Origin of the sequence: Micromonospora sp. DT43, from assembly GCF_049841645.1 — a bacterium.
Classification (GTDB): domain Bacteria; phylum Actinomycetota; class Actinomycetes; order Mycobacteriales; family Micromonosporaceae; genus Micromonospora.
This window is the reverse complement of record NZ_JBNCKR010000002.1, coordinates 565,138-680,480: the sequence shown is the minus strand read 5'-3', so window position 1 is coordinate 680,480 and position 115,343 is coordinate 565,138. Positions and strand designations below refer to the sequence as shown.

Sequence of the window (115,343 nt, the reverse complement as noted above, 5' to 3'; positions counted from 1 at the left end):
CGATCTTCAGGGTCACCTCGGCGAGGACGAGGGCGTGTCTGCCGACCAGGCCGTGCGCTCGCTCCTGCACATGGTGGGCGTGCCCGCCGCCGACGTCCCGGAGACGTTCGACGCGCGAGTCGGGATGTACCGCAGCCTGACGGCCGGTAAGCGCATCCTGTTCCTGCTGGACAACGCCCGCGACGCCGCCCAGGTGCGCCCGCTGCTGCCGAACTCGGCGCAGAGTCTCGTGCTCATCACCGGTCGGCGCGCGCTCGTCGGCCTCGTCGCGTTCGACGGCGCCCACCTGCTCCGGGTCGACGTGCCCGACCTGCCGACGGCCCGTCGGCTTGTCGAACGCCGGTTCACCTGCCTGCCGAGCCGGTCGACCGGAGGCGTGGCGTGTGAGACCGCCGACGAGATCATCGAACTGTGCGGCCGGCTCCCGCTGGCACTTGCCATCCTGGCGGCCCGGATCGCCGCCAGGCCGCGGTTGTCACTCGCCACGATCGCCGCCGAACTGCGCGACGGCGCACGTCGGCTCGAGGCGTTCCCGGGTGGCCGCGGCCTGAACGATCCGCGTACCGCCTTCTCGTGGTCCTACCGGCAGCTCAGCCCCGGTGCCGCCCGGCTGTTCCGGCTCCTGTCGGTGGCCCCGCTGCCGGGTGTCACGGCTGAGGTCTGCGTGAGCCTCGACGACCGCGACCCCGACCGCACGCGCGCGGAGCTCGCCGAGCTCATCGAGGCGGCCCTGGTAACCGAGCACGACGACGGCCGACTCACGTCGCACGTGCTCGTCAAGGCGTACGCCCAGGAGCTTTTCCAGGCCGAGGAGTCGGCGGCCGATCGACAGGCGGCCCTCAGCCGCCTGTTGCAGCACTACCTGCACAGCAGTTTCCAGGCGCAGGTGGTTCTGGACCCGAACCGGCCGCCGATCGCGCCACCAGCGCCGCTGCCCGGTGTGGTCGCGGAGCGGCCGGCCACGTACGACGAGGCCATCGCGTGGTTCGGGCGCCACCGGGAGGTGCTCAAGGAGGCGGTGCGTCTGGCCGCCGACGTCGGGTACGGCATCGTGCCGTGGCAGCTCGCCCTCACGTTGCAGCAGTATCTCCAGTGGGCCGGCCGCTTCCAGGACTGGGAAGACGTGATGCGGGTGGCTCTGCGCGCGGCACGGGAGCGCCACGATGCCGTGGGGGAGGCGCATGTCCTGCGCAGCCTGGCCGGCGCGCGGCACTACTTCGGCGCCCACGACGAGGCGCTCGGCCTGCTCGGCGAGGCCGCGCGGATCTACCGGGACCGGGACCTACGACTGGAACAGGCGTTGGTGCACAACAACTGCCATGAGGCGTTCAGCGCGCTGAACCAGCACGACCGTGCCCTCGACCACAGCATGCGGGCGCTGTCCCTGTTCCGCCTCCTCGACAATCGTCGGGGCGAGATGTCCAGCCTGTTGTTCAGCGGAAGATCGTTCACCGCCCTGGGCCAGGTCGAGAAGTCGGCCCAGGCGCTGCGGGAGGCCCTCGATCTCAACCAGCGGATCGGCCGCGCACACGAGGAGAGCGACATCCGGACCGCCATCGCGGACAACCTGGTCGTGACCGGACGCGTCGACGAGGCGGTTGAGCAACTGGAGTTGGCGGCGAACGCGGCCCGACGCGTCGGGAACCGTCCCTCGCAGTTCGACGCGCTACGGCAGATGGTCGACGTTCTCATCACCGCCGGTGATGAGCCCGGGGCGCAGCGGGCGTTCGAGCGGGCTCGTGCGGTTCTGCGCGAGTTGCAGGACGGCGGCACCGACGGCATGCGCGCCTCGGTCACCCGCCTCGCCGCGAAACTCGGGTGACCGGACCGGCCAGAGAGGCGATTGACGGACGCGGTGTCACGCGCCGCAGTGGGCCCGCACGGCGATCCGCTCGGTCTTCGGGGCGGGTTTGCCGTGCCGGGGTCGGGGAAGCCCGATTTCTCTTACGAGGCCCACAGCGCCCCGGGATCGGTCCGGATGGGAGTGCACATGAAGGCTGTCGTCTATCACGGCATCGGTGACATTCGAGTCGACGACGTGCCGGAACCCCGCATCGAACAGCCCACGGACGCGATCGTCCGGATCACCACGGCGGCGATCTGCGGCACCGACCTGCACTTCGTGCGGGGCACGATGTCCGGGATGAAGCCGGGAAAGGTCCTCGGCCATGAGGGCGTCGGGGTCGTCGAGGAAGTGGGCGCGCAGATCCACAGCTTCAAGCCGGGCGACCGGGTGGTGGTCTCGGCGGTGCTGGGCTGCGGATCCTGCGGTTACTGCCGCCGGGGCCTCTTCGCGCAGTGCGACAACGCCAACCCGTACGGGCCACGCTCCGGCACCGCCTCGTTCGGCTCGCCCGAGGCGCAGGGCCCGTTCAACGGGTTGCAGGCCGAGTACGCGCGGGTCCCCTTCGCGCACACCAACCTGATCCCGCTTCCGGAGAACGTCACCGAGGCGCAGGCCATCACGCTGTCCGACATCTACCCGACCGGCTACTTCGGGGCGGTTCTCGCGGACGCCAGCGACGGCAAGATCGCCACCGTCTGGGGTTGCGGCCCGGTGGGTCAGTTCGCCGTTCTCTCCGCGTACCAGCGCGGCGCGTCCCGGGTGATCGCGATCGACGGGCACGCGGACCGGCTGGAACACGCCCGTCGTCGGGGAGCCGAGGTGATCAACTTTAACGAGGTCGATCCGGTCGAGGCCATCATGGAGTTGACCAACGGGATCGGAGCCGACTGCGCCATCGACGCCGTCGGAGTGGATAGCGAGAGCCCGAAGTCGGGGCCCGCCGCCGGTCGGGACGACGAGCGCAACGCCGAGGACCAGCGCAAGATCTCCCCGAATCTCGACAGCCAGGGCCAGGATGGGCACTGGAAGCCTGGTGACGCGCCGAGCCAGGCGCAGACCTGGGCGGTCGAGAGCCTCGCGAAGGTGGGCACCCTCGGGATCGTGGGGGTCTATCCGCCCACCGACAGGTACTTCCCGATCGGCACCACGATGGCGCGCAACCTGACCGTCCGCGCCGGCAACGGCAACCACCCCAGGTACATCCCCAAGCTGGTGGCCATGGTCGCGTCCGGTCAGGTCCGTCCGGAGGACGTCGTGACCGAGCACGAGCCGCTCACGGACGCGATCCAGGCGTACCGCGAATTCGACGTGCGTAGCCCCGGCTGGCTGAAGGTCGCCCTGCAGGCCACCTGAGCCCACGTGCGACGACGGCGGCGACACCGGGCCTGAACCGATCGCGGACCTGCTCCGTGTGAGTGGCGAACGGCTTCCGGACCTCCTGGAAGCCGGGTGATCGCTGGAGAAACCCGATGATGCGCAACCACGTGACTCCCCTCATCGCCGTGCTGGCCGTCGGCGCGGCGACCCTCACGGCGTGCGGTTCGAGCCAGGTGCCGCCAGGCCCGGCCCGGGCCGCCGACCTGAGCGGCAGCCCGGCGGCGTCCCCGACGGGCGGGGCCGGCGTCGCCCTCCTGCCCGGCACCGCGAAGTCCAACAACGCGGCGGCCGGCACCGGTGACTGGGCGACGCCCAACGGTGGGGTCGCCGCCGGAGACGCCCGCGAATCCGCGGAGCGGTGGGTCCAGGTGACGGCGGGCAAGGCGGGCAAGCTCGACCCGGTAGTGGTCAACGGCGCCGGGCTGACCCTGTACCGCTTCGACAAGGACAGCAACAAGCCGCCGGTCTCGAACTGTGCCGACGACTGCGCCGCCACCTGGCCGCCGGTCACCGTCGCGCCCGCCGGCAAGGTCTTCGTCGCGGGTGTCAAGGCGGCCGACGTCGGTACGATCCCGCGCCCGGACGGCAGTCGGCAGGTCACCATCGGCGGTTGGCCGGTCTACCGGTTCGCCAAGGACACCAAGCCGGGTGACACCATCGGCCAGGGTGTCGGAAACACCTGGTTCGGCGTGACCGCTACCGGCGGGAAGGCAGGCGTCTCCGGTGGGGAGCAGTCCGCGCCGGACGCCTCGCCCGCACCACCGGCCACCAGCGCGGTCCTCTTCGACGACCCCGACTTCGGCGACGGCGCCGGCTCGCAGGGCGTCGCCGGCACCGGCTGCCGGAACCTGAGCCGGCCTGGCGTCTCCTCGTCCGTGGCGGCCCCCGGCTCGCTCAAGCTCTGGGCAGGCCCCGACTGCACCGGCCGCTCGAAGGTGATCAACGGGGACGTCGCTGACCTGGGAGCTGTCGACTTCGACAACGCGGTCGTCTCGGTCCGCCTGGGCTGACCCGGAACGGCACTCCGTGCGCCGGCTCAGCCACTGGCTGGGCCGGCGCACTGCTGTCCGCTGGCCGCCGGCCCAACGAGAACGCGGCCCGGGGGCCGCGTTCGTCGGCGTTCGCTGGCCACGCCGCGGCCGGACGGGGTGGTGGGCGGCCGTCGCTAGAACGTCGCGCTGACGTACGCCATGCCGTCGGTGGTCTCCACCCGGACACTGTCGATCTCGGCCACGTCGATCAGGGCGCTGCCGTCGAGGGTGACGCCCTCGGCGGCCCCGCGCTCCGACACCAGCCAGCTGCCCGCCAGCACCGTGCCGCCGTCCCTGCCGACGATCAGCAGGCGACAGCGTTGACCCTGCGGAATGCCGGAAACCGTGGCGCGGACGCGTACCCAGCCGGTGGCCGGCTGCACGGCCACGGCCAGACGAGCCCCGGTGCCCGGGTCGGAGGCGCTTGTGGAACGGGCCGGACGGTCGGCCGCGCTGCTCGGGGACGCCGGCTCCGGCTGTGCGGTCGCGTCCTTCGCCGGGTCGTGCGCAGGGCCGAGGACGACACCGCCGAGGACCGCGGAGGCGACGACCGCCGCCGCGACACCTGTCAGCGCGTGCCGGCGGCGCCGCTGGTCGCCGGCCTCGCCGCGAATCTGTCGCAGGGTGCGCTGCCACAGGAGATCGCCGTCCTCCGGCGGGCCGTCGAGCAGCATCACATCGGGTACGTTCTCGAGCGCGTCCGCCCACGTCCGCAGCGAATCGACCTCGGCCCGGCACTGGGCGCAACCCGCCAGGTGCTCCTCGGCTCGGCGGGTCGCCTCCGGGTCGAGTGCCCCCAGCAGATAGCCGCCGATGTCGAGCTGGTCGGCGTGCGGCGATGAGCTGTCGGATGTCATGAGGCAGGCCGTTCCACCCCGGCGGGACGCTCGGCGAGATCGCGGAGTGCCCGGAGTGCGTAGTAGGAGCGTGACTTCACGGTGCCCGGCGGGATCCCGAGCGCCTGGGCGGCTTCCGCGACTGTACTCCCGCGCAGATATACCTGCTCAAGCACCTGACGGTGTTCGGGGGAGAGGCGACTGAGCGCGTCCGTCACCACGATCGAGGTCACCACCTGGTCGGCGTGGTCGCGTTCGACAGCCGACTCCGTCGGGCCCTCCGGCACCTCGGGCGGCCGCGCGTTGCGGGCTCGTACGGTGTCGGTCACGATGTTGCGGACGACAGTCAACAGCCAGCCGCGCACCGAGCCCTTGCCGTTGACGAGGCTGTCGGGGTGACGCCACGCACGCACCAGCGCCTCCTGGACGACGTCCTCCGCGGCCGCGCGGTCCCGGGTCAGCTGTGTCGCGTAGGCGAGCATCGCGCGTCCGTGCTCCTCGAATATGGACCGGACCAGTGCCTCGCCTGCCACCTCGCGCCGACGAACAGGTCCCGATCCCGCCATAACTACCACCCTTTGCTGACCCTTGCGTCGCCGGCGTTGTCGCCGAATGCCCACGGGTCCTCAGGATGCACGCGCCGTTCTCCGCACTTGTTGATCTACAGAGGATTTGTCTGTTGACCCACGTCGTGGCCGAATCGAGATGTTGACGATCGCCATCGCGTGTTCGACGGCCCGTCCCCGCTGGGCTCGGACGACACGTCCGAGCCCAGCGCGATGCGGCACTACCGGGTCGACGGCGACGCTTCGCCTCCCGGCGGGACGCCGTCGACGGCGATGTCCCGCAGCGCGTCGGCGAACAGCCGCATGGCACGGTGCCCGCCCGGATTCAGCAGCACGTCGACGCCGTCCGGGAGCAGCGTCAGCAACTCGTCCAGGTCGACCTGCCGCCAGCCGGCCGCATCCACCCGGGCCTGGTCCGTCGCGCCTGTCGCGACGAGCACGCAGGGAATGTCGTCCGGCGCCGGCGCCACGATGACATCACCCGCGCTGTCCAGCGCGACGTCGACGAAGCTGTCCCGCAGCGCCAGGAGCACCGCGTCGACTCCGGCGCGACCGGTTGCGACAAGCCTCGCCGCGGCGTCCACCGGACTGGTGGGCGCCTCCGGATCCTCCGGCTCGTACAGGGGGTTGGGCGTGAACCGGCCGACGGCGCCGTCCGGCTCCACCGGCCAACCACCGACGATTGCCTCCACCGGTGGCACCTGCGCCGCGTCCTCGTCGGCGGGCTCGGTCCACCCCGCGTCCGTCAACAGCATCCAGTTCCGCTGGCGTACGCCCTCGTCCTGCTCGTTCATGAACTCGCCCCCTTGGTGCTCGGCTCGATGCGTGTGAACTTGCCGCCGTTCTCCACCGCCAACGTCGCGATGTCTCGGCCCGCGTCGGTCAACAACCCGTCCACGTCCACGCCCTCGGTGGTCACCACCGTCTCGTTCGCCGCGAAGATCCGCCGCTGGCTGCCGAGATCGCGCATGGCGTTGGCGAAGTCCTGCCCTCCGGTACCGGCGGTGTTGCCGAAGTTGCAGGAGATCAGGGCGATCGACTTCCCGGGGTCCGAGGCGGAGTTGGAGGCCCGGAAGATCTCGTTGTGATGCACGACCTTCGCGAACTGCCCGCCGGGAACGTGCAGCACCGTGCCGTCCTTCAGGCGCACCGCGGCGCCGTCCGGGTTCCCGTGCGCGATGACCAGGGTGGGCTCGCTCTTGAGTCGGGCCCACGGTGCGACCTGGAACGTGTTGCCCGCGAAGCTGGTCTCCGTCCCGGGCAGGCGCCGGATCGCCTTGGTCCCGGGGGCGGCGATCGACCCGCCGATGTTCCTGCCGAAGGCGAGGTTGGCATCGGTCCTGGCCCAGCTCGTGAAACTGTCGTTGTCGGTTGCCCTGCTCGGGAAGAGCACGCCGATCTGCCTACCGTTGTTGTCCACGAGCGGCGTGGATTCGACGTCCGAGGCGCGGAACGTCTTCAGGTTTCCCTTGCTGTTCTGGCCGAGGATGAGGGTCGGATCGTTCGCCTGCTTCTTCCGGGCTTTCTTGAGATCCCGGGCGAACCGCATGTCGAACAGCTTGAGGTCGATCCGGTTGAAGACGCCCTTGATGGCCTTGCCGATGCCGACCTCGGTGACCTTCGCGTCGATCCCGCGTCCAGCCGGGGCGTTGCCGCCGACGTCCGCCACTCCGCGGCCTGCGGCGCCTCCGGCGACCTCCCTGGTGCTGTTCTTGATGCCTGTCGCCACACTTCCCGGCAGGACCTTGCCCAGCTTGCTGGCGATCTTGATGACCCGGCTGACGAGTCGACCGCCGGGCACCAGGCCGAGCGCCAGCCCGCCGGCGGCGAGCGCGATCTCGGCCGGGTCACCGCCGAGCGCGGCCGAGGCGAGGTCGATGGCGCCGGACAGGAAACCGATCGCCGAACCCAGGGGCGGGAAGATGAACGACGCGACAACCGAGAGCACATCCAGGACCGTGGTGATCCACTCGATCACGGTGCTCTGGAGGAAGTCGATGAACGCGTTGAACGCCTCGGCGATCTTGTCCCAGAGGGACCGTTGCGGAGCGTCCTTCGCCAACTGGCGCAGCGTCTCGGCGGCGGTCCGTGCGGCCTGGTCGCGCAGGGCGGTCGCCTGGCCGAGTAACGCCTTCGCCCCGTCCAGTGCCTGCTGGGCGTCGGAGGCCCGGCTCCGGGCGGCGTCGGCTTCGTCGGTGACCTGGTCCTTCGCGTCCGGGGTCGTCGCGGTCTCGGCGCTCAACGCGATGAGCGCGGATACGGCGGAGGCGACCGCCGCCTGGGCGGCGTTCTGGTCTCCGGCCGCCTGCCGGGCCTGGTCGAGGGCGCGCAGCGACATCGTCTGCGCCTCCTCCAAGGACGGCAGATAGCGCAGGTACGCGTCAGCCGCCGCGGCGTAGGAGTTCGCCATTCCGTCCAGACGCCCCGGCAGCTTCCCGATCAGATCCCGGAAGGCGTCCATCGCCCTGCCCTGGCCGACATCCATCTGACTTCCGGACGCGAGCAGCTCGTGCGCCTCCTGGGTGGTTCTGGCCAGCTCCTGGTACGCCCTCGTGATCTCCTCGAAGGACTCGGGATCACCCGGTACGGGATCTGAGTCGAGCTGCAACACGGACCACTCGGCGTCGCCCGGACGCGTCATGACGAACCTCCCCATCGCATCGTCAGGCCGGCGCCCGAGCCATCCGCCGGGAGCCGAGTCGCACACGTAGCGGGCCGGAGATCGGTTCACCGGCTGAACCGCACCGGCCACCGATCCGTGTACGGCGCAGTTGCCGTGACGGTCTGGAGGGTGCGGAGATGAGCGAACGGAATGGCAGGCCGGCGGGGGAGTGGGCGCGATGAGCGTGATCCACGTTCCCGGCGCGGAGCTGGAGCGCGTCCACGAGCTGTTGCGCCGTACGAAGGAGCTGATGGACGGCACGGCGGTCCGGTCGATGGGCTCGGTGGTCGACACGCTCGGGCAGCGCAACCTGGAGGATGCCGCCCACCAGTTCGAGAAGCGGTGGGGCGACGGCCGGCACGTCGTGGCCAAGGACCTCGAAGGCGTACGCGACGCCGCCAAGGCCATCGCCGACGCCTTCCGGGAGACCGACACGCAGACGGTCAACGCGTTGACGGCACCGGCTGAGGGGGCGGCACAGTGAGCGCGACGGACACCCACGCTCCCGCACCGACCCCGACCGGGTTCGAGCTGCGTACTCCCGAGGCGTGGGTGGATTTCTCGACGGCCGACGAGGCGAGCGAGAACCGACTGGGCGACGAGGCCCGGGGGCACGCCCTGGCCGGCGGCTTCACTGCGGACCAGGCGGGCCGGTACGCCGAGCAGGTGCGCCGGTCGGTACGCGAGGCCCGACGCTCCGGCGCGGTCCACGCGGCAGGCGTCTTCCAGCTGTACGAGGACGGTCCGCTGACCGCGACGGTGCTTGTCGCGGTGGCCACTCCGCCCGCCAACGGCGACATCCTCGGCGCGCTGACGGCGGTGGGGCAGCCCGCCCGCGTCGACGGGACCTGGCGGCGGGTTACCACCGCGGTGATTCCCGGGATCGGCACGGTCGGCCGGGTGTACGGCATCCAGAACGTCGCCCAGGACGACGCGACGATGCGGTGCGCGGTGATGCACACGGTCGTGCCGATGCCGGGTTCGGCGGACGTCGTGGTGGTCACCGGTTCGAGCCCGAACCTCGCGGAGGCCGAGGAGATCTTCGAGCTCTTCGGCGCGATCACCGAGACGCTGACGTTCACCTGGGACGACGACCGTCCCGAGCTGACCGCCCGCGCGGAGTCCACGGGAGAGACCTCAACGGACGCGTGACCCGGTAGAACAGGTCAGGGGGACACCGCGATCCGGTGTCCCCCTGACCGTTTCCGCTGCGGCCCGCCTACCTCACTCCTTCGCCGCCGCGGCCTGGGGCTCCGCCCCGCCGGGTGTCACCAACGCCCGCAGCGCCGCCGGATCGGTCCGGGGCACCTGCACCAGGCGGACGGTGCCGTCGCCTAGGTGCAGCAACGCCCGACCCAGACGTCCCACGCCGAGCTGGCCGCGGCTCAACTTGGCGCCGATGAGCTCTCCGTCGCCGAGGCCCTGGGGGCTGAGCAGCGCACCCTGCCGGTTGCGTCGAGCGTCGACGTGCCAGCCGCCGAACCCGCCGGACAGGCCGTCGATGGTGCCGGCCATGATCAGTCCGAGGCCCCGTTCCGTGCCGGCCCGCGCGATCTCCCCGAGGTCGCTTCCCGCATCGCACTTGAGCAGCAACTCGGCGTCGTCCAGCACGACCACTGCCGGCCCGTTCCGATCCTTGAGCGCCGCCGCCAGCCCTGCGGAGGTGAGGTTCTCGCTCGTCACCAGGTCGAGCACCCCGGGCAGACCGGCCAGTTCGCGCAGTGGCGACCTGCGGGGCGCCGCCACGACCACAGACGTCCCCCTGCGCAGCAGGTCCGCGACCATCGTCAGCAGCGCGGTGCTGCGACCCGAGCGCGGCGGCCCGGCCAGCACCAGGCTCGGAATGACCGACAGATCCGGCCCGAGCGCGGCGAGTTCGTCACCACCGACACCCAGCATCGTCCACAGTGGCTCGACGGGTCGGGCGAGCGCCTCGGTGTCCGCCAGGGTCAGCTCGTCCGGCAGCACGTCGATCCGGAACGGGCGGCCGGCGGCCGCGAGGTCCGCGTCCCGCTGCCGGGCCGCCTCGGCGATCTCGACGAGTACGCGCGCCTGACCCTGACCGGACACGTCGTCGCCGAGCAGCGCGATCTGCGCCTCGGCACCGTCGGACGCTCGGATCGCGCGGCCCGCCTCGATCTCGTCCGGCAGTTGCCGGTGGTTGATGCCGACCATGCTGTAGTCGCCGCGCTCGGTCAGCCGCAGCACCAGCTTGTCGTCAGTGGTCGACGAGATACGGCTGGAGAACATCGCACGATCACCCGCGAGCACCACGTGGATGCCCGCCCCGGCGCCCTCCCGCAGCAGCGTCAGCAGACCGGCCATGATCGTGCCGTTGTCGTAGTCGGCGAACGTCTTGTCGAAAACCTCGAACCGGTCCACGAGCAGCAGGATGTGTGGCGGTCGCTCGCCCTCGGCCACGCCGGCCCGGTACTCCACCGTGCTCGCCGAGCCGCTGGCCGCGAGCAGTTGCTGCCGCCGGCCCAGCTCCGCGACGAGGCGGGCGAACAGCCGACCGAGCCGTTCCGCCTCGGTTCGCTGCACCACCGCCCCGCAGTGCGGCAGGCCACTGAGGGCGAGCAACGCCCCGTTGCCGCAGTCCACCCCGTAGAGGTGGACGTCCGCCGCCGAGTGGACGCGGGCGAGTGCCCCGCTGATGGTCCGCAGCGTCTGCGACCGCCCGCTGCGCGAGGAGCCGATGATGTGCAGGTGCCCGAGCGTCCCGAGGTCCAGCGCCAACGGCACCTGGTCCTGCTGTGCGGGAAGGTCCACCAGCCCGTACGCGACCGCCGGGAGGTGGTAGTCGCCGGCGCGGGCCGGCGGCAGCGCGTCCACGGACAGCTTCGCCGGCAGCGCGGGCAGCCAGGGGCTGTGCTGCGCCGGGATGGCGAGCCGTTCACTGGCATCCCGGATCGCCGCCACGAGCACCGCGAGGTCGGTCAGTTCGGCGGACGGTTCCGCCTCGCCGCTGCGACGGCGAGGCGCCGGGCGGCCGAGATCCGGCCAGGAGAGCGGCACCAGCCATGGCGCCGGACGGTCGGTGGTGCGCGCGCCGGGGCGGAACCCGCCGACCCGTCCCGCCTGGAACGGCACAAGCGACGACTGGGCGAGACGGACGAAGGCGCGACCGGGCGTCGACTTCGAGATCGAGGCCGCGTCCGGGGCGTTCAACACGTCCTGGCTCTCGCTGCTGTCGGTGACGCGCAGGGCGATGCGCAGGTTGGTGTTGGCCCGGATCTCCGGCGAGACCACACCGCCCGGCCGCTGGGTGGCGAGCACCAGGTGGATGCCGAGCGACCGGCCCCGCTGCGCGATGTTGACCAGACCGGTCACGAAGTCGGGCAGATCACGAACCATCGACGCGAACTCGTCGATAACGATGAGCAGCCGCGGCATCGGGATGCGCGACGGCTCGCGCCGCAGGAGTTCGACGTAGTCGTCGATGTCCTTCGCCCCTGCCTCGGCGAGGATGTGCTCGCGTCGCCGCAGCTCCGCCGAGAGAGACGTCAGCGCCCGGCCCACCAGGTGGGTGTCCAGGTCGGTCACCATGCCGACCGTGTGCGGCAGCAGGACACAGTCCTTGAAGGCGCTACCACCCTTGTAGTCGACAAGGACGAACGTCATCGCGTCCGGCCGGTTGGCCACGGCGAGCGAGGCGACGAGAGTCTGCAGCAGCTCCGACTTGCCGGAGCCGGTGGTGCCGGCGACCAGGCCGTGCGGCCCGTCCCGCTTCAGGTCGAGGGCGAACGGCCCGTCCAGCGACACCCCGAGCACAGCCTCGGTGGTCCGCCCGCCGGAGGTCCACCGGGCCGTCACGGCGTCCGGCTCCGGCGGTTCCATCCCGAGTACGTCGAGCAGCCGGCTCGCGCCGGGCAGGGCACTCTCCTCGTCGGCGCCACCGATGTCCCGTACCGGAGCCAGCGCCCGCGCCACCCGGTGCAGCCATTCGGCCGAGACGACGTCCGGGTGGATGTCGTCGATCGGGGCGGCGAGGGTCTGCGTCACCAGCAGCGATCCGTCGGGCTGCTGGGCGATGACCGCCTGGCACTCCTCGGGCAGCAGCCGCTCCTCGGCGTCCACGCAGATGGCGTACACACCCACCGACGGACCCTCCCGCAGGATCTGTGTGACACCGGGCAGGGACCGCAGCTTCCGTGCCCCGTCGAGCACCACGAGGATGTCGCGAAACGCCCCGTCGGCCCGCTCGCCGGACCGGGCCGAGATGATCGTCACCAGTTCGCCGACCCGGCGGGCCAGTGTCGGGGTGTCGGTGCCGACGGTGGCGAGGGTGTCCTGACCGTCGCGGGGCCGCAGGTGGGGCAGCCAGCCGGCCCACGCCCAGCCCTGCTCGTCGTCGGCGCCGCAGAGCAGGTAGATCTGCAGGTCCTCCGGGCTGTGCAGGGCACCGGCCTGGGTCAGCATCCACCGGGCCGTCGTGCGCGCGATGGCGCCCCCGGCCACTCCCACGACGCCGTGCTTGCGTACCGGCACGGTCGCCGGCACGTCGAGGGCGAGCCACCGGACCTCGCGCCGGTTCTCGTCCTGGCCCAGGTCCCGCAGCACCACCTCGGACGGCAGGTCCGCGCTGCCGACCCGCAGCTCGAGGAAGTCGGGGTCGGTGCGGCGTCGCTCCCACAGTCGACGCTGCGGCCCGACGGCGATCAGCGCCGTCGCCGCCGGGTCGGGGAAGTTGTTCCGACGGGCCAGCCGTTCGGTGGTAAGCGCCTCCTGCGCCTCGCCGCTGATGCGCGCCTTCTTCTTCTCGTATTCGGCGAGCCGTGAGCGGTACGTGGCCCGGCCCTGACGACGTGCGCCGATCTGGCCCGCGACCAGCACCAGCGGCGACAGGATGGCGAAGAGCAACGTGAGCGGGTTGCGGGTGACGACGAACGCGGCGCCGGAGAGCAGGACCGGCGCCAGCACGGTGATCAGCGTGAGCGGCCGCCGCTCGGGTGGCGCCGGAGGCCCGGGGAGGGTGAACTGGGTGGTCCGCGCGGCGGGCAGCAGTCGTGGTGGACGGTTGTAGTCGAGGCCGGTGCGGTCCTCCGAGATCTGGAGCGCCGCCTCCTCCCGGACCGGGCGACGAAGCTCCAGCAGGGACGAGCCCACGGCGAGTTGCGCGCCGGGCGCCCAAGCCCGCTCGTCCTCGATCTCCACCCGGTCGAGCAGCAACCCGGGTCCGGTCGGGTGCAGCCGGCACTCGCCGTCCGCGCTCACGCGGACCCGCGCGAGCGCGGGAGCGAGCGGGTCGTCGTTGAGGCGTACGTGGTCGTCGTCGGCGACGCCGAGGGCGTGCTCACCGACGTCGAGCGGGAACAGGCTGCCGGCGCCCAGGCCGCTGACGACCCGGATCTCCAGCGGGCTCGGCGGTCGCGGCGGAGACACGGCTGCCGGGCGGTCCAGTTCGAGCACGCTGCCCTGCCACAGCGGCGCGTCGGCGAGGGTGAGCCCGGGATCCAGCGGAGCGCCGGCGACGAAGAGCGTCGGCGGTCGGCCGCCGGGTTCCGGACGGCGCTGGGCCAGCACCTCGGCGAGCTCCGCGACTGTGGAGTCGAGGGCGGCCTCGACCTGGTAGTCGGTGGCGGGGGTGGACTGGTCCGTCACGGTGAGCAACAGGCGCACGCGTATCTCCTGGTCGGATGATCCGTCGGGAACACGGCTGGGGCCGCGTGGTGAGTGCGCACCACGCGGCCCCGACCGTTCGTTCGTCAGCGGCTGAGGCTGGCGGCGGTCTGCGTGTCGGTCTCGGAGAAGGCGTCGCTGACCTGCGTGAGGTACTGGCTGATGCCCTCCATGCCGTGCAGGGTCTGGTCGACGCTGCCCTTGTACTCCTCGAAGTACGGCCCGAACTGCTGCTGCGCGCCCGGGGTGTTGTAACCACCCTGGATCAGAGTGTCGATCTTGCTCTTGGCCTGGGTCATCCCGTCCAGCAGCGTCTGCATGTTCTGCTGCAGCCAGCTCGCGGACTCCTGGATGTCCTCACTGACGATGTGGTACGTGGCCATGTCGCCCTTCCTTGTCCTGGTCGGTGGCCCGGCGAGCCGTTCCCCTGGTGGACCGTCTTGCGCCGATGCCGCCACCCACACGGATGCGCGCGCCATCCGGTTCAGGGCGCGGTGGATTCCGTCGCGGACCCGGTCCGGTGGCGGCGCTGAACCGTTTCGTGGGGTCGTCCGTGTGGGTGCCGGACCGGTGCAGCAGCCCGGTCCACATCGAGCACGAGGAGAGCGAACATGGTGGAGAGAGCACGGGTCGCGATCGCGGCGATCGGTCTGGCGGCGTTGGCCGCGTGCGGGGACACCACGGGCGCGGGCGCCACCGCGACAGCACCGCCACCGGGGCCCGCGCCGACGGCATCGGCCACCGCGAGCACCGACCCGACCCCGCAGGTGATCGAGGTCAGCCCGGTTCCGAAACCGACGGTGGCGAAGACCCAACGGCGGGTCCAGATCTTCAGCGGACCCTCCGACGTTCCCGTTCCGAGTGCTCCGGACCGCGGCCGGGGTGTCTCCGTGGTGCAGTTGCGGGCCACGAACCAGGCCGACATCGGCACCTACGTCGCGGACGGCCGGGGCATGACGCTCTACCGTTTCGACAAGGACTCGGCGAAGCCGCCGAAGGCGACCTGCGCGGGCGACTGCGCCAAGACCTGGCCCCCGTTGCTCGTCTCGTCGCCCGGCCAGATCTACCCGGAGGGCGTCGACCCGCAACTCGTCGGGTACGTCGAGCGGCCCGACGGCACCTGCCAGGTGACCATCGCCGGCTGGCCGGTCTACCGGTTCGCCAAGGACACCGCGCCCGGCGACATCCGGGGCCAGGGAGTCGGTGGCACCTGGTTCGCCGTCGCCCCGACCGGCGACCGGACGAAACCGCTGCCGGAGGTGGTCACCGTGCCGACCCCCACCAGCCGCTGAGCCCGAGGAGTCGACGATGAACCCAGACGGCGCGTCCGACAGTCCCACGGCCATCGGCACCAGCGGTACGGCCCTGCTGGTGCCTCGCTGGAAGCCGGCGCCCCCGCCGCAGTGGGGGCCGACCACGGCCGCGTCGGCGGCGAGCCGGTGGCGGCGTCCCTCCCGGAAACTCGCGGTGGCCATCGCGGTCCCGGTCGTTCTTCTGATCATCGCGGGGGCCGTCCTGGCGGTGACCCGGCCGGACCTCCCGCAGCACAGGGTCCTCGACACCGCGGTCCTGCAACGGCAGGTGCTCACCGTGCTTCGTACGGACTACCGGCTCAACGCGGACACCGTCGCCTGTCCGGTCGACCAGCCGGTCATCGAGGGGCACCGGTTCACCTGCACGGCCCAGGTCGACGGGGCGACTGTCACGACCTGGGTGACGGTCCGGGCGAGCGGGCAACTCGACGTGGCACGCCCCCGGTAGTCCGCCGGGGACTCGGCGTACGCCTGCTCGCGTGCCGGTAAGAGTTCGTCACGAGGCTGGTAACTGGCGGACCGTAGCGTCAGGGCTCGGGCCGATCGCCACCGCCGATCTCGGACGGTGTCAGTGGCGGGGCTGCTCGCACACCCCTCTCGCGGAGGACCAGGCACCAGCAATGACAACCGCTGACCACACCTGTGCGGGCACCGGTCGACCTCCCGCACTGGACCAGTTGATGTCCGAGCACACCGGACCGCTGCTCACCTTCGTCCAGACGCTCGTGGCAGATCACCACCTTGCCGAGGACATCGTGCAGGAGACCTTCCTCCAGGCGTGGCAGCACGGCAGGCGCCTCCCCCTCGGCCCGGTCCCGATTCGTGACTGGCTGATGGGGGTGGCGCGTGACCTGGCCGTCACGTCGCTGAAGGAGGTCGCCGTCGCGCGGGAGACGACCGAGCCGGAGATCGACGTCGCCCAACCCGATCACGCGGACGCGGCCGTCGCCACGGCCGAGGCGATCACGCTGTTGCGGCGACTGTCCGACGAGCATCGCGCGGTGCTCCTGCACACCTACCTCGCGGGACGGACGACGTACCAGACGGCTCGTGTGCTCGGGGTGCCGGTCCGCACGGTCCGGTCCCGGCACCACGACGCGCTGTCCACCCTGCGAACGGGCAGCCCGCAGCCCTGACCGACGGCGGTGCCGCAGCTCAGGCGGGGGAGCGCAGGCGCGATCCGGACGCGTCGACTGTCCGCCGCTCGCCGTGCACGGTGACGCCTGTCAACCGGACGTTCCCCAACGACTCGGGGAGGTGCGGATCGGTGCGGAGATCACCGCCGCGGACGTCGAGCCCGAGCATCGCCCGCAGCAACAGCAGCGGGGCACCGCTGGCCCAGGCCTGGGGGTTGCAGGCGGTGGGGTAGGGCACGGGCCGCCGTCCGAGCGATCGGTCGTACCCGGAGAACGCCTCGGGCAGGCGGTAGTCGAAGTGGGCCGCCGCCTCGAGCATGGCCATGGCGATGCGGTTGGCCGCATCCCGGTGGCCGTACCGGGCGAGCCCGGCCGCGATGATCGAATTGTCGTGCGGCCACACCGTGCCGAGGTGGTAGCCGATGGGGTTGTACCCGGTGTCCTCGGTGGACATGGTCCGGACACCCCAGCCGGAGAACATCGCGTCGGACATCAGCTGCCGAGCCACCACGCTGGCCCGCTCGGGCGGGACGATCCCGCTCCACAACAGGTGGCCCATGTTCGAGGTCATCGAGTCGATGGGCCGCTTGTGCGCGTCAAGGCCGATCGCGTAGTAGCCGCCACGCCCCGGCAGCCAGTAGTCACGGTTGAACCGCTCACGCAGATCGGCTGCTTCGCCGCGTAGTCGTCGCGCCAACGGGGCGTCGGCCCACGGCCCGTCGGCGAGCTCCGCGGCGCGGAGTTTGGCGTCGTAGGTGTAGCCCTGGATCTCGCAGGTGGCGATTGGCAGGTCGGGCAGCCTGCTGTCGGCGAACTGCACCCCGTCCGGTGAGTCGCGCCAACACTGGTTGCGCATGCCGCCCGGCGAGCGCGTGGCGTACTCGACGTAACCGTCGCCGTCGCGGTCCCCGAATTCGTCGATCCACCGGAGAGCCGCGTCGGCGTTGGGCCGCAACTGCCGCACCAACGCGTCGTCGCCAGTCCACCGCCAGTACTCGGAGAGCAGGATGAGCCACAGCTGGGTGGTGTCGGCCGAGCCGAAGCAGGGGCCGTACGGCATGACGCCGAGCTGCGTCAGCTCACCCGAGCGGAACTCGTGCATGATCTTCCCGGGTTCCTCGTCGCTGAAGTTGTCGACGGCGGTGCCCTGGTGCGCGGCGAGCGTCACCAGCGCACCCCGCGCGACGTCCGGTCCGCAGCTGATGCTCTGGTAGGCGGTGATCAGCGTGTCCCGCCCGAACACGGTCAGGAACCAGGGCATGCCGGCGGCCAGCAGGACGACCTCCGCGCCGTTGATCTTCTTGAGGATTCGCATCGACACCAGGTCGGCGGCGGACTTGTGGTACACGTTGCGCAACAGTTCCGAATCCGCGCTGAGGTCCGGCTTGTTCGCCACCCACTGCGACGCCGCGTCGTCTTTGCCGTGGTCGTGCGCCTCACCGAAGCCGCGGCTGGCCGGCCGATAGTCGGCACCCTGACAGTTCAGCAGCACCCGCAGCTCGCATCCCCAGGTGTCGCCTCGCCCCAGGTGCACGTCCCAGACCAGTGCGTCGCCGTCGACCTGGTCGGCGGGTGGACTGGCCTCGACAGTCGTGCCGGCCGACCAGTGCGAGTTCTGGTAGGAGAAGCGCAGTGCCGAACCGTCCGGTCCGTGGGTTCGCCTGATGTCCGCCCGCCTGCTGCGCCCCGCCCGCTTGATCTCGAAGAGGTCGGCGAAGTCCACGCCGACGTCCAACCGCAGGCGTACGCGGACGGGTTCGGTGCCGAAGTACTGCACCGCGATCCGCTCGTACATGCCGTCTCCGACGAACCGTTCCCGCCGCACGCCGATGCTGTTCGCCCGCATTCCCTGCAGCTCCGGATTGGCGAGGAAGAACGCCGCCGAATAGGCGTCGACCGCGCCGGCGCTGAGCACGAGCGGGGAAAGTCCGTCGAGGGTCATCTGCCAACGGCTGAGATAGCGGGTGTCGTCGTGCACCAGGCCGGCAATGGAGTCGCCCGGCACGTCACCTGTCGAATTCGACAACATGAACGTCCGGCCCTCGAATATGCCGACCGAGTCCGAACCCAGTTCCGGGGGCATGTCGCGGTTGGCGCCGCCGTGAACCTGATCCTGCTGCTGCGTCGGCCGAGAATTCATGGCACCCGCGCCTCCCCCCGTTAGGGTCTGTGTCAAAGTCCTCGGTCGAACTGGGCCCGCTATAGGCCGGCCAGAGGCTTGACACAGACCCTGGGCAGGGGGCGGCCCCGCCGTGCACGCTCGCAGTCTAGGACTCGAAAAGAGGCCTTCGCTGCGATATCGAAGGGCTGCGCCGGCGGCGACGCGGGCAACCGATCATGCCGGTGAGCGTGTGGGAGTTAATGCTGTCCTTTTCCGGCCGACGGTGGTGAGGTAGAGGATCAGACCCGCGGTGGTGAGGACGAATCCCGCCCACACCGTGGAGAGGGTTCCCCATCGGGCGCCGAGGGTGACGGCGCCGCCGATCGCGCCGAGCGAATTCGCGAGGTTGAGAGCGGCCAGGTTGAGCGCGCCCATGAGGGTGGGTGCTTCGGGTGCGAATTCGGTCAACCGCACCTGGATGGTGGGAATGGCGAACATCATTGTCGCTCCGACGCCGAACAGCGCCGGCAGGAGGATCAGAATCTCGGTGCCGAAGAGTCCGATGGCCACGAGGAGTACCAGGACGTAGCCGAAGCCGTAGATCAGCGGGCGGCTGCCGTGCCGGTCGGCGGCCTGACCACCGAAGTAGTTCCCGAACGCCATGCCGAGGCCGAAGACGGCGAGGGCGACGGGGATGAGCGACGGGCTCTGCCGCGCGGCGTCGGTGATGAACGGCCCGATGAAGGTGTAGACGGCGAAGATGCTGGAGATGCCGAGCGCCGCGACCGCGACCATGAGCCAGACGTGGAGTCGTCGGAGCGCGCCGAGCTCGTGTGCGACGGAGCCGCCGCGCAGGTCGTCGGTGCGGGGCAGCCACGCCAACAGCGCCGCGCCGGCCAGCAGACCCAGACCGATCACCGTCCAGTAGGTGGCGCGCCATCCCGCGTGCTGGCCGACGAGGGTGCCGAGCGGCGAGCCGAGGACTGTGGCAACGGTCAGGCCACCCATCACGGTTGCGAAGGCCCGTCCACCCTTGCCGGGGCCGTACACGTAGGCGGCGACGACCGCTCCGGCGCCGAAGTAGGCGCCCTGCACGCTCCCGGTGATGAAGCGGAAGACGACGAGGGTCGCGATGTTCGGGGCCACTGCCGAGAGGACGTTGCCGACCAGGAAGAGCGCGATCAGGCCCAGCAGGAGGGTACGGCGGTTGGCCCGGGCCGCGAGAAGCGTGATCGCCGGCGAACCGATCATGACACCGAAGGCGTACGCGCTGATGGCGTAGGTGGCGACCGGTATGGATGCGTCCAGGTCGGCGGCGAAGAGTTGGATGATCCCGTTGCTGCCGAACTCGCCGGTGCCGATGGCGAAGGTGCCCAGGGCCAGTGCGAACAGGGTCGGCCCTTTCCGGAGACCCGGCGCTGCGGCGGCCGGACGGGGTTCGTACGCCGTGGTGCGGGAAACCGGGCCGGGCCGGGTGGTGCGTTCTGACGCGGTCATGGTGCCTGTCCTCGATGGGTGAGTCCTGCCAGACACATCCTGACAACAGGCAGTTGACAAACTCTGAAATAGTGGTGAGGCACGCCCGAATCGGACAATGGCCCGGTTCTTGGGACGTAGTGCGGACGATTTATGCCGCTGCTCGGGCGCCGTTTCGCCGGTGTCCGTTTCGCTGTGACCATCGGCTCGTTCGGCGTGGACCGGTCGTAGACTTGTCAGCTCGTCCGGGATGTTCACGATCTGTCCAGAGAAGCAGGAGATCGCATTGTCGAAATCGGCCGGTGCCCGTCGCGCCGACGACGGAGCACGGTCGGTAGGCGGCAGTCTGCGCTTCCAGATCCTGGGCCCCCTGCGCTTCTGGCGCGACGGCGTGGAGGTGAACGCCGGGCCTCGGCAGCAGTGCCGCCTGCTGGCTCTGCTCCTGGCGCGAGCGGGGCGACCGATCAGCGTGAACACTCTGATCGAGCTCCTCTGGGGTGAGGAGGCGCCCGCCAGCGCCATCAACGTCATCCACAAGTACGTCGGCACCCTGCGCCGGCTGATGGAACCCTCGCTTCCGCCGCGGGCAATCGGCTCGTACCTGCGGCGCCACGGTGGCGGTTACCTGTTCGCGCCGGGCCCGGGCACGCTGGACCTGGTCAACTTCCGTGAGCTCACCGGTGCCGCCCGGGCGAGTCTCGCCGTGCGGGATCGGGACGAGGCGCTCGACCGTTATGTCGAGGCGCTGGAGCTGTGGCGCGGACCAGCGGGTGATTCGTACGGCTCCGGAACGGCCGCAACGTCGATCTTCGCCGCTCTCGACCGTGAGTTCCTCGGAGCGTGCGTGTCCGCGGCGGAACTCGCGGTGGGGCTGCACCGTCCGGCGTTGGTCCTCCACCACCTGCGACTGGCTGCCTCGATGGCGCCGTTGAACGAACCCGTGCAGGCGAGTCTCATCTCGGCCCTGGGCGCGGCCGGGCATCAGGCCGAGGCGCTGGAGACGTTCCGGACGGTGCGTTCCCGCCTCGCCGACGATCTGGGTATCGATCCCGGCGGCGCACTGGAAGCGGCGCACCTGCGGGTGCTGACCCAGGCGGCGCCGTCGGTGACCGGGAACGGCGTGGGCGATGGTGATCCCCGGCCGAGCGTGCGTCAAATATCGACGCCGCTGGTACGACCCGCGCAGCTACCACCCGACCTGCCCGCGTTCGTCGGGCGCACCGCGGAACTCGCGACTCTCGCCGGTCTGCACGACGGTCGGGCCGATGCGGGACGGACCGGCCCGCTGATCGTCGCCCTGGACGGCATGGGCGGGGTGGGGAAGTCCACGCTGGCCGGGCATTTCGCCCACCTGGTCGCGCCGGACTTCACCGATGGTCAGCTCTACCTCGACCTGCGGGGAGACCAGGCCGACACCGACAGCCTGTCCGCATCCGACGCGCTGGGATCCCTGCTGTCGTCGCAGGGCTTCCACATGTCCAGCGTTCCGGAGACGCGCGCCGCGCGCGTCGGCATCTACCGGAGCCTCACCGCCGGCAAGAGCCTCCTGCTGCTCCTGGACAACGCGCGGGATGCCGCGCAGGTGCGCGCGTTGCTGCCGAACTCCCCGGCGTGTCTGGTCCTCGTGACGAGCCGCAAGCCGCTCGTCGAGCTGGCCGCGCTCGACGGCGCCCGTCTCTTGCATCTCGACCCTCCGGACATGCCGACCGCCCGCGAGCTGATCCAACGCCGGCTCGAGCACGCGCCGAACCGCTCCCTGGGAGCCAGCGCGTCTGCGGCCGGCGTTCTCGACGACATCATCGAGTTGTGCGGCCGCCTCCCGCTGGCGTTGGCGATCCTCGCGGGGCGGCTGAGCGCGCGCCCGCGACTCGCCCTGGCGGACGTGGCTGCCGAACTCCGTGACGGAACACGGCGGCTCGCCGCCTTCGCCAGCAGCCACGGCGGATGCGACCCGCGTGCCGCGTTCGCCTGGTCGTACCGTCAGCTCAGCCCGGAGGCCGCCCGCGTCTTTCGGCTGTCCTCCGCCGCCATGGCTCCCGGTATCTCGGCCGAGGCCCTCGCCAGCATGGCCGAGACTCCGCCCCGGGCCGCGCGCGCGATGCTGCGGGAACTCGCCGACGCGGCGATGCTCGACGAGGACGATGAGGGCCGGTTCACGTCGCACGTCCTGATCAGGGCGTACGCGCAGGAGCTTCTCCTGGCCGAGGAGCCGGACCGGGATGCGGCGGTCAGCCGGTTGTTGCAGCACTATCTGCACAGCAGCTACCACGCCGCGACCAGGTTGGCCCCGATGAGCCCGACGATCGTGCCGACCCCGGCGGCCGACGGGGTGGTGGTGGGGCATCCCGGGTCGTACGACGAGGCGATGCGCTGGTTCGAGGAGCACCGTGACGTCCTGCCGGAGGCGGTGCGGCGCGCGGCCGAGGGCGCCTTCGGCGTCTCGCCGTGGCAACTGGCCCTCGCCGTCACGCCGTGGTTGCAGCTCACCGGTCGGTTTCACGACTGGCAGGACATGATGCGTGTGGCGTTGAGGTCCGCCCGGGACAGCGGGGACGAAGTCGGTGCGGCCCACGCCATGCGGGGCCTGGCGGACTCCTGCTACTACTTCGCCAACCACGACGAGGCGCTCGATCTGCTCTCGCGCGCGCGCAAGACCTTCGCGGAGCACGGCATGATCCCCGAGCTGGGCGACGTCCACGCCGCCGCGCAACGGATCCACGGCCAGTTGGGCCGGCACGAGCGTGCGCTCGCGGAGAACGAGAGAGCGCTGTTCCTGTACCGCGCCGCCGGCGTCGAGCACGGTGAGATCCGGGCGGCTGCGGCCCGGGGACGGTCACTTGTCCGGCTCGGCGCTCTCGGCGAGGCCATGTCGTGCCTCACGGAGGCGCTCGCCCGCAGCGAGAAGTCCGATCGGAGGACGGACGAGCCCGCGATCCGCATCGTGATCGCCGAGTGTCTTGGCCTGCTGGGCTGCCAGCGCCAGGCCCGGGACCAGCTTGAGCAGGCGGTCGAGGCGGCCGTCCAGTCGCAGAGCCGGATCGGCGTCTTCGAGGCGTCGGCCCTGCTCTGCGCGGCGCTCCTGGACCTCGATGACGTGCCCGGCGCCTGCCGGGCGTGGCGACGCGCCTGCGACGCCATGCACGCCATGCAGAACGGCGGAACCCGGACCATGCGCGACGAGGTCTGCGACCTGGGGGTCAGACTGAACCAGGTCACCGACCTGGTGCCGCGATCGCGGGACACGCAGAGGTGAGCTGCGTTCCGCTGCCGGTTACCCGGTGGCGGACGATGCGGTTCGTGCCGCGAGGCCACCGGCCTCCGGAAGGCGCGCCGGCGGCCTGACCGGCACGCTTCGGGGCGGGTCGGTCCGTCCGCTGTGGTCCGTTGCGCGGCACTCGGCCGGTTGAGCATGTTATCGATAACATGCTATCTTTCGGCGCGGGAGTGAAGGGCACGCTCCCCGTCACCTCAGTCAATCGGCGCAGGCACGCCGAGGGCTCGCCCCTCCCGCCGCCTCGCCGGTCGGTGATCAGTCCGGGCCGCTCCGCCACTGCCAGGCGACCGCAGGCGGTCGCCGGACGCCCCCGGTCCGGCTGCATGCCCCGCTTCCTTGCCCCGTCACGGACAACCCGGCAGCGACGGTACGGCCCGTACGCGACCCGTGTACGCCGCAGCGGCTTTGGAGCCTGCCGGTACGCGTACCGGCGCGAACCGACTCGTTGACGGCGAGGTGCCTGTCGGACGGACGATCAACGGCAAGGAGTCGAGCAATGGTTGGACGGAGACAACTCCTCTCGTACGTCGCGGCCGCCGCGGTTCTCGTCGCGGCGACCGGCGGTGCGCTGCGGGGCGGGTTCGGCACCGAGGCGGCGGCTGCCACGAACGGCACCCTCGCGGCGACCGCAGGCTGTGGCAAGGCGCCCACACTCACCAGCGGGACGCGCACGATTTCCAGCAGCGGCCAGAATCGCACCTACATCCTCCAGATCCCGGGCGGTTACGACCGGAACCGTCCGTACCGACTGGTCTTCGGTTTCCACTGGCTGAACGGCTCGGCCAACAACGTCGCCTCGGCCGGCTACTACGGGCTGGCGCCGTTGTCGAACAACAGCACGATCTTCGTCGCGCCCCAGGGCATCAACGCGGGTTGGGCCAACACGAACGGCCGGGACCTGACCCTGTTCGACGACATCTCCCGGCAGGTCGAGAACGACCTCTGCGTCGACACGACCCAGCGTTTCGCCCTGGGCTGGAGCTACGGCGGGGCCATGAGCTACGCGGTGGCCTGCGCCCGACCCACAGTCATCCGCGCGGTCACCGTGCTCTCCGGTGCCAACCTCAGCGGCTGTAACGGCGGCACCCAGCCCGTCGCGTACTTCGGCATCCACGGCATCTACGACAGCGTGCTGAACATCTCCCAGGGCAGGGCGCTGCGCGACACGTTCGTCCGGAACAACGGCTGCACCGCACAGAGCCCGCGCGAGCCCAGCAGGGGCAGCCTCACCCACATCACCACCACCTACGCCGGTTGCCGCTCGGGTTATCCCGTGCAGTGGGCCGCGTTCGACGGCGACCACACCCCGAGCCCGGTCGACGGGTCGTCCAGCCCCAACGACTCCCGGACGTGGACCTCGGCGGAGATCTGGCGATTCTTCACCCAGTTCCAGTCCACCACGCCGCCGACGACCGCCCCGCCGACGACTGCCCCGCCGACGACGGCCCCTCCCACGACTGCCCCGCCGACGACGGCCCCTCCCACGACCGCCCCGCCCACGACGCCGCCTCCGACCGGTGAACCGGGTGGCTGCGTCGCCACCTACCGGGCGGTCAACGCCTGGCCGGGCGGTTTCCAGGGTGAGGTCACCGTCGCCAACAACACCGCCACCGCGCTCAGCGGTTGGACCGTACGCCTGACGCTGGGCAGCGGCCAGGCCATCAGCAGCCTCTGGAGCGGCACCAACACGGGCACCACCGGCGACGTCACCGTCCGCAACGCCGCCTACAACGGCACGCTGGGGCCGAACGCCTCGACCACCTTCGGGTTCACCGCCACCGGCAACGGCGACACCCCGCCCGGCAACCTCACCTGCACGAGCCCCTGAACATCCGAGCCCGGGGTCCGGAGCCACCAGCTCCGGATCCCGGCTCTCGGGGATTTCGCACCACGGTGACCGCCACGGCGGCGGGCAGACTGCGCACCGACAGGGCCGTGTGCCCGATGGCGTGGTTCGGTGCCGCGTCTGCCCGACGTCTGGCGCCGGTGCGCGAGGGCCGCCACCAGGTCATGTGCGGGCGTCGATGTTAGCGTCGACCATTCTCGAGCGCCGGGTGGGCCTTCCCGGGGCGCTGACCGTGCACGGCGTGGCGGCTGCGGGTGACCGGCGTCGATCAGTCAAGTCGTGCGTGGTGTGAGCCGACGGGCCCCATGTACCGCCAATGTTACGACTTGACGAACAGCATGTTATCGCTCACAGTCGATGGTCAAGGACGACGACGGCTGCGGCTTACGGGGCGGGCGTGCTTCGTCAACCTTGGTTCAGACGTGCGTCCACAGCATGCCCGGGGATCTTGTTAGCGCGAACATTTCCGACGCATGCACCCGGTCGCGTGTCGCGGTGCGCCCAGCTTCGGGTGGCCGTTCGGCTTTTGGTGATTGAGGAGGATCATGTCTGCCTTTGGTAGGTCTCCGTCGACAGCACCGCCCGCGCGGCGGCGCGGGTGGTTGGTGCGAGCGGTCGCCGCCGGCGCGGCAGCGGTGGTGGTCGCCGGTGCCGCCGCGATGGCGGTGTCGTCACCCGCGGCCGCGGCGACCGTGGACACGAGCGCCTGGTACGTGTTGGTGAACCGCAACAGTGGCAAGGCCGTGGACGTGTACAACCTGGCCACGAACGACGGTGCGCGGATCACCCAGTGGACGCGTAACAACGGTAACCAGCAGCAGTGGCAGTTCGTGGACTCCGGAGGCGGCTACTACCGGATCAAGTCGAGGTTGTCGGGCAAGGTGCTGGACGTGTCCGGCCGCTCGACGGCCAACGGCGGTGCGATCGTGCAGTGGTCGGACAACAACGGCACCAACCAGCAGTTCCGGTTGACCGATTCGGACAGCGGGTACGTGCGGTTGGTCAACCGCAACAGCAACAAGGCGATGGAGGTGCAGGGCGCCTCGACCGCTGACGGTGGCAACATCGTGCAGTACGACGACTGGAACGGCACCAACCAGCAGTGGCAGCTCGTGCGCGTCGACGGCGGGGGCAACCCCACGACGCCGCCGCCCACCACGCCACCCCCGGGCGGCACGTGTGATCTGCCGTCGTCGTACCGGTGGTCGTCGACAGGTGCGCTGGCGCAGCCGAAGTCGGGTTGGGTGTCGTTGAAGGACTTCACCGTCGCCCCGTACAACGGCCAGCAGTTGGTCTACGCCACCACGCACGACTTCGGCGACAGCTGGGGTTCGATGAACTTCAGCCTCTTCTCGAACTGGTCGCAGATGGCCTCGGCCACCCAGACCGGGATGAACTCGGGGACCGTCGCGCCGTCGTTGTTCTACTTCGCGCCGAAGAACATCTGGGTGCTCACCTACCAGTGGGGGGCCGGGGCGGCGTTCCACTACCGGACCTCGACCAACCCGACCAACCCGAACGGCTGGTCCGCGGCGCAGCCGATGTTCACCGGGAGCATCACCGGTTCGGGCACGGGGCCGATCGACCAGACGGTCATCGCCGACGACACGACCATGTACCTGTTCTTCGCCGGCGACAACGGCAAGATCTACCGGACCAGCATGCCGATCGGGAACTTCCCCGGTAACTTCGGCAGCAGCTACACGACCATCATGAGCGACACGCAGAACAACCTGTTCGAGGCCCCGCAGGTCTACAAGCTGCAGGGTCTGAACAAGTACCTCATGATCGTCGAGGCAATCGGTTCGACCGGCCGCTACTTCCGCTCGTTCACGGCCACCAGCCTGAACGGTACGTGGACGCCGCAGGCCGCGACGCAGAGCAACCCGTTCGCTGGCAAGGTCAACAGTGGTGCCACCTGGACCAACGACATCAGCCACGGTGAGCTGCTGCGCACCAGCGCCGACCAGACGATGACCGTCGACGCCTGCAACCTGCAACTGCTCTACCAGGGTCGTTCCCCCAGCTCCGACGGTGTCCCCTACGGCCTCCTGCCGTACCGCCCCGGTCTGCTCACCCTGCAACGCTGACACCACCACCCCCCGACGCGGGGCGGGCTCGGCACCACGCCGAACCCGCCCCGCGTCACGTGTGGGGGCCCGCCGTCCGTGCCAGGGTGGGTCATGCCATTGAACGCACACCACCTGAGGACATCTGTCGCCGTGTCGGACATCGCGAGGGCGGTCGCCTTCTACGAGGGCCGGCTCGGCCTGGTGTCGCTGCGGTCCGCGCCCAGCGCCACCATCCCCGACGGCAGCCGCATCTACGCGTCCGGTGGCGGGCCGGCGCTCAACGTGTACCAGTCGGTCACCGCGGGGAAGACCCCGGCGACGCTGGCGACGTGGTACGTCGACGACATCGACGAGATCGTCGACGAGCTGTCCTCGGCCGGCGTCGAGTTCGTCCGCTACGAGCAGCTCGACCACGACTCGAAGGGGATCACCGAGCGGGCCGGCGGTGGTCGTATCGCCTGGTTCCAGGACCCGGACGGCAACACCTTCGCCATCGAGGCCGATGCCTGAGCTGCCCTCTTCCACAGTGCGGCGTTGGTCCGCCGCGCGTCCGCTCGCACCATGTTCCTCGATTGATGTCGACAGTCGTGTCGATCTCGACCGCTCGACGTTCGTCGGAGAGGTGACAGCACCGGCGGTCGAGTAGAGAGATCGATGATGATGCGCAGCAGGCTGTGGGGACTGATAACCGCGCGTGCGCGCATCCTCCGCCTGATGCCGCGAGGGGGTTTCGGGCTTCTCGGCGCGCTCCTGCTGCTCAACCTGCTCCTCGCCGCGTTGCCCATCGCGTTCGTCATCACGTCCAGCCTGGTGCTGGGTGAGCTGCTGGCGCGGCGGGTCGACGGCACCGTGGTCGACGGATGCGCGCCGGCGGCCCCTACGCGGAGATGTTCGCCATCCAGACCGAGGCGTACCGCTGACCGACCACACGAGGGAGTAAGACATGGGCCGCCGGATCCGGGTATCCGTCATCATCGCCACCTACAACCAGGCCGACCTGCTCGCCGAGACACTGCGCTACCTCGTCCGGCAGACGATTCCCACCGACGAGTTCGAGGTGATCATCGGCGATGACGGGTCGACCGATCGCACCGCCGAGGTGGCGCGGTCCTTCGCCGACACCCTCCAGGTCAAGTACGTCTTCCAGGAGGACCGGGGATTCCGCGCCGCCGCCGCGCGCAACGCGGCGATCCGGCTCGCTGCCGGCGCGCTGCTGGTCACCCTGGACACCGGTTCGATGGTGGGTCCGGAGTTCCTCGCCGCGCACCTGGCCGCCCACGAGGGCGGCGAGTCGCGCCGGGCCGTCATCGGGCTCAGCTACGGCTACAACCCCGAGGTGCCGACGGCGCGGGTGGACGAGCTTCTCGCGCAGATGCTCCCGGAGACGGCTGTGGAGCGGTTCCGCGACCTGCCCGAATTCCAGGATGTCCGCCAGTCCTACTTCGCCGACTGCGACATGGACCTGAGCAGGCGGCTGGTGGCCTGGCAGGCATTCTGGACCTTGAACGCGTCGGTGCGGACCGACGACTTTCGCCGGGTCGGCGGCTTCGAGGAGAAGTTCGAGGGCTGGGGCGGCGAGGACATGGAGCTGGCGCTCCGACTGCAGCGTGGCGGCCTGACGATCGAGGTCGCGCCGGACGCCTGGGTCGTGGTGGCGCCGCACGAGCGCGACCACAAGGCCAACGTCGACGCGCTCTTCGTGAACATGCGGATGTTCCTGAGCAAGTTCCCGGAGCCGATGGTCGAGCTGGGCCTGGCCGTGATGCTCGACAAGGGGGAGTTCTGGGCCTGGGAGCAGTCGTACCGGGAGCTTCTCGACTGGCGGAAGCAGGCCGGCGGCCTGAGCGTCGCCGACGAGATCGCCAAGACCCTGGCGGACGTGCCGGCCGACGAGTCGGTAGCCATCATCGGGTGCGGCGCCGAGCTGCCCGAGGTGGTGAGCGGCGCGGTCCTCGTCGACTTCGACGACCAACTCCTCGGCCGTGCGGTGCGCTCGGGCAACCACAGCGGCTACCACGCCGTCGGGGTGCACACGCTGCTGGCCGACGACAGCGTCGACACGGTCGTCATCACCTCCCGGATGGCCGGCATGTGGGGCACCTGGAGTGCGGAGATCCTGGCCGAGGCCGACCGGATCGGCCGGCGGACCATCTCGTACGCCGGCCCGGTCTCCTCGTGAACCCGTAGGCCAGTTCGAAGGACGGAACCGACCATGCGAAGGAGAACCATGCGCCACCGGCGGCGGGCATCCGTCATCATCGCGACCTACAACCAGGCCGACCTGCTGTCGGAGACCCTTCGGCAGCTCATGCGTGAACCGCCGCGGCCAGCACGGCGTCGACGGTTTCTACGAGACCGTCCGTGCGGTGCTGGCGCTCACAGATTCCGCTCCACTTCGGTCAAGCGCTCGCTGAGGAAGGCGCGCTCGATGTCGTTGTCGGTGAGGGTCAGCGCCTCCTCGTAGGCCGTCCGGGCCTGCGACCACTGCCCCAACTGGCGCAGGAAGTCGGCCCGGGCGGCACTGAGGTATCCGTACGTGGCCAGTGCCGGATCGGCGAGCAGGGGATTCAGCGCGTCGAGGCCTGCCCGGGGGCCGTCGCGGAGCCCGATCGCGACGGCCCGGTTGAGATCGACCACGGGCGAGGGCCAGAGCCGGAACAGGGCGTCGTAGAGCGCGACGATCTGGGCCCAGTCGGTGTCCCGCCAGCTCGGCGCCTCGGCGTGCAGCGCTGCTATCGCGGCCTCCAGCGCGTACCGCGTCGGTGGCCGCCGGCGCAGCGCGTCGGTCACCAACGACCGGCCCTCGGCGATGAGCTGCCGGTTCCAGCGCGAGCGATCCTGCTCGGACAACAGCACCAGGCGCCCGTCGGCGGACATGCGGGTGTCCTGGCGCGAGGCGTTGAGCAGCAGCAGCGCGAGAAGCGCGCTGATCTCGGCGTTGGTGGGCATGAGCAGATGCAGCATGCGGGCCAGGCTGATCGCGCTGTCCACCAGATCCTGGCGAACCAGTTGCGCGCCGAGCGGCGCCGTGTGGCCGGTGGTGAAGATCAGATGGACGACCTCCAGGACGGCGCTCACCCGCTCCTCGAGCTGGTCCGGGCCCGGCACGCGGTACGGAATGCGGGCCGCGGCGATCTTCTTCTTGGCCCGGGTGATCCGGGCTGCCATGGTGCTCGGCTGCACCAGGAACGCGCGGGCCACCTCGGGCGTGGACAACCCGCAGACCAGTCGCAGCGTCAGGGCGACCTGCGCCTCCCGGGCCAGTGCCGGGTGCGAGCAGGTGAAGATGAGGCGCAGCCGGTCGTCGACCAGGCCGTCCTCCGGCCCCGGCGTGGTCTCGTCGGCGACGAGCAGCGGCATCTTGCGACGGAGCACCGACTCGCGGCGCAGGACGTCGCGGGCCCGGTTGCGCGCGATGGTGGTCAGCCAGGCGCCCGGTCGGTCGGGGACACCGGTCTCCGCCCAGGTCTCCAGGGCCTGTGCGAACGCGTCCTGCGTGCACTCCTCGGCGAGGTCGAGGTCACGGGTCAGATGGGCCGTGGTGCTGAACACCTGGGCCCAGTCGCGGCGGTGCGCCTGGGCGACCGCCGCGACCACCTCGTGCTTCATCCGTGGGTCGGCCACGTCAGCCGTGGTCGACCACCGGGCGGATCTCCACACCGCTGTGCGAAGCGTGCACCTCGGGAAGCAGCGTCGCCATCGACAGAACCTCGTCCAGGTCGGTCGCCTCGATCAGGTAGTAGCCGCCGAGTGCCTCCTTGGTCTCCAGGAACGGGCCGTCGGTCGTCTGGATCTGGCCCGCCGAGTCCGAGCGCAGCGTGGTGGCCGTTGGCGCCATCTCCAGCTGCTGGCCGTCGATGATCTGCGTGCCGGCCTTGGCGACGAACGCCTCGTGCGCCGCGTCGTGCGCCTTCCACTGCTCGTCGGTCATCGCGTCCCACTGCTGGGCGTCGCCGTAGATGAGGATCATGTACTTGGCCATGTCTCATGTCCTGTCATGTGCCGGCCCCCTGGATGGTGGCCTCTACATTACGACGGGTCGCGCGGGCGGTAGATCGACAGCAGCAGCGAAAATCTGGGCCCGGCGCCGGCACTTCTCGGACGTTGCGCCCTACCGACCCGCCGCACGCTGGAAGACGCCAGGACGGCGCGGATCCGGCCACGATGGTCATCAGTTGTCATCGATGAACAGCCGACGGAAGCAGGTAGCAGATGACCACCAGAACGGAAGTTCCGGTCCTGGACGGATCGGATCAGGCGGCGATCGGCGCGGTGTCGGCCCGAATGGTGAAGGCCTGGTCGGCACACGACGCCGACGCCTTCGCCGACCTGTTCGCCGAGGACGGCACGCTCATCCTCCCGGGCGTGTACGTGAAGGGCCGTACGGCCATTCGCGACTACATGGCGGACGCCTACCAGGGCGTGTACGCCGGCACGACCGTCACCGGGCAGCCGATCGACGTCAAGCCTCTCGGGCCCGGTGCGGTCGCCCTGTTGACCGTCGGCGGGGTGATCGCGGCCGGGAGCACCGAGCTGGCCTCCGCGGACGCAATCCGGGCCTCCTGGATCCTCGTCAAGCGCGACGACGCGTGGGTGCTCGCGGTCTACCAGAACTGCCCGCGTGACCCAGCCTGAGTAGTCAGTTCTGAGGGCCGGCCAGGTGGCCGGCCCTCACGCGTGAGTGAGCGGCTCGGGGCCTGCGGCAGGCGGTCGTCTCGGGCGGGCCGTCGGCGACGCCCCGCCGGGTCGACGGCCTCATCGGTCGACAAGTGCGGCTCGGCGCACCGGCTCCGGCGGTGTCATGAGCGGTCGCTGTCCTCGGCCGTTCCCTGGTTTGCCGGCACGAGGCCGAATCGGCGGGACAGGTGATGTTGCTGTCCCATCTGGCGCATCGCCGCGAATGCCTGGTGTAGCAGGACGTTGCGCGCGAGGGCCTCGATGCGGGCCGTGTGGTCGTTCGCGATGCGACCGACCTCGTGCCGGGCGAGCCGATCGGCTGCGTCCCGATAGACGTCGAGAAAGTCCGGATCGCAGTCGCAACCCAGACGCCGCATCGCGGCGAGCGCGAGTGTGAGATGTGTGCGGGCCGCGGCATCCGGGTCGACCTCCCAGCCGGACGATTCGATGATGCGGTTCGCGTCGGCGCGGGCCAGCTCGAGGCTCTCGTCCTCCTCGGTGGCGGTGTCCTTGCCTGCCATCGACACCTGGTTGAGCACCTCGAACAACTCGATCGACGGCAGGTGTTCCTCTTCGGCGGCGATCAGGAGCCGCCGTACCGACGTGAGATCGAGTTCACCGATTGAGGTGAATATCTTGATGAGTCGAAGACGTCGTAGGTGATTCTTGTTGTAAAGTGCCTGGTTGCGTCCTGTCGGTTCGCCAGGTGGTAGGAGATGTTCGCGCAGGTAGAACTTGATCGTCCCGACCGGCACCCCGGACTGCCGACTCAAGTCAGAAATTCGCATCGTGGCTCCCCGTGGTCAACGTGTCAGGCCCATGGATCGCGACGCTCGTGCTAGCCGTGGCTGCGCCGCGGAAATAACGCGGTGGTTGCGGCGTCGCTGCCGGCGGTGGTCGTCGTGGCTGTCCTGGGCTGGTGGGGACCGATAAGCACGGGTGATCGGCTCCTTCCGAGCGTGGTGCCGGAGGCGCAATCGAAGGGCTGATGGTTGCGCCGTCCGATAGGAGACTAGGAGACTCGGACATACTTCGGCAACCCTCAATTACCACACAAACACTGTTAGTGACCAGAGTGCGCCTCCCAATCACCTGCGTCACTGGCTGGTGAACGGATACAGGTGACCGTCGGCGCGCTCCTCTCCCCTTGTCGCGGTCGCCCGCACAAATAGAACTGGCCACCATGGAAGCCCTGGCTGAGACCGGTACCTGAGACCGTGACGGCGTGCTGATCACGTATGCGAGCGGCATCGACGGCGGGTGTCGGCGCCTGGTCGGTGGGCGACGCCAGGAGGTGGGGCAGGCCCACGGTCGGATCGGTCAAGCGCCCGTGCCCATCGCCCACCGTGACCGGTCTCGGGCGCGCTCAGCAGTGCGATTGATGATCGAATTTGGTTCTCGCGCCGGTGGACGGGACGCCGGGCGAGCTGGGGCCGTCCCGGCCACGAGGTCTTCATATACCGGTGATACACGCTATCCATATCCAGTAGCGCCAATACCTGCCGCTTCTCCACGATTGCGTCGCGCGCTCACACAGGGTTGATTGCCGACCAGACGTCGGATAGTGTTGCCATAAGTCGGGAGATCATCCGACCAAACCAATCTACTGTTTTGGCTTCTGCATTCAATTGTCAGGTAGGCGCGCATATCTGACTGCCACGAGTTGAATGGTTCAGCGGAACAGCGTTCGGGGGAGTGTCATGAAAGACGTTTCCGAGCAAGCGGTACTGCGCGCAGTCGCGGCGATGCACGACCGCATGGGCGAACAGTTGACCGTCGATGACATGGCCCGCGCCGCAATGTTCAGCAAATTCCACTTCACACGCATCTTTCGGCGGGTGACCGGAGTTTCACCGGCTCGCTTCCTCTCGGCGCTGCGCCTGCAGCGGGCGAAGGACCTGCTCATCACCACGTCGATGAACGTCGCGGACATCAGCGTCCGCGTGGGATACAACAGCGTCGGTACGTTCAGTTGGCGGTTCAGCCGCAGCGTCGGTATGTCGCCCACCGCGTTCCGCCGACACGCCGGCTACACGCAGTCCATCCGCCCGCATTTCGAGTGGCGCTCCGGGCGCTCGTCGAGCGGCCAGGTGTCGTGCCAGGTCCGCCTCGCCGAAGACGACGGCCAACAGCTCATTTTCGTCGGTCTGTTCAGCGGCCGTATCCCGGAAGGCCGTCCGGTGCGGTGCGCCGTGCTGCAGCAACCGGGCTGGGTCCACTTCGACGCGGTTCCCCTGGGCTCCTGGTACCTGTTGGCCCAGTCGGTGTCGGCCGAATCCGACGGCGCCGACGTGGCCGATCGTGCCGTCTCGGTCGCGACGTACGGCCCGCTCACGGTCCGCGTCGACTCGAAGGTCACCGCGGACATGGAGCTGCGGCGCAGCAGCGCACTGGATCCGCCCGTGCTGCTTGCCCTGCTCGACGCGCGCAAGTACGCGCTGAGCCAGGCCCAGCACGGCAGTGCCGCGGTGCGGGACCGGGTGGGCGCGGCCGCCTGAGTGCGCCGACCCGGATGGCAGGAGGCGGCCGAGCCGGCCGCGGGGGCTCGGCTGGTGCGCGGTAAGCGTCCCCCGCCCGCTGACAGCGGGAGCAATCGGCGAATCGACGCGGGAGGTCCTGATGGTGGCGAGACGGGTCGCGTCCTCGGTCGCTCAGAAGCACGTCAAATTCCTTACCGTCGTGCCCGCCACGACGGCACGCGGACTCGTCGCCGCGGTGTACCGCCAGGTCGCCGAGGAATATCAGATCGTGGTGCCTCCGGCGTTGCTGCATTCGCCGTCCGCCGACGTCCTGGCGGCCTACTGGGCCATCACCCGGGAGCCGCTGTTGCCGGCCGGCGTGGTGGACCGCGCGGTCAAGGAAGCGGTCGCGGCGACGGTGTCCGTGGCCAACACCTGTCCCTACTGCGCCGATCTGCACGTGGCCGGCCTCTTCGAACTCTCCGGCGAGCGCGACGCCGAGGCGATCGCCGCCGACCGGCCGGACGGCATCGACGACATCCGGACGCGCCGCATCGTGCAGTGGGCCCGAGGCGCACACCGTTGCGACGGACCGCCGCTGCCACCCGACCTGTCCGAGGTGGAACGCGCCGAGCTGGTCGGTGTCGTGGTGGGTTTCCACTACCTGAGCCGCGTGGTAAACGTCTTCCTCGCCAACTCACTGCTACCGCAGGGCCTCGGCCCGCGCGCGCGGCGCCGGCTCAATCAGGGGCTCGGCCGCGTGCTCCGGCCCACCCTCCGGGGACAGCACGTCGCCGGTCGAGCCACCCGACTGCTCGACGCGGCGACGCCGACCTCGGACGTGAGCTGGGCCTCGGGCAGCCCGCGGATCGCGGACGCGATGGCCCGGTCCTACCGCGTCTTCGAGGTCGCCGGGGAGCGCTCGCTCGACCCCGCGGTCCGCCGCCTCGTGCAGACCCGGCTCGACGGATGGGCGGGGGAGGACGCCGGTCTCAGCACCCGCTGGTGCGAGGAGCTGATCGAGTCGCTGGCCGCGCCGCAGCGAGCGGCGGCACGCCTCGCGCTGCTGAGCGCGTTCGCCTCCTACCGCGTCGGCCCCGAGGTCGTCGAGGAGTTCCGTCGGCACCACCCGGCGGACGCCACGCTTGTCGACGTGGCCGCCTGGGCCAGCTTCGCCGCAGCCCGTCAGATCGGCGTCCGCCACAGCGCACACGAGAAGAAGAACGACGGACATCTCTGGCCTGACAATGGCGCTGGCGTGTCTCGCGGGTCCTGAGAGGCGCGTGCGAAGTGCCAACGTCGGTGGGAACCACTGTCGTTTCTCGTTGGCCCCCGTGCTGCGGCGATGCGGCACGTGGATCGAACCCCACGGAATAGGAGAACCGAATGGTGGTCGCACCGGTTCGCACCCTCAACCATGCCCACCACCGGGCAGCGCTCGGTGGCTTCCTGGCAATCACGCTCGCGCACTGGGCCGAACACCTGGTCCAGGCGTACCAGATCTGGGTGCTCGGCTGGGCCCGCCCGCAGGCGCGCGGCGTGCTCGGGCAGTTCCTTCCGTGGCTGGTGACCTCGGAATGGATGCACTACGGGTACGCGCTAGTCATGTTGGTCGGACTGTTCCTGCTCCGACCCGGCTTCGTCGGCCGGGCCCGGACCTGGTGGACGGTCGCCCTGGTGATCCAGTTCTGGCACCACATCGAGCACTTCCTGTTGCTGTTGCAGGCGCAGATGCACACCAACTTCTTCGGTGCGGCGGTGCCGACAAGTGTCCTGCAACTGATCTATCCGCGCGTCGAACTGCACCTGTTCTACAACTCGGTCGTGTTCCTGCCGATGATCATCGGGATGTATCTGCACCTGCGCCCGAACGATCGGGAGCTGGAGCAGACGCGCTGCAACTGTGTGCAGACGCAGTCGCACCCCAGCGTCGTACCGGCCTGACCGTGTCTCGTCGGACCCGCCTTCTCGTCGCCGCCGTGCTGGTCCTGCTGCCACTGGGTTGGCTCGTCGCGGTCACCGGCCGCGCGCCGGCGGTACGCCTCCTGGGCAGTTCGCCCGCCGACGCGCAGAGCCTGACGATCGCTCCGGGCGAGGCACGACTGAACCTGTCGGCGGCCGCCGACCCCGCGCTGTCGCACCTCTCGGTCGTCGACAGCGCGGGGCGGCGGGTGGACTCCGGTGCCGTGACCGCCGGGCCGGGTGACATCCTGCGCGTGCCCGTGCGCATCGAGGCCAACGGCACGTACACGGTCGCCTACCACGTCATCGGCGTCGCCGGCGGGCAGACCAGCGGCGTCATCCGCTTCGCCGTCGGCACCCGGGCGTCCGGCGCCGCGGACGTGGACGCCGGGCACGAGCACGAGCACGGCGTCGACGGGCTCAGCGCGGTACTGCTCCTGATCAATTTAGTCACGGTCGTCGTCCTGGCGATCCTGCTTGTCCGCCGACCAGCGCCCCGCCGCGCACCTCCGCGGTAGCGCCTGTCGACAGGCCGCACGGGGCGAGGGCCCCTGGATGCCGCGACATCCGGGGCCCTCGCCGTGCGTTCAGCTCCGCAGGGTCGCGACGAACGAGCGCAGGTCACCGACCAACAGGTTCGGCTGCTCCATGGCGGCGAAGTGGCCACCCCGGTCGAACTCGGTCCACTGCACGATGTTCGGGAAGCCGCGCTCGGCGAAGCGCCGGACCGGCTGTCCGGGGTCACGGGGGAAGATCGCCACGCCCAGGGGCACCGGCAGGGGCGGCGGGCGCGGCGGGGGCGTCTTGGCGATGGGCAGCAGCTCGGCGTTGCCGTAGTAGAAGTGGGCCGACGAGGCTCCGGTGCCGGTCAGCCGGTACAGCATCACGTTGGTGAGGATCCGGTCACGGTCGATCGCCTCCTCGGGAGCCTTGGCCGAGTCGCTTCATGTACCCGGACTGGTCTTCGACGTAGTTCATCAACAGCCGCAGCCGGTTCCCCTCGACCTCGGTCAGCCCGGCCAGGTCGGCGGGATCGCCGGAGGGCGGCGTCGGCAGGAAGTTCACGTGCGCGCCGATGACGTGCTCGTGGTCGATGCCGGCCAGCACCAGGCTGATCCAGGCGCCGAAGTCGCCACCCTGGACGACGTACCGCTCGTAGCCCAGGCCGGCCATCAGCTCCGCCCAGGCGGCGGCGACCCGCGGCATGGTCCAGCCCGAATCTGCGGAAAGGCGTTGAGCCGGGTCTCGGCGGCACGCCAGTCGTAACCGGAACGGAACGCCATTCCTCGCCACAGGGAATATCGCGGCGGCGTCCGCGGACCATGTTAGCGATGCGAAGGCCGACCGGAAACGCTTGCGGAATCTATTTTCGGGACAGAGCATTCTGGAAGAATAATTGACGGTTCCTGTCGATACCATTAACCGGCAACAATTGATTCTAATCCCAATCCAGGAGCTGACGGTAATGGGCATTCCGCTGATTGCGCATGCCGTGGTCCTCGGCGGCAGCGTCGCCGGATCGCTGGCGGCGGGGGTCTTGTCGCCTTCGGGCGAGAGGGTCACCGTCGTCGACCGCGACGACCTCTTCGGGCTTGGCGAGCACGTGCGTTCCGGTCCGCCGACGCCGCGGGCCTTCTTTCGCGACCTGTCCCGGCTCATCGATGCGCCCTGGGACATCTCAGCCGGAACCGACCTCGGCTTCCCCGGTGTCGTGGGGCGACGGTCGGCACGGTGCGGATGGGCAATCTCTACACCCCCCGCCTGCAGGCGGCAGCGGCTCACGACGGCGTGCTGACGACTGCCTTCCTGCGCTCCGCGGGCCTGGTCGACCCGCCGCAGGCACTCATGCGTCCCGCAAACATCTCTCGCGTGCTGCGCACGCGGCGCTGACCCCTCCAGCCATCGAGACGAAGGACTGCGACATGGACACAGCTCAGCTCGCCGGCACCGTAGCGCCACCGGACTCGCGCCGATGGTGGGCGCTCGTCCTGCTGTGCACCGCGAACTTCATGGTCATCCTCGATTCGCAGATCGTCATCCTGGCGCTGCCGACGATCGGCACCGAACTCCAGTTGACGCCCAGCGCGGCCCAGTGGGTGCTCAGTGCCAACCTCGTCACCTTCGGTGGCCTGCTGCTGCTCGGTGGCCGAGCCGCCGACCTGCTCGGGCGTCGCCGGATGTTCTTCGTCGGCACGGTGCTGTTCCTGCTGGTCTCGCTGGCCTCGGGCTTCGCGTGGAACGGTGAGGTGCTCATCGCCGCCCGGGCCCTGCACGGCCTCTCGGCGGCCCTGATGACGCCTACCGCGCTCTCGATCCTCACCAGCATGTTCCCCGAGGGCCGCGAGCGGCACCTCGCCCTGGCCGGCTGGGCCGGCATCGCCGGTGTCGGCGCGACGGTGGGTCTGCTCGTCGGTGGCTGGCTCACCAGCAGCTTCGGCTGGCCCGCCGTCTTCTTCGTCAGCGTGCCGGTGGCACTTCTGATGCTGGCCCTCATCCCGGTCCTGCTCCGCGAGAGCAGGGACCTGAACGTCAGGCGCACGTACGACGTAGCGGGCGCCGTGACGAGCACCGCGGCGCTCGTGCTCGTGATCTACGCACTGGTGACCGCGCCGGAGGAGGGCTGGCTCAGCGTCCAGACCCTGGGCACCTTCGCCGCCGCGATCGTGCTGGCCGGAGTGTTCGTGGCCGTCGAGGCCCGGTCCAGTGAGCCCCTGCTGCCGCTGCGGATGCTGCGCTCGGCGACTCTGGTCGGCGGCAACCTGGTCATGGCAGCCATGATCATGTGTGCCTTCGGGATGTCGCTGGCGATCGCCCAGTACACCCAGGGCCCGCTCGGGGACACCGCGCTGGAATCCGGCATCCGGCAGTCGATCATGCCACTGATGGCGTTGGTCGGCTCGTACGCCGGGCAGTCGTTCATCACCCGGTACGGCTTCCGGCCGGTCGCGGCGATCTGCCTCGTCCTGCTCGGGGCGGGCAGCCTGCTGCTGGCGCAGGCCGTGGCGTCAGGTGGCTCGTCCGTCGGGCTGTTCATCGGGCTGTTTGTCTTCGGCGCCGGCCTGGGACTCGGCACGGTGGCTGCCTCGGCGGCCGCTCTCGCCGGTATCGCCGAGACCGATCTCGGCCTCGCGTCGGCGATGAACGCCGCCTCCCAGGAGATCGGCGGCGGTCTGGGGATCGCCATCGTGTCGACAGTGCTCGTCTCCTTCTCGACCAGCGCCGAGCCGGCGGCGGGCTTCCGCCCCGCGTTCATCACCTGCGCGATCTTCACCGCCCTCGGGCTCGTCATCGCCATCGCCCTGCTGGGCGGACGCCGGCAGATGGCCCCCGCGGATCTCGCGACCGCCCCTCGGCACTGATCCAACGCTCCGGACGTCATCGAACTGAGAGGCAGAACCGTGACCCAACAACAGCATCCCCAGGTGATAGCCGACCTGGCGGCCGACGGCGACGACCTCGACCGTCTGGTCAGCGGCCTCGATGTGGCCGCCTGGGCGCTACCGACCCCCGCGCCCGGCTGGACCGTCGCCCACCAGATCGCCCACCTCGCGGCCACGTTCCGCATGGCCGGACTGGCGGCAGCGGACCCCGACCAGTTCGTCGCCATGACGGGACGCCTGGGCGCCGACTTCAACGCCAACGTGACAGCGGCGCTGTCCGGCTACCTTGCCGAGGAGCCGGCCGAGTTGTTGCGGCGCTGGCGTGACGAGCGGGCGTGGGCCGAGAAGTCGCTGGGCGCCCTGCCGATGAACCAGCTCGTCCCCTGGTTGGTACGCCCGCTGCCGGCGGCGGTACTGGCCATGGCCGGGATGATGGAACTCTTCGCCCACGGGCAGGACATCGCCGACGCTCTCGGCGTCCGGCGTACGTTCACCGACCGGATCGGGCAGATCGTGGGGTTCGCGGTACGGACCTGGGACTTCGGTTACCAGGCGCGCGGCCTCGAAACCCCGGACGTCGAGTTCCGCTTCGAGATCACCGCGCCGTCGGGCGCGCTGTGGGAGTTCGGCCCCGCGGAGTCGCCTGAGCGCGTCACCGGGCCCGCGGAGGACTTCTGCCTCCTGGTCACCCGCCGCCGGCACCGCGACGATCTCGCGGTCCGTGCCCAGGGGGAGATCGCCACGCACTGGCTGGAGATCGCCCAGGCCTATCGGGGCCCCGCCGGCCCCGGCCGCGAGCCGGGTCAGTTCGCGGATCGAACCAACTGAACCGAGTGTCGTCGCCGGGTGGACCCACCCGGCGACGACGCCCGGGTAGCCGCCGATGATCCCGCTCCGCGTCGATCGCACTGTCGACGCGGAGCGGGATCCCACGCCTGCGGCCACGACGGGAATCTGCCCGTCCCGACCGTCCGCGACCACCTCGGAAGCCCCGGCACAGGGCTCGGAACCGACCGGGCACGCTCGGAGACGCGCGGCTCCCCGAACCCGGCGAGGATGAAATCGCCCCGGTGACCGCCGCCGTGGCACCGAACGAAGGGTGGCCGGTATGTCGAGAGTGTTCGGGTCGATGCGCCGCATGGTTCTCGCGCCTTCGCTGGAGCAGGTCTCCTTCGCCGCGCTCGGATTCCCGGTCACGGCCTCCGCCACCACGGTCCACCTGGAGGCGATCCCACAGGCGGTGGTCTGCGGCTTCGAGTGGGGAATCGAGGGCCCGAGCGTCGCCGAGCTGGAACGCCGGCTCGCTCTCGTGGACCCGGAACGCCGTGGCTTCGCCTACGAGGGCGCGACGATGGCCTACACGGTCCTCGACGCGACGGCCGGCGGTTCCCGTACCCGTGAGCTGCTGGAAGGGCCGGGGCGCCCGCACTACTTCCTCGCCTGCATCGGCATCGGCTTCGCGATGGCCCGGCTGCCGCGCGTGTTGTGGCGCAAGGTGCTGCCCGACCTCACCGGGATCCCGTACCACCCGACGATGAGCTGGCTGGCAGTCGACGGCTACGGCTTCGACAAGGCGTACTTCGACCAGAAGACCTGGATCGTCGGGCAACGGAGGCCCCGGCCGTACCCCTGGCAGGGGGACGCCGACTACTTCCCACGGGCGTTCGACCAGGGAGTCGGCCGGGCGCTGTGGTTCCGGCACGCGGCCGATCCGGCGGCGGTGTCGGCGACCGTCGACGGCTTCGCGGCCCCGCGCCGCGCGGACCTGTGGAGCGGTGTGGGACTGGCCGCGACGTTCGCCGGCGGATGCGACACCGCGGGCTTCGAGTCGTTGCGGGCGCTGGCCGCCGAGCACGGCCCGCACCTCGCCCAGGGAGCGGTCTTCGCGGCCAAGGCGCGGACGTGGGCGGGCTACTGCCCGGAGCACACCGAGACGGCGGTGCGGGCGCTGACCGGCCTGTCGTCGGAGGCCGCCGCCGAGCTGGCCGACGCCGCGGCGCGCGACGGGCACGGCACTGGCCCGGCCTACGAGCAGTGGCGGCGGGTGATCCGCGAACGGATCGCCCAACCCGCCGGCGTCAGCGACAGCTAGGGCCTGTTTACGGACGATGACCAAAGGAGCCTGGAGATGACCACCGACAACGCCGATCCGGCGACCCTGGCACCTCGCGACCTCGCCATCTTCGTCAAGCGCACCCCGCTGCCGGAGGTGCGCGCGCTGATGGGCGGGGAGCGCCGGGACGCCCTGCTGCGGGAGGTCTTCCGGCGGATGCCGGACGTGTTCCGGGCCGACCGGGCCGCCGGTCTCGACGCCGTCATCCACTGGGTCATCGGTGACCGGCCCGACGGCGGTGCCGACCGCTACCAGTTGGAGATCGCGGACGGGAGGTGCCGGGTGTCGCCGGTCGCCGATCGCGAGCCGAACCTCACGCTGACGATCGGCGGCGCCGACTTCCTGCTGGTGGTGACCGGCAACGCGCATCCGGTCGTACTCACCATGAAGGGTCGGCTGCGTACCCGGGGCGACCTCGCGCTGATCGCGAAGTTCCCCTCCCTGTTCGACGTGCCGAAGGTCTGAGCGCACAGCGAGGCCGGCCCCGGCCGTTTCCGGTCGGGGCCGGCCGACGCGCGCCGGTCAGGCGGCGGCCTCGTACGCCGTGGCGAGCGCGTCACCGTGCCGGCGTGCCGCCGTCAGGGCGGCCCAGGCCGCCAGGCCGAGCAATCCCGCGTCGTCGTGGCCCTCGGCACGGACCGCTGCCACCGCCGAGTCCGGCACCCGGTACGAGGCGAAGGCGACGAGCATCGCCAGTCGCCCGGTCGCCCGGTCCGCGGAGGGCAGGCCCGCCAGCCGCGAGTTGAGCCAGTCCGTGGCCCCCGCCAGGTCGCCCGGGGCGGCGCCGTCGACGAGGCACTCACGTACCAGCTGCCGGACGGCCGGAGGCACCGACCGCTGCCCGGCGTCCTCGATCACCGCCGCCGCCCCGGTCATGGCGGCCGCGACGTGTGGCAGCCCCGCCGCCCACCGAAGGTCGTCCGGCAGACGCCGTACCGCGCCGACCGTCCCGGGCAGCAACGGCAGGGACTGCCCGGCCACCGCCTCCCGGCCGGCCAGGCCACCCAGCAACCGTGCCGCGACGCTCCGGGCGCCACCGCGCAGGGGAGCGGGAACCGTCGCCAGCGGTGAGTCCCGCAGAAAGACGTTCACCATGCGGTTGAGGTAGTGGAAGTCGACGGCCACGCCGATCAGCTCCGGCGACAGGACCGCCGGCAGCGACGGCGGCGCGGCACCCCGACGCCCGAGCCCACGTACGGCTGCCTGGTGGACCTCCACGCAGTACGGACAGGCGTTGGCGGCCGACACCGCGGCGGCCACCGCTTCGCGCTCCCGACGGCTCGTCGTGCCCGAGACGAGCAGGGTCTCGCGCAGGATGCACCAGGCCGCGGCGAGCAGTTCCGGCGCGGCGGCGTGCAGGGCGATCGGCGGTGCGAGCAGACCGAAGTCGCGCTCGACCTGGTCGTACACCCGGCGGACCCGCACCGGCGCGGTCTCCGGAGGAACCGGGGAGACGTGTCGCAGGTTTGCGAAGGTGGCCCGCCGGGTGAGCCTGGCGACTGTGAAACTCATGACACCAGGCGAGCGACCGCGCGTCGTCCCGCGGTCTCGCCGTCCGGTGACGGCGCGCCGTAGGTCACCGCGACGCCCCGGTCCCGCGCGGCCCGGACGATGCCCGGCATGGCGCGTTCGGCGAGGGCCGCGATCGTCGAGGCCGGGTTGACAGTCAACGCGCCGGGCACCGCGGATCCGTCGGTCACGAAGATGCCCGGGTGCCCGCGCAGCTCATGGCGGTCGTCAAGTGCCGAGGTGGCCGGGTCGTCGCCGATGCGGCACGACGCGAGGGGGTGCACGGTGTACGCACCCACCAGGTCGTTCGTCCACGGCATCACACGGGACAGCCCGTCGCGCTCGAGAATGTCCTTGACGTCGGCGTCGGCAAGCGACCATCCGCGCCAGGTGTTCGCCGTGGGCCGGTACCGCAGCGGGCCGTGGCCCAGCATCTGCTGGGAGAAGCGATGGGCATTGCCGGTCTCCGGCGGCGGGCCGAAGACGCCCTCGTTGTCGTCCTCCGACATCGTGAAGATCGTCAGCCACGACTGCCAGTGGCGCAGCATCTCCTTCTTTCCCCGGCCGAACCAGCTCGGGCTCGCGTCGGGCACCTGCGCCAGGATCGTGCCCAGCGCGGGCGGGAAGTAGAGCTGTTCGAGCGAGTAGCGCTCGAACTCCGGCAGGTCGCCGTCGAGCCGGTCCCAGCTGGCTACCGTCGGACCCCGCCCGATCTGGTACGCCTCGTAGGCCCGGCCGTCCGGCCGCGACAGCTTCAGCACTTCGCGGACCCGGTCCTCGTCGAACACGGCCGTGTTGAGGCGTTCGCCGTTGCCGGAGAAGTACCGCCCGACCGCGTGCGGCATCCGACCCAGATGGGGCTCCGAGCGTTGCAGGATCACCGGCGTGGCACCCGCACCCGCGGCGAGTACGACGATCTTCGCGTCGATGGTCCCCTCGCCGTGCAGGATCCGGTAGTCCTCCTCGTCGACCACGCGATAGTGGACCCGGTAGCTGCCGTCGGCGTTACGGACCAGGTGCTGCACCTCGTGCAGCGGCCGGATCTCGGCGCCGTGCGCCAGCGCGGCCGGCAGGTAGTTGAGCAGCAGCGAGCGCTTGGCGTCGAAGCGGCAGCCCGCCATCATCCAGTTGCAGTTCGTGCACATGTCCACGTCGATCGCCGACGGGGCCGGATTGGCGGTACGACCGGCGTGGTGGCAGGCTGCGGCGAACAGGCCACCGGCGTACGGCACCCGGTCCCAGGTCTGTTGGGTCACCGGCAGCGCCTCGGCCACCCGGTCGTACCAGGGTTCGAGAGTGTCCCGGCTGATGGCGGCGGGCCACATGCGTCGCCCGATGCTGCCGTGGCGCTCGAAGACGAACCGTGGCGCCCGCGGCATCGTGGCGAAGTAGACCACGCTGCCGCCACCCACGCAGTTGCCGCCCAGCACGCTCATGCCGTCACCGATGACGAAGTCGAAGACCCGGGTGTACGACGCGCCCAGCTTGAAGTCGTGCTCGAAGTCGTCGGCCTTCAGCCACGGGCCACGCTCGAAGACCTTCACCCGGGCCCCGCCGGCGGCGAGGTGGTAGGCCGCGATGGCGCCGCCGAAGCCGCTGCCGATGACCAGGACGTCGGTGGACTCGGTGGCCGTCATGCCGGACTCCCCGTGGCGGTGGTGGACGGATGTGGGTTGGCGAGCTGCCGACCGTAGGAGAACGCGGGGAAGCGCCAGAGCCCGTCCGGCTCGGGCGTCTCGTACCCCATCGCCAGCAGGCCCGGATGCCCCGCGGCCAACGCGTCCACCGTGTGCAGGTGCGGCGCGCTGTCGAAGGCCATGTTGCAGAAGAGCGCAAGCCCCACCCACATCTGCTTGTCCGGGTGATCGGGGCTGGTCAGCTTCTCGATCAGGGCGGTCCGGGCATCGAACGGCAGGCCCACGAACGGCGGCAGGTCCGGCTCCAGGTCGAGGCCCGTGGCGGCGGCGTGCTCCCGGGCGTACTCGTCGAGCTCCACGCAGATCGTCTCCAGCGCCGGGGCCAGCCCTCCGGCGGGGTCTTCGAGCAGTTCGATCGCGCCGCCCGCGACGGCACCGCCGCCGACGTCGACGCCGGCGATCGCCGCATCGTCAGGACCGCGTTTCTCGCCCGGAATGATGGTGTCGGCGAATGCCTCCAGAACCATCGTCCGCATCCGGTGTTCGGCCGCTTCGTCGGATTCCACGGCACGCTCCTTCGGGGGAAGTCCGGATGTCAATTCCGGAGGTGTCGTTCGGATGCCAGTCATCGTGGTATCGGGGAGCCCCTCGCGTCCATCTCCTGTGTTGCGCTAACCGGACCCTGCTGGTAATTCCCGCTGTCCACTATCCACTCAAACACTATTGAATGGCTATGAGCTGCGGATACCTGCCGTCCATCAGGTGCCGCCGGCAACCGCCGCAATGCAGGAGAAGTTCCGCTCCGCATAGTCGCGTAACAATGAGGTCTCAGCGGGAGGGCCGGAGCATACGATGAGTTCATTGACCAGACTTCGACGCCGTATTCTGACCCCCGACGTGGGGCAGACCAAAATCAGCACGCGGGGATTCCACCTCAAGGACGAGCAGGCCCGCGAGCGCCTGGAAACAGTCGGTAGTTCGTTCCTGCACGGATATGGTGCCGCCGCCGAGGCGAGCAGCCCGGCAGAGGCGGCGCCCTCGGTCGAGGCCACGCCGGCCGCGTACCGGGGCTTCGCCTACGAGGGCGCGGCGATGGCCTTCGCCATCCGCGACGCCCTGCCCGGACGTCCGCGGCACGTCGCGCGGTTCCTCGCCGACCACGACGAGCACGTCTACATGGCGTACGTCGGGGTGGGCTGGGCGATGGCCCGCCTGCCCCGTCTGCTGTGGCACCGCCTGTACGCCCCGGACCCGCTGCTGCGGTGGCTCGTCCTCGACGGGTACGGGTTCCACGAGGCGTACTTCAAGACCGACAGGTACGTGCGCCAGCGGCGCCGGCCGTCCACCTTCGAGTGGCCGGCCGACGGCCCCCGGGACTACTCGGTGCGCGCCATCGACCAGGGCATCGGTCGCGCCTGCTGGTTCGTGGCCGGAACGGACCCGGAGCAGCTCGTCCGCCTCCTCGACGCGTTCCCCGCCGACCGCCGCCGCGACCTGTACGCCGGTGCCGGCCTGGCCGTCTGCTACGCGGGCGGCGCGAGTGAGCGGGAGTTGAACTGGCTCGCCGAGTGCGCGGGGACGTACCGGCCGGACCTCGCGCAGGGCGCGTCGTTCGGCGCCGCGGCCCGGCAGCGGGCCGGTCTGGTGCTGCCGCACAACGAACTGGCGACCCGTGTCCTCTGCGGCATGACGGTGAGCGACGCGACACGGGTGACCGACGAGGCGCGGGTCGGGCTGCCTCCGGACGACGTCCTGCCCGCCTACGAGGTGTGGCGCCAGCGCATCAGGAACGCCTTCGACACGTCGCCAGCGACACGAAAGCTGAGTGAGCAATGACAAGTATCGCCGTGGTCGGGATGGCGTGCCGCTACCCCGACGCCCGTTCACCGCAGGAACTGTGGGAGAACGCGATCGCGGGTCGCCGGGCGTTCCGGCGGCTCCCCGACGTCCGCATGAACGCCGACGACTACTTCGACGCCGACCCGGCCGCCCCGGACCGCTTCTACGCGCGCAACGCCGCCGTCATCGAGGGCTACGAGTTCGACCGGGTCGGCTACAAGGTCGCCGGGAGCACGTACCGGTCCACCGACCTGGCCCACTGGCTGGCCCTGGAGACCGCCGCGACGGCACTTGCCGACGCGGGTTTCCCGGCCGGGGAGGGGCTGCCCCAGGAGCGTACGGGCGTCATCGTGGGCAACACGCTCACCGGTGAGTTCTCCCGCGCCAACCAGATGCGGCTGCGCTGGCCGTATGTGCGGCGGACAGTGGCGGCGGCTCTGCGGGCGGAGGGCTGGGACGACGAGAAGCTGTCCACCTTCCTCGCCACCTACGAGGAGGCGTACAAGAGCCCGTTCCCGCCGGTGAACGAGGACACGCTCGCCGGCGCCCTGTCCAACACGATCGCCGGCCGCATCTGCAACCACTTCGACCTCAAGGGTGGCGGCTACACAGTCGACGGCGCCTGCTCGTCGTCCCTGCTGTCCGTGGTGACCGCGTGCCGGGCGCTGCTCGACGGGGACCTGGACGTCGCGATCGCCGGCGGAGTCGACCTGTCCATCGACCCGTTCGAGGTCATCGGCTTCGCGAAGACCGGCGCTCTGGCCACCGGCGAGATGCGGGTCTACGACCGCGCCTCCAACGGTTTCTGGCCCGGTGAGGGCTGCGGCATGCTGGTCCTGATGCGCGCCGACCAGGCCGCCGAGGCTGGTCACCGGATCTACGCCTCGGTGGCCGGGTGGGGCGTCTCCTCCGACGGCCGCGGTGGTATCACCCGACCCGAGGTCGACGGCTACCAGCTCGCCCTGCGCCGCGCGTACGACAGGTCCGGGTTCGGCATCGACACGGTCGGGCTGTTCGAGGGGCACGGCACCGGCACGAAGGTCGGGGACACCACCGAGCTCACGGCGCTGTCCAGCGCGCGCGAGGCGGCGAATCCCGACGCGCCACCGGCCGTCATCGGCTCGGTCAAGGGGATGATCGGTCACACCAAGGCCGCCGCCGGCGTGGCCGGTTTCATCCGCGCCGCCATGGCCGTGCACCACGAGGTGCTTCCCCCGAGCGTCGGCTCCGTCGACCCCCACGAGCTTCTCGCCGCCGACGGCGCCCGGCTGCGCACCCTGCGCAAGGCCGAGGCGTGGCCGAGCGCGGTGCCGGTACGGGCCGGCATCACCGCCATGGGCTTCGGCGGCATCAACACGCACGTCGTGCTGGAACGCCATGGCCCGCGCCGGCCGGTGCCGGATCGCCGCGTCCGTGCCCTGGCCGCCTCCGCCCAGGACGCGGAGCTGCTGCTGGTGGACGCGGCCTCCGCGCGGGAGCTCGCCGTCCGGCTCGCCGAGCTGAGCACCTTCGTGTCCACGATCTCGTACGCGGAGCTGAGCGACCTGGCGGCGACGCTCCACCGCGACCTGCAGGACCGGCCGTTCCGGGCCGCGGTCGTGGCCTCGTCACCCGAGGAGGCGCGGCGGCTGCTGACGGCGGCCCGCGAGGCCGTCGAATCCGGCGAGACGAGACTGATCCGCCCCGACGGCCGGTTCCTGCTCGGGCACGTCAGCGGTCCGGCCCGGATCAGCTTCCTCTTCCCGGGGCAGGGTTCCGGACGCGGCGTCAGCGGTGGCGCGCTGCGGCGACGGTTCGCCGAGGTCGAGGACGTCTACCTGCGCGCCGCGCTGCCCACCGGTAGCGACGTCGTCGCGACCGAGGTCGCCCAGCCGCGCATCGTCACCGGATCACTGGCCGGGCAGCACGCCCTGTCGCTGCTCGGCATCGAGGCGTCCACCGCGATCGGGCACAGCCTCGGCGAGATCGTGGCCCTGCAGTGGGCCGGCGTCATGGACTCCGACACGCTCCTGCGCGTCGCGGGCGTCCGGGGCCGGACCATGGCCGGGCACAGCCAGGCCGGCACGATGGCCGACATCGGCGCGCCCCCCGAGACGGTCGACGGGATCATCGCGGGGCTTCCGGTGGTCGTGGCCGCCTACAACGGGCCCGAGCACACAGTCGTCTCCGGGTCGGTCGACGCGATCGAGGCCGTCTGCCACAAGGCGCGGTCCGCCGGCCTGAGCGCGACGCGGCTGCGGGTCTCGCACGCCTTCCACTCCCCGCTTGTCGCCCCGGCCGCGGACACGTTCGCCGACGCCCTCGCCGGCGAGGCCTTCCACCAGGTCGGCGCCCGGGTCGTCTCCACAGTCACAGGTGAGGTGCTGCCCGCCGGCACCGACGTGCGTGACCTCCTGCGCCGCCAGATCACCGACCCGGTCCTGTTCCACCAGGCCGTCGCGTTCGCCGCCAAGAGCACCGACCTGTTCGTCGAGGTCGGGCCCGGCCGGGTGCTCACGGGACTGGCCACGACTGTCACTGACGTCCCGGCGGTCGCGGTGGACACCGACAACGACTCGCTCGTGAGTCTGCTGCAGGTCGCCGGCGCCGCGTACGTCGTCGGCGCGGCCCCGGCCCCGGCGGCGCTGTTCGACGGGCGGTTCGTGCGGCCGCTGGAGGTCGGCGCCGAATTCTCCTTCCTGACCAGCCCCTGCGAGCAGGCGCCCGAGCTCGACGCGGCGATCGAGCGCGGGCCCGCCGTGGCGCAGCCGTCCACCACCGCCGACCCGGTCGGAGTCGGGGAGGAGTCCACCGAGGACCTCATGCGGCGGCTCACCGCCGAACGCGCCGAGCTGCCGATCGAACTCGTCCGGCCGGACAGCCGCCTGCTCGACGACCTGCACCTGAGTTCGATCACGATCGGTCAGGTGGCCAACCAGCTCGCACAGCGTCTGGAGCTGCCACCGGCGCAGATGCCTGTCAACTTCGCTACCGCCACCGTCCGGGAACTCGCGGAGACGATGGAGACCCTGGCGCGTACGGCCAGGGACAGCGACGCCACCGCCACGCCCGTGGTGGCGGGTGTGGCCGGTTGGGCGCGGCCCTGGCGGCTCGACCTCGACGAGGTGCCGTTGCCGGCGGTTCCCGGCGACGCCACCGCCGCGAACGGCCGGTGGCACGTGCACGCGGCGGCCGACCACCCGTTCGCCGCCACCCTCGCCGTTTCGCTCGAACAGGCCGGGCTCGGCGGCGGCGTCCTGGTCTGCCTGCCGCCGGACTGCACCGAGGAGCAACTGGAGCCGGCCCTGCGGGGAGCGCAGCGGGCCCTCGCGGCCGGCACCACCCGCTTCGTCCTGGTCGGGAACGGCAGGGGCGCGGCGGCCATCGCCAGGACGTTGCACCTCGAGGCGCCGTCCGTGCTTGTCACAGTCGTGCACCTGCCCGCCGCCGACGACTCGGCGGTGGAGTTGGTGGTGCGGGAGGTCGCCGCGACGACAAGCTTCACCGAGGTGCACCACGAGGACGGGGTGCGGCGCGTACCGACGCTCCGCGCGCTGCCGGTACGCCCCGCGACGACAGAGGCCCCGCTCGGCGCCGACGACGTGCTGCTGGTGACCGGTGGGGGCAAGGGCATCACCGCCGAGTGCGCCCTCGCATTGGCCACCGACAGCGGCGCCAGTCTGGCGGTGCTGGGCCGTTCCGATCCCGCCGAGGACGCCGAGCTGGCCGCGAACCTGGCCCGGATCGCCGCCGCCGGCGTCACAGTGCGGTACGCCCGCGCCGACGTCACCGACGCGGCCGCCGTCCGGCAGGCGGTGGGGGACCTCTCCGCCGAACTCGGGCCGGTCACCGGTGTCCTGCACGGCGCCGGTCGCAACGAACCCGCCGGACTGGCCAGCCTGGACCCGGCCGCGTTCCGCCGCACCCTGGCACCGAAGGTCGACGGTCTGCGCGCGGTGCTGGACGCGGTCGACAAGTCCCGGCTCCGGCTGCTCGTGACGCTCGGCAGCATCATCGGCCGGGCGGGGCTGCGCGGCGAGGCGCACTACGCCACCGCCAACGACTGGATGGCCGAGGAGACCACTGCCTTCTCCCGGGCGTACCCGGACTGCCGCACCCGATGCCTGGAATGGTCTGTCTGGTCGGGCGTCGGCATGGGCGAACGGCTGTCGGTCGTCGAGTCGCTCAGCCGCGAGGGCGTCACGCCCATCACCCCCGACCAGGGCATCGCGATCCTGCGGCGTCTGGTCGCGGACACCACGGCGCCGGTCGTGGTGGTGATCAGCGGCCGCACCGAGGGCATCCACACCGTCCGGTACCACCAGCCGGCGCTGCCGCTGCTGCGCTTCGTCGACCGCGCGCTGGTCCGCTACCACCAGGTCGAACTCGTGGTGGAGACGGAACTCAACGTCGGCACCGACCGCTACCTCGAAGACCACGACCTGGACGGCAACCTGCTGTTCCCCGCGGTGTTCGGGATGGAGGCCATGGCACAGGTGGCCGCGGCCCTGTCCGGCGCCGACGTCCTCCCGGTCATCGAGCGGGCGGAGTTCCTGCGGCCCATCATCGTCGCGCCGCACGGGTCCACGAGGATCCGGGTGGCGGCCCTCGTCACCGACGACGACGTCGTCGAGGTCGCGATCCGTAGCGAGGAGACCGGCTTCACCGCCGACCACTTCACCGCCCGGCTGCGCCTCGGCGCCGACGCCGTGCCCGACGGCCCTCCGGACCAGGTGCCGGACGGTCTGGCACCGGCCTCCATCGCCCCACTCGACGACCTGTACGGCGGCACCCTGTTCCAGGGCGCCCGGTTCCAGCGGATCCGGCGGTACCACCGGGCCGCCGCCCGTCACGTGGACGCGGTCGTGGAGGCCGACGACTCGACGGCGTGGTTCGCCCCGTACGTCTCCGCGACGCTGCTGCTGGGCGACCCCGGCGTCCGCGACGCGCTGATGCACGGCAACCAGGTGTGCGTGCCGGATGCCACGCTGCTGCCCGTCGGCGTGGAACGCATCCACCCCGGCGGGGAGAAGCTGTCGTCCGCCCGCGAGCTGCGGTACTGCGCCACCGAACGCGAGCGCGACGGCGACACGTACGTCTACGACATCGCCCTGCGCACGGAGTCCGGGATGACAGTCGAACGGTGGGAGGGGCTGCGGCTGCGCGCGGTCCGCAAGCAGGACGGCGCCGGCCCCTGGGTGGCGCCGCTGCTCGGCCCCTACCTGGAGCGTGCGCTGGGAGACCTCGGGCTCACCGACGTCGCCGTCGCCATCGAGCCCGACGACCCGTCGCCGGAGCCGGGCGAGCACTCCGTCACGCGGCGACGCGACAGCGCCCGCGCCGTCGGGCAGGCGCTCGGGCGGCCTGTCGAGATCACCTACCGGCCGGACGGTCGACCCGAGGTCGCCGGGGAGCACACCGTCTCGATCGCGCACGGCGCCGCAGTGACCCTCGCCGTCGCCGGAGTGGGCGTCCTCGGCTGCGACCTGGAGAGCGTGGCGCGGCGCGGTCCCGAGGAGTGGAAGGGCCTGCTCGGCCCGCACGCAGCGCTCGCCGAGCAGCTCGTCGCCGACTCGGGCGAGGACGCCGACACCGCCGCGACCCGGGTCTGGACCGCGGTCGAGGCGATGCAGAAGGCCGGCCTGCCGATGCGCGGCCCACTCGTCCTGGGCGGTACGGCACGTCCCGGCTGGGTGCTCTTCGCCGCCGGCGGCGCTCGGGCCGCCTCGTTCGTCACGAGCCTGCGCGGCAGCGACGGACGCGTCGTCATCACTGTTCTGGCCGGTGCGGAGGGATGAGCATGGAGAGCTACTACGAGCTGCGGCACACAGTCGGGTTCGAGGAGACGAACATCGTCGGCAACGTCTACTACGTCAACTACCTGCGGTGGCAGGGCCGCTGCCGGGAGATGTTCCTGAAGGACCGGGCGCCGAGCGTCCTCGCCGACCTCCAGGACGACCTCAAGCTGTTCACGCTCAAGGTCGAGTGTGAGTTCTTCGCCGAGATCACCGCGTTCGACGAGATCGCCGTCCGGATGCGGCTGCTCGAACTGGCCCAGACGCAGATCGAGTTCGGCTTCGACTACGTGCGGACCGGCCCGGCCGGTGAGACGCTCGTCGCCCGCGGCGCCCAGCGGGTCGCCTGCATGCGCGGCCCGAACAACCGGACCGTTCCCACCCGGGTCCCGGAAGCGCTCGAACGCGCTCTCGAACCCTACGCCGCCGCCGGGGTCCGGCGATGACGACCTTCGGTACGGACGAGTTGGCGGATCCGGTGCTGATGCGCCGCGTCTGCGGGACCTTCGCCACAGGTGTGACTGTGGTCAGCGTCGGCGGGGACGAGCCGCACGCCATGACCGCGAACTCGTTCAGCGCGGTGTCCCTCGACCCACCGCTGGTCCTGGTGTGTGTCGGCCGGGACGCCCTCATGCACCAGGCGCTCAGCCGGGCCGGCGCGTTCGGCGTCTCCGTGCTGGCCGCCGACCAGGAGGCGGTGGCGCGTTACTACGCCGACCGGCGCCGCCCACTCGGGCAGGAACAGTTCGAGTTCACCGAGTGGCGGCCGGGCGCGCGGACGGCGGCGCCGTTGCTCGGCGGCGCCGCCGCCCACATCGAGTGCGAGCTCTGGCGGTCGTACGACGGGGGAGATCACACGATCTTCCTGGGCCGTCCGTGCGGGATGCGCCGGTACGACGACGGCGACGGCGAGGCCCTGGTGTTCCTCGGTGGCCGGTTCCGCCGGCTCGAGGGGGCGCCGTCGGCAGTGGTGACGTCATGACCGCCGTCGCCCGCCCGGCGCCGTCCCTGCCCGGTCCGTCACGCGCGTCGGCCGTCAGCATGCTCATCACGATGGGCCGCGACCGCCTCGGCATGATGACGTCGGCGGCAGCCCGCTACGGCGACGCCGCGCTGCTGCCTGTCGGTCCGAAGGAGCTCTACTTCTTCAACCACCCGGACCACGCCAAGCACGTGCTCGCCGACAACGCGGCCAACTACCACAAGGGCATCGGTCTGGTGCACGCCCGCCGCGCGCTCGGCGACGGGTTGCTCACCAGCGAGGGTGAACTGTGGCGCAAGCAGCGCCGGGTGGCGCAGCCGGCGTTCCAGAGCCGGCGCATCGCCGCGCAGGCCGGCATCGTCGCCGAGGAGGCGGTGGCCCTCGTCGACCGGCTGCGGACGCTCGGCCGCAGCGGCCCGGTGGACGTGCTGCAGGAGATGACGGGTCTGACCCTCGGCGTGCTCGGGCGCACCCTGCTCGACACCGACCTCGGGCGGTTCCCGTCGATCGGCCGCGACTTCGCCGTGGTGCAGGACCAGGCCATGTTCGAGCTCGCGTCGCTGAGCGCCGTACCGCCCTGGGTGCCGCTGCCGCGTCAGGTGCGGTTCCGGCGGGCCCGCCGCCGCCTGCAGACGATCGTCGACCAGCTTGTCGCCGAGCGCGGGACCCACACCGGTGACCGCGACGACGTGCTGTCGCGGCTCATCGTGTCGGCCCGGGCCGAGGCCGATCCCCGGGTCGGACGGCAGCGGCTGCGCGACGAGCTGGTGACCCTGCTGCTGGCCGGGCACGAGACCACGGCCAGCACGCTGAGCTGGGCGCTGTACCTGATCGACGGGCATCCCGAGGTGCGCCACCGGCTGCGGGAAGAGGCGATCGCGGTGCTGGGCGACCGGCTGCCGACCTTCGACGACCTGGGCCGGCTGCGGTACACCGCGATGGTCATCGACGAGGTGGTGCGGATGTACCCGCCGGTGTGGATCCTGCCCCGCAAGGCGCTCGCCGCCGACGTGGTGGGCGGCTACCCGGTGCCGGCGGGCGCCGACGTGCTGGTCTGCCCCTACACGCTGCACCGGCACCCGGACTTCTGGGACCAGCCCGAACGCTTCGATCCGGAGCGCTTCGACCCGGCCCGCACCACCGACCGCCCGCGGTACGCCTACATCCCGTTCGGCGCGGGACCGCGGTTCTGCGTGGGGAACCACCTCGGCCTGATGGAGGCCGCCTTCGTTCTCGCCGTACTGGCCCGGGACCTGACGCTCACGACTGTCACCACGCACGACGTCGTACCCGAGCCGATGTTGTCGCTGCGGATACGCGGCGGCCTGCCGATGACCGTGCGTCCGGCGGAGTAGAGGACACCGCCGGGTGACCGCGGACCGCTGTCACCCACGACCGCACCACCCGACAGCCCGACCCGGCCGGGTCGGGCTCCACCCGAGGGGGATCGTTGCCACCGAAACCAGTGGGTCCGCTGCGCAGACTCATTCCCGTCGTCTTCGTCCTGGTACTCGTCGCGGGGCTCTTCACGATCTCGCGGCTGCCGTCCGCGTCCGCGGCGGATCGACGCGCGATGGCGTCTCAGTTCGCGTTCACCGAGATGCCCATCGCCCTGCCGCCGGGTCTGCCGCAGCGCACGATCCGGACGGTGAACCCGAAGTACGAGCACATCCGGTCCTGGATCTCGTCGGTCGGCGCCGGAGTGGCGGTGAACGACCTCGACGGGCAGGGCGGCGCGAACGACCTCTGCCTCGTCGACCCCCGCAGCGACAGCGTCGTCGTGACTCCGGCCCCCGGCGGCGGCGCCCGCTACGCGCCGTTCGTGCTGGACCCGGCACCGCTGCCGATGGGATCGGCGATCGCCCCGATGGGCTGCACGCCCGGCGACTTCAACGTCGACGGACGGACCGATCTGCTTGTCGTCTACTGGGGACGGACGCCTGTCGTGTTCCTGCAGGCCGGTAACGCGGAGGGCCTGAGCCTCGCGTCGTACCACCCGGTCGAGCTGATCCCGCAGCAGCAGACCACCGACGGCCGCTACCACGGGCCGCTGTGGAACACCAACGCGACAGCGGTCGCCGACTTCGACGGCGACGGCCGGCCCGACATCGGGATCTTCAACTACTTCCCGGACTCCCAGGTGCTCGACGCGCAGGGCCTGCCGAACGTGCAGATGAACCACTCCATGTCCCGTGCGCAGAACGCGGGCGGGGCGCACATCCTGCGCTGGACCGCGGCCACCGCCGGCGCCGAGCCGAGTGTCACCTACGAGGAGCAGAAGGCCATCGACCCCCGGTACGCCACCGGGTGGACGCTCGCCTCGGCCTCCGCCGATCTCGACGCTGATCTGCTGCCCGAGCTGTACCTCGCCAACGACTTCGGCAACGACCGCTTCTTCCACAACGTGTCGGCCCCCGGCCGGATCAGGTTCGCCCTTGCGGAGGGCCGCCGCGGCCCGCTGGACCCCAAGTCGCTTGTCGTCGGTCACGACTCGTTCAAGGGGATGGCCGTCGACTTCGCCGATCTGCGCGGCAGCGGCCGGTTCGACGCCTTCGTCAGCAACATCACCGAGTCGTGGGGGCTGGAGGAGAGCAACTTCGTCTGGCAGAACACCGCGGCGAACCCGCAGGAGGCGCGGGAACGGCTCTCCAAGGGCATCGCACCCTTCGAGAACAGGGCGTCGGCGAAGAACCTCGCCTGGGTCGGCTGGGGCTGGGACGTCAAGATGGCCGACTTCGACAACAGCGGACGGCTCGTCGTGGTGCAGTCCTGCGGCTTCGTCAAGGGCACTGTCAACAGGTTCAACTGGCTGCAGGAACTGGCCGCCAGCAACGACCTGATGCTGCGGGAGCCGGACATGTGGCCAAACGCGCAGCCGGGCGACGACATCGCCGGCTCGAACGCGCTGGCGTTCTGGGCGCCGGAGGACAACGGTCGCTACGTCGACCTGAGTCCGCAGCTCGGACTCGACGACCGGACCCCGACCCGCGGTATCGCCGTGGGTGACACCGACGGCGACGGCCGCCAGGACTTCGCGGTGGCCCGCCAGTGGGGCCCGCCCGCGTACTACCACAACACCAAGGCGCAGGTCGGCGGCTTCCTCGGGCTGCGGCTGCACCGGCCCGCGCTCGGCGCCGCCACGGCCACCGACGCCCGCACCCCGGCGTACGGCGCGCAGGCCCGGGTGACCACGGCCGACGGCCGCACCCAGCTCGCCCAGCTCGACGGCGGCGGCGGGCACTCGGGCAAGCGCAGCTTCGACCTGTTCTTCGGACTCGGTGACCAGGGCGGCACGCCCGTCACCGTCGAACTGAGCTGGCGCGACCTCGACGGCGTCCAGCACCAGCAGACCCTGCCCCTCTCCGCCGGATGGCACGACCTCACGCTCACCGACCGAGCCCAGGAGCTGACCACACCATGACGGACGTCAAACGCGCCCCGGTGGGCGTGACCACCACGGCCGAGGTCGCCGACGCGACCCGCAACGGCAGGGGGCCCGACCGGGCACTGGCCGACGTCGACAGGCGACCGCCCGTACCCCGGGTGGACAAGCGCGACCCCCGCTACCTGGCCCTGCGCAACTTCGCCATCTCCATGTCCATCCTCAACGTGCTCGGCTACACGGTGCTCGGGTTCGAGCAGCCCTGGACCTGGCCGCTGTTCGCCCTGGCGATCGGGTACACGGCCGAACTCGCGATCGAGGCGGTCGCCGCCCGCTCCCTGGGCCGCCGACCGGCCTACAGCGGCAACGGCGCGTGGGGCGTCTACACGTTCCTGCTGCCGACCCACATCACCGCGCTCGCCGCGAACATGCTGCTGTACGCCAACGACATGTTCTGGCCGATCGCCTTCGCCGTGGTCGTCGCCGTCGGGCAGAAGGCAGTGCTCCAGGCCCCGATCGCCGGGCGCATGCGGCACTTCATGAACCCGTCGAACTTCGGCATCACTGTCACGCTGGTCGCGTTCTCCTGGGTGAACGTGGCGCCGCCGTACCACTTCACGGAGAACGTGCCCGACGTCTTCCGGATGTTCATCCCGATGGTCGTGCTCACCGCGGGCACGATCCTCAACGCGATGCTCACGAAGAAGGTCGCGCTGATCGTGGGCTGGGTCGGCGGCTTCGTCATCCAGGCCCTGATCCGGCACTACGTCTGGGACGTACAGCTCTGGTCGGCGCTGAGCATCATGACCGGGGTGGCGTTCGTGCTCTTCACCAACTACATGATCACCGATCCGGGCACCACGCCCTCCAAGCCCCGCTTCCAGTTCATGTTCGGCGCCTCGGTGGCCATGGTGTACGGCGTCCTGATGCTGTTCAACGTCGTCTACACCCTGTTCTTCGCGGTCACGCTCGTGTGCCTGGCACGGGGTCTCTTCTGGTGGGGCAGGTGGCTCGCCGAGCGGCGCGGCAACCGGACCGCGGTGCAGCCGGTGCCCCCGCCAGCGGCGGTGGAACTGCCGATCGCCCGCTGACCCGCCGATCGACAGCGGACCGGCCAGTCGTCCTCCAGACGCGGGAAACCGCAAGCAGGAAGACGACCGGCCGGTCCGTGGCGCGGAGAATCAGTCAGTGCATCCCGCCGTCACACCGGAAAGAGGCTGCCATGACCGCCACGCAGAGACCGGCCGTGCAGACCCCGATCTCCCCGCTCCCGACACACTCCGGCCGGCGCGGCGCGCTGATCGTGGGCAGCGTGCTCGCGGGAATCGCGCTGTCCCTGCTCTGGTCGTACCAGTTCGTCGACCAGACGATCGGTGACAACGTCGCCAACACCCTGCTGGGCCACGACGCGAAGGCGACAGCGATCGGCGGCACCGCTGCGGGCCTGCTGTTCGCGTTCGTCTCGGGGTTGGCGGGCACGTTCACGGCCTGCAACATCGCCATGGCCGCCTCGGTCGGGCCGATGACACACGCCGGCGCCGGCGGCACACCGGCGGCGGGTCTGCGCTTCATGCTTCGGCCGGTGGGCCTGCTGGCGCTGGGCATGGTCGCCGTCTCCGCCACGTACGGTTTCGTCGGAGTCCTGCTCGGTGACTCGCTGCCGCAGCTGTCGACGGCGACGACCGCCGGCGGCATGCCCGTACGACTCGTGCAGTCCGTGGTGGTCTTCGGCCTGATCGGACTCGCGTTCATCTACCTCGGCCTCGCGGCTCTCGACAAGGTCCCCGATCCCTTCGCGCGCCGCCCGTTCGCCCGCGTCTTCGTGCTCGGCATGCTTGTCGGCGCCTTCCTGATCGGCCGGCCGTACCCCTTGTTCCACAAGCTCTTCCAGTGGGCCGCCGACAACGGCAACCCTCTCTACGGCGCCGCGGCCTTCGTGCTGCAGTCGCTTGGCAACATCGCGATCGTGGGCATCCTGTTCGCACTCGTCGTCCTCGTCACCCGCGGCGGGCTGATCCGCTGGCTGTCCGCGCGACCGGCACGCACGCTCGCGGTCACCGGCTCGCTGCTACTCGCGCTGGGCGTCTTCACACTCGTCTACTGGACCATCCGGGTGCCGGCGATGTTCGGCTACGGCTGGTTCCCGACGATGCCCTACAACTGAGCGCGGCCGTCGGCCTCGTCCTGCGGTGGCAGGATCTCGACGTACCCGTCGGTGCCGTGCACGCGGATCCGGTGCCCGTCGCGGATCAGCCTGGTCGCGTCCGCCACACCGACCACGGCGGGCAGCCCGTACTCCCGGGCGACGACCGCCCCGTGGGTCATGAGGCCGCCCACCTCCGTCACCAGGCCCTCGACCGCGACGAACAGCGGTGACCAGCTCGGGTCGGTGTAGGAGGTGACCAGGATGTCGCCGGGTTCCAGATCGGCCTCGGCGATGTCCAGCAGGACGCGGGCCCGGCCCTCGACGACCCCGCCGGAGACTCCGAGACCGACAAGCGCGCCGGTCGGCACATCGTCGCGCCGGTACGCCCCGGCGATGGCCTCGCCCTCCGAGGTGAGCACCCGGGGCGGTGTGAGCGTCTGGTGCCACCGGAACTCGTCCCTCCGCCGCGCGACGAGGTGGTCGTCGACCCGCCGGTGCGTCCGCACGACGTCGTGCAGCTCCGCGAAGGTGAGATAGGCGATGTCGTAGTTGTAGCGCAGCACGCCGGCCCGCACGAGGCGCTCCGCCTCGGCCAGCAGGGCCTGCTTGTAGACGAAGTAGCGGCTGATGATGGCGTACTTCGGATACTCGCGGTAGCCGATGAAGGTGCGGACCCGGTCGATCATCCGCGCTGTCTCGTCGGCCTTCCGGTCCCCGTCCGGCAGGGCACGCAGCCGCTCCAGCAGCTCGTCGCGCTTCCGCTGCGCCTCCTGACGTCCCTGCTCGAAGCGCCGCCCGGCAGCGCCCGGCTCGAGGAGCCTGACGTTGTCGAGGATCAGGGGCACGAGTGTGGTGGGGCGTTCGCTCCAGCGGGGTCTCGTGATGTCGATCTCGCCGACGCAGCGCATGCCGTACCTGTCGAGGTAGGCCCGGATGGCGTCGCGCGCCTGCGTCCCGCCCGCGAGCCTCGGCAGCTCGTCGAGGAAGCCGTCGTCGTCGACGTCCCGCAGGAAGGCCACCACCCCGGGATGCGCTCGGATCACGTCCGCGACGTCGAGCAGCGCCAGGCCCATCTCCGACGTGATGTTGCCCGGGGCGGACAGGGTGAGGGTGTCGGCGGCGTTCCTCTCGCCCAGCCATTCCTCCAGATGCTCGTTGAGCCACCAGGTGGCCTGCATCCCCGCCATGATCGCCTGCATGCTCAGGGGATCACTGAGGAGCCGCTTGTGCTCCTCGAACGCCTTCAGCAGGAAGTCGAACAGCGCCGGTCCGGTCACCGTCGCGATCTCGCGCCGCAGGGCGGCGAGCGACGCCTCGCTGCGCCCGATCAGCTCGGTGACGATCGCCGGGTCGTTCTCGATCGTGGTCGGGGCGCCGCTGAGCTGCGGAATATCGGGGCCGTCCTCCGTGAGCGTCGGTACGAAGTCGGGGCGGGCGAGGACGGTCTCCAGCGCGTCCTTGGTCAACGGATCGGACGTCTGCGCCATCCGGAGGAAGCCGGCCCGGCTCGCGGGCGACGCCAGGAGCCGGGTGGCGTCGACGAACAACCTCCCGCCTGCCTCGTGCATCGGCGCCATGGCCGTCAGCTGCCACATGGAGAGCCCCAACGGCTTCATGGCGTCGGTCATCATCTGCTGGTGCCCGACGGAGAGGTAGACGTGGTTCTCCCCGTCCCCGGCCGCCGCCGGGATGGGGAACAGCGTGGTGATCGGCCGGCTCTGCACGATCTCGAAGTCACCGTCGACCAGGCACCATTCGATGTCCTGCGGGTGGCCGAAGTGCGCCTCGATCCGCCGACCCACCTCCACCAGCCGCAGGACCTGCGCGTCCGTCAGCGCCGGCTGCTCCTGTCGTTCCGGGCTGACAGCCTGTTTCGTGGTCCCGCCGTTCGGCAGCGCCTCGATGGTGAGACGCTTGGCGGCGATCGTCCTGTCGACGATCGCGCCGTCGCGCACCCGGTAGGCATCCGGATTCACCAACCCGGAGACCAGGGCCTCGCCGAGGCCGAAGCTGGCCTCCACGGTGGCGACCTTCCGGTTGGACGTGACGGGATCGGCCGTGAACAGCACACCGGCCGCGTGCGGAAGAACCATCTTCTGCACGACGACGGCCAGGTGGACCGCGCGGTGGTCGATGCCGTTGCGCTGCCGGTAGGTGACGGCCCGTTCGGTGAAGAGCGACGCCCAGCACCGCCGGACGTCCGCGAGGATGGCCGTCGCGCCTGTGACGTTCAGGTACGTGTCCTGCTGACCCGCGAAGGAGGCCGTCGCCAGGTCCTCCGCCGTGGCGCTGGATCGCACGGCGTAGGCGTCCTTCTCGCCGTGCTGGCCGAGTGCCCGGGTGATGGCCGCCGCCACGTCGTCGGGCAGGGCGGCCCCTTCGATGGTCCGGCGGATCTCCGCGCTGCTGTCGCGGATCGCCTCCCGGTCGTCCGGTTTCAGGCGTGACAGGTGGTCGAGCCGATCGTCGAGCGAGGGCACGTCGGCCAGGGCCCGTCGGAAGGCGTCAGTCGTCACGCAGAAGCCAGCCGGTACGCGGATGCCGTCGATCCGCGACAGCGCCCCCAGCCGGGCGCCCTTGCCGCCGGCGATCGCGACATGCGTCTCGTCGACCTCGTCGAGACCTCGCACATACTTGTCGATCATCGCGCCCCGTTTCTTCGTCCGTTCCGGTGTCCGGCGGACGATTCTGCGGCAAGACCCGGGCCTTGCGGCAAGACCCCCATTGCGATATACGTTAAAGTGGGAGCGGATACCAGTGGTGTTTTCCCCGCTGTGCACTGAACCGTTTCCCCCGATCCGCGCCTCGCCCCGCCCGTGCGCCAGGCAGTCCGGCATGTCCCCGCCGGCCCTCCACGCGCCGCACGATCCCCATCGAAACGCCCTGTGGCAGCGCGGCCCGCACCGCCGTCGGCGCCCGTTGCGGGTCGCCGATGGTCGCACCGGGTATCGGAACCCGATCGGGGCGAGCACGCGAGAGGGGACCGTCATGGCGACGACCGCGCAGATCCTGTTCGTTCAGGGCATGGGCGCCGGCACGCACGACGAGTGGGACAACAGGTTGGTGACGGCGCCGCCGTCGCACGCGGACCTGTACGCGGACGTCATCCCGCAGGCGCGGGTGTACCGGCTGCCGGGGCGCGATCACCAGCTGAACGACGACCTCGGTGACGTGGCGGCGGTGATCAGGCTCGGCGACGCCGCCGGCACCCCATCGCGCTGACCCCTCCTGCCGCGGGGAACAGCGGGTGCGACTGACGTCACTTGACACGGTTGGCTAATAGTATTAGCTTAAAGCTAACGCAATTAGCCAGCCGTGGAGGTTCCGATGACCGAGTACCTGACCGTCGATGGCGGCACCCTGGCGTACGAGGTGACCGGCGCCTCCGGGCCGCTCGTCGTCCTCGCCCACGGGATGGGTGACAGCCGCGAGGCGTACCGCTTCGTCGTGCCACGCCTGGTGGCCGCCGGCTACCGGGTGGCCGCCGTCGACCTGCGGGGTTGCGGCGAGTCGAGCGCGCGGTGGCCCTCCTACAGCCGCACCGACATCGCCGGCGATCTGCTCGCGGTGATCCGTCACCTCGGCGGTCCGGCCGTGCTGGTCGGTCACTCGATCTCCGGCGGGGCCGCCACCATCGCCGCCGCCCAGGCGCCCGAGCTGATCACGGGCATCGTCGAGCTGGCCCCCTTCACCCGCAAGCAGTCGATCAAGTTGGGTGACCTGCGGGTCGCCCGTTACCGTAGGGGCATGGCCCGGCTGCTCGGCACCGGCCTGCTGGGCAGCGTGCCGCTCTGGCGCAGCTACCTCGACATCGCCTATCCCGCGCGGAAGCCGGCCGACTGGACCGCCCGCACGGCCCGGATCGACGCCATGATGCGCGAGCCCGGCCGGATGGCGGCGATGCGCAAGATGGGCCAGTCGGCGCCCGTCGACGCGGGGGCGCAACTGGGCAACGTCCGCTGCCCGGCCCTGATCGTCGAGGGCACGCTCGACCCGGACTGGGCCGACCCGCGGGCCGAGGGGGAGGCGATCGTGGCCGCGCTGCCGGCCGGACTGGGCCGGCTCGAGTTCATCGAGGGCGCGGGTCACTACCCGCACGTGCAGTACCCCGACGAGACGGCGACCCTGCTGCTCGCCTTCCTGGGTGCGCACGCCCGCGCCTAGGGCCGGCTCCGGAGCGCACCGTCGACGTCGCCGCGGTCAGGCCAGCAGTTGCTCCCGCATCCGCGCGCCCAGGTTGATTCGTCCCACCGCTCGCGGGCCCGCCGGATCGTGCACGTCCACCGTGTTGTTGCGACGCATCAGCGTACGGACCGGAGGCGGCAACCGGGGCGGGTCGTCCATCGCGGCGAGGATCTGCGCGGCGCTCGTGATCAGTCGATCGACGAGGGCTGCGGCGTCGGTGTCCACCCGCACCCGGCCGTACTCCCAGCCCGCGGTCGTGAGGTCGAGCACCTCGAACAGGTGGGTCACCAGCGGGTTCGGGTCGGTCACCCGATCGAGCCGGGCCGCCCGGCCGCCGACCACCGCGACGGCGGCGGCCACCTGGGCGTACGGGTGGAAGCCGCACGGCAACGCGAACAGCGGCCACCGCAGGCCGGGACCGGCCTCGGTCCACAGCGGCCGGTAGTTCCGCCGGTGCACCAGGAGCCGCCGGCCCGTCCGCCGGTGGATGTCCTGCGCCTGCGCCCGCAGATCCGTGTGTGCCTCGTCGGCGACCTGGTGCAGGATCCGCGCCGCGACCACCAGCCCGTCGTCTCCGCTCAGCATGCCGGTCGCCGCTTCGACCTGCGCCGGAAACGGAACCCGTGCTTGCGTGCCGTACCCGTGCTGGAGCTCCCGCAGCAGCGCCTGCTGCCGTCCCGGGTCGAGCTGGACCCGCCCGCCGCCCAGCAACCGCTGGAGCCAACGCATGTCGCCTCGTTTCAGCAGAGCCGTCCCGAACCGTGGCAATGCTATGCGCCGGAGGTTGCACGTGTGCCGCAGGGGTGAGCGTGGCGCGGTGTGCGCCGGCCGGGCGAGGCGCGGGTCGATGCCCGCGACCGCGCCCGGCCGGCCACGCCCCCGGCTACCGGGGTCGGTCGCTCAGCTGCGGCTCCACCGCTGACTGGCCGCGCCGTTGCAGTCCCAGATCTGGGCGCGGGTGCCGTTCGCCGTACCGTTGCCCACCAGGTCCAGGCAGCGACCCGACGCGACAGCCGTGATCGAGCCGTCGGCGTTGAAGCGCCACTGTTGGTTCGCCTGGCCGTGACAGTCCCAGATGATCACCGATGTCCCGTTGGCGGTGCCGGCGTTGTTGACGTCCAGGCACTTGCCTCCGTAGACCCGCAGCTCCTGGGCGCTTGTCGACGTCCAGGACTGGTTTGCCTGGCCGTGGCAGTCCCAGATGATGGCCGTGGCGCCGTTTGTCTGGGACGCGCCGTTGACGTCCAGGCACCGGCCGGCGGACGTGCTGCGGATCGCCGACGTCGTGCTCGGCGGAGGAGTGGTCGGTGGGGGAGTGGTCGGCGGGGCGGTGGTCGGCGGGGGTGTGCCGCCGCCGGTGACCAGGAACATGGCGGCGCCGTGTGCCGGCACCGACGCGCTGATCGTGCCGGTCGACGTCGAGGTGGTGTGGGACCACAGGTCGCGCACGGTGTACGAGCCGGCGCTGCCGAGCCCGAGCGCGCTGGCCGTGGTGGACATCGTGGTCGTGCCGCCGCCGCGGTTGAGCAGGACGGTGGCCACCCCGCCGGTGGACATCGGCTTGCGCCAGACCTCCAGGTCGCCGCTGTCACTGATCTTGCGGCCCTGCTGACCACCCCAGTCCTGGTTGACGGCGATCACGTCGGTGTTGGTCAGGATCGTGCGGGTGGCCGCGGACATGGTGCGGATGTCGTTGCCGGCCAGCAGCGGGGCGTTCAGCAGCGCCCAGAGGCTGAAGTGTGCCCGGGACTCGGTGTCGGTGGGGCCGTTGCCGACCTCCAGCATGTCCGGGTCGTTCCACGCGCCGGGTCGGGCGTACGACTCCTTGCCGACCTGCTGGTCGAGGATGCCCATGATGGAGTTCCAGTTACCACCGATGTCACCTGTGGTACGCCAGGAGTTGCCCACCCCCGCGCCCCAGGTCCAGACGCTGTCCTGTCCCCAACTGCACAGGCTGTAGAGGATCGGCCGGTTGGTGGCCAACAGCGCGTCCCGCATCGCGGTGTAGCGCTGCTGCGCGCTCCGACCGAGGTGGTCGCCGCAGTTGTCGTACTTGAGGTAGTCGATCCCCCAGGACGCCCAGAGGTTGGCGTCGCGCTGCTCGTAGTTGATGCTGGCCGGGTACCCGGCACAGGTGAGGGTCCCGGCCGAGGAGTAGATGCCCAGCTTGAGGCCCTTGTTGTGGACGTAGTCGGCGAGGGCCTTCATGCCGCTGGGGAACTTCTGTGGATCGGCGACCAGGTCACCGCTGCCGTTGCGCTGCTTCGTGGACCAGCAGTCGTCGATGTTGACGTAGCGGTATCCCGCCGCTGCCATGCCGCTGGAGACCAGCGTGTCTGCCGTCTGCCGGATGAGCGTCTCGTTGACGTTGCACCCGAACGAGTTCCAGTCGTTCCAGCCCATCTGTGGCGTGCGGGCCAGCCCGTTCTCCAACGCCTGCGCGGGCTCGCTGGTGGTGAGCACCACCGCGCCGCTGACCACCGCGGTGCCGAGGGCGGCAGCGAGAAACGCGGGAAGCAGGAGGGCGATTCTTCGTTTGAGCACGTGTACTCCTTGCGGGTGGTCGGTGGCGAGGGCCCACAGGAGCCGGTGGCATAGATCGATGCCAATTTAACTCGTACGACATATGACGTCAACGTCGCCGACCGCGCAGCCCTCGTGGCCCACACCGTGGGATGGTTTTTAGTGAGGGCTGTCTATATTGACGGCGCTTTGCGGCGGCGACAGGATCTCGACACCACCGCCACCGCGATCTCCCCTGGGAGGCGTCATGCCCCGTCCCCGCCTGCCGCTCCTGCGGGCAGCCACCCGACTCGCCGCGCTCGCCGCGGCCACCGCCGGTGTGCTGCTCGCCGTCGCCGCACCCGCCAGCGCCGCGGTCCCCTCCGGCCGCTACGTCGCGCTGGGCGACTCGTACACCGCCGGTCCGCTGATCCCCAGCCAGGTCGACCTGAACTGCCTGCGGTCCAACCGCAACTATCCCTCGCTGGTGGCCGCGTCCGCCGGCTCAGCGTCGTTCGCCGACGTGAGCTGCTCCGGGGCCACCACCGACGACATCCTCTACGGCGGCAGCGGCCAGCTGGGCATCAACCTGCCACCGCAGCTCAACGCGGTCACGTCGAGCACGGCGCTGGTGACGGTGCAGATCGGCGGCAACGACATCGGCTTCTCCGGCATCATCAGCGAATGCGCCCAGGCGAGCCTCAGCAGTCCCCTCGGATCGCCGTGCAAGAACCGGTACACCGCAGGCGGGACCGACCAGTTGCAGGCTCGGATCGCGGCCACCGTCCCGAAGGTGACCACAGTGCTCCAGTCGATCCGCCGCGCCGCGCCGAGCGCGCGGGTCGTGGTGCTCGGGTATCCGGCGATCCTGCCGGACAGCGGATACGGCTGCTGGCCGGTGGTCCCGATCGCCTACCAGGACGTGCCCTACCTGCGCACCATCGAGAAGTCGCTGAACACCATGCTTGCCGGCGCGGCGGCGGCGAACGGCGCCACCTACGCCGACGTCTACACCCCGTCGATCGGTCGCGACGCGTGCAAGAGCAGCGGCACCCGGTGGGTCGAGGGGCTGGTGCCGCAGAACTCGGCCGCGCCCTTCCACCCCAACGCGCGCGGTGAGCAGGGTATGAGCAGCGCGCTGCTCGCCACCCTGAACAGCTGACCTAACACCTCCGCTCAAGGCCGGCCCCGTCGCACCAGGCGGCGGGGCCGGCAGGTCACGCCGTGGCACGCGCCGACGTCCCGGGCGTGAGCCTCACCGCTGCCGGCGAGCGTTGAGCCGAGCGGCCTGGCGCGTCAGGTGGTCGCGCTCGGCGAGGTTGGGGGCCCCGTGGGCCGCCTCGACGTACAGGCGCGCCGCCCTCTCGAGGTCGCCGTCGCGTTCGTGCAGGTACGCCGCCACGGCGGTGTGACGGGGCAGCGAGTCGTCAAGCACATCGAGCGCCGCCAGGCCGGCCCGGGCGCCGTCGGCCTCGCCGACTGCCACCGCGCGGTTGAGCCGGACGACGGGGCTGTCGGTCAGGCGCGCCAGCTCGTCGTACCACTCGACGATCTGCACCCAGTCGGTCTCCTCGGCGGTGGGCGCGTCGGCGTGCAGCGCGGCGATGGCGGCCTGGGCCTGGAACTCGCCCAGGCGGTCGCGGGCCAGGGCGGTCTGGAGGATGTCCACGCCCTCGGCGATGACCGCGGTGTCCCACCGACCGCGGTCCTGCTCGGCGAGCGGCACCAGGCTGCCGTCGGGCGCGGTCCGGCTGGCCCGGCGGGCGTGGTGCAGCAGCATGAGGGCGAGCAGCCCCGCCACCTCGGGGTGGTCGATCGCGGCGGCGAGCTGCCGGGTGAGCCGGATGGCCTCGGCAGCGAGGTCGACATCACCTGTGTAGCCCTCGTTGAAGACCAGGTAGAGGACGCGCAGCACGGTGGCGACGTCACCGGGCTGGTCGAACCGTACCGTCGAGACGGTGCGTTTGGCCCGGCTGATGCGTTGCGCCATGGTCGCCTCGGGCACCAGGTAGGCGTGGGCGATCTGGCGGGTGGTAAGCCCGCCGACGGCACGGAGCGTGAGCGCGACGGCGGATGACGGCGTCAGCGACGGGTGGGCGCAGAGGAAGTAGAGCTGCAGGGTGTCGTCCACCCCGGGCGCAGGCCCGGGTGCCGGCTCCTCGTCGACGAGGTCCTCACGACGGCGCCGGGCGGCGTCGGCCCTGGTGGCGTCCAGGAACCGACGCCAGGCCACGGTGATCAGCCAGCCCTTCGGGTCCCGTGGCGGGTCGGCCGGCCAGACGCGGACGGCCTCGACCAGCGCGTCCTGCACGGCGTCCTCGGCCGCCGCGAAGTCAACTCCGCGGCGGACGAGGATCCCGAGCACACTCGGCGTGAGACTCCGGAGCAGTGCCTCGTTCATCGCCGAGGTCACTCCGCGATGGTCGGCGGCTCGGTCAGGAAGGGGCGCACTTCGAGCCACTCGTGGATCGGCTTACCGCCCGCACCCGGAGCGGCCGACAGTTCGCCCGCCAGCTCGACGGCGCGTTCGTAGCTGTCGACGTCGATCACCATCCAGCCGGCGATGAGGTCCTTGGTCTCGGCGAACGGGCCGTCGGTGACCGGTGGGCGTCCCGGGCCGTCGTAGCGGACCCACGCCCCCTCGGGGGCGAGCGCCTGACCCTCGATGTACTCGCCGGTCTTCTCCAACTGGGACGCGAAGTCGCGCATGTACTGCATGTGCGCCGAGATCTCCTCAGGCGTCCACCTGTCCATCGGTACGTCGTTGACCGCGGCCGGACCGCCGCGGTAGTGCTTCAGCAGCAGGTACTTCGCCATCGTCGTGTTCCTCCTCGCTGGTGTGACCCGTTCCGGTCACGTTCACCTCGGGGACGGAGCCGCGCACAGCTTTTCGACATCGCCGCCAAAAAATACCGGTGCCGCTCAGTCGGTCGGCCGTGCCGCCGGGCGGTAGTCGAACCAGTCGAAGGCGGAGTTGCCCTCGGTCACGTACAGGCCGACGACCCGGCCGGTGAAGCCGCCGGCGACCTCGGTGGACAGGTAGCGCCCGTCGAGCTCGGCCAGCAGGACGCGGCCCTCGGGGGTCTCCACCTCGAAGCCGACCATGTCGGAGGTGGCGGGGCGTACACCGAAGGGTTCGTCCGCGGCCGCGAGGTCCGCCGCGGAGGTCACGGTCGGCGGGTAGAGGTCGTCGGTCCGGGTGGTGACCGTCAGGACCAGCGGGCCGGCGGGTACGTCGAGGGACGCGAAGACCTGCCGGAACGGCCCGACCCGGCCGACGACGCGGACGCTGCCGGCCTGCACCTCCAGGTCGTAGTGGTGCGCCTCGTCGATGCGGAGGGTGAGCCCGGCCGTCCCGCTGCCCGGATCCACACGTGTGCCGGCGCGGCAGTCATGGTGGCGCTGGCGCGTCCCCACGATCGTCGCACCGGCGCGGTCCAGCGTCGTGCCCGTGGCGTGCAGGGTGAGCCACCCGGGCCGCTCGGTCAGCGACCAGGCCGCGTCGGGGCGGGAGCGGGGCGAGATCCAGCCGGGGGCGAGGACTGTCGCGTCGAAGTCGTCGTGGTGGGCGCCCGGGTCGGGCGGGGCCGCGAGGGCCGGTGGACTGCCGGCGGGTGCGGCGGTGACCTCCCGGACACGGTCCACCACGGGCCACCCGTCCTCCCAGCGAACCGGAACGAGGAACGTCTCGCGCCCGAGCACGTGAAAGGGCGGCCACTGGCCCTTCGCCCGGATGCCGAGGAGCACCATCCACCAACTGCCGTCGACGGCCTGCACGAGATCGGCGTGCCCGGCGGCCTGCACGGGCAGGTCGGTGCCGCGGTGCGTGAGGATGGGGTTGGTCGGCGCGGGCTCGAAGGGCCCCCGTGGGCTGCGCGAGCGGGCGACCGAGACGGCGTGGCCGGTGTGCGTACCGCCCTCGGAGAGCAGCAGGTACCACCAGTCGCCGATCCGGTAGAGGTGCGGCGCCTCCGGGTACTGCCCACCGGTGCCGGACCAGAGCGGGATCGGCCCCTCCAGCACCTGACCCCTGTCCGGGTCGATCCGGTAGGCGTCCACGCCGGAGGTCGTCAGCCAGCAGGTGCCGTCGTCGTCCCAGGCCAGGGACGGGTCCACGTGTGGGAGGTCGAGGTAGACGGGCTCGGACCATCCGCCGGTGGGGTCCTCCGCGGTGACGATGAGATGTCGGCCCAGGCTGACGTTTGTGGTGATCATCCAGAACCGGCCGTCGTGGTGGCGGATGGTGGGCGCGAAGATGCCTCGGGACGCGTCGGCGTCCGGCGGGATCTCCAGCTGGCTGGGACGGTCGAGGACGTTGCCGATCTGTCGCCAGTTGACCAGGTCCCGACTGTGCAGCAGCGGGACGCCCGGGAAGTACTCGAAGCTGGAGCAGACCAGGTAGTAGTCCTCGCCGACCCGGCAGACGCTCGGATCGGGATAGAAGCCGGGGACGACCGGATTGCGGTAGCCCGAGACGGCGGCCGTGCGTGCGGACACGGGATGCCACCTCCGGGGCCGGTCAGGGGCGGGATGCCGCAAATGTTCGCGATAACATCGTGTGCCCTGGATGCTACGAACCTGCAGTCGGGATGGCAAGCAGGTGGGCGGCCTGGCGGCGACCCCTGGGGGACCCTGGCGGGAAACATCGCCGACATGTCTTGACGGGTGGCCTTGCCATCTACGAAGGTCTATAGAGGGTCAGATGACGCGCCGCCGGGAGCTCGGCGCGTCGGCCTCCGGCTGTGAAGCGTTGCTGCGGGGTGCGAACGGGCGGCACTGTTAACGCTAACAGCGCGAGGTGTCCACACACGTCCGACGGCGTCTCCTTCGAGACCGCGAACGGCGCGCGTCCACGACATTCGACTTCCTGGGGCGGTGGCCCGGCGACGGGCACCTCCCTCCTCTGCCTGCGCCTGTGAGCTGCGCTGATTGGAGAAACCATGCCTGACGTGACACGAAGGAACGTGCTGAGGGCCGGTGCGGCGGGCGCCGGAGCCGCCCTGCTGCCGGTCGCGTGGTCCGCCGTCGCCCGCGCCGGCTCGGTGGCGCCGCCGCAGGTGCTCGCGGCCGGCGACCTGGCCCTGTGGTACGACGAACCCGCGGGCACCGACTGGCTACGCGCGCTGCCGATCGGCAACGGCAGGCTGGGCGCGATGGTGTTCGGCAACGTCGACACCGAACGGTTGCAGCTCAACGAGGACACCATCTGGGCCGGCGGCCCGTACGACTCTGCCAACACCCGTGGCGCGGCCAACCTCGCCGAGATCCGGCGGCGGGTCTTCGCCGACCAGTGGACCCAGGCGCAGGACCTGATCAACCAGACGATGATGGGCAACCCGGGTGGCCAGCTCGCCTACCAGCCGGTGGGCAACCTCCGGCTCGCCTTCGGATCCGCCAGCGGCGCGTCCCAGTACAACCGGACGCTCGACCTCACCACCGCGACCGTCACCACGACGTACGTGCTGAACGGCATCCGGTACCAGCGTGAGATGTTCGCCAGCGCGCCCGACCAGGTGATCGTGATCCGGCTGACCGCCGACCGGGCCGGCTCGATCACGTTCAACGCGACCTTCGACAGCCCACAGCGGACGACTGTGTCGAGCCCCGACGCCGCCACCATCGGCATCGACGGCATCTCCGGCGCCATGGAGGGCGTCAACGGGTCGGTGCGCTTCCTCGCCCTGGCCCAGGCCGTCGCGACGGGCGGCACGGTCAGCAGCTCCGGCGGAACCCTGCGCGTCTCCGGCGCCACGAGCGTGACAGTGCTGATCTCGATCGGTTCCAGCTACGTCAACTACCGCGTCGTCAACGGCGACTATCAGGGCATCGCGCGCACCCGCCTCAACGCCGCCCGCGCCGTCGCCTTCGACCAGCTGCGCAGTCGCCATCTCGCCGACTACCAGGCCCTGTTCAACAGGGTGACAATCGACCTGGGGCGTACTGCCGCCGCCGACCAGCCGACCGACGTGCGGATCGCCCAACACGCGAGCACGAACGACCCGCAGTTCTCCGCCCTGCTGTTCCAGTACGGCAGGTACCTGCTGATCTCCTCGTCGCGACCGGGCACGCAACCGGCGAACCTGCAGGGCATCTGGAACGACTCGATGACCCCGCCGTGGGACTCGAAGTACACAATCAACGCCAACCTGCCGATGAACTACTGGCCCGCCGACACGACGAACCTGCCCGAGTGCTTCCTGCCGGTCTTCGACATGGTCCGGGACCTCACGGTGACCGGTGCGCGCGTCGCCCAGGCGCAGTACGGCGCGGGTGGCTGGGTCACGCACCACAACACCGACGGGTGGCGGGGCGCCTCGGTCGTCGACGGGGCGCTGTGGGGCATGTGGCAGACCGGCGGGGCCTGGCTGTCCACCCTCATCTGGGAGCACTACCTGTTCACCGGCGACGTCGGCTTCCTCCAGGCCAACTATCCGGCCCTCAAGGGCGCCGCCCAGTTCTTCCTCGACACCCTGGTCGCCCACCCGACGCTCGGCTACCTGGTCACGAACCCGTCGAACTCGCCCGAGCTGCCGCACCACTCGAATGCCAGCGTCTGCGCGGGCCCCACGATGGACAACCAGATCCTGCGCGACCTGTTCGACGCCGTGACCCGGGCCGGCGAGGTGCTCGGTGTCGACGCCACGTTCCGCTCCCAGGTGCGGACCGCCCGGGACCGGCTCGCGCCCACACGTGTCGGCTCCCGGGGCAACGTCCAGGAGTGGCTCGCCGACTGGGTCGAGACCGAGCGGAACCACCGACACGTCTCACACCTGTACGGCCTGCATCCCAGTAACCAGATCACCAAGCGCGGCACCCCGGCGCTGTACGAGGCCGCGCGCCGGACCCTGGAGCTGCGCGGCGACGACGGGACCGGCTGGTCCCTCGCCTGGAAGATCAACTATTGGGCTCGGCTGGAGGACGCCACCCGCGCCCACAAGCTCCTGAAGGACCTGGTGCGGACCGACCGGCTCGCGCCGAACATGTTCGACCTGCACCCCCCGTTCCAGATCGACGGCAACTTCGGCGCCACCTCAGGCATCGCCGAGATGGTGCTGCACAGCCACACCGGCGAACTGCACCTGCTGCCGGCGCTGCCCAGCGGGTGGCCCACCGGCCAGGTCGCGGGCCTGCGTGGTCGGGGCGGCTACACCGTCGGCGTGCGCTGGACCAGCGGGCAGGCCGACGAGATCAGCGTCCGTGCCGACCGGGACGGCACGCTACGTCTGCGCGCCCGGCTCTTCACCGGTTCGTTCACCCTCGTCGACGCCACCGACGACAGCACACCGCCCACCACCCGACCGGAGACGGATGTCGTCCAGTTCGCCGTCCGGGCCGGGCACACCTACCGCGCCGCGCGGCCGGGTGTGACACCGTCGCCGACGCTGAGCAGCACGCCGACGCCCACGCCCACGCCCACGGTCACCCCTACCCTGAGCCCGACGCCGACCCCGACGCCGACGGTGACGAGCACGCCCTCACCGTCCGGCGCGCGGGCGACGTACACGGTGACGAGTTCGTGGTCGGGCGGCTTCCAGGGCGAGGTCACAGTGACCGCCGGCGCGGCTCCGACCCGTGGCTGGACCGTCTCCTGGACCTTCCCCAACGGGCAGGTGATCAACCAGATCTGGAGCGGCGCACACACCCAGAGCGGCGCGAACGTGCGGGTGACGAACGTCGACTACAACGGGTCACTGCCGGCCGGTGGCTCCACGACGTTCGGCTTCATCGCCTCCACGACCGGCACCAACAACCCGCCGACCAACATCACCTGCACGACGACCTGACCCGACGCGTCTTGCGCCTCTACTCCAGCCCGCCGCCGGCCCGGTGGCGGGCTGGAGAGCCGCCGTCCGGGTGCGCCAGTTAACGCCCTCACTCTGGCGTCACCGTCGGCCCGGCCCGCCTCCGCCACCGACGGTGACGCCAGACGGCGATCGCACACGCCACGGCGACGAGCAGCGCGGCGGCGCCCTTCCACGCGCGCTCGGACCACGGTCGGTCGACGCCGAACGCCGCCTCGCCGGCGGCCATGAGCCACAGCCCCACCCACGCCCACTGCCAGCCGCGTGGCCAGGAGAAGGAATGCGGTGGGCCGGTGACGGCACCGACCACGATGAACGCGGCGCCGACGACGACGATCAGCGGTACGCCGATGCGCGAGACGACCTCCCAGAGCGACACGTGTCGATCATCCCCGGTGGGCGCAAACGGTGCCAGAGTGCGCACCAGCGGAGCGGGCCGTCGCCCGCGAGCCTCCGGGTCGGGGCGATGCTCAGGAGATCGCGGCCCGCACCAGCTCGACGACCCGCTTCTCCACCTCGGGGCTCCACGTCCGCAGCGCGTACGACACCGGCCAGAGGTCGCCGTCGTCGAGGTTGGCCGTGTCCTGGAAGCCCAGCGTCGAGTACCGGTAGTTGAACTTGCCGGAGTCCTGGAAGAAGACGACGATCTTGTCGGCCGCGTTCGCGTAGGCGGGCATCCCGTACCAGGTCTTCGGCGACAGGTCGGGTGCGGCGGTGGTCACCGCCACGTGCACGCGCTCGGCGAGCGCACGATCGTCGGGGGCCATCTGCGCGATCCGGTCGAGGACCGCCTGCAACCCGTCGGCCCTCTTGGCGCCCTTCTTGCCCTCGGCGCGCAGCTCGGCCGCACGCTCCTTCATCGCCGCGCGCTCCTCGGCGCTGAAGCCGTCGGACTCGGTCATGGTGGGCTCCCTCTCGATCTTTCCTCGGCCCGGCGGTGGTGCCGGCTACCTGGGGAAAGGCTAGGCCCGGGTGACGACAGGTGCTTCTTGATTCCTGACCGGGTCGGAGGCCGGCCGGCCGGGCGGGGCGTCCGGGTGCCCCCGCGGAGCGCCTATGCTCAACCGGAGCTGGGCGCGTCCCCGTCGGGGCAGGAAACGATTCGAGGGCGGCGTATGAACATCGGGGAGATCGCCCGGCGGGCCGGGGTGTCCCGCAGCACCGTGTCGTACGTGCTGAGCGGCAAGCGGACCGTCTCGGAGGCGACCCGGCAGCGGATCCAGGCGGTCATCGACGAGCTGGACTACCGGCCGAACGCCAGCGCCCGCGCCCTGAAGGAGGGGCGTACCCGCACCCTCGGGCTGGTGATCCCACCGGCGAGCCAGCGGTTGACCGACATGCAGTTGGGCTTCGTCGCCAGTGTCGTCGAGGCCGCCGCCCGCCACGATCTGGACGTGCTGCTGTCCCCGTCCGGTGGCGACCACGACCGGTCGTTCGAGCGGATCGTCAGCGGGCGTCGGGTGGACGGCGTCGTCCTCATGGAGATCCGTTTGGAGGACGACCGGGTCACGCGGCTGACCAGAACGGGCCTGCCGTTCGTCACGATCGGTCGGACGGCCGAAGCGCACGGCATGAGCTGGGTCGACATCGACTACGCCGGTCTGATCGCGCGCTGCGTGCACCACCTGGCGGACCTGGGGCATCGGCACGTGGCGCTTGTCAACCGCTCCGCCGAGCTGGTGGCGGCGGGCTACGGACCGAGCCACCGCGCGCTCACCGGTTTCCAGGAGGCGGTGGCGGAACGGGGTCTGACCGGCGTGGACGTCTGCTGCGGCGACGACACGGCCTCCGGCGAGGCGTGCGTGGAGCAGTTGCTCGTGACCCATCCGGAGGTCACGGCGGTGGCCACCATCAACGAGGCGGCGCTGCCCGGGATGCAGCGCGCGCTGACCGGCGCCGGGCTGTCCGTGCCTGCCGACTTCTCCGTCACCGGGGTCGCCGCCCAGCACTGGGCGGAGGACTTCCGTCCGCCGCTGACCGCCGCGGACGTGCCCATGCGGGACATGGGCGCCGAGGCCGTGGCGCTGCTGCTGGAGATCATCGCCGCCCCCGAGAGCGTGCCGCGGCACCGTCTGTACAGCCCGCCCATCTCGCTGCGGTCCAGCACCGGTCCGGTCCGGCTGCACTGACAGTTGACCGACGCGGGCCCCGGGGGGTCGGTGGGGCCCGCGCCGGCCGGCTATCGCCGCGCGGCTCGGCGCTTTTCCTGAGCGGCCGCGAGGATGAGATAGCTGCTGGCCGTCCAGGTGTACGCGCGGTCCCGTAGCCCGGCGCCGGTCTCGGCGTCGAAGTTCTCCGCGAAACCGGACTTCTCGCACAAAGCGAGGAAGCGCTGGCTGATGTCGTCGGCGATCCCGGTGTGCCCGGCCCGCCGCAGACCGTCCTCGACCAGCACGGTGGAGGGCGCCCAGATCGGCCCCCGCCAGTAGCCGTCGGCGAGGTAGTGGGCCGAGTCCGTCGGCTCGGTGGCCAGCCCGTGCGTGGTGAGGTGGGTCTCGACCTCCCGGGCCAGCGCGTCGGCGATCGGGGCGGGCAGGTCGGCGCCGAGGGCGACGGGCATGAGGTCGAGCAGGCTCCGGCTTGTCCGCTGCTGCCCGGTGTGCGGGCTGCGGGCGGTGAAGCGCTCGCCGTCCCACAGTTGCCCGAGCATCGCCGTGTGGATCCGGTCGGCCTCCCGGGACCACCGGTCGGCGGGTTCACCCAGCTCGGTGGCGAGGTCCGCCAGGCAGCGTAGCTGGGACACCAGGAACGCGGCCAGGTCGGCGGTCTGCAGGACGCGGTTGTCGTCGAACGTGGTGGCGTTGTCCCAGCCACTGTCGTTGCCGTGCTGGTAGTGCGGCAGGTCCTGGCCGGGCGCACGGCGCGCGTCGAGCCAGAACCCGGTCCAGCGGGCCAGCCTGTCGTACGTGCGGGCGAGCTCCGCCCGCGCCGGTGGCTGGGGAAGCCGCTGGCGCAGGTGACGCAGGGCCCAGCCGTGGATGGGGGGCTTGACGTAGTTGTGCAGGACCTCCGAGTGGGTGACCGAGTCGGGCAGGGCGCCCGCGCCGTCCTGGTGGTCGAAGGGCAGTTGGAACTGGTGCCAGGCCAGCTCCGGTTCGCCGGCCGCGAGCGCGATGGCGTTGAAGCAGTGGTCCCAGCTCCACACCTTGTCCATCCAGTGCTTGGACATCAGGACGGCGGGCCGGGTGACGAAGCCCGCCGGGGCGACGGTGGCGGACCACAACACGTAGGCGGCCAGTTCGGCGGCCGGGGTGTCCGCGCTGCGCCATGGCGCGACCGCGTCGACGAACGCGGTGAACTCGGCGCTGCGGTCGCGGCACACCTGGTCGAAGGGGACGGCGGTGGCGTACGGCCGGCGGGCGGTGGCGTACTCCTCGATGGCGATCTCCCAGGGTTGGTCGCCGGGGAGGTCCAGGAAGCGGTCGGCGGCGCCGAGCGCCTCGACGCCGTCGGTGCGGCGCAGCCCGCCGGAGAGCACAGTTACCCGGTAGCGGCGCCCGGTCTCGTACGAGGTGAACACGTGTGACCCGTCGACCGGGTCGAGGTAGAGGTAGGTGCCACTGAACGGGGTGAGGGTGCCCGCGGCCGCCGCGATTCGGAGGCCGAGCTGCCGGCCCCGCAGCCGCAGGGTGTCCGGTCCGTCGTAGACGGCCTCGATCCGCCCGGTACCGGCATGCCAGGTGAGCAGCGCGGGCGTGGCGACGACAGTGGTGTCGGCGGCCGTGGGGGAGAGGCGCAGCACCGGGTGCAGCCCGGTCTGGTGCGACACCAGGTGCAGGTCGTCGGCGTACGTCTTCTCGGCGACCACCGGGGAGATGTTGAGCCAGGATCCTCGGTAGCTGAACGGGATGTCCTGGATTCCGAACTCCGGACCGGACGGGGCGACGGTCATGGGTGGCGGTTGCCTTTCTGTGGTGCGGGTGGTCAGTCCTTGACGGCGCCGGCGGTCACGCCCATCGAGACGTACCGCTGAGCCAGGACCAGCAGCACGGCGGCCGGGATGGAGGCGACGACAGCGGTGGCCATGATGGCGTTCCACTGCTGGTTGTTGTTGCCGATGTAGTGGTAGATGCCGAGGGTGATCGGCTGGTGGTCGCCACCGCCGGCGAGGGTCGAGGCGAAGATGAAGTCCGACCAGGACCACAGGAACGCGAACAGCGACACCGTCACGATCGAGTTTCGGCTGACCGGCAGCACGACCGACCAGAAGGTGCGCAGCCGTCCCGCGCCGTCGACCACCGCGGCCTGCAGCAGTTCGTCGGGGATGCCGGACATGAAGGCCGTGAAGATCAGTACGGCGAACGGCACCGCGAGTGTCGTGTCGGCCAGGATCAGGCCCGGCAGCGTGTTGAGCACGCCGAGGGTGAGGTAGATGGCGTAGAAGCCCATCGCCATGATGATTCCCGGGATCATCTGGGCGATCAGCAGCAGGAAGCTCAGCGCCGGGCCGCCGGGTGGCCGCAGCTTCGCCAACGCGTATCCGGCGGGGGCGGCGAGCGCCACGGTCAGCGCGACAGTGCCGAGCCCGACGACGAAGCTGGTGCCGAGGTACGGCAGTTGCTGGTCGAGCACGGCCCGGTAGCCGTCCAGCGTGCCGTTGGTAGGGAACAGGTGCGGCGGGTCGGCGCGCATGTCCTGGTCCCGGGTGAACGACACATTGATCATCCAGTACACGGGGAAGAGCATCAGTCCGGTCAGCACCAGACCGATTCCGGTCTTCCACCAGACGCGACGCGGTGAGGTGGTCATTGTTGGTACTGCCTCCGCTGGGACCTGATGTAGACGAGCCCGGCGATCAGGGCCATCACGATGAGCAGGTTGCCGACGGCCGCGCCCGGCCCGAACTCCGGCAGCATGTTGCCGAAGCCGAGGCGGTACGACCAGGTGGCGAGCGTTGCGGACGAACCGGTCGGGCCGCCCCGGGTCATGATCCAGATGATGTCGAAGACCTTCAGCGTGTAGATCAGCCCCAGCAGCAGCGTGATCGCGGAGACCGGGCGCAACAGCGGGAAGGTGATCGACCAGAACCGTTGCCAGCCGCTCGCGCCGTCGAGCGCGGACGCCTCGTACACCTCGACCGGAATGGCCTGGAGGCCGCTGTAGAGCACCACCAGGTTGAACGGGATGCCGATCCAGACGTTCGCGATGATCACCGAGGTGAGCGACCAGGTCGGCGAGGTGAGCCAGTTGACCGGGTCGATCCCGACGACACCCAGCGCGGCGTTTACCAACCCCGAGTCGCTGTTGAGCAGCCACGACCAGGTCGAGGCCGAGACGATCAAGGGCAGCAGCCAGGGTACGAGGATCAGCGCCCGCAGGGTGCCCGACAGCGGGAAGTTCTGACGGAAGAAGAGAGCCAGGGCCATGCCGATGGTGAACTGGAAGACGAGTGACGCGCCGGTGAAGACGAGTGTGTGCGTCAACGTCGGCCAGAACGCCGGGTCGGTCAGGACGGTGCGGTAGTTGTCCAGGCCGGCGAAGGGTGCGCCGCCCTGCACGAACGAGCGGACCGTGTACTCGCGCAGGCTCAGCTCGACGTTGCGGTAGAGCGGGTAGGCGTAGAAGGCCAGCAGGTAGACGACAGTCGGCGCCAGGAAGCCCCACGCCAGCCATCGTCCGGGCCGGCGGGTTCGAGGCGCGGGGGGCCCGGGCGGGGCGGCCTCAGCCGCCCCACCGTGGCCTCGCGTCGTAGTGGTGGTACGTGTCGTGGGGGTCATCGTGTCGGTTCGGCCCGCTTACTTGCTCGTGGCCGAGGCCTGCGCGCCGGTCAACGCCTCCTGCGGCGACTTTCCGCCGCTCAGGGCCGCCTGGACGGCGGTCCACAGGGGTTCGGAGATCTTCGGGTACTTCGTGCCGAGGTTGTCACCGGTGCGGCCCTTCGCCGCGCGGACGGCCTCCACCCAGACCTTGAGCTTGGGGTTCTCGGTCGCCTGCCGGTCCTGTACGGCGGTGACGGGCGCGACGTAGGAGAGCGTCGTGTCGGTGGTGAGGAGATTGTCGGCGTTGGTCAGGCAGGTGACGAGCTTCTGCGACGTCGCGTACCGACCGGTCTTCTTCTGCACGGGGATCGAGACGAACTCGCCACCGGTCGGCGCCGGGGCCGGCCCACCGGCGCTGGCCGGGATCGCGATGGTGCCGTAGGAGAAGCCGAGCTTCTCCGCGTTGGCCAGCTGCCAGGTGCCGTTCTCGGCGAACGCGAAGTTGCCGGTGGCGAACTCCTGCCAGCTCGTGGTCTGGGTGTTGTTGATGACCGAGTTCGGGGCCAGGCCCTGCTTGAGCCAGTCCTTCCAGAGGGTCAGCGCGGACACCGCCTGCGGCGAGTCCAGGCTGGTCAGCTGCGCGCCGGATCCCCAGAACCAGGGCAGGAACTGGAAGCTGCCCTCCTCGGTGCCGATCGCGGAGAAGGTGATGCCCTTCTTGCCCTTCGCCTTGACCTTCGTCAGCGCCGCGGTCAGGGACGCCCAGTCGGTGACCGAGGCCGGGTCGACGCCCGCGGTGGTCAGCAGGTCCTTGTTGTAGTAGAGCGCCAGGGTGTTCGCCCCGATCGGCACCCCGTACGTCTTGCCCCCGCTCTGGCCGGCGCCGAGCAGGTTCGGCGCCATGCTCGACACGTCCAGCTTGTTCTCTTCGGTGGTGGTGAGAGCCCCGGCCTCGGCCAGTGTCGAGATGACCGGGTTGTCGACGATCAGCACGTCCGGCGAGTTGCCCTGCTGGGCGGCGAGCAGTGCCTTGTTGGTGAGGTCGGTGGTGTCGTAACCGGTCCGCTCGACAGTCACACCCGCCGAGGTTCCGCACTTCTTGAGCAGGGCGACCCAGTCGGAGTCGTCGGCGAACTGCGGATACGGGTCCCAGACGAGGTAGGCCCCGCCGCCGGCGTCGGAGTCGCCGGACGACGACGAGCAGGCGCCGGCGGTCACCGCGGCGAGCGCCAGCACGGCAACGGCGGCCAGGCGCCGCCGTCGGTTGAGTCCTGTCATGTGCTGCCTCACTTAGAGTCGATCGTCAGGTGGGGTGTCGTGGGTTGACCGTCGCGGGCCGGACCACGTCCGACCATGAGGCGAACCGATTCGACGAAACGGTTCGCACGAAGATAGGACCGCCCGTGCTCGCTGGTCAAGGGTTGGGCGAGCTGCCCGGGCGGCGCTGCTGGGAAACACCACCTTCACCCGATCGTCACTTCATTGACACGGGTGAGTCCCCGACCTACGATCCGTGCGAATCGATTCGCAAGCGCAGCCCTCCGGAGAGCGTCCCCCGCGCCCCACCAAGGAGCCGCCCGTGAAAACCCCGTCCCGCAGCAGGTCGGGGCGAGCCCACGCGCTCGTCGCCCGACTCGTCGTCGGCCTGCTCGCCGCAACCACCGCCGTCACCGTCGCCGCGTCCCCGGCCCAGGCCGCCGACGAGTCGATAAGCGTCAACTTCTCCACGACCACCGGCACGCCTACCTACCGCGCGGCCGGCTGGATCTACGGCATGACCGAGAACGCCAGTGGCCCGCCCGACCACTTCTACCGCGACGTGAACTTCCGCTACATGCGCGCCGGCGGCGCGCAACTGCCCGGCAGCGGCTGGGTGGGCGGAAACTACGATCGCCGCTGGAACGCCACACTCGCCCAGGCGCGTCGGACCGCCGCCCTCGGCGGGCAGTTCATCCTGCTGCCGCACGATCTGTGGGGCGCCGACGGCGCCGGCATCTCCCGCTTCCCCGGCGACAACGGCAACTGGACCGACTACGACAACTTCCTGAGTCGGGTCATCAACGACGTCCGGGCGTCCGGCCTGTCGGTGCAGTGGGACATCTGGAACGAACCCAACATCACCATCTTCTGGAACAGGCCGATCTCCCAGTACCTGGAGCTCTGGCGGCGCACCTACCAGCGCCTCCGGACGGAGTTCCCCAACCAGCTCATCGTCGGGCCGAGCTGCGCCTGCGTGCCGTCGACAAACCACGCGTTCTGGAACCAGTACCTGGACTTCGTACGCTCGACAAACACGGTGCCGGACATCATCAGTTGGCACTCGCTGCCCGGTGACCCGGTCGCCAACGTCGCCGCCGCCAACGCCACCCTCGACCCGCGTGGCATCCCGCATCCGCGCCCGTACCAGATCAACGAGTACGGGGCGTCCAACGAGCAGAACCCGGCCGACGGCGCCTGGTACATCGCGCGTCTGGAGCGGGCCGGCGCGGACGGTCTGCGGGCCAACTGGGCGAGCGCCGGCAACCTGCACAACGACCTCGGCAACCTGTTGATCCGCAACTCGGCCGGCCAGCACCAGCCCAAGGGCGAGTGGTGGGCCTACCGCTACTACGCCTCGCAGACCGGCCAGAACGTCGCGGTGACCGGCAGCCAGTCGTACGACGCGTACGCCACGAAGACGACAGGGGTGGCGAAGGTCCTGGTCGGTGGTGGCCGCACCACCGGAAACCTGAGCGTCAACCTGCAACGCCTCGACACGACGAGTGGCGTCGTGCAGAACAACCAGGTGCGGGTGCTCACGCAGCGCATCCCGTACAACAACGGCGGTGCGGTGCAGGGCCCGGTCACGGTCTCCAACAGCGTCGTCACCCTGTCCAACAACAACGCCACGGTGAACCTGGGGTACGGCAACCAGAACGACACGTACACGGTGACCCTGCTGCCGCCCTCCGAAGGAGGCTTCCAGTCGGTGGCGGTGGCCCAGCACTCCCAGCAGTGTCTGGACAACACCGGCCTGAGCACCGCCGACGGCAACGTCCAGCAGCAGTTCTACTGCGAGGGCGGCGCCCAGCAGCTCTGGAACTTCCAGCCGGTCGCCGGCGTGGCGAACACGTACACGGTGGTCAACCAGCAGAGCGGCAAGTGCCTCGACGTCAGCGGCGGCTCCACCGCCAACAGCGCCGCCGTGGACCAGCGGACCTGCCAGAACGCGCCCTACCAGCAGTTCACCCTCCGGAAGGTGACCTACTCCGGTAACGACTCGCACGACTACCAGCTAGTCGCCCGGCACAGCGGCAAGTGCGTCGACGTCAACGGGGTCTCCACGGCGGCCCGCGCGACGGTCCTCCAGTGGCCCTGCAACGCGGTCGGTCAGGGCAGCCCGCTCAACCAAACCTGGCGGATCTGGGGGCGGTAGGCGGCGCGGAAGAGGTCAGGCGGTGGCCGCCGGCACGGGCGGCCACCGCCGGACTTCCGCCGACCGGGCTTTCATTGACACTCATCGAAAAATGATCCTACGATTGCCGCGACTCGCTTCGGCCGCCCCCGCCACCACCACTCGCGGCGTCGGCACATCCACGCGCTGCCACGACTCCGAGGAGCACCCCGTGCGAACCCCGTCCCCCACCGGGCCCGGCCCGGCCCGCGATCCCATCCCGAGGCGTCGCTTCCCGCGCCTGGCGGTCCTGGCCAGTGCCCTGGCCGGCGTCCTCGTCCTCGTCACCGTCGGTGCGGCGGCCGGCGCCGGATCGTCCGTCGCCGAGGCCGCCGCCGCGCCGATGGCGGCCGCCGCCATCACGCCGGGGCAGAGCACCACAATCGTCGGCGCCCCGTCCGGTCGATGCGTCGAGGTCCCCAACTCCAGCACCACCAACGGCACCCAGACCCAGCTGTGGGACTGCAACGGCGCGGCCGGCCAGACCTGGACCTGGACGTCGAGCAAGCAGCTCACGGTGTACGGCAACAAGTGCCTGGACGCCTCCGGCCGAGGCACCACCAACGGCACCGCGGCGATCATCTGGGACTGCAACGGCCAGAACAACCAGCAGTGGAACGTCAACAGCAACGGCACCATCACCGGCGTCCAGTCCGGGCTGTGCCTCGACGCCAACGGCGCGGCCACCGCCAACGGCACCAAACTGATCCTCTGGGCCTGTAACGGCGGCGCCAACCAGCAGTGGGCCTCGCCGACGACCCCGCCGACCACGACCCCGCCGACCACCGGCCCGCCGACCACTCCGCCGCCGAGCGGCGCGCGCCCGTGCGACATCTACGCCTCGGGCGGCACCCCGTGTGTCGCGGCGCACAGCACGACGCGAGCGCTCTACGCCACGTACGCCGGCAACCTCTACCAGGTCCGGCGCTCGTCGGACAACACGACCCGCAACATCGGGCTGACCGGCACGGGCGGCACCGCAAACGCGGCGACGCAGGACTCGTTCTGCTCCGGCACGACCTGCGTGATCACCGTCGTCTTCGACCAGTCCGGTCGCGGGAACGACCTCTGGTACCAGGGGTCGAGCGTGGTTCCGGGCTCGCCGCAGAGCAGGCCGGCGACCGCGACCACGGAGTCCCTGACGGTGGGCGGCGCCAAGGCGTACTCGCTCTACATCAACCCTGGCAACAGCTACTGGCGCGACGGGCACCTGACCGGCGTGCCGACCGGCGCGGCGCCCGAGGGCATGTACATGGTGACCAGCGGCACCCACGTCAACAGCGGCTGCTGCTTCGACTACGGCAACAGCGAGACGACGCGCAAGGCCGACGCGGCCGGCGCGATGGACGCCATCAACTTCGGCAAGCAGTGCTGGTTCGGCGGCTGCTCGGGCAGCGGCCCCTGGGTGCAGGCCGACCTGGAGTGGGGTCTGTTCCCCGGTGGCAGCAGCTCGTGGAACCCGAACCAGCGGGCGTTCACCAGCAAGTTCGTCACCGCGACGCTGAAGAACAACGGCACGTCGCGCTTCGCCATGAAGGGCAGCGACGCCCAGTCCGGCAGCCTCTACACGCTGTGGGACGGCTCGCTGCCCCCGGGATACAGCCCGATGAAGAAGCAGGGCGCGATCATCCTGGGCAGTGGCGGTGACTGCTGCAAGCCCGACGGCGGCGCGAACCTGAGCGCCGGCACGTTCTACGAGGGGGCCATGGTCGCCGGTTACCCGTCCGACGCGACCGAGAACGCGGTGCAGGCAAGCGTGGTGAGCGCCGGCTACCGCTGATCCCGTCGACGGCGGGCCTCGTCCGCCGGCCACCATCGCCCAGCGCGGTGGTGGCCGGCGCGACGGGGCCCCTTGTCGTTCGCGCTGCGGACTGGTGCTCACCGCGTCGAGTCGTACACCTGTCGGTGGTCAGGCCGGTGGGTCGCCTGCCGCTGCCGACGGGGGAGCGACCTCGGCGAGCGCGGTTCGCACGATCTCCAGCAGGTCCTGGCCCGGGTGGTCGATCCAGTGCTGGATGGCGACGCGCAGGGCGGCCAGGAACGTCGCGGTCAGCAGGCGGGAGCGCAGCGCCACAGCCGTGCCGGTGAGCCGGTGGGCGAGGTCCGCGGCCAGCTCGCGCTCTATCGCGGTGTACGCCGCCACCTGGTGCGCGGCCAGTCCGGGGTGCCCGCGCAGCTGCCGGCGCCGGGTCAGCCAGCTGTGGTCGCGATCATCCGATGATTCCCTGGTGAACTGTTCGGCCGCCCGGCTCAGCGCGGTCCACGGCGGCTCGCCGTCCGGCCGCTCGTGGACCAACTGCAGCAGCCGGCGCAGGCGCACGGTGTCGCCGTAGAAGAGCGCCTCCTCCTTGCTGGAGAAGTAGTTCGAGAACGTGCGGCGGGAAACGTTTGCGGCGTCGGCGATCGCCTCGACTGTCACGCCGTCGGGGCCCTGCTCGGCAGCGAGGCGCAGGGCTGACTCGTGCAGGGCGAGGCGGGTGGCGGCCTTCTTGCGCTCCCGCAGGCCGGTGATCTCGTCCATCGCGCTCAGCGTACGTCGAGTGATCGCCTTCTCAATGGGCAAACTTGCCGATTGGGCAAGATCGGTAGATGCTTGTGTGAGGCAACCAAGTCAGGTGCGCGAATGCGCGCGTGCGTGAAAACCCGCGCAGCCCTGTCGACGTCGCCCTCGAAAAACCACGACAAGCTGGAGGCCGCGCGATGAGCGCACCCACCACCACTGCCGGCACCGAGCCGATGACCCATCGGCAGACGCTCGAGGCGCTCAGCGGTCTGCTGCTGGTGCTCTTCGTCGCGATGTTGAGCAGCACGGTCGTCTCGACCGCGCTACCAAAGATCATCGGGTCGTTGAACGGCTCCCAGAACCAGTACACCTGGGTCGTCACCGCGACCCTGCTCACCGCGACCGCCACCACTCCGATCTGGGGCAAGCTGGCCGACCTGTTCAACAAGAAGCTCCTCATCCAGGTCGCCATCGTGGTCTTCCTCCTGGGCTCGGTGATTGCCGGCTTCTCGCAGAGCGCGGGGCAGCTCATCGCGGCCCGCGCGTTCCAGGGCATCGGGGTCGGCGGCCTGCAGGCCCTCGTCCAGGTGGCGATCGCCGCCATGATCCCGCCGCGCGAGCGGGGGCGCTACAACGGCTACCTCGGCGGAGTCATGGCCGTCGCGACCGTCGGCGGCCCGCTGCTCGGCGGTCTCATCGTCGACACGTCCTGGTTGGGCTGGCGCTGGTGCTTCTTCGTGGGCGTGCCGGTCGCCATCATCGCGTTGATCCTGCTCCAGGCGACCCTGCACCTGCCGACGCTGCGGCGGGAGAACGTCAAGATCGACTACCTGGGTGCGGGCCTGATCGCCGCCGGCGTCAGCGTGCTACTGATCTGGATCTCCTTCGTCGACGGCTCGTTCGCGTGGCTCTCCTGGCAGACCGTGGCCATGGTGGGCGGCGCGCTGCTCCTGCTCGCCCTCGCGGTCTGGGTGGAGTCACGGGCGGCCGAGCCGGTCGTCCCGCTCGGCATCGTGCGCCAGCACACCACCGCGTTGGCCATCCTCGGCAGCCTCGCGGTCGGCATGGCCATGTTCGGCGGCGCGGTCTTCCTCGGCCAGTACTTCCAGATCGGCCGCGGCTACAGCCCCACCGAGGCCGGTCTGCTCACCATCCCGATGATGGCCGGTGTCCTCGGCTCCTCGATCGTCGCCGGCCGGCTGATCACCCGGACCGGGCGGATCAAGCCGTACATCGTCGCCGGTTCGATCATCCTGGTCGCCGGGTTTGCGCTGCTCGGCACCATCGACCACGAGACGTCGCTCGTCCTGGTCGGCGTCGCCATGTTCATCGTCGGCACCGGCGTCGGCATGACCATGCAGAACCTCGTTCTCGCCGTCCAGAACACGGTGGCACTCAAGGACATCGGCGCGGCCAGCTCCAGCGTCGCGTTCTTCCGGTCGCTCGGCGGCACCATCGGTGTCTCGGTGCTCGGCGCGGTGCTCGCCCACCGGGTCACCGACCAGATCACGCGCGACCTGACCGCCGCCGGGATCCCCGCCTCCGGCGCCGGCGGCGACAGCAACCTCAACATCACGGCGCTGCCCGACGGGATCCAGCACATTGTGCGGGCCGCGTACGGTGACGCCACCGGACACATCTTCCTCATCTCCGCCGCCATCGCGGTGGTAGGCGTCATCGCCGCGCTCCTGCTCAGGCCGGTCACCCTGCGGACCAGCCTCGACCTGCCGGACGCCGCCACGTCGACGGCGCTCGGCGCCGACGCGGTCGACGGGGCGCCCGCGTTCGACCAGGTCACCATCGACCCCGCGCCGAAGGCGGCGCCCGAGCGGCGTTGACGTTTGACCGCAGCGGGCCGCTACCGTCTGGGCGGTGGCGGCCCGAACCACCCGACGACAGTGACTGAATCGAGGCGCCTGTGGAGATCGCCGAGCTGGCGGTGCCGCGGCCGGTGGCACCCGGCCGGCGGGCTGCTCCGGCGCGCCGCGCGGCGCGCGAACTGCTGCTCGTCGCCACGCTGTTCCTCCTCTACAAGGTGGCGCGGATGGCGGTGGCCGGCCGGGTGTCGACCGCGCTGGCCAACGGCGAGTCGATCTGGCACGTGGAGCGGCTGTTACACCTGCCCGACGAGTCCACCGTCCAGCATCCGCTGCTCGCGTACGGCCTGGTGGCGCACCTGGCCAACGGCTACTACGCGTACGTGCACTTCCCCGCCACGGTGCTCACCCTCGTCTGGCTGTACCTGCGGCACCCGGCGCACTACCTGTGGACGCGTCGCGTGCTCGCCTGTCTCACCGCCGGGGCTCTGGCACTGCACCTCCTGGTCCCACTGGCGCCGCCCCGGCTCACCGCGCTGACGGGCCTGGTCGACACCGGCCGCCGGTTCGGGCCCACCGTCTACGGCCCACCCGACACCGACACCCTCAGCAACCAGTACGCCGCCATGCCGTCCCTGCACGTCGGGTGGGCGCTGGCCGTGGCCGTCGCGCTCGTCGCGGTGACCCGCGGGCGTCTCCGGTGGCTGTGGGTGGCCCACCCGATCGTCACCCTGCTGGTCGTCGTGGCCACCGGGAACCACTACTGGCTCGACGGTGCGGCTGCGGCGCTGATGCTCGGGGTCGTGCACCTGGTCCTGCCCGCACCCACACCCGGCGAGCGACAGGTCCGCGACGGCGAACGGGACCTCAGCCCACCGGAACGCCGTACTCGCGCTCGGTGAACAGGTCGATGTCTCGCGGGCCCAGTTTCGCGAACCGGCGAGCGTGCAGGGCGAGCTGCCGGCGTGCCTCGCCGAGTCGGCGGCTGGCGATAGTCATCTCGTCGGACGCCTCGAACGGCTCCGTTCCGCTGGCCTGCAGCGCGGCGGCCAGCACCGCGTTGAACGCGGTCATGAGCCCGTTGGCCAGCGCGATGCCGTCCTGATCCGCGCGGGTCCAGATCTCCGACCAGGCGGCCTCCACGGTGACCATGTCCCGGGCCAGCCAGTCGTGCAGCACCATCGGCCCCAGCGGCCGCTGCCCTCCGAGCAGGTCGTTGCCCGCCTCCGGCAGGCCCGATCGCCAGTACCTGGTCTGTCGCAACGCCTCGGCCTTGTGGGCGAGGCGGAGGGCGCCGGACAGCACCAGGACGTACGCCCGCTGCAGCTCGGCCCGCTCCCGCTGGCGCCGCTTGATCCGACTGTGCACCCACACCACGAACAGCGATGCGAAGGCGGTGAGCGCGGAGCCGAGCAGGGCGGCCAGGGTTGAGTTCACGCCGACATGATGCCTGCCGCCGGTCGGCATCGCCGCGCGGGCTCACCCCGGTCGGACCACCGCTCGGGTTCCGTTGCGGCGACCGGTCCGCCGGCCCCGCATGTTACCGATAACAAGACCCTCCACCCGCGCGTCGTGCCGCGTTCAACGGTTTTTGCGGGGGAGTTGTCAGACGTCATTCGTTACGACTTGACGAACGGGATGTTATCGCTCACAGTCGATGCGATGCGAGGCGAACGGCGTCCCTGGCTCACCGGGCGAGCCAGCTGGTTCCGGCCTCGCCGATCACGACGTTGCGCAGGGCAGGCGAACGTCGCATCAGGACCTGTCACCAGCCGCCGGCGACGCGCGGTGGGCGTCGCGCGCCCGCGTGGTTCGTCGTGCGGATGACCCGTCCTGATCTTTTCCCGCGCGACATCCCCACCACCTACTGACCCACCGAAACAGAGGGAGTGGTCAATGTTCAGACACCGGTTCACCTCCGGGTCCATCGCGCTCGCGGCGCTGCTCGTCGTGGCAGCGGGCGCGACCACGCTCAATGGTGGCCTCGGTGCCACCACCCCGGTCGCGGACGTGGGCACCGCCGCGGCGACCGCCGGCTGCGGCAAGGCCCCGACGCTGCGCAGCGGTACGCAGACGATCCAGAGCAACGGCAAGAGCCGCAGCTACATCCTGCGGATCCCCGGCAACTACAACAACACCAACCCGTACCGGTTGATCTTCGCGTTCCACTGGCGGGGCGGCACCGCGACCGAGGTCGACTCCGGAGGTACCAGCGGCCGACCCTGGTCCTACTACGGCCAACTCGAGCAGTCGAACGACACCGCCATCCTGGTCGCGCCCCAGGGCTTCGGCAACGGGTGGGGCAACTCCGGCGGCGAGGACGTCACCTTCGTCGATGACATGATCCGCCGCATCGAAGGCGACCTCTGCGTCGACACCACCCAACGCTTCGCCCTCGGCTTCAGCTGGGGTGGCGGCATGAGCTACGCCCTCGCCTGCGCCCGCGCCACCACCTTCCGCGCCGTGGCCGTCTTCAGCGGCGCGCAGATCAGCGGCTGTAGCGGCGGCACCCAACCCATCGCCTACTTCGGCCTGCACGGCATCACCGACAACGTCCTCAACATCTCGCAGGGCCGCGCGCTGCGCGACACCTTCGTGCGCAACAACGGGTGTACGGCGCAGAGCCCGCGCGAACCGGCCGCGGGGAGCCGGAGCCACATCACCACCACCTACTCCGGCTGCCGCGCCGGATATCCCGTGCAGTGGGCTGCCTTCGACAACGGTCACATGCCCGGCCCGGTCGACGGCACGTACGCCGAGAGTGGCATCACCACCTGGACCAAGGGCGAGGTCTGGAAGTTCTTCGCCCAGTTCCAGGGCACGACGCCGCCGACCACACCGCCGCCCACCACGGCCCCGCCGACCACTCCTCCGCCCACCACGCCGCCGCCGACGACCCCTCCGCCCGTTCCGGGCGGCTGTTCGGCCTCGGTGTCGTTGAACGCGTGGAACGGCGGATTCGTGGCCACGGTGAAGGTGACCGCCGGCTCCGCCGGCACGAACGGGTGGGCGGTCGGCATGACGCTTCCGAGCGGCGCGGGCGTCACCAACACCTGGTCGGCCATGGCGAGTGGCAGCACCGGGGCGGTGCGCTTCTCGAATGTGGACTACAACGGGCGGCTCGCCGCCGGCCAGGTCGCCGAGTTCGGTTTCCAGGGCACCGGCAGCGGCACCGGCCTGACCCCCACCTGCACCGCCAGTTGACACACCCGGAGGGCGCCTGACGCACCCGACGCGGGTGGCGGACCGCACCCGGTCCGCCACCCGCGATGCCACCTGATCCCGGAACCGGGACGGCGGCGCGCGGTGTGACAAGGGGTCCACCGTGCCCCACACCTGTTCCAAGGAGACCTCACATGCCAGGAATCACACGCCTGATCCGCCGTTCGTCAACCTTCGCGCTCCTGGTCGTCGGCAGTGTGCTGACCGCCAGCGGTGTGGTGGGTGGGATCACGACCCCCGCGCAGGCCGCCACCTCCATCACGATCAACGGAGCGTCGGGTGGCCGTACGTTCGACGGGGTCGGCGCGGTCAGCGGCGGCGGCGGCAACAGCCGCCTGCTGATGGACTACCCCGAACCCCAACGCGGCCAGATCCTCGACTACCTGTTCAAGCCCGGCTACGGCGCGGCCCTGCAGATCCTCAAGGTGGAGATCGGCGGCGACACCAACTCCACGAGCGGGTCCGAGCCGAGCCACTCCCACTTTCGGGGCGATCTGAACTGCGACCGCGGTTACGAGTGGTGGATCATGGAGCAGGCCAAGGCCCGCAACCCGAACATCAAACTCGTCGGGCTGGCCTGGGGTGCGCCGGGTTGGATCGGCAACGGCAACTTCATGTCCCAGGACTCGATCGACTACCAACTGTCGTGGCTGGGCTGCGCCCGGCAGCACAACCTGACGATCGACTACCTCACCGCCGCCCAGAACGAGCGCAGGTACGACGCGAACTGGACCATCAGCCTGCGTAGCGCGCTCAACAACAACGGCTACGGCAACGTCAAGCTCATCTTCGGCGACGACTACCCGGGCAGTTGGAACCCGGCAAACGTTGCCGTGAACAACGCAGCGCTGCGCAACGCGATCGACGTCATCGGCGGTCACTACCCGTGCGGCTACCTGGCCGCGCAGACGACCTGCACGGTGTCGGCCAACGCGACAGCCACCGGCGAGACGCTCTGGAACAGCGAGGGCGGCTCGCAGGACTACAACGACGGCGCCAAGCCGCTGGCGCGGGGCATCAACCGGGGCTACCTCGACGGGAAGATGACCGCGTACATCAACTGGAACCTGATCGGCGCGACAACCCCGAACATCCCCTGGGCCACCGTCGGCCTGATGCTTGCCAACCAGCCGTGGTCGGGCTGGTACGCCGTCGGCAAGAACACCTGGACCCTCGCGCACACCACCCAGTTCACCGCGCCCGGCTGGAAGTACCTCGACTCGTCCAGCGGCTATCTCGGTGGTGTCCGCAACAACGGCAGCTACGTGTCGCTGAAGTCGACGAACAACTCCGACTACACCACTGTCATCGAGACCATGGACGCGACAGCCGCGCAGACGCTGAACCTCAACGTCACAGGCGGCCTGTCCACGTCGGCGGTGCACGTGTGGTCGACCAACCTGAACTCCTCCAACACTTCCGAGCACTTCGTGCGCGGCGCCGACATCACCCCGTCCGGCGGTGCGTACTCGCTTACCGTGCAGCCCGGTCGCATCTACACCATCACCACCACGACCGGTGCCGGCAAGGGCACCGCGACCAGCCCGTCGCAGGGCCAGCTCGGCCTGCCCTACAGCGACAACTTCGAGAGCTACCCGGCCGGCAAGCTGGCGAAGTACCTGCAGGACAACCAGGGCGCGTTCGAGACCGCGACGTGCGGCGGCGGACGGACGGGCATGTGCCTGCGCCAGGCGTCCCCGATGGCGCCGATCACCTGGAAGACCCTGGCCGACCCCAGCACGTACGGCGGCAACCTGAACTGGAACAACTACACGGTCTCCGCCGACGTCATGCTGGAGAAGTCCGGCTACGTCCAGCTGGAGGGGCGGGTCGGCAACCAGACCCTGGACCCGGTCAGCGCCCAGAACGCCTACTTCCTGCGCGTCACCGACGGCGGTGCCTGGTCGATCCTGCGCAACAGCACAAGCAACCAGCTCACCACCCTGCGCAGCGGCAGCGTCGCCGCCCTCGGCACCAACCGGTGGCACACCCTCGCTCTCGGCTTCTCCGGCAGCACCATCACCGCCACCGTCGACGGCGCGACAGTCGGCACGGCCACCGACTCCGCGTACTCCGCGGGTCTGGTCGGTTTCGGGACCAGCCAGGGCCAGACCGCGCAGTTCGACAACCTGAACGTCGTCGCCGGTGCCGGCGGCGGCAGCACGGCGGCGCTGCGCAACACCGGAGCCGCTAGGTGCCTGGACGTCCCGTCGCAGTCGCAGACGAACGGCACCCAGGTGGCGTTGTGGGACTGCAACGCCGGCGCCAACCAGCAGTGGTCGTCGACCGCCGGCAAACAACTCCAGGTGTACGGGTCGAAGTGCCTGGACGCCGAGAGCGCCGGGACGACCGCGGGCACCCGGGTGATCATCTGGGACTGCAACGGTGGCACCAACCAGCAGTGGAACGTCAACACCGACGGTTCGATCACCGGAGTGCAGTCCGGCCTCTGCCTCGCACCGAACGCGGCCGGAACGGCAAACGGCACCCAGGTGGTCCTCGCCACCTGTAACGGCAGCAGCAGCCAGAAGTGGACGCGAAGCTGAGGACGTACCCCATCTCGTCGATGGTGGCGCGTTCGCGGCGCACGGCCTGGCACGCGCGCGTGGCCCGGCTCGGGATCGTTCCCGAGCCGGGCCACGCGGCGTAGCGGCCCTGGTCGCGGCCGCTGGGTTCAGCGGTAGCCGGCGGCGACGATGTTCGCCTGCACCGCGTTCTCGGTCGCGTCGGACGGGTAGCCCGCCACCATCGCACCCTCGTAGAAGGTGCCGACACTCTGGTTGGAGTTGTCGATGCAGCAGTCGCCGCCGCTGCCCAGGATGATGGCGCCCTGCTTCCGCATCGGGTTGTAGCCCGAGGGCAGCGACCCGTCCCAGAGCGTGGAGAGGTTGCCGGACTGGGCGTTGCTGCCCTTGATGGCGAAGCGCGTCGTGCCGTTGTTCTTCAGCGTCGCGGTGACGAACTTGCTGGTGAACGCCCGCTGGTTCGGGTTCCACGAGCTGCTGCCACCGGGGAACAGACCCCACTCCAGGTCGGCCTGCACCCAAGGGCCGCTGCCGGAACAGCCGCCGAACCAGCAGCTCGTGCCGAAGTAGATGGCGTCCATGGTGCCCCGGCCGTCGGCCCGACGGGTGGTTTCGCTGTTGCCGTAGTCGAAGCAGCAGCCGCTGTTGACGTGGGTGCCGCTGGTCACCATGTACATGCCCTCCGGCGCGGCCCCGGTCGGGATGCCGGTCAGGTGCCCGTCGCGCCAGTAGCTGCTGTTGCCGTTGATGTAGAGCGAGTAGACCCTGTTGCCGCCGACAGTCAGCGACTCCCGGGTCGCGACCGCGGGCTGCACGGCACCCCCGATCCCACCCGCGCCCTGGTAGCCGAGGTTGTTGCCGCGCCCGGACTGGTCGTAGATGACCGTGATGACGCAGGTGGTGTTCGCGCAGAAACTGTCCTGGGTGGTGGAGTTGGCCCGTCCTCCGGTGCCGAGCACCCCGATGTTCCTGGTGCTGTTGTCCGAGGACCGGCGTACCTGGTAGAGCGAGCCGCTGTAGGAGGCGTACAGGGCGCGGGTGGTGCTGTGCGCCGCGACGCAGGGCGTGCCACCGGCCGTGTAGATGTCACAGGGCAGGGTCGTGCTCGGCGGCGGTGTGGTGGGTGGCGGGGTCGTCGGCGGCGGGGTCGTGGGTGGCGGTGTGGTGGGTGGGGGTGTCGTCGGGCCCACGTCTCCCGTACAGGTGGTGCCGTTGAGGACGAAGGAGGTCGGCACGGGGTTGCTGCCGGTCCAACTGCCGTTGAAGCCGAAGCTCGTGCTGCCGTTTGTGGGAATGCCGGCGTTGTAGGGGGCATTGGTGACGGCGACGTCGCCGCCCGCCTGGGTGAAGCTGCCGTTCCACAGTTGGGTGACGGTCTGGCCGGCGGCGAAGCTCCAGGTCAGTCGCCATCCGTTGACGGCGTCACCCAGGTTGGTGACTGTGACGTTCGCGCCGAAGCCACCCTGCCACTGGGAGCTGACCGAGTAGGTGACCCGACATCCGGCGGCGGCCGCCGAAGCGCCGGTCTGGGTGAGGGCGGCGCCGACGAGCACGAGTGTGGCGGCAGCGGCGACGAGCGCTGGTCGCCGGTGCGGGGATCGTTGTGGTCGCACGTGCTCTCCTCATTGGTGGGAGGTTGCCGATGTGCTCGTCCCGGGCCCGTTCCCCCTGCTCGGGCCCGGACTCTGAGCAGGGGGAACGGCGGGACGTGGCCCGGCCTACGGCACGTACGGCGACGCTGGGGCCGTCGGACACCGGGGTTGGGCCGTGGGGACGGCCTGATCGGCGGGCCAGGCGGCTTGTACGTGGCGTTACGGTCGCCGGTCAGCGCGGACGGCCCTGCCCTGGGACGCGCGCTGATCGGTGAAGGTGGCCGTGGCCTGGAATCGTCCGGCCCTCGGCGCGAGTCGCCCGGTGGTGATCGTGGGCCGTCCCGCGCCGACCACAATCCACCCGCCCCGCGCCGCGAACGATGTCGACCGCACAGCCAGGACCAGCGATTACGGGCCCTCGGTGACGGTCAGATTACGCTCAGATATCGACGGTCGTCGGCTACGTTAGCGTTAACAGCGTTCCGTGTCTATAGGTGTACGCCGTTGTCCTGCCGGCGCTGCCTGCTGGCCCCCGAGCCGGGTGCGCACCTGGTGTTGAATGTGGAGAGTGAGCGAACAGGTACCGAAAGGGGTGGCGACGGTGGAGCTGACGATTGTCGTCGAACCCGAGCTTCCGCTTACCGCCGAGCGGCTCGACGCCCTCACGCAGGGCTTCGCCGAGGACCTGCGGGCACTTCCCCGGACGCGCGTCGCCCCCGCGACGAGGCCCGTTTCCGTTCCGGGCAAGTCGCCCGAGGCGTGGGAGCTCGGGATGCTGGTGGTGGGCGGTCTCTTCTCGGCCACCACCATGCGCGCGATCGTCCAGATCGCGATCGCGTACACCGAGCGGACCAGAGCCCGATCCATCACGGTGCGCAGCGGCGACACCGAGGTGGTGATCACGGGTAGCACCCGGATCGACGATCCCCTCCTCGTCACCCAACTGGCGCGGGTCATCGAGGCGTCACACCGCTCCGGCGCCGCTCCCGCCTCGCCCGAGCCGGACCAGGCCGCGATTGCCCCGGGTGAGCACCCGGGCGGTGTCCGAGCGTAAGCGGTGGGACAGCGCCTGGCTCTCCTCATCGCCAACGACCGCTACATCGACGACTCGTTGGCGGATCTCTACGCGCCCCGGGAAGAGGCCCGCGACCTGCAGAGTCTGCTGGCCGACGCCAACATCGGGGCCTTCGACCGCACCGTGCTGCTGGAGAACGAGTCGAAGAGCTCGGTGGAGCGCACGATGGAGACGATGCTGCGCAGCGCCGGGCCGGAAGACCTGATCCTGCTCTACTTCTCCGGGCACGGGATCCGTCGCGGCAAGCGGGGCAGGCTCTACCTGGCGGTCGCCAACACCGAGGTCGACTGCCTGTCGTCGACGTCGATCTCCGCGTCCTTCGTCCACGAACTGCTCGACGAGTCCGAGGCCGCCAGCTCGGTCATCCTGCTCGACTGCTGCTACAGCGGCGCGTTCGACCAGGCCAAGTCACCCGCGGATCTGAACCTCGACGGGGAACTCAAGACCGGCGACGGCCGTTACGTGATCACCGCGACCAACTCCGTCGAGCGCGCTGACGACGGGCAGCCGGCGACGGCCGCGACCCCACGGCTCCGCTCCGCCTTCACCGAGACGGTCATCGAGGGCCTGAGCACGGGTGCCGCCGATCTCACCGGCCGAGGTCGGATCACCCCCGAGGATCTGTGGCAGTACGTCCAACAGACGCTGCCGAAACGAACGACCCGACAGTCCCCGTGCCAGTTCGGCCGAGCGAGCAGCGAGGTGCACATCGCGCTGTCCCGGGACGGCCACCACCGCCCGCGCGATCCGCGGGACCCGGGGGATCCTCGTCTCGGCGAGCTGTTGGGCCCGTTGGAGGTCCACGAGGACGTGAAGCTGTGTGCCGTCGAGTGGCGTCAGCGCGGGCCCCTCACGGTGCCGGTCGGCCTGCACCACCGCATCGACCAACCAGCCGGGGAACCTGTCTCGCTCGATCTCGCCTCGTCGGAGGGGCACCTGCTGATCGTGGGGCGTCCCGGGATGGGTAAGACCACCCTGCTGCGTACGATCATCGGCGGGCTCGCGCTCACCCACTCGGCCGACGAGGTCGTGTTCCACTGCCTTGAATCCGGTGGCAACTGGTTCTGGCCGATGCGGAAGCTGCCGCACGTCGAGACGGTCCTGGGCGACGACCAGGTGGTCGAGTTGGGCAAACTGCTGAGCCAGCTCGAGGACGAGGTGCTGCGACGCAAGCGCCTGTTCCGTGAGCACGAGCTGGAGTCGCCAGCCAGCCTCCGGGCGCGACGCGGAAGCCTGAACGCTGGCCCGCAGCCGGACATCTTCCTCGTCGTGGACCGTTGGCAGGACTTCGTCGGGCTGCAACCCGACTTCACCGCGCGCGTCATCGAGCTGGCCAACAAGGGCTCGGGGTACGGATTCCACCTCGCGGTGGTCGAGCGCAAGTGGCGGTCCCTCCCTCAGGAGCTGATCGAGCTTCCACAGCTACGGATCGAGACCCGCCTGTCGGAACCGCAGGAGTCGATGGTCGATCCGGACCACGCCGCCCGCCTGCCGCTGTCGATGCCCGGCTGGGCCATCCAGGGGCGACGCACCTTCCGCATCGCCCTCCCCGAGCTGGCGGTGACCGAGGTCGCCCCCGACCTCAGCGCGGATTTCGCCGTCGCCGACGGCACGAGACCGATGATCGCCCTGATCGCCCAGGCGTGGGGCCTGCCGCCGGTGGCCCCGCCCGACGGTGCTCGTCGCGGCGCCCGGGAGGCCCGGGACGATGCGCTGGAGATCCTCGGCCTCGCCGACTACCGGGCACTGGTGGCCTTCGACGGTCCCGCTGCGGTCGGGGGCCCGGAGCAGCACCTCCAGGTGCCCGTCGGGTTCGACCTGGACGGAAAGCCGGTCCTGCTCGACCTGAAGGAGTCGGCCCAGGCGGGGATGGGCCCGCACGGCCTGGTCATCGGCGCGACCGGCTCCGGCAAGAGCGAGCTGCTGCGGACGATCGTCGCCGCGCTGGCGGCACGGCACCCGTCGGAGGAGCTGAACTTCGTCCTGGTGGACTTCAAGGGTGGCGCGACGTTCGCCTCGCTGGACGCGCTGCCGCACACCAGCGCGGTGATCACCAACCTGGCCGACGAGCTGCCGTTGGTCGACCGCATGCGCGACGCGCTCGCCGGTGAGATGGTGCGTCGGCAGGAGCTGTTGCGGGCGGCGGGCAACTACGTCTCCCGCTTCGAGTACGAGAAGGCTCGGGCGGCCGGTGAGCCCCTGGCCCCGATGCCGAGCCTGTTGATCATCTGTGACGAGTTCAGCGAGTTGCTGGCCGCGAAGCCGGACTTCATCGACCTGTTCGTGATGATCGGCCGGCTGGGTCGGTCGCTCGGCGTGCACCTGTTGCTGGCCTCGCAGCGCCTGGAGGAGGGCAAGCTGCGTGGTCTGGACACGCACCTGTCGTACCGGATCGGTCTGCGGACCTTCTCCGCCGTGGAGAGCCGGATCGTGCTCGGTGTGCCGGACGCGTACGAGCTGCCGAACGCTCCCGGGCACGGCTACCTGAAGACCGGCAACTCCGCCATGGTGCGCTTCCGGGCGGCGTACGTGTCACGAACACCCGGCCACGACGAGGCCGAGCCGGGCTCGGCCGTGGCGGAGGCCATCGCCGGCAGGACGGTGCTCGACCTGCTGGTGGAGCGGTTGCACGGCCGTGGCCGCCCAGCGCACCAGGTCTGGCTGCCGCCGTTGGCCGAGCCGCCGAGTCTGGGTGAGCTGTTGCCACCGCTGAGTCTGCACAAGCGCTTCGGACTCTGCACCGCGGACTGGGTCGGCCGTGGTCGGCTCACCGTCCCGGTCGGCGTGGTGGACCGCCCGTACGAGCAGCGCCGCGACCCGATGATGGTCGATCTCGGCGGGTCGAGCGGCAACGTGGTGATCGTGGGTGGCCTGCTCAGCGGCAAGAGCACCCTGCTGCGCTCGATGATCGCCGCGCTCGCTCTCACCCACACCCCACGCGAGGTGCAGTTCTTCTGCCTGGACTTCGGCGGTGGCGCGCTGCGCAGCCTGACGGAGCTGCCGCACGTGGCCGGGGTGGCCGTTCGTCGGGAAACCGAGCGGGTCCGTCGGACGGTGGCCGAGGTGGTCGCCGCCCTCGACGACCGGGAGGCCCGGTTCGCGCGCCACGGCGTCAACTCGATGGCCGACTACCGGCGTCAGCGGGCGAGCGGCGAGTTCCCCGACGACCCGTTCGGCGACATCTTCCTGGTCGTCGACGGCTGGAACACCCTGCGCCAGGAGTACGAGGAACTGGAACAGGCCATCACCAACCTGGCCAGTCGAGGGCTGGGTTTCGGCATCCACCTGGTCATCACCGCCGTGCGCTGGGCCGAGGTCCGGATCACCATGCGGGATCTCCTCGGCACTAGGCTTGAGCTGCGGCTCGGGGACGCGACCGAGTCGGAGATCGACAGGCGAGCCGCGCAGAACGTCCCGGTCGGTTCGCCCGGTCGCGGCCTGACGCCCGACAAGCTGCACTTCCTCGCCGCGCTCTCCCGCATCGACCGCCTGCACGACACGGAGGACCTCACCGAGGCGTCGGTGGCGCTGGCCCGCCAGGTGGCGGCGAGTTGGCCGGGCCCTCCGGCGCCGACGGTACGTCTGTTGCCGGAGAAGCTGACCGTGGCCGAGCTGGCCAAGGTCGTCGACCGGGCCACGCCGGGGCTGCCCATCGGCGTCAACGAGTCCGCGTTGGCGCCGGTGCACCTCGACTTCGCGGTCGAGCCGCACCTGACCGTCTTCGGCGATGCCGAGTGCGGCAAGAGCAACCTGTTGCGGCTGATCGCCCAGGGCATCGTCGAGCGGTACACGCCTATCCAGGCGCGGTTGGTCATCGCCGACTACCGGCGCAGCCTGTTGGGCGCGGTGGAGGGCGACCACCTGCTCGACTACGCCGGGTCGAACCAGCTGTTCGCCCAGAGCATGGCGTCCATTCGCGCCGCCATGCAGAATCGCCTGCCCGGGCCGGAGGTGACCACCGCCCAACTGCGCGACCGCAGCTGGTGGAAGGGCCCGGACCTGTACATCCTGGTGGACGACTACGACCTGGTGGCGTCCGGTGGCAGCAACCCGCTCAGTGCCCTGTACGAGCTGCTGCCGCAGTCCCGGGACATCGGTCTGCACCTGATCGTCACGCGTCGGGCCGGCGGGGTGTCCCGGGCGCTCTACGAGCCGGTCCTGCAACGCCTGCGCGAACTCGACGCGTCGGGCCTGCTGATGTCCGGCAACCGGGAGGAGGGCGCCGTCCTGGGAAATCTGCGGCCGAGCCGGCAGCCTGCGGGGCGGGGCACGCTCGTGCGCCGCCGCGACGGCCAGCAGCTCATCCAGACGGCGTGGGTTGATCCGGACTGACCACCGGGCAGGCTCACCGGGGGTGCGGCAGCGGAAGGCCGGCGAGTTCCTCTGCCACGCGCTGCTCGGCGGCTGCTGCCCGCGCCGTCGCCTCGACGATCCGGGCGGTCAGCCGGCCCGCGGTCGCGCGTACCGCCATCGGCGGGGTCACCGAACCCGACGCCGGCTCGACCTCCCCGACCGGGGTGACCACGAGCCCGGCGAGGCGCGCTTCGGCGACCGCCTCCAGGGCGAGCCGACGCGCCTGCGCGAGGTCGTGCTCCCGGCCCGCCACCGCGGCGGCGATCCGGGTGTAGGCGTCGTACGCCTCGTCGAGCTGGCGGACCAGGCGGCGAAGGATCTCGTCGGTCTCCTGCTGGCCGGATCCGGCCTGCCAAAGGCCGGGGAGCAGGCGATGCAGCCGGCGGAGTTCGTCGGCGGCCCCGCCGACCGCCTGCGCGGCCTGCCTCCACCGCTCGCCCTGGTCGGCGTGGCCCGGAGGTGGCACGGCCACCAACCGCGAGTAGGGAAAGACCACAGTGCCGTCTGTCGTCATCCGTCGCCACGGCGAGCGAACCGGGCCCAGATCTCGCCCTCGGTGACGGAGACCGAATCCGCGACGGTACGGAGGACATCGGCGACCTGGCGCAGCTCGCCGGCGAGTCGGGGCAACTCGTCGAGCCAGGCCACGATCGAGGCCGGCGGATCCTCGTCGTCGCCGGGTGGCTCCACCGCGTCGAGCCGGTGTGCGACGGTCTCGACGTCGACGGCGACGTGGAGGAGACCCTCGGGATCGATGTCGAGTGATCCGTCGCTCATGGTGTGCCCACCTCCCGGCAGCGCGTCGCACCGACCCGGGCGCCCTCGGGCCAGCCGGCTCTGTTCACGGTACAGGTCAGAGTGGCCAGTGCTGGGAGACGAGGTCGATGGCGCCCCGGACCGCCTGCGCCACCGTGCCGCCGACCGTGGCCAGCGCCGCCAGCGTCTCCAACGACGTCAGCACCGGCCTGCGGTCCGGCTGCCGTTGCTCGCGGGCCGCCTCGATCGCGGCCACCTCGCGGTCGGCGCGGTCCGGGTCCTCGAAGTCGGCGACGTGCTCCTTCAGGGTGCGCAGCAGCGCGTCGAACCGCTCGGTGAGATCGGCCGACCCGTTGTACTGCACGAAGACGGCGTTGTCGCTGGCCATCGCCTGTTGGCCGCCACTGATGACGTTGTGGAACACGATCGACCGGGGCGGCTGGTCGGGGTCTGTCACGGGGACCTCCTAGTTGTGCTGCTCGAAGGAGACGTTGGAGCTGGACATCGCCTGCTGACCGCCGAAGATGTTGTTGACGTTGCCGAAGATGTTCTGCACCTGGGACGCGCGCTGCGGCAGATCGCCGGTGTCCAGGCCACGTTCGGTCAGGAACGAGACGACCGCCTCCAGCACGGCCCGCTCCAGCAGCTTGGTGTACTTCCACTCGTCGAGCAGTTGCAGGTGCTTGACCGCGGCCGGCTCGGCGACGAGTTGACGCACACTGACCCGGGCGCCGTAGTCGTGCGTCCGGAACTGCTCGCTCGCGGCGAGCGCGTCGTCCATCCGGGTCTTCATGCCCCGCTCGTGCCGCAGTCGCTTGACCAGGTGCCAGCCGCTGAGCACCGAGTCGGTCACCATGTTCGCCAGCACGCCACGCGCGATCCGGACCGTCGACTGCTCGGGGCGCAGCCGGTCGACAAGCGCGTACCGGGCCTTGATGGGGTACATCACGGTGCTGACGAACTCGACGTAGAGCAACCCACCCTCGACGGCGGCGTGCACGAACGCGGAGATGTCGATGCCGAGGTCCTGCTCGGGCAGCACGAGCCGCCCGTCGGCGGTGTGCAGCGGCTTGCCGGCGCCGCTGACCACGATCCGGTCGTAGTACCGCAGCCCGCCCTGCGGATGCCGGACGATCACGTCGACAACCTCTTCCGAGGCGCGGCTGCGGGGCATCCCGGTCGCCGGGTCGAGCAGCGGGTCACCCTGCCGGCGTACGCCGTCGGCGACGATGTGCGGCACCAGGGAGAGCCCCGGCACCCGGACGGCGCGGGGCAGCGGATCCTCCCGCATCCGCCGGATCGCCGCCCGGACGTGCGCGGTCAGCGCCGGCCCCAGCTCCGCCTGGTCGATCGGCGGGGCATCCGTGCCGGGGGCCAGGCCGACGGCGGGCTGCACCGCGATGGCGTACGACCAGCCGTGCTCCGGCGCGCCGCAGCCCAGGAAGGGGTCGTCCTCCTGGACGGTGATGTTGCCGTACTGGGCGCGGGCCACCAGGTCGAGCCGGCGGGCCACCCGTTCGTTGGGCAGGGTCGGCAGGACCGGTGGGATGCCGGGGCGCAGCTCGTCGGTCAGGATCTGGTGGGTGGCACGCTCGAACCGGACGAGGACGGCAAGCGTGGCGGCACCGAGCAGGAGGGGCATCCAGGCCACCACGCCGAAGAGGCCGGCCGTCATCCTGGACCGCAGTGTGTCGATGAGCGCGTCGGCACTGAGATCGGGGCCGGTCCCCAGCAGTGGGCCGACGAGTAACTCGAGGCCGTCGGACACACTGAACAGGGGCAGCACGAGCGCCAGGCCGCCACTGCACAGCACGATGGTGAGCAGCGTTCCGAACAACAAAACGCGGACGGGCAGGGACATCTTGCGCGCCTCCTCGGAGCGCGCCAGCAGCACGGTGAATCCGAGCACCAGCCAACCGGCAGTGGCGCTGAGCGAGGTCACCACACCGATGAGGAGCAGGCCGAACAGGATGGCGTCGCGGGTCAGGTAGCGGTGCCGTGCCCGGAAGCAGTGCCGGACGACCGCGTTGAGGTCGAAGCCGAACGAGAGCGCGACGGCACGCCGCTCGTCCTCGATCACCTCCCTGATCACCGTGTCGGCGTACGTCTGGTCGAGGTAGGCCGCGCCGCACAGGCGCCGTGTGGTGTCGGACAGCCGCGATGGCACCTGGTACGACGGGAAGTCGAAGTGCTCGGTCTGCGACGCCTCGGTCACCGTCACGTCGTCATCTCCCGGCTCCCTAGATTTCCTTGCTGGTGCGGGTGGGCAACCCGCAGGAGACGGCGATCGGGTTCCACCGGCGCAGAAATTCGTTCTTGGCCTTCTGGGACTGCTCGGAGAGCTGGTTGCCCCGCCGCCAGTTGGCGTCGAGTGAGCAGCCGGAGCTGATGGAGCGCCGCGTCCAGGCGGCGTACGCCGCGTCGGCGTCCCCGGCGTAGGTGAAGGCGGAGACCAGGTGGGAGCGCATCGCCGCTCCGTCGGCGAGCGCATCGACGGTCAGCGCTCCGGCCTGGTCACGCTGGGCGCGGCGTTGCCGGGTGACGCCGTCCAGCAGGGTGAGCGAGCGGTCCAGGTCGCGGCAGTCTCCCACTGCGGCGATGGCGGTGGCCAGGTCGCCGCGGGAGGCGATCGACTCCGACAGCAGCGCGTCCACCGCCTCGGCCTGCGCACGCCGCCGCGTGTCCGGATCGTCGCTCGCCGTCGCCGTCGGCGTCTCCAGGCCGGACGCCGTCGTCGGAACCGGGTCGGGCGTCGGCGGCGTCTCGGTGGACACCCCCTCGTCGGCGGTCGGGGTCGCCGACGTGGACGTCGCGCCGGGGACGGCGGCGGACAGCGGCACGGTCATGCCCGCGACGAGCGCCACCGCGACTGTCACCACCACCGTGGGCACCAGGAGTTGGAGCCCTCGCCGCAGGTCACCGTCACGTCCGTCGCCACTGGCGGCGCGCGCCCAGAGGTAGCCGGGTGACTCGGGTACGCCCCGGACGGCCGTCAACAGGTAGATGGCGACGGCGAGCGCGGCGAGCACGTAGTGCCACAGGGCCAGGCGACCCGGCACCTCGGACGGCTCCTCGGCGCCCCGGGCGAGCGCGACGACAAGCAGCACCAGCACCCAGCCGGCGAACAGCAGCGCGCACACCAGCAGGTCCCACAGCGGGGGTGGCACGCCCGGCCGCGACGGCGCGCCTGGTGCCTCGCCGACGACGGGCGACGTTATCGAAAGTGGCGATGGTTCCGGGAGTTCCGTCGTGAGAGGCGGCGTGACCGTCGATGCGGTCGCGAGGGGTGCCGCGCCGGGCGGGTCGGTCGCGACCGGGACGGCGCGAGGCGGAGCCTGCTCCTGCGGCACGGTGGCCGCCCCGGGCAGGGCCGAACCGCACCGTTGGCAGGTGGGGAGGGCCGCATCGGTGTCGGCCCCACAGGTGACGCAACGCATCGATCACCGCCTCCCCGGCAGGCGCTTGTCACGGTGGACCTTAGCGACGAGATCGGTGTCCGACATCCTCCACCCGGGCCGACGACGGCGATCGCTGATATCCGACAGTCCTCTGTGGAGTCAGCGGCCTTGCGCGTCGGCCAGCCACACCTCGGCCCCATCGCCGAGCGCGACACCGAGGACCTCGCTGAGGCAGACCAACAGGTCGGGTCGTCAGGCGCGCGCCACGAGAAGTCGTTCCAGCCAGCGCGGGTCACGGGCGTTCGATTCGATGGCCGTCGCGCCGTGGCCGATCTCCTTCAACGCCGCGTGCACGTCGGTGGCACCGTGCAACCTCGCCTCGGCGGCCAGCACGACGGCCGCCAACCGTACCCGTGCTCCGAGGGTGCCCAGCGGCGTGGTTCGCCTCGCCAGCAGTTGCTCCGTGGCCGTCACGAGCCGGCCGGCCAGCGGGCCGGCCCACCACCGGTCCACACCCTCGAAGAACACGTGCGCGGTCAGGGCCCGGTCGTGCAGTGCTTCCAACTCGACGTCGAGCTCCTCCTCGCCGGCGAATCCGGTGTCGCGCAGCAGCGCGTCGGCGAATCGTCCGTCCAGTTCGGCCTCCGTCAACCGTCGGCGGGCGGACAAGACGGCGCCCAGCGCCCTGGTCAGGCCGGTGCCGATGTACCTGCGCAGTTCATCCTCGTGAATGAGATCGATCGCCCCTTGCGAGTTCCCCCCGAGCGTCTGCTCGCGCCGGACGGCCTCCAGATGCTTGGGATTGACGTCCGAGCGGTCGACGGCCGCGAGTGCGCGCGTGGTCATGTCGGTGAAGGCCGGTTCAGGCTCGTTCGGCGGGGAGAGTCGCTCGATGAGTTTGAGGAGCGCCCACAGATCGGACTGCAGCAGCAGGGTGCCGATGTAGCGTTGGGAATAGTTTTCCTTAGCGGCGAACGGCACCGTCCTCGCTCCGAATGCCAGCAGGGTGGTGAACTCGCGAGCCAGCGGCGGCTCGGACGTGACGGACGCGAGCCGGTCGAGGCTGCCCGCCAGATCGGTGCCGGCGTCGGGAACCCCCATCCGATCCGCCAGGCTCTTTCCGACCGCGTAGGCGGCGGCCAGATTCGCCTGAGCCAGCAGGCCGGCGACGGCGATGTCGCGACGGAACGCCTGAGCGACCTCCGCCCCGGTGGCCACACGTGGCGACGAAGCTCCCCGCGCCACCCACAGTTGCGGGCTCCGGCTTCCCGGGTCCGGCTGCACCCAGACGCTCGTCGCCTGGGACAGGAAGATGCGCGGACTCGGTGCCTGCAGGGCCTCCAGGCCGTCAAGCTCCTGCCTGGTGGGCAGCCGGTAGTCGGTCCTGCCGCTTCCCCCCAACAGCGTGTTCAACCAGTTCACGAACGAGTGGGCGTCCGAACTCCACACCCCGGCAACCGCCTCGGTCTGCGGCTGGGCCGCCAGGCCGGGCCACACGGGTGGGGGATTGCCGGTGCCCCGCAGAAAGAGGGAGTAGAGGTTCACGGGTATCGGATGCGGACACAACATGGTGCCGTTGGGCTGGGGGATCAGCTGACTGAGATGACGGGCGGCCAGAACCCCCGCCACCAACCGCACCCGCTGCGGGTCGGCACCGTCCTCGAATCCGGTCGTCATGATCTCCGCAAGGCGGCGGCGAAGATCCGGGGCAAGCTCGCCGCCGGTCTCGGACGCTTCGAACGCCAACGACAGCGACGTCATGGTGGCGGCGTCGAGGCAGGCCGCCACGATCGGGTCCGGATCGGCGTTGGCGAGGTAGAGCAGTGTCGCCTCCCGCCACCACGAGTCCGTCACACAGGCGACGAGATCGGCCCCCAGCCCGTGGTCGCGGATGTGTTTCGCGGCCAGATACTCCTGGAACGTCTGGTGCCCGAACGCGTAGAGGTCGAGTTCCCGTTCCAGCAGCAGGCCGTTGGAGGTGACGTCGGCGAGGAAGTCGGCCACCGTCACCTCGGCGGTGAGCCGTTGCAGGATGGGGAGGCAGATGCTGGCGACCTGTCGCACGGTGATGTCCCGTGCGCGTCGGCACATCATCGTGTATGCGAGCAGGGCCAGCAGCCGCTCCTTGGTGGCGCCGGGGATCTCCACCGGCAACCGTTTGGCCTCGTGCCTGCGCCACAGCATCACCTGGCACATCTCGCCGTACAGGTCGGCGCGGCTGCCCGGGAGCGCACTGCGGTACCGGTGGACGTGGGCGATCATCGTGAGAAGGAGCGGGTTGACGGACAGGTCGTAGAGCGCGGGCGTCGACGCGAGCCGTCGCAGGAGGTCTTCCGCGCTGTCGTCCGCGACACGATCGACCGCCGGGTTGACACTGGACGCGGCCTTCCGTTCGATCGCCCTGTACCACCCTCGAACGAACTGGTCCACCTGTTCTCCGGTGAACGGCCGTACCTGGAACACCTGTGCCGAGCGTACGACCGCCGTCTGGTACCCGTGCGGCCGCGACGTGATGACGAAGTCGTTCCTCGGGTAGGCCGCGACCTGCGTGTCGATCCAGTCGCTGAGCATCTGCCGATCCTGCGAGCGACCTACCTCGTCGAGGCCGTCCATGAGAACCGTGCAGCGGCCCCGCACCAGCCGGTACTCCCACCACCGTTCCGCGTCGCCGCCGCCCAGGCGCGGAAGCGCTCTGCCCACCACCTCGGCGAGGGTCAGGGCCGGGTTGTCGACAAGCGCGGCGGCCTGGTCGCGCAGGATCAGAAGCAACGGAATCGGCCGCCGCCATCTCATCCGGCCCTTGGCCAGTCGACGGGCCACGTGGCGAAGGAGTGTGGTCTTACCGCAACCCGGCGCGCCGACAACGGCGAGCACGCGCGGCGTCGCGTCGCCGAGGACGGTCCAGACCGAAACCCGGTCGGACACCTCCAGTGGCGTGTCAGCCAGCACGCTGCCCGGCACCTCGTGTGGGGCGCGGGAAACGAGCGAGAGCTCGACGAAGACCTCCTCGAGCTCCGGAGACTGGTCTCCGACCGTGGCCAGTCCCTTCGCGTCCACGTAGCGCAGGGATGACAGCACGAACTCCCGGTACCGGCGACCGTATCCCGAGAGGCGTTGGGTGGCGGCGTTGTCCAGCACGTCACGGAGGCGGTCGATTTGGCGGCCGGCGACGCCCGTCAGGACGAGGAACAAGCCCAGGCAGACCTCCCACAGGACCGCCAGGGCGATTGCGGCAGCCGGGTGATCGGTGATCAGGCTGCTCTTCCACACGGCGAGCAGGCCGGGGACACCGAGTCCCGCGAGAACCGCGGTCAATGCCTGTCCGCGTCGCATCGGGGCCATCCTTCCCGAACGCCCAAGACCTTAGCGACGACATCGACGTGCGGCATCCTCTGCCCGGGCCGGCCTTGGCGATCGCGGAAATCCGACAGTCTCCAGTGGAGCGACGGGCCTGGCGCGGTTCAGCCAGGACGGACGAGCGGACCTGGCCGGGGGAGTGCGCGCCCCGGCGTCACGGAAGGGCCCGACCAGGACGGAGCCGGTCGGGTCGTCCAGGCTGCGGGACCGGCCGAACCGCGGGCAGCAGCTACCCGGCGGTCGTCGATCGAGTGCTCAGGACGCCTCGCGGACGCGCGAGTCGGCGAGCCACACCTCGGCCAGGTCGCTGAGCGCGACGCCGAGGACCTCGCTGAGGCAGACCACGGTGCCGAACGCGGGTGCCGGAAGCCGGCCCACCTCGATCTTGCGCAGCGTCTCCGGCGACATGCCGGCCGCCAGTGCCACCTCGACGAGACTGCGGCCGCCCCGCGCGACCCGAAGCGCCGCTCCGAGGCGTTGCCCGGCGGCGATCTGCTCCGGTGTGAGGGGTGGGCGAACCATGTGAGCAGGATAGATGCGCCCGCACGGACCGGCAATGTCGACCCGCCGGCCCCTCCGCTCGACGTGGTATAACTATACCGGACAGGAGAGGGAAGGGTTGATCGTGATCGAGCTTAAGACCGCCGCGGAGGTCGATCGAATGGCCGTGACCGGCCAGTTCGTCGGCGAGCTGCTGGCCGAGTTGCGTGCGGTGGCGGCCGTCGGGGTCAACCTGCTGGACCTGGAGCGCCACGCCCGCCGCCGGATCAGGGAGCGGGGCGCCGAGTCCTGCTACTGGGACTACACGCCGTCGTTCGGTCGTGGCCCGTTCCGCAACGTCCTGTGCCTCTCGGTAAACGATGCCGTCCTGCACGGCCTGCCGCACGACTACGTCCTGTGCGACGGTGACCTGCTGAGCATCGACATGGCGGTCGGGATCGACGGCTGGGCGGCCGACTCCGCGCTGTCCGTCATCGTCGGCACCCCCACTCCGGCCGACCTGAAGCTGATCGAGGCCACCGAGGTCGCGCTGGCGGCCGGCGTCGACGCCGCGCGGCCGGGCAACCACCTCGGCGACATCTCCGCCGCCATCGGCGAGGTCGCCCACCGCTACGGCTACCAGATCAACGACGAGTTCGGCGGGCACGGCATCGGTCGGACCATGCACGAGGCCCCACACGTGCCCAACAACGGCCGACCCGGGCGGGGCATGACGCTCAAGCCCGGCCTGACGCTCGCGATCGAGCCGTGGTTCTGCCGCAGTACCGGCAAGATCAAATTCGATCAGGACGGGTGGACGATCCGGTCCGCGGACGGCTCGCGCTCGGCCCACTCGGAGCACACGGTCGCGGTTACCGAGGCTGGCCCCCGGGTGCTGACCGAGCGCCCCGACCAGGGCGTACGACCGGACAGCCGCAGCGGGCAGTCGGCCGCGACGTCCTGACGAGCGCCGCCGTCGCCGGTGTCGTTCGCCCACGGGTCATCCTGGCTCGATCGGGATCGTGACGGTGGCCCGGGTCGGGCCGCCGACCGGACTGTCGACAGTCAGGCGGGCGTCGATGGCGTCGAGTCGGCCGATGATGCCGCGCAGGCCCGTGCCGCGGCTCGCGTCGGCGCCACCGCAGCCGTTGTCGTCGACGCGGATCCGCAGCACGTCGCCGACCCCGTCGTCGAAGGTCACGCACGCCGCCGTGGCGCCGCTGTGTTTCGCCACGTTGGCCAGGGCCTCGGCCACCGCGAAGTACGCCGCCGTCTGCACCGCCGGTGGAAGCTGCGCGGGCGGGTCGCCGACGACGGTGACGGGCACGGCGAGGTCGAGCGCCAGGGCGCGGACGGCGTCACCGAGGCCGCGGTCGGCGAGGACCGCCGGGTGGATGCTCTGGGTGACGGTGCGCAGGTCGTCGAGGGCGGCGGTCGCCGTGGCGCGGGCCTCCGCCAGCAGCTGCGCGGCACCGTCGACGTCGCGGCGCAGCAGCTCCCCGGCCAGGCCCAGGGCCAGCGCCAGGGACACCAGGCGGGCCTGGGCCCCGTCGTGCAGATCCCGCTCGATCCGTTTCAGCTCGGCCGCCTGCTGGTCCACGGCGCTGCGCCGGGACCGGGTCAGCGTGGCGATCCGATCGGTGAGCTCCCGCTCCCGGGCCCCGGGCGGGCGGCTGACCACCCAGGCGTGCAGCCCGACGATCGTCGCCATGCCGAGCAGCGTCCAGAACGGCCAGAAATAGCCACCGCCGGTGAGCACCCAGACGCTGAGGTCGGCGCACCAGACCAGGGTGCAGGCGGCGGCGTCGAGGGCGAGCCAGAGACGCCGGCCCGGTGGCACCCGCAGTGCCCGCCGCAGCAGGAGCCGGCCGAGCAGGAGGACGCCGACGGCGAAGTAGACCCACCGGGGCCAGAACACGCCCCGGCCGGTGGCCAGCCACGCGACCGTGGCCGCGACGCAGAGCGCCCCGGCCACGGTCCTGCGGGTGATGGCGGTCATCGGCGGGCGGCGCGGTAGGTGACGCGGCGCAGCAGCGTCTCCGCCGGCCCCCGGCGACCGGTGACACTCAGAGCCCAGGCGGCGACCAGCGAGACCAGCCAGGTGACGACCGCCGCGCCGGCGGCGGCGTACGTGCCGCCCAGGTCCAGCGCGAACGGCGCGAACAGCACCAGCCACACCGCGGACTGCAACAGGTACCCGCTCAGCGACCGTTGCCCGAGCGCGATCACCGGGGCGAGCACGGCACGGCCGCGGCGGGCGCGATCGAGGCGCAGCGCCAGCAGGCCGAACAGCGCCACGTAGCCCGGCCCTCCGTACTCGCCGCTCACGGCGTGAACGAGTGCCATGGCGTCGACCGTAGCGGCGTCGACGTGCACGGCGCCAGCGGCGACGAGCGTGTAGGGAAGCGCGCCGACGACGGAGATGCCGAGGCAGCCGACGGCGACGCGGCGCAGCAGCGTGCGGTGTGCGGCAGGGTTCTCCAGGATGCGGCGGCGGGCCGCCCAGATGCCCAACCACACGATGACGATGAACGGGAGCACCGTGACCGTGTGGACCGGCCACTCGGCGAGACGGTCGAGGATCGACTGGCCGTACGACGAGGCGGCGAGCGACGGGTTCGGCGTGTTCGTGAGGACGGCGTCGCCGCCACGCGCGCCGACGAGCGCGGTCACCGCCAGGACCCCGGCGTACGCGGTCTGGAACCCCCAGAGCCAGAGCACGACACGGTGGAACCGGTCGCCGCGGCGCAGCAACAGCAGGGTGGCGGCGATACCGACGATGCCGTACGCGCCGAGGAAGTCCCCGAAGTACAGCAGCGCCGCGTGGAACAGGCCGAAGACGATGAGGGCGGCGTTACGCCGCACCAGGATCCGCCGTGCGCCGTCGCCCTGCCGCCGGGCGATCTGCACGAGGCCGTACCCGAACATGACGGCGAAGACCGGGTAGGCGCGGCTGTCGACGAACATCGCCAGGACGGCGTTGACGACGCGCTGCGCGCCGTGCGGCGTGCCGTCCAGGCCGGGTTGGCCGGCGAACGCGGCGTTCGCGGCGTTCGCGAGCGCGATGAACAGCAGCATGGCGCCGCGGGCGAGGTCGGGGGCGAGGGCGCGGTCGGCCCGGGGAACGGGGCCCGCGTGGAGGGTCCTCGTGCTGGTGGTTGCGGTCATGTCCTCAGGCTCGTCGCTGACGAGGCCCGTTTCGAGGAGCCTGGAACCCCTCCCGGGGTGGTACCAGTACCCCTATGCGTCGAGGTAGGCGAGAACGGCGAGGACGCGCCGGTTGTCGTCCTCGGACGACTGCAGCCCGAGCTTGGCGAAGATGCTGTTGGTGTGCTTCGCGACGGCCTTCTCCGTGATGAACAGGGCCGTGCCGATCGCCGCGTTGGACCGGCCCTGCGCCATCTGTCCGAGCACCTCCCGCTCGCGGGGCGTCAACCGGTCCAGGGGCAGCACCCGCGACCGGCTGTCGAGCAGCTTCGCCACCACTGTCGGGTCCAGCGCGGTGCCGCCGGCGGCGACCCGGCGAACCGCGGCTACGAACTCGCCGAGGTCGGACACCCGGTCCTTGAGCAGGTAGCCGATCCCGCCGTGGCCGTCGGCGAGCAGCTCCCGCGCGTACAGCCGCTCCACGTACTGCGAGAGCACCAGCACCGGCAGCCCCGGCACCTCGGCCCGCGCCGCGAGCGCGGCCCGCAGGCCCTCGTCGGTGTACGTCGGCGGCAGCCGCACGTCGACCACTGCCACGTCGGGACGCCGCGTGACGAGTTCGGTCAGCAGGTCCGGCCCGCTGCCCACGGCGGCGACCACCTCGAAGCCGTGGGCCTCCAACAGCCGGATCAGCCCGTCCCGCAACAACATCAGGTCTTCCGCCACCACCACCCGCACCCGGCAACGGTAGCGGGCCCCGTAGTCGGCCGCGGGTACGCGTCAGCGCAGGCCGGCGAAGAGGTCGTCCTCGGGCACCGGCGCGTCGGTGGTGTCCCGTACCCGGACGAAGGTCTCCGTGCCCATGAGCTCGGTGAACCGCTCCTGGCCCAGCTGGAGGAAGAAGATGTTCTCGGTCTGGCTGGCGTGCGCGGCCAGCGCCTCGAACTTCTGCGCGCCGTAGCTCCGCGTGTCGACCCAGGTGGTGATCTCGTCGTCGGGCAGGCCCAGCTCGGGCACGTCCGACGACGGGTCCGGGTCGGCCCACTCGACGCCGAGCTCCTTCATGATCCGGCCGAACTCCGTGAACGCCGTCCGCGGCACGGTGGTCCAGTAGACCTTCGCGGGCACGTCGGTCTGCGCGACGGCGGCCATGGTGATGCGGTGCGCCTGGATGTGGTCCGGGTGGCCGTAGAAGCCGTTCTCGTCGTAGGTGACGATGACGTCCGGTCGGTACTGGCGGATCAGGGCGGCGAGCCGGTCCGCGGCCTCGGTCACCGGCGTCGTCCAGAAGGAGCCGGGCTGGTCGTTCGTCGACCACCCCATCATCCCGGAGTCGGCGTAGCCGAGCGTCTCCAGGTGGGTGACCTTCAACGTCGCGCAGCTGGCCTCCAGCTCGGTCTGACGCATCGCCACGACGGCGGCCGGGTCGTGGCCGGGCTCGCCGGGCTTCACCCCGCCGGGGCCGTCGCCGCACCGCCCGTCGGTGCAGGTCACGAGGACCGTCGTGACACCTTCGGCGGCGTACCGGGCAAGGACTCCACCGGTGCTCGTCGCCTCGTCGTCGGGGTGGGCGTGCACCGCCATCAGGGTCAGGGATCGCTCAGCCATGCCATCAGCCTACGACCAGCGTCGCGCCCGCACGGCGAGTGTCCTGTTCGGGGACGCATCCTAGCCATTCGCGCACCAGCCCTGCCGTTCTCGCGCAACCCGCCGTGGGGCGGCCCGCGCGTCCCTACGATGTCGGAGCTGGGCCGATGTTCCCCAGCCGCATGTCGACAGAGGAAGTCAGCCGAAGAAGGGGACCGGTTCCATGGCAGCGTTCGATGACGTGCGACAGATCGACGCCGGGGTCCTGAACGTCGGATACGTGGACGCCGGCCCGGCCGACGGCGAGCCGGTGATCCTCCTGCACGGCTGGCCGTACGACATCCACAGCTTCGCCGACGTCGTACCGCTGCTCACCGACGCCGGCCACCGGGTCGTCGTGCCGTACCTGCGGGGTCACGGCACGACGCGGTTCCGGTCCGACGACACCCTGCGCAACGGCGAACCGGCGGCCCTGGGGCTCGACCTCGTCGCACTCATGGACGCTCTGGGCATCGACAGCGCGAAGCTGGCCGGGTTCGACTGGGGCGCGCGTACGGCCGATGTCGTGGCCGCCCTGTGGCCGGAGCGCTGCCGGGGTCTGGTGTCGGTGAGCGGCTATCTGATCGACGGCCAGGAGTCGGGCCGGACGCCGTTGCCGCCCAAGGCAGAGCTGTCCTGGTGGTACCAGTTCTATTTCGCCACCGAGCGCGGCCGGCAGGGCTATGACCGCAACCGTCGCGACTTCGCCCGGCTGATCTGGCAGACCGCGTCGCCGCGCTGGACGTTCGACGACGCGACGTTCGAGCGCAGCGCCGCCGCGTTCGACAACCCCGACCACGTCGACGTCGTGATCCACAACTATCGCTGGCGGCTGGCCCTCGCCGAGGGCGAACCGCAGTACGACGAGGTGGAGAAGCGCCTGGCCGGCAAGCCGCAGATCACGGTGCCCAGCATCAGCCTGGAGGGGGACGCCAACGGCGCGCCCCACCTGGATCCCAGTGTCTACGGCAAGCAGTTCGCCGGCCGGTACGAGCACCGGACCGTCGGCGGCGGCATCGGGCACAACCTGCCCCAGGAGGCGCCCCGGGCGTTCGCCGACGCGGTCCTGGAGGTCTGAGCCCGCACCGGGCGCGGCGCCACCGCAGCGGCGCCGGAACGCCCGACCTCAGCGTCCGGAGGTCGGCCGTCCGCCCCGCCGCCGGCTCGGCGCGGGCGCCGGCTCCGGACGTTCGATGCGGGTCGGGTCGCCCCGCACGAGGTCGTCGTGGATGCGCCGGCGGGCGGTGGTGACCGCGCGGCGGGCCACCTCGTCGCCGCGCTCGACACGCTGCCGCAGCAGGTGCAGGGCGATGCGCCGGTTGAGAGTGAACTGCCGTTCGTCGTCCACGACCACGACGAGGCCCGAGGGGCGGTGGGTGGCGCGTACCGCCGTGCTGGCCTTGTTGCGGTGCTGGCCACCGGGACCGCCGGTGCGGCACCCGACGATGTCGACGTCGGCCTCGGCGAACGTCGTCGTCGGCGCGTCGCTCGGCGGCGGTTGAGCGGTCACGTACCAGTTCTTCCGGCCGGTGCTGGTCCGGTAGGGGCTGGGGGCCTGCCAGCACAGCGTGCCCGTCCAGGAGGTCGCGAACGCCTCGACGTCGAAGCCGGACATCCGGATCAGCGCCGACCGGTAGGTGCCGGGCCGGTCACCGGGCACCAGGTCGACCCGCTGGACCGTCACGCCGCGTCGGGTGGCGTCGTCCTCCAGGCGACCCAGGAGCTGCCCGAGCGCCCAGGCGCACTCCCGTGGCCCACGGCCGGCGGACAGCAGCAGCTGCGCGCTCACGACCGACCCCGCCCGTGGCGCTTGTCGCGCCGATCCGACCGTGACGCGGTTCCCACCTCCGGCGTCTTGTAGGTGACCAGGGGAATCGTGGTGGCCACCGGCGTGGCGAGCCGGTGCTCGACGAGATCGGCGATCACCTGCTCGATCCGCTTGTACGCAGTGGGCGCCTCCTCGAAGAGCAACTGGCGGTCGCCGCAGACCACAAGGGAACCCACAGGCGTACGCCGCAGCTCCTCGACCGTGTGCTTGGCGCGGCCCCGGCGCAGCGCGTCGGCGCGGGACATCTTCCGGCCCGCGCCGTGCGCCACCGAGTGGTTGGCGTCCGCCCCGGCGTGGGCGGCAACGAGATACGACGCGGTACCCCGTGTGCCGGCGACGAGCACGTCGCGGCCGTCGCCGGGCGCTGCCCCCTTGCGGTGCAGGTAGACGCCGTCGCGTACCTCGACCAGGTTGTGGCACTGGTCGACGACCGGCTCGGTCGGCTCGGCCCCCAGGGCGTACGCGACCCGGGCGGCCAGCAGCCGTCGGTTCAGCGAGCCCCAGCGCACCGCCTCGTCGTGCCGGGCCAGGTAGTCGGCCGGATCCGCGGCGGGGCCCGCCCCGTGCGCCTCGGTGTGCGTCCGCAGGATCCGCTCGCCCAGGCCCCGCGAGCCGCTGTGCACGACGAGGACGAGGTCACCGCTGCCCAGCCCGAGCCGGTCCGCGTGGTCAGGTGCGAAGACGGTGTCCACGCGCGCCAGCTCGACGAAGTGGTTGCCGCGGCCGACCGTGCCGAGACCGTCCAGGTGACCGGCGGGAATGTCGCCCGCGACGACGGTCCAGGCCGGGTCGTCGGCGTCCTGCTCCGGGTCGAGCGCGCGGTCGAGGTCGGGGAACCGGGCAGCCAGCCGCTCGGGCACGACGCGCCGGAGCCGAATGGGGAACACGGCGATACCGCAACCGATGTCGGAGCCCACCAGGAACGGGTACAGGACCGTCGACGCCATGGCCGCGCCGATCGGGGCGCCCTTGCCCGGGTGGAGGTCCGGCATGCCGGCGACGTGAATCATGCCGTCGAGGGCGGC

The 115,343-nt window shown here is 70.8% G+C and carries 90 protein-coding genes (2 of these 90 only partly in view); 46 read left to right on the top strand and 44 right to left on the bottom strand.

Annotated features, from left to right (window positions below):
- The 3 genes from ACLQ26_RS07065 to ACLQ26_RS07055 form a co-directional block, all read left to right on the top strand.
- Nucleotides 1-1,822 carry the 3' portion of a BTAD domain-containing putative transcriptional regulator gene (locus tag ACLQ26_RS07065; RefSeq protein WP_425743660.1) on the top strand. 1,085 nt of this gene lie to the left of the window's left edge, so the window shows 1,822 of its 2,907 coding nt (coding positions 1,086-2,907); its start codon lies off the left edge, out of view; its stop codon occupies nucleotides 1,820-1,822.
- 168 nt (nucleotides 1,823-1,990) lie between these two features.
- The gene (locus ACLQ26_RS07060) at nucleotides 1,991-3,199 is read left to right on the top strand and encodes an alcohol dehydrogenase catalytic domain-containing protein (protein WP_425743659.1); all 1,209 of its coding nucleotides are present in this window, start codon (nucleotides 1,991-1,993) and stop codon (nucleotides 3,197-3,199) included.
- A gap of 116 nt (nucleotides 3,200-3,315) precedes the next feature.
- Nucleotides 3,316-4,233 carry a hypothetical protein gene (locus ACLQ26_RS07055; protein WP_425743658.1) on the top strand — a complete coding sequence of 306 codons (918 nt, stop codon included), beginning with the start codon at nucleotides 3,316-3,318 and terminating at the stop codon, nucleotides 4,231-4,233.
- A 155-nt stretch (nucleotides 4,234-4,388) separates the two neighbouring features.
- Here the strand turns inward: ACLQ26_RS07055 and ACLQ26_RS07050 are convergent, their stop codons facing one another.
- The 4 genes from ACLQ26_RS07050 to ACLQ26_RS07035 all read right to left on the bottom strand — a co-directional run bounded on the left by ACLQ26_RS07050 (nucleotide 4,389) and on the right by ACLQ26_RS07035 (nucleotide 8,297).
- Complete coding sequence (locus ACLQ26_RS07050) at nucleotides 4,389-5,111, bottom strand: zf-HC2 domain-containing protein (protein ID WP_425743657.1); 723 nt, start codon at nucleotides 5,109-5,111, stop codon at nucleotides 4,389-4,391.
- On the bottom strand, nucleotides 5,108-5,656 hold the full coding sequence (locus tag ACLQ26_RS07045; RefSeq protein WP_425743656.1) for a sigma-70 family RNA polymerase sigma factor: 549 nt from the start codon (nucleotides 5,654-5,656) through the stop codon (nucleotides 5,108-5,110). The genes ACLQ26_RS07050 and ACLQ26_RS07045 overlap by 4 nt, the downstream gene beginning before the upstream one ends.
- Before the next feature lie 221 nt (nucleotides 5,657-5,877).
- The gene (locus tag ACLQ26_RS07040; protein ID WP_425743655.1) at nucleotides 5,878-6,450 is read right to left on the bottom strand and encodes a type VII secretion system-associated protein; all 573 of its coding nucleotides are present in this window, start codon (nucleotides 6,448-6,450) and stop codon (nucleotides 5,878-5,880) included.
- Nucleotides 6,447-8,297: a putative T7SS-secreted protein gene (locus tag ACLQ26_RS07035; RefSeq protein ID WP_425743654.1), complete on the bottom strand. Its 1,851-nt coding sequence runs from the start codon at nucleotides 8,295-8,297 to the stop codon at nucleotides 6,447-6,449. The genes ACLQ26_RS07040 and ACLQ26_RS07035 overlap by 4 nt, the downstream gene beginning before the upstream one ends.
- Nucleotides 8,298-8,496: 199 nt before the next feature.
- Here ACLQ26_RS07035 and ACLQ26_RS07030 point away from each other — a divergent pair, with 199 nt between their 5' ends.
- Together ACLQ26_RS07030 and ACLQ26_RS07025 are read left to right on the top strand one after the other, a co-directional pair.
- Nucleotides 8,497-8,802 (top strand): hypothetical protein, encoded by a 306-nt coding sequence (locus ACLQ26_RS07030; protein WP_425743653.1) that lies wholly within the window; start codon nucleotides 8,497-8,499, stop codon nucleotides 8,800-8,802.
- Nucleotides 8,799-9,470 (top strand): hypothetical protein, encoded by a 672-nt coding sequence (locus ACLQ26_RS07025; protein ID WP_425743652.1) that lies wholly within the window; start codon nucleotides 8,799-8,801, stop codon nucleotides 9,468-9,470. Before ACLQ26_RS07030 ends, ACLQ26_RS07025 begins: the two co-directional genes overlap by 4 nt.
- A 72-nt stretch (nucleotides 9,471-9,542) precedes the next feature.
- Here ACLQ26_RS07025 and ACLQ26_RS07020 read toward each other — a convergent pair whose 3' ends face one another.
- Nucleotides 9,543-13,940, bottom strand: a complete 4,398-nt coding sequence (locus tag ACLQ26_RS07020; RefSeq protein WP_425743651.1) for an FtsK/SpoIIIE domain-containing protein — start codon at nucleotides 13,938-13,940, stop codon at nucleotides 9,543-9,545.
- An 86-nt stretch (nucleotides 13,941-14,026) separates the two neighbouring features.
- The gene (locus tag ACLQ26_RS07015) at nucleotides 14,027-14,323 is read right to left on the bottom strand and encodes a WXG100 family type VII secretion target (protein ID WP_007457407.1); all 297 of its coding nucleotides are present in this window, start codon (nucleotides 14,321-14,323) and stop codon (nucleotides 14,027-14,029) included.
- A 228-nt stretch (nucleotides 14,324-14,551) separates the two neighbouring features.
- Between ACLQ26_RS07015 and ACLQ26_RS07010 the strand changes: the two genes are divergently transcribed.
- The 3 genes from ACLQ26_RS07010 to ACLQ26_RS07000 all read left to right on the top strand — a co-directional run bounded on the left by ACLQ26_RS07010 (nucleotide 14,552) and on the right by ACLQ26_RS07000 (nucleotide 16,389).
- Entirely contained in the window at nucleotides 14,552-15,232 is a 681-nt protein-coding gene (locus ACLQ26_RS07010; RefSeq protein WP_425743650.1) for a hypothetical protein, read from the top strand.
- Between the two features lie 16 nt (nucleotides 15,233-15,248).
- On the top strand, nucleotides 15,249-15,701 hold the full coding sequence (locus tag ACLQ26_RS07005; RefSeq protein ID WP_425743649.1) for a DUF4333 domain-containing protein: 453 nt from the start codon (nucleotides 15,249-15,251) through the stop codon (nucleotides 15,699-15,701).
- A gap of 172 nt (nucleotides 15,702-15,873) precedes the next feature.
- Nucleotides 15,874-16,389, top strand: a complete 516-nt coding sequence (locus tag ACLQ26_RS07000) for a sigma-70 family RNA polymerase sigma factor (RefSeq protein WP_425743648.1) — start codon at nucleotides 15,874-15,876, stop codon at nucleotides 16,387-16,389.
- Nucleotides 16,390-16,408: 19 nt separating this feature from the next.
- On the opposite strand, the gene ACLQ26_RS06995 is transcribed toward ACLQ26_RS07000, so the two are convergent.
- Both ACLQ26_RS06995 and ACLQ26_RS06990 read right to left on the bottom strand, forming a co-directional pair.
- Nucleotides 16,409-18,529 carry a glycogen debranching N-terminal domain-containing protein gene (locus tag ACLQ26_RS06995; RefSeq protein ID WP_425743647.1) on the bottom strand — a complete coding sequence of 707 codons (2,121 nt, stop codon included), beginning with the start codon at nucleotides 18,527-18,529 and terminating at the stop codon, nucleotides 16,409-16,411.
- 195 nt (nucleotides 18,530-18,724) lie between these two features.
- Nucleotides 18,725-19,987, bottom strand: coding sequence for an MFS transporter (locus ACLQ26_RS06990; RefSeq protein ID WP_425743646.1), 1,263 nt, complete (start codon nucleotides 19,985-19,987; stop codon nucleotides 18,725-18,727).
- A 265-nt stretch (nucleotides 19,988-20,252) separates the two neighbouring features.
- Here ACLQ26_RS06990 and ACLQ26_RS06985 point away from each other — a divergent pair, with 265 nt between their 5' ends.
- The 5 genes from ACLQ26_RS06985 (at nucleotide 20,253) to ACLQ26_RS06965 (ending at nucleotide 29,337) form a co-directional block, all read left to right on the top strand.
- On the top strand, nucleotides 20,253-23,219 hold the full coding sequence (locus ACLQ26_RS06985) for an AfsR/SARP family transcriptional regulator (RefSeq protein WP_425743645.1): 2,967 nt from the start codon (nucleotides 20,253-20,255) through the stop codon (nucleotides 23,217-23,219).
- Nucleotides 23,220-23,736: 517 nt separating this feature from the next.
- The gene (locus tag ACLQ26_RS06980) at nucleotides 23,737-25,068 is read left to right on the top strand and encodes a cellulose binding domain-containing protein (RefSeq protein WP_425743644.1); all 1,332 of its coding nucleotides are present in this window, start codon (nucleotides 23,737-23,739) and stop codon (nucleotides 25,066-25,068) included.
- Between the two features lie 563 nt (nucleotides 25,069-25,631).
- Nucleotides 25,632-27,176 (top strand): non-reducing end alpha-L-arabinofuranosidase family hydrolase, encoded by a 1,545-nt coding sequence (locus tag ACLQ26_RS06975; protein ID WP_425743643.1) that lies wholly within the window; start codon nucleotides 25,632-25,634, stop codon nucleotides 27,174-27,176.
- A gap of 132 nt (nucleotides 27,177-27,308) precedes the next feature.
- Nucleotides 27,309-27,668 (top strand): VOC family protein, encoded by a 360-nt coding sequence (locus ACLQ26_RS06970; protein ID WP_425743642.1) that lies wholly within the window; start codon nucleotides 27,309-27,311, stop codon nucleotides 27,666-27,668.
- A gap of 433 nt (nucleotides 27,669-28,101) precedes the next feature.
- Nucleotides 28,102-29,337, top strand: a complete 1,236-nt coding sequence (locus ACLQ26_RS06965; protein WP_425743641.1) for a glycosyltransferase — start codon at nucleotides 28,102-28,104, stop codon at nucleotides 29,335-29,337.
- A gap of 197 nt (nucleotides 29,338-29,534) precedes the next feature.
- Here ACLQ26_RS06965 and ACLQ26_RS06960 read toward each other — a convergent pair whose 3' ends face one another.
- Both ACLQ26_RS06960 and ACLQ26_RS06955 read right to left on the bottom strand, forming a co-directional pair.
- A complete protein-coding gene (locus tag ACLQ26_RS06960; RefSeq protein ID WP_425743788.1) occupies nucleotides 29,535-30,710 on the bottom strand; it encodes an RNA polymerase sigma factor in 1,176 nt (391 codons plus the stop codon).
- 73 nt (nucleotides 30,711-30,783) lie between these two features.
- Nucleotides 30,784-31,140, bottom strand: coding sequence for a YciI family protein (locus tag ACLQ26_RS06955; RefSeq protein WP_425743640.1), 357 nt, complete (start codon nucleotides 31,138-31,140; stop codon nucleotides 30,784-30,786).
- Between the two features lie 230 nt (nucleotides 31,141-31,370).
- Here ACLQ26_RS06955 and ACLQ26_RS06950 point away from each other — a divergent pair, with 230 nt between their 5' ends.
- Nucleotides 31,371-31,793 carry an SgcJ/EcaC family oxidoreductase gene (locus ACLQ26_RS06950; protein ID WP_425743639.1) on the top strand — a complete coding sequence of 141 codons (423 nt, stop codon included), beginning with the start codon at nucleotides 31,371-31,373 and terminating at the stop codon, nucleotides 31,791-31,793.
- 164 nt (nucleotides 31,794-31,957) lie between these two features.
- On the opposite strand, the gene ACLQ26_RS06945 is transcribed toward ACLQ26_RS06950, so the two are convergent.
- Entirely contained in the window at nucleotides 31,958-32,623 is a 666-nt protein-coding gene (locus tag ACLQ26_RS06945; protein ID WP_425743638.1) for a MerR family transcriptional regulator, read from the bottom strand.
- 912 nt (nucleotides 32,624-33,535) lie between these two features.
- Here ACLQ26_RS06945 and ACLQ26_RS06940 point away from each other — a divergent pair.
- From ACLQ26_RS06940 to ACLQ26_RS06925, 4 genes are all read left to right on the top strand, one after another.
- Nucleotides 33,536-34,333, top strand: a complete 798-nt coding sequence (locus ACLQ26_RS06940; protein ID WP_425743787.1) for a helix-turn-helix domain-containing protein — start codon at nucleotides 33,536-33,538, stop codon at nucleotides 34,331-34,333.
- Between the two features lie 121 nt (nucleotides 34,334-34,454).
- Nucleotides 34,455-35,570 carry a carboxymuconolactone decarboxylase family protein gene (locus ACLQ26_RS06935; RefSeq protein ID WP_425743637.1) on the top strand — a complete coding sequence of 372 codons (1,116 nt, stop codon included), beginning with the start codon at nucleotides 34,455-34,457 and terminating at the stop codon, nucleotides 35,568-35,570.
- A gap of 110 nt (nucleotides 35,571-35,680) precedes the next feature.
- Nucleotides 35,681-36,238, top strand: coding sequence for a hypothetical protein (locus tag ACLQ26_RS06930; protein ID WP_425743636.1), 558 nt, complete (start codon nucleotides 35,681-35,683; stop codon nucleotides 36,236-36,238).
- Nucleotides 36,239-36,240: 2 nt separating this feature from the next.
- Nucleotides 36,241-36,774, top strand: coding sequence for a copper resistance CopC family protein (locus ACLQ26_RS06925; protein WP_425743635.1), 534 nt, complete (start codon nucleotides 36,241-36,243; stop codon nucleotides 36,772-36,774).
- Nucleotides 36,775-36,843: 69 nt separating this feature from the next.
- On the opposite strand, the gene ACLQ26_RS06920 is transcribed toward ACLQ26_RS06925, so the two are convergent.
- Nucleotides 36,844-37,143 (bottom strand): alpha/beta fold hydrolase, encoded by a 300-nt coding sequence (locus tag ACLQ26_RS06920; protein ID WP_425743634.1) that lies wholly within the window; start codon nucleotides 37,141-37,143, stop codon nucleotides 36,844-36,846.
- 16 nt (nucleotides 37,144-37,159) lie between these two features.
- Nucleotides 37,160-37,462, bottom strand: coding sequence for an alpha/beta fold hydrolase (locus tag ACLQ26_RS06915; RefSeq protein ID WP_425743633.1), 303 nt, complete (start codon nucleotides 37,460-37,462; stop codon nucleotides 37,160-37,162).
- A 259-nt stretch (nucleotides 37,463-37,721) separates the two neighbouring features.
- On the opposite strand from ACLQ26_RS06915, the gene ACLQ26_RS06910 reads away from it, so the two are divergent.
- The 5 genes from ACLQ26_RS06910 to ACLQ26_RS06890 all read left to right on the top strand — a co-directional run bounded on the left by ACLQ26_RS06910 (nucleotide 37,722) and on the right by ACLQ26_RS06890 (nucleotide 42,214).
- Nucleotides 37,722-38,051 (top strand): hypothetical protein, encoded by a 330-nt coding sequence (locus tag ACLQ26_RS06910; RefSeq protein ID WP_425743632.1) that lies wholly within the window; start codon nucleotides 37,722-37,724, stop codon nucleotides 38,049-38,051.
- A gap of 127 nt (nucleotides 38,052-38,178) precedes the next feature.
- A complete protein-coding gene (locus tag ACLQ26_RS06905) occupies nucleotides 38,179-39,615 on the top strand; it encodes an MFS transporter (protein ID WP_425743631.1) in 1,437 nt (478 codons plus the stop codon).
- 39 nt (nucleotides 39,616-39,654) lie between these two features.
- A complete protein-coding gene (locus ACLQ26_RS06900) occupies nucleotides 39,655-40,464 on the top strand; it encodes a TIGR03084 family metal-binding protein (protein WP_425743630.1) in 810 nt (269 codons plus the stop codon).
- Nucleotides 40,465-40,744: 280 nt separating this feature from the next.
- Nucleotides 40,745-41,728, top strand: coding sequence for a DUF1702 family protein (locus ACLQ26_RS06895; RefSeq protein WP_425743629.1), 984 nt, complete (start codon nucleotides 40,745-40,747; stop codon nucleotides 41,726-41,728).
- Between the two features lie 36 nt (nucleotides 41,729-41,764).
- Nucleotides 41,765-42,214, top strand: a complete 450-nt coding sequence (locus ACLQ26_RS06890) for an SCP2 sterol-binding domain-containing protein (RefSeq protein ID WP_425743628.1) — start codon at nucleotides 41,765-41,767, stop codon at nucleotides 42,212-42,214.
- A 57-nt stretch (nucleotides 42,215-42,271) separates the two neighbouring features.
- On the opposite strand, the gene ACLQ26_RS06885 is transcribed toward ACLQ26_RS06890, so the two are convergent.
- From ACLQ26_RS06885 to ACLQ26_RS06875, 3 genes are read right to left on the bottom strand one after another with little or no spacing between them, the layout of a single operon-like run.
- Entirely contained in the window at nucleotides 42,272-43,261 is a 990-nt protein-coding gene (locus ACLQ26_RS06885) for a carboxymuconolactone decarboxylase family protein (protein WP_425743627.1), read from the bottom strand.
- A complete protein-coding gene (locus ACLQ26_RS06880) occupies nucleotides 43,258-44,895 on the bottom strand; it encodes a GMC family oxidoreductase N-terminal domain-containing protein (RefSeq protein WP_425743626.1) in 1,638 nt (545 codons plus the stop codon). The genes ACLQ26_RS06885 and ACLQ26_RS06880 overlap by 4 nt, the downstream gene beginning before the upstream one ends.
- Nucleotides 44,892-45,461, bottom strand: a complete 570-nt coding sequence (locus ACLQ26_RS06875; RefSeq protein ID WP_425743625.1) for a DUF5987 family protein — start codon at nucleotides 45,459-45,461, stop codon at nucleotides 44,892-44,894. Before ACLQ26_RS06875 ends, ACLQ26_RS06880 begins: the two co-directional genes overlap by 4 nt.
- 286 nt (nucleotides 45,462-45,747) lie before the next feature.
- On the opposite strand from ACLQ26_RS06875, the gene ACLQ26_RS06870 reads away from it, so the two are divergent.
- From ACLQ26_RS06870 to ACLQ26_RS06835, 8 genes are all read left to right on the top strand, one after another.
- Nucleotides 45,748-46,731 (top strand): DUF1702 family protein, encoded by a 984-nt coding sequence (locus ACLQ26_RS06870; RefSeq protein WP_425743624.1) that lies wholly within the window; start codon nucleotides 45,748-45,750, stop codon nucleotides 46,729-46,731.
- Nucleotides 46,728-52,511: an SDR family NAD(P)-dependent oxidoreductase gene (locus ACLQ26_RS06865; RefSeq protein WP_425743623.1), complete on the top strand. Its 5,784-nt coding sequence runs from the start codon at nucleotides 46,728-46,730 to the stop codon at nucleotides 52,509-52,511. The genes ACLQ26_RS06870 and ACLQ26_RS06865 overlap by 4 nt, the downstream gene beginning before the upstream one ends.
- 2 nt (nucleotides 52,512-52,513) lie before the next feature.
- Entirely contained in the window at nucleotides 52,514-52,954 is a 441-nt protein-coding gene (locus tag ACLQ26_RS06860; RefSeq protein WP_425743786.1) for an acyl-CoA thioesterase, read from the top strand.
- The gene (locus ACLQ26_RS06855; protein WP_425743622.1) at nucleotides 52,951-53,490 is read left to right on the top strand and encodes a flavin reductase family protein; all 540 of its coding nucleotides are present in this window, start codon (nucleotides 52,951-52,953) and stop codon (nucleotides 53,488-53,490) included. Before ACLQ26_RS06860 ends, ACLQ26_RS06855 begins: the two co-directional genes overlap by 4 nt.
- Nucleotides 53,487-54,845 (top strand): cytochrome P450, encoded by a 1,359-nt coding sequence (locus tag ACLQ26_RS06850; RefSeq protein ID WP_425743621.1) that lies wholly within the window; start codon nucleotides 53,487-53,489, stop codon nucleotides 54,843-54,845. The genes ACLQ26_RS06855 and ACLQ26_RS06850 overlap by 4 nt, the downstream gene beginning before the upstream one ends.
- Before the next feature lie 95 nt (nucleotides 54,846-54,940).
- Nucleotides 54,941-56,911 (top strand): CRTAC1 family protein, encoded by a 1,971-nt coding sequence (locus ACLQ26_RS06845; protein ID WP_425743620.1) that lies wholly within the window; start codon nucleotides 54,941-54,943, stop codon nucleotides 56,909-56,911.
- The gene (locus ACLQ26_RS06840; protein ID WP_425743619.1) at nucleotides 56,908-57,963 is read left to right on the top strand and encodes an enediyne biosynthesis protein; all 1,056 of its coding nucleotides are present in this window, start codon (nucleotides 56,908-56,910) and stop codon (nucleotides 57,961-57,963) included. Before ACLQ26_RS06845 ends, ACLQ26_RS06840 begins: the two co-directional genes overlap by 4 nt.
- Nucleotides 57,964-58,094: 131 nt before the next feature.
- Nucleotides 58,095-59,036 carry a hypothetical protein gene (locus ACLQ26_RS06835; protein WP_425743618.1) on the top strand — a complete coding sequence of 314 codons (942 nt, stop codon included), beginning with the start codon at nucleotides 58,095-58,097 and terminating at the stop codon, nucleotides 59,034-59,036.
- Here ACLQ26_RS06835 and rph read toward each other — a convergent pair.
- Complete coding sequence (gene rph / locus ACLQ26_RS06830; RefSeq protein ID WP_425743617.1) at nucleotides 59,027-61,663, bottom strand: rifamycin-inactivating phosphotransferase; 2,637 nt, start codon at nucleotides 61,661-61,663, stop codon at nucleotides 59,027-59,029. The two genes, ACLQ26_RS06835 and rph, sit on opposite strands and share 10 nt — an antisense overlap.
- 343 nt (nucleotides 61,664-62,006) lie before the next feature.
- Between rph and ACLQ26_RS06825 the strand changes: the two genes are divergently transcribed.
- On the top strand, nucleotides 62,007-62,240 hold the full coding sequence (locus ACLQ26_RS06825; RefSeq protein ID WP_425743616.1) for a hypothetical protein: 234 nt from the start codon (nucleotides 62,007-62,009) through the stop codon (nucleotides 62,238-62,240).
- Between the two features lie 105 nt (nucleotides 62,241-62,345).
- Entirely contained in the window at nucleotides 62,346-63,182 is an 837-nt protein-coding gene (locus ACLQ26_RS06820; RefSeq protein WP_425743615.1) for an alpha/beta fold hydrolase, read from the top strand.
- Nucleotides 63,183-63,218: 36 nt separating this feature from the next.
- Here ACLQ26_RS06820 and ACLQ26_RS06815 read toward each other — a convergent pair whose 3' ends face one another.
- Together ACLQ26_RS06815 and ACLQ26_RS06810 are read right to left on the bottom strand one after the other, a co-directional pair.
- Nucleotides 63,219-63,932 carry a hypothetical protein gene (locus tag ACLQ26_RS06815; protein ID WP_425743614.1) on the bottom strand — a complete coding sequence of 238 codons (714 nt, stop codon included), beginning with the start codon at nucleotides 63,930-63,932 and terminating at the stop codon, nucleotides 63,219-63,221.
- A gap of 171 nt (nucleotides 63,933-64,103) precedes the next feature.
- The gene (locus tag ACLQ26_RS06810) at nucleotides 64,104-65,747 is read right to left on the bottom strand and encodes a glycoside hydrolase family 27 protein (protein WP_425743613.1); all 1,644 of its coding nucleotides are present in this window, start codon (nucleotides 65,745-65,747) and stop codon (nucleotides 64,104-64,106) included.
- 226 nt (nucleotides 65,748-65,973) lie between these two features.
- On the opposite strand from ACLQ26_RS06810, the gene ACLQ26_RS06805 reads away from it, so the two are divergent.
- Nucleotides 65,974-66,867 carry an SGNH/GDSL hydrolase family protein gene (locus ACLQ26_RS06805; RefSeq protein WP_425743612.1) on the top strand — a complete coding sequence of 298 codons (894 nt, stop codon included), beginning with the start codon at nucleotides 65,974-65,976 and terminating at the stop codon, nucleotides 66,865-66,867.
- 93 nt (nucleotides 66,868-66,960) lie between these two features.
- On the opposite strand, the gene ACLQ26_RS06800 is transcribed toward ACLQ26_RS06805, so the two are convergent.
- From ACLQ26_RS06800 to ACLQ26_RS06790, 3 genes are all read right to left on the bottom strand, one after another.
- On the bottom strand, nucleotides 66,961-68,106 hold the full coding sequence (locus ACLQ26_RS06800; protein ID WP_425743785.1) for an RNA polymerase sigma factor: 1,146 nt from the start codon (nucleotides 68,104-68,106) through the stop codon (nucleotides 66,961-66,963).
- 8 nt (nucleotides 68,107-68,114) lie between these two features.
- A complete protein-coding gene (locus tag ACLQ26_RS06795; RefSeq protein WP_425743611.1) occupies nucleotides 68,115-68,522 on the bottom strand; it encodes a YciI family protein in 408 nt (135 codons plus the stop codon).
- A 105-nt stretch (nucleotides 68,523-68,627) separates the two neighbouring features.
- On the bottom strand, nucleotides 68,628-70,202 hold the full coding sequence (locus ACLQ26_RS06790) for a glycoside hydrolase family 43 protein (RefSeq protein WP_425743609.1): 1,575 nt from the start codon (nucleotides 70,200-70,202) through the stop codon (nucleotides 68,628-68,630).
- 443 nt (nucleotides 70,203-70,645) lie between these two features.
- Between ACLQ26_RS06790 and ACLQ26_RS06785 the strand changes: the two genes are divergently transcribed.
- On the top strand, nucleotides 70,646-73,489 hold the full coding sequence (locus ACLQ26_RS06785) for a glycosyl hydrolase family 95 catalytic domain-containing protein (protein WP_425743608.1): 2,844 nt from the start codon (nucleotides 70,646-70,648) through the stop codon (nucleotides 73,487-73,489).
- Between the two features lie 88 nt (nucleotides 73,490-73,577).
- Here the strand turns inward: ACLQ26_RS06785 and ACLQ26_RS06780 are convergent, their stop codons facing one another.
- Entirely contained in the window at nucleotides 73,578-73,886 is a 309-nt protein-coding gene (locus ACLQ26_RS06780) for a hypothetical protein (RefSeq protein ID WP_425743607.1), read from the bottom strand.
- A gap of 91 nt (nucleotides 73,887-73,977) precedes the next feature.
- Complete coding sequence (locus ACLQ26_RS06775) at nucleotides 73,978-74,409, bottom strand: iron chaperone (protein WP_425743606.1); 432 nt, start codon at nucleotides 74,407-74,409, stop codon at nucleotides 73,978-73,980.
- Nucleotides 74,410-74,622: 213 nt separating this feature from the next.
- Between ACLQ26_RS06775 and ACLQ26_RS06770 the strand changes: the two genes are divergently transcribed.
- Nucleotides 74,623-75,636, top strand: coding sequence for a LacI family DNA-binding transcriptional regulator (locus tag ACLQ26_RS06770; protein WP_425743605.1), 1,014 nt, complete (start codon nucleotides 74,623-74,625; stop codon nucleotides 75,634-75,636).
- A gap of 50 nt (nucleotides 75,637-75,686) precedes the next feature.
- Here ACLQ26_RS06770 and ACLQ26_RS06765 read toward each other — a convergent pair whose 3' ends face one another.
- From ACLQ26_RS06765 to ACLQ26_RS06750, 4 genes are read right to left on the bottom strand one after another with little or no spacing between them, the layout of a single operon-like run.
- Nucleotides 75,687-77,399: an amylo-alpha-1,6-glucosidase gene (locus tag ACLQ26_RS06765; RefSeq protein ID WP_425743604.1), complete on the bottom strand. Its 1,713-nt coding sequence runs from the start codon at nucleotides 77,397-77,399 to the stop codon at nucleotides 75,687-75,689.
- A gap of 32 nt (nucleotides 77,400-77,431) precedes the next feature.
- Entirely contained in the window at nucleotides 77,432-78,256 is an 825-nt protein-coding gene (locus ACLQ26_RS06760; RefSeq protein ID WP_425743603.1) for a carbohydrate ABC transporter permease, read from the bottom strand.
- Entirely contained in the window at nucleotides 78,253-79,224 is a 972-nt protein-coding gene (locus tag ACLQ26_RS06755; RefSeq protein WP_425743602.1) for a carbohydrate ABC transporter permease, read from the bottom strand. Before ACLQ26_RS06755 ends, ACLQ26_RS06760 begins: the two co-directional genes overlap by 4 nt.
- Before the next feature lie 18 nt (nucleotides 79,225-79,242).
- Nucleotides 79,243-80,484 (bottom strand): sugar ABC transporter substrate-binding protein, encoded by a 1,242-nt coding sequence (locus ACLQ26_RS06750; RefSeq protein ID WP_425743601.1) that lies wholly within the window; start codon nucleotides 80,482-80,484, stop codon nucleotides 79,243-79,245.
- A gap of 301 nt (nucleotides 80,485-80,785) precedes the next feature.
- Here ACLQ26_RS06750 and ACLQ26_RS06745 point away from each other — a divergent pair, with 301 nt between their 5' ends.
- Both ACLQ26_RS06745 and ACLQ26_RS06740 read left to right on the top strand, forming a co-directional pair.
- Nucleotides 80,786-82,621, top strand: coding sequence for an RICIN domain-containing protein (locus tag ACLQ26_RS06745; protein ID WP_425743600.1), 1,836 nt, complete (start codon nucleotides 80,786-80,788; stop codon nucleotides 82,619-82,621).
- 190 nt (nucleotides 82,622-82,811) lie between these two features.
- Nucleotides 82,812-84,419, top strand: coding sequence for an arabinofuranosidase catalytic domain-containing protein (locus ACLQ26_RS06740; protein WP_425743599.1), 1,608 nt, complete (start codon nucleotides 82,812-82,814; stop codon nucleotides 84,417-84,419).
- 129 nt (nucleotides 84,420-84,548) lie between these two features.
- On the opposite strand, the gene ACLQ26_RS06735 is transcribed toward ACLQ26_RS06740, so the two are convergent.
- On the bottom strand, nucleotides 84,549-85,160 hold the full coding sequence (locus ACLQ26_RS06735; RefSeq protein ID WP_425743598.1) for a TetR/AcrR family transcriptional regulator: 612 nt from the start codon (nucleotides 85,158-85,160) through the stop codon (nucleotides 84,549-84,551).
- 179 nt (nucleotides 85,161-85,339) lie between these two features.
- Here ACLQ26_RS06735 and ACLQ26_RS06730 point away from each other — a divergent pair, with 179 nt between their 5' ends.
- Together ACLQ26_RS06730 and ACLQ26_RS06725 are read left to right on the top strand one after the other, a co-directional pair.
- Complete coding sequence (locus tag ACLQ26_RS06730) at nucleotides 85,340-86,980, top strand: MDR family MFS transporter (protein WP_425743597.1); 1,641 nt, start codon at nucleotides 85,340-85,342, stop codon at nucleotides 86,978-86,980.
- Nucleotides 86,981-87,060: 80 nt separating this feature from the next.
- Entirely contained in the window at nucleotides 87,061-87,861 is an 801-nt protein-coding gene (locus ACLQ26_RS06725) for a phosphatase PAP2 family protein (RefSeq protein WP_425743596.1), read from the top strand.
- Here the strand turns inward: ACLQ26_RS06725 and ACLQ26_RS06720 are convergent.
- Nucleotides 87,827-88,396, bottom strand: coding sequence for a hypothetical protein (locus ACLQ26_RS06720; protein ID WP_425743595.1), 570 nt, complete (start codon nucleotides 88,394-88,396; stop codon nucleotides 87,827-87,829). The two genes, ACLQ26_RS06725 and ACLQ26_RS06720, sit on opposite strands and share 35 nt — an antisense overlap.
- 459 nt (nucleotides 88,397-88,855) lie before the next feature.
- On the opposite strand from ACLQ26_RS06720, the gene ACLQ26_RS06715 reads away from it, so the two are divergent.
- Together ACLQ26_RS06715 and ACLQ26_RS06710 are read left to right on the top strand one after the other, a co-directional pair.
- The gene (locus ACLQ26_RS06715; RefSeq protein ID WP_425743594.1) at nucleotides 88,856-90,163 is read left to right on the top strand and encodes a cellulose binding domain-containing protein; all 1,308 of its coding nucleotides are present in this window, start codon (nucleotides 88,856-88,858) and stop codon (nucleotides 90,161-90,163) included.
- Nucleotides 90,164-90,315: 152 nt separating this feature from the next.
- Nucleotides 90,316-92,727 carry a ricin-type beta-trefoil lectin domain protein gene (locus tag ACLQ26_RS06710; RefSeq protein ID WP_425743593.1) on the top strand — a complete coding sequence of 804 codons (2,412 nt, stop codon included), beginning with the start codon at nucleotides 90,316-90,318 and terminating at the stop codon, nucleotides 92,725-92,727.
- A gap of 128 nt (nucleotides 92,728-92,855) precedes the next feature.
- On the opposite strand, the gene ACLQ26_RS06705 is transcribed toward ACLQ26_RS06710, so the two are convergent.
- On the bottom strand, nucleotides 92,856-94,319 hold the full coding sequence (locus ACLQ26_RS06705; RefSeq protein WP_425743592.1) for an arabinofuranosidase catalytic domain-containing protein: 1,464 nt from the start codon (nucleotides 94,317-94,319) through the stop codon (nucleotides 92,856-92,858).
- Between the two features lie 547 nt (nucleotides 94,320-94,866).
- Between ACLQ26_RS06705 and ACLQ26_RS06700 the strand changes: the two genes are divergently transcribed.
- Nucleotides 94,867-95,352, top strand: coding sequence for a hypothetical protein (locus ACLQ26_RS06700; RefSeq protein WP_425743591.1), 486 nt, complete (start codon nucleotides 94,867-94,869; stop codon nucleotides 95,350-95,352).
- Between the two features lie 3 nt (nucleotides 95,353-95,355).
- Complete coding sequence (gene eccCb / locus ACLQ26_RS06695; RefSeq protein WP_425743590.1) at nucleotides 95,356-99,705, top strand: type VII secretion protein EccCb; 4,350 nt, start codon at nucleotides 95,356-95,358, stop codon at nucleotides 99,703-99,705.
- A gap of 13 nt (nucleotides 99,706-99,718) precedes the next feature.
- Here eccCb and ACLQ26_RS06690 read toward each other — a convergent pair whose 3' ends face one another.
- From ACLQ26_RS06690 to ACLQ26_RS06660, 7 genes are all read right to left on the bottom strand, one after another.
- Nucleotides 99,719-100,240 (bottom strand): hypothetical protein, encoded by a 522-nt coding sequence (locus ACLQ26_RS06690; RefSeq protein ID WP_425743589.1) that lies wholly within the window; start codon nucleotides 100,238-100,240, stop codon nucleotides 99,719-99,721.
- Nucleotides 100,237-100,503, bottom strand: a complete 267-nt coding sequence (locus ACLQ26_RS06685; RefSeq protein ID WP_425743588.1) for a hypothetical protein — start codon at nucleotides 100,501-100,503, stop codon at nucleotides 100,237-100,239. Before ACLQ26_RS06685 ends, ACLQ26_RS06690 begins: the two co-directional genes overlap by 4 nt.
- Before the next feature lie 76 nt (nucleotides 100,504-100,579).
- Nucleotides 100,580-100,939 carry a hypothetical protein gene (locus tag ACLQ26_RS06680; protein WP_425743587.1) on the bottom strand — a complete coding sequence of 120 codons (360 nt, stop codon included), beginning with the start codon at nucleotides 100,937-100,939 and terminating at the stop codon, nucleotides 100,580-100,582.
- A gap of 9 nt (nucleotides 100,940-100,948) precedes the next feature.
- A complete protein-coding gene (locus ACLQ26_RS06675) occupies nucleotides 100,949-102,703 on the bottom strand; it encodes a hypothetical protein (RefSeq protein ID WP_425743586.1) in 1,755 nt (584 codons plus the stop codon).
- Nucleotides 102,704-102,722: 19 nt separating this feature from the next.
- A complete protein-coding gene (locus ACLQ26_RS06670; RefSeq protein ID WP_425743585.1) occupies nucleotides 102,723-103,649 on the bottom strand; it encodes a hypothetical protein in 927 nt (308 codons plus the stop codon).
- Nucleotides 103,650-104,132: 483 nt separating this feature from the next.
- Nucleotides 104,133-107,213, bottom strand: coding sequence for an NACHT domain-containing protein (locus ACLQ26_RS06665; RefSeq protein ID WP_425743584.1), 3,081 nt, complete (start codon nucleotides 107,211-107,213; stop codon nucleotides 104,133-104,135).
- A gap of 279 nt (nucleotides 107,214-107,492) precedes the next feature.
- A complete protein-coding gene (locus ACLQ26_RS06660) occupies nucleotides 107,493-107,759 on the bottom strand; it encodes a helix-turn-helix domain-containing protein (RefSeq protein WP_007457542.1) in 267 nt (88 codons plus the stop codon).
- Nucleotides 107,760-107,862: 103 nt separating this feature from the next.
- Between ACLQ26_RS06660 and map the strand changes: the two genes are divergently transcribed.
- Nucleotides 107,863-108,681, top strand: coding sequence for a type I methionyl aminopeptidase (map, locus tag ACLQ26_RS06655; protein ID WP_425743583.1), 819 nt, complete (start codon nucleotides 107,863-107,865; stop codon nucleotides 108,679-108,681).
- Between the two features lie 36 nt (nucleotides 108,682-108,717).
- Here the strand turns inward: map and ACLQ26_RS06650 are convergent, their stop codons facing one another.
- The 4 genes from ACLQ26_RS06650 to ACLQ26_RS06635 form a co-directional block, all read right to left on the bottom strand.
- The gene (locus ACLQ26_RS06650) at nucleotides 108,718-109,716 is read right to left on the bottom strand and encodes a sensor histidine kinase (RefSeq protein ID WP_425743582.1); all 999 of its coding nucleotides are present in this window, start codon (nucleotides 109,714-109,716) and stop codon (nucleotides 108,718-108,720) included.
- Complete coding sequence (locus ACLQ26_RS06645; protein ID WP_425743581.1) at nucleotides 109,713-110,885, bottom strand: DUF418 domain-containing protein; 1,173 nt, start codon at nucleotides 110,883-110,885, stop codon at nucleotides 109,713-109,715. The genes ACLQ26_RS06650 and ACLQ26_RS06645 overlap by 4 nt, the downstream gene beginning before the upstream one ends.
- 72 nt (nucleotides 110,886-110,957) lie before the next feature.
- On the bottom strand, nucleotides 110,958-111,602 hold the full coding sequence (locus ACLQ26_RS06640) for a LuxR C-terminal-related transcriptional regulator (RefSeq protein ID WP_425743580.1): 645 nt from the start codon (nucleotides 111,600-111,602) through the stop codon (nucleotides 110,958-110,960).
- Nucleotides 111,603-111,644: 42 nt separating this feature from the next.
- On the bottom strand, nucleotides 111,645-112,472 hold the full coding sequence (locus tag ACLQ26_RS06635; RefSeq protein ID WP_425743579.1) for a PIG-L family deacetylase: 828 nt from the start codon (nucleotides 112,470-112,472) through the stop codon (nucleotides 111,645-111,647).
- A gap of 202 nt (nucleotides 112,473-112,674) precedes the next feature.
- Between ACLQ26_RS06635 and ACLQ26_RS06630 the strand changes: the two genes are divergently transcribed.
- On the top strand, nucleotides 112,675-113,568 hold the full coding sequence (locus ACLQ26_RS06630) for an alpha/beta fold hydrolase (protein ID WP_425743578.1): 894 nt from the start codon (nucleotides 112,675-112,677) through the stop codon (nucleotides 113,566-113,568).
- Between the two features lie 48 nt (nucleotides 113,569-113,616).
- Here ACLQ26_RS06630 and prfH read toward each other — a convergent pair whose 3' ends face one another.
- Complete coding sequence (gene prfH, locus ACLQ26_RS06625) at nucleotides 113,617-114,279, bottom strand: peptide chain release factor H (protein WP_425743577.1); 663 nt, start codon at nucleotides 114,277-114,279, stop codon at nucleotides 113,617-113,619.
- A protein-coding gene (locus ACLQ26_RS06620; RefSeq protein ID WP_425743576.1) for an RNA ligase RtcB family protein crosses the window boundary here: on the bottom strand, nucleotides 114,276-115,343 show its 3' portion. It continues 120 nt past the right edge of the window; the window shows 1,068 of its 1,188 coding nt (coding positions 121-1,188); the start codon falls outside the window, past its right edge — the gene reads right to left on this strand; it ends in the stop codon at nucleotides 114,276-114,278. The genes prfH and ACLQ26_RS06620 overlap by 4 nt, the downstream gene beginning before the upstream one ends.

Excerpts from the sequence above, each read along its gene's own strand:
- ACLQ26_RS06850 (WP_425743621.1), top strand. The coding sequence starts at position 53,487 with ATGACCGCCGTCGCCCGCCCGGCGCCGTCCCTGCCCGGTCCGTCACGC.
- ACLQ26_RS07050 (WP_425743657.1), bottom strand. The coding sequence starts at position 5,111 with ATGACATCCGACAGCTCATCGCCGCACGCCGACCAGCTCGACATCGGC.
- ACLQ26_RS06945 (WP_425743638.1), bottom strand. The coding sequence starts at position 32,623 with ATGCGAATTTCTGACTTGAGTCGGCAGTCCGGGGTGCCGGTCGGGACG.
- rph (WP_425743617.1), bottom strand. The coding sequence starts at position 61,663 with ATGATCGACAAGTATGTGCGAGGTCTCGACGAGGTCGACGAGACGCAT.
- ACLQ26_RS06995 (WP_425743647.1), bottom strand. The coding sequence starts at position 18,529 with ATGAATTCTCGGCCGACGCAGCAGCAGGATCAGGTTCACGGCGGCGCC.
- ACLQ26_RS06730 (WP_425743597.1), top strand. The coding sequence starts at position 85,340 with ATGAGCGCACCCACCACCACTGCCGGCACCGAGCCGATGACCCATCGG.
- ACLQ26_RS06965 (WP_425743641.1), top strand. The coding sequence starts at position 28,102 with ATGGGCCGCCGGATCCGGGTATCCGTCATCATCGCCACCTACAACCAG.
- ACLQ26_RS06795 (WP_425743611.1), bottom strand. The coding sequence starts at position 68,522 with ATGGCGAAGTACCTGCTGCTGAAGCACTACCGCGGCGGTCCGGCCGCG.
- ACLQ26_RS06955 (WP_425743640.1), bottom strand. The coding sequence starts at position 31,140 with ATGGCCAAGTACATGATCCTCATCTACGGCGACGCCCAGCAGTGGGAC.
- ACLQ26_RS06825 (WP_425743616.1), top strand. The coding sequence starts at position 62,007 with ATGGCGACGACCGCGCAGATCCTGTTCGTTCAGGGCATGGGCGCCGGC.
- ACLQ26_RS06860 (WP_425743786.1), top strand. The coding sequence starts at position 52,514 with ATGGAGAGCTACTACGAGCTGCGGCACACAGTCGGGTTCGAGGAGACG.
- ACLQ26_RS07055 (WP_425743658.1), top strand. The coding sequence starts at position 3,316 with ATGATGCGCAACCACGTGACTCCCCTCATCGCCGTGCTGGCCGTCGGC.
- ACLQ26_RS06770 (WP_425743605.1), top strand. The coding sequence starts at position 74,623 with ATGAACATCGGGGAGATCGCCCGGCGGGCCGGGGTGTCCCGCAGCACC.
- ACLQ26_RS06665 (WP_425743584.1), bottom strand. The coding sequence starts at position 107,213 with ATGCGACGCGGACAGGCATTGACCGCGGTTCTCGCGGGACTCGGTGTC.
- ACLQ26_RS06890 (WP_425743628.1), top strand. The coding sequence starts at position 41,765 with ATGACCACCGACAACGCCGATCCGGCGACCCTGGCACCTCGCGACCTC.
- ACLQ26_RS06775 (WP_425743606.1), bottom strand. The coding sequence starts at position 74,409 with ATGACCGAGTCCGACGGCTTCAGCGCCGAGGAGCGCGCGGCGATGAAG.
- ACLQ26_RS06910 (WP_425743632.1), top strand. The coding sequence starts at position 37,722 with ATGGGCATTCCGCTGATTGCGCATGCCGTGGTCCTCGGCGGCAGCGTC.
- ACLQ26_RS06645 (WP_425743581.1), bottom strand. The coding sequence starts at position 110,885 with ATGACCGCAACCACCAGCACGAGGACCCTCCACGCGGGCCCCGTTCCC.
- ACLQ26_RS06975 (WP_425743643.1), top strand. The coding sequence starts at position 25,632 with ATGTCTGCCTTTGGTAGGTCTCCGTCGACAGCACCGCCCGCGCGGCGG.
- ACLQ26_RS07045 (WP_425743656.1), bottom strand. The coding sequence starts at position 5,656 with ATGGCGGGATCGGGACCTGTTCGTCGGCGCGAGGTGGCAGGCGAGGCA.
- ACLQ26_RS06765 (WP_425743604.1), bottom strand. The coding sequence starts at position 77,399 with ATGACCGTCGCCCCGTCCGGTCCGGAGTTCGGAATCCAGGACATCCCG.
- ACLQ26_RS06990 (WP_425743646.1), bottom strand. The coding sequence starts at position 19,987 with ATGACCGCGTCAGAACGCACCACCCGGCCCGGCCCGGTTTCCCGCACC.
- ACLQ26_RS06635 (WP_425743579.1), bottom strand. The coding sequence starts at position 112,472 with ATGGCTGAGCGATCCCTGACCCTGATGGCGGTGCACGCCCACCCCGAC.
- ACLQ26_RS07030 (WP_425743653.1), top strand. The coding sequence starts at position 8,497 with ATGAGCGTGATCCACGTTCCCGGCGCGGAGCTGGAGCGCGTCCACGAG.
- ACLQ26_RS06650 (WP_425743582.1), bottom strand. The coding sequence starts at position 109,716 with ATGACCGCCATCACCCGCAGGACCGTGGCCGGGGCGCTCTGCGTCGCG.
- ACLQ26_RS07060 (WP_425743659.1), top strand. The coding sequence starts at position 1,991 with ATGAAGGCTGTCGTCTATCACGGCATCGGTGACATTCGAGTCGACGAC.
- ACLQ26_RS06815 (WP_425743614.1), bottom strand. The coding sequence starts at position 63,932 with ATGCGTTGGCTCCAGCGGTTGCTGGGCGGCGGGCGGGTCCAGCTCGAC.
- ACLQ26_RS06690 (WP_425743589.1), bottom strand. The coding sequence starts at position 100,240 with ATGACGACAGACGGCACTGTGGTCTTTCCCTACTCGCGGTTGGTGGCC.
- ACLQ26_RS06865 (WP_425743623.1), top strand. The coding sequence starts at position 46,728 with ATGACAAGTATCGCCGTGGTCGGGATGGCGTGCCGCTACCCCGACGCC.
- ACLQ26_RS06630 (WP_425743578.1), top strand. The coding sequence starts at position 112,675 with ATGGCAGCGTTCGATGACGTGCGACAGATCGACGCCGGGGTCCTGAAC.
- ACLQ26_RS06855 (WP_425743622.1), top strand. The coding sequence starts at position 52,951 with ATGACGACCTTCGGTACGGACGAGTTGGCGGATCCGGTGCTGATGCGC.
- ACLQ26_RS06840 (WP_425743619.1), top strand. The coding sequence starts at position 56,908 with ATGACGGACGTCAAACGCGCCCCGGTGGGCGTGACCACCACGGCCGAG.
- ACLQ26_RS06885 (WP_425743627.1), bottom strand. The coding sequence starts at position 43,261 with ATGAGTTTCACAGTCGCCAGGCTCACCCGGCGGGCCACCTTCGCAAAC.
- ACLQ26_RS06895 (WP_425743629.1), top strand. The coding sequence starts at position 40,745 with ATGTCGAGAGTGTTCGGGTCGATGCGCCGCATGGTTCTCGCGCCTTCG.
- ACLQ26_RS07000 (WP_425743648.1), top strand. The coding sequence starts at position 15,874 with ATGACAACCGCTGACCACACCTGTGCGGGCACCGGTCGACCTCCCGCA.
- ACLQ26_RS06980 (WP_425743644.1), top strand. The coding sequence starts at position 23,737 with ATGGTTGGACGGAGACAACTCCTCTCGTACGTCGCGGCCGCCGCGGTT.
- ACLQ26_RS07005 (WP_425743649.1), top strand. The coding sequence starts at position 15,249 with ATGAACCCAGACGGCGCGTCCGACAGTCCCACGGCCATCGGCACCAGC.
- ACLQ26_RS06800 (WP_425743785.1), bottom strand. The coding sequence starts at position 68,106 with ATGAACGAGGCACTGCTCCGGAGTCTCACGCCGAGTGTGCTCGGGATC.
- ACLQ26_RS07010 (WP_425743650.1), top strand. The coding sequence starts at position 14,552 with ATGGTGGAGAGAGCACGGGTCGCGATCGCGGCGATCGGTCTGGCGGCG.
- ACLQ26_RS06870 (WP_425743624.1), top strand. The coding sequence starts at position 45,748 with ATGAGTTCATTGACCAGACTTCGACGCCGTATTCTGACCCCCGACGTG.
- ACLQ26_RS06805 (WP_425743612.1), top strand. The coding sequence starts at position 65,974 with ATGCCCCGTCCCCGCCTGCCGCTCCTGCGGGCAGCCACCCGACTCGCC.
- ACLQ26_RS06760 (WP_425743603.1), bottom strand. The coding sequence starts at position 78,256 with ATGACCACCTCACCGCGTCGCGTCTGGTGGAAGACCGGAATCGGTCTG.
- ACLQ26_RS06685 (WP_425743588.1), bottom strand. The coding sequence starts at position 100,503 with ATGAGCGACGGATCACTCGACATCGATCCCGAGGGTCTCCTCCACGTC.
- ACLQ26_RS06750 (WP_425743601.1), bottom strand. The coding sequence starts at position 80,484 with ATGACAGGACTCAACCGACGGCGGCGCCTGGCCGCCGTTGCCGTGCTG.
- ACLQ26_RS06915 (WP_425743633.1), bottom strand. The coding sequence starts at position 37,462 with ATGCCGCGGGTCGCCGCCGCCTGGGCGGAGCTGATGGCCGGCCTGGGC.
- ACLQ26_RS07040 (WP_425743655.1), bottom strand. The coding sequence starts at position 6,450 with ATGAACGAGCAGGACGAGGGCGTACGCCAGCGGAACTGGATGCTGTTG.
- ACLQ26_RS06820 (WP_425743615.1), top strand. The coding sequence starts at position 62,346 with ATGACCGAGTACCTGACCGTCGATGGCGGCACCCTGGCGTACGAGGTG.
- ACLQ26_RS06930 (WP_425743636.1), top strand. The coding sequence starts at position 35,681 with ATGGTGGTCGCACCGGTTCGCACCCTCAACCATGCCCACCACCGGGCA.
- ACLQ26_RS06940 (WP_425743787.1), top strand. The coding sequence starts at position 33,536 with ATGAAAGACGTTTCCGAGCAAGCGGTACTGCGCGCAGTCGCGGCGATG.
- ACLQ26_RS06755 (WP_425743602.1), bottom strand. The coding sequence starts at position 79,224 with ATGACCCCCACGACACGTACCACCACTACGACGCGAGGCCACGGTGGG.
- ACLQ26_RS06880 (WP_425743626.1), bottom strand. The coding sequence starts at position 44,895 with ATGACGGCCACCGAGTCCACCGACGTCCTGGTCATCGGCAGCGGCTTC.
- ACLQ26_RS06735 (WP_425743598.1), bottom strand. The coding sequence starts at position 85,160 with ATGGACGAGATCACCGGCCTGCGGGAGCGCAAGAAGGCCGCCACCCGC.
- ACLQ26_RS06715 (WP_425743594.1), top strand. The coding sequence starts at position 88,856 with ATGTTCAGACACCGGTTCACCTCCGGGTCCATCGCGCTCGCGGCGCTG.
- ACLQ26_RS06660 (WP_007457542.1), bottom strand. The coding sequence starts at position 107,759 with ATGGTTCGCCCACCCCTCACACCGGAGCAGATCGCCGCCGGGCAACGC.
- ACLQ26_RS06710 (WP_425743593.1), top strand. The coding sequence starts at position 90,316 with ATGCCAGGAATCACACGCCTGATCCGCCGTTCGTCAACCTTCGCGCTC.
- ACLQ26_RS07035 (WP_425743654.1), bottom strand. The coding sequence starts at position 8,297 with ATGACGCGTCCGGGCGACGCCGAGTGGTCCGTGTTGCAGCTCGACTCA.
- ACLQ26_RS06835 (WP_425743618.1), top strand. The coding sequence starts at position 58,095 with ATGACCGCCACGCAGAGACCGGCCGTGCAGACCCCGATCTCCCCGCTC.
- ACLQ26_RS06950 (WP_425743639.1), top strand. The coding sequence starts at position 31,371 with ATGACCACCAGAACGGAAGTTCCGGTCCTGGACGGATCGGATCAGGCG.
- ACLQ26_RS07015 (WP_007457407.1), bottom strand. The coding sequence starts at position 14,323 with ATGGCCACGTACCACATCGTCAGTGAGGACATCCAGGAGTCCGCGAGC.
- ACLQ26_RS06905 (WP_425743631.1), top strand. The coding sequence starts at position 38,179 with ATGGACACAGCTCAGCTCGCCGGCACCGTAGCGCCACCGGACTCGCGC.
- ACLQ26_RS06785 (WP_425743608.1), top strand. The coding sequence starts at position 70,646 with ATGCCTGACGTGACACGAAGGAACGTGCTGAGGGCCGGTGCGGCGGGC.
- ACLQ26_RS06935 (WP_425743637.1), top strand. The coding sequence starts at position 34,455 with ATGGTGGCGAGACGGGTCGCGTCCTCGGTCGCTCAGAAGCACGTCAAA.